General features: G+C 52.5%; 95 protein-coding genes, 1 tRNA gene, 2 pseudogenes and 1 riboswitch (2 of these 99 cut by a window edge). Of the genes and pseudogenes, 80 read left to right on the plus strand and 18 right to left on the minus strand.

All coding sequences use genetic code 11. From position 1 onward, the window contains the following. The 11 genes from MUB23_RS11905 to MUB23_RS11955 form a co-directional block, all read left to right on the plus strand. Positions 1–887 carry the 3' portion of an MmgE/PrpD family protein gene (locus tag MUB23_RS11905; RefSeq protein ID WP_244800778.1) on the plus strand. It extends 493 nt beyond the left edge of the window, so 887 of the gene's 1,380 nt are visible here — the last part of the coding sequence; its start codon lies beyond the left edge, outside the window; the stop codon is at positions 885–887. Between the two features lie 61 nt (positions 888–948). Continuing rightward, a complete protein-coding gene (locus MUB23_RS11910; RefSeq protein ID WP_244800779.1) occupies positions 949–2,100 on the plus strand; it encodes an alpha/beta hydrolase in 1,152 nt (383 codons plus the stop codon). A gap of 7 nt (positions 2,101–2,107) precedes the next feature. Next, positions 2,108–3,052: an ABC transporter permease gene (locus tag MUB23_RS11915; RefSeq protein WP_244800781.1), complete on the plus strand. Its 945-nt coding sequence runs from the start codon at positions 2,108–2,110 to the stop codon at positions 3,050–3,052. A 3-nt stretch (positions 3,053–3,055) separates the two neighbouring features. After that, the gene (locus tag MUB23_RS11920) at positions 3,056–3,925 is read left to right on the plus strand and encodes an ABC transporter permease (RefSeq protein ID WP_244800783.1); all 870 of its coding nucleotides are present in this window, start codon (positions 3,056–3,058) and stop codon (positions 3,923–3,925) included. A gap of 10 nt (positions 3,926–3,935) precedes the next feature. Then, the gene (locus MUB23_RS11925) at positions 3,936–4,913 is read left to right on the plus strand and encodes an ABC transporter ATP-binding protein (RefSeq protein ID WP_244800784.1); all 978 of its coding nucleotides are present in this window, start codon (positions 3,936–3,938) and stop codon (positions 4,911–4,913) included. Next, positions 4,913–5,869 carry an ABC transporter ATP-binding protein gene (locus MUB23_RS11930; protein WP_244800785.1) on the plus strand — a complete coding sequence of 319 codons (957 nt, stop codon included), beginning with the start codon at positions 4,913–4,915 and terminating at the stop codon, positions 5,867–5,869. Before MUB23_RS11925 ends, MUB23_RS11930 begins: the two co-directional genes overlap by 1 nt. Before the next feature lie 310 nt (positions 5,870–6,179). Further along, entirely contained in the window at positions 6,180–7,784 is a 1,605-nt protein-coding gene (locus MUB23_RS11935) for an ABC transporter substrate-binding protein (RefSeq protein WP_244800787.1), read from the plus strand. Between the two features lie 57 nt (positions 7,785–7,841). Beyond that, the gene (locus MUB23_RS11940) at positions 7,842–9,581 is read left to right on the plus strand and encodes a CocE/NonD family hydrolase (RefSeq protein ID WP_244800789.1); all 1,740 of its coding nucleotides are present in this window, start codon (positions 7,842–7,844) and stop codon (positions 9,579–9,581) included. A gap of 199 nt (positions 9,582–9,780) precedes the next feature. Next, positions 9,781–11,235 carry an IMP dehydrogenase gene (gene guaB, locus MUB23_RS11945; RefSeq protein ID WP_244800791.1) on the plus strand — a complete coding sequence of 485 codons (1,455 nt, stop codon included), beginning with the start codon at positions 9,781–9,783 and terminating at the stop codon, positions 11,233–11,235. A gap of 310 nt (positions 11,236–11,545) precedes the next feature. Further along, complete coding sequence (locus MUB23_RS11950; RefSeq protein WP_244800793.1) at positions 11,546–15,091, plus strand: DUF4214 domain-containing protein; 3,546 nt, start codon at positions 11,546–11,548, stop codon at positions 15,089–15,091. A gap of 27 nt (positions 15,092–15,118) precedes the next feature. Next, positions 15,119–15,613: a DNA-deoxyinosine glycosylase gene (locus MUB23_RS11955; RefSeq protein ID WP_244800795.1), complete on the plus strand. Its 495-nt coding sequence runs from the start codon at positions 15,119–15,121 to the stop codon at positions 15,611–15,613. A 98-nt stretch (positions 15,614–15,711) separates the two neighbouring features. On the opposite strand, the gene MUB23_RS11960 is transcribed toward MUB23_RS11955, so the two are convergent. Then, entirely contained in the window at positions 15,712–17,709 is a 1,998-nt protein-coding gene (locus MUB23_RS11960) for a sodium-translocating pyrophosphatase (RefSeq protein ID WP_244800796.1), read from the minus strand. Positions 17,710–18,092: 383 nt separating this feature from the next. Here MUB23_RS11960 and MUB23_RS11965 point away from each other — a divergent pair, with 383 nt between their 5' ends. From MUB23_RS11965 to MUB23_RS11990, 6 genes are all read left to right on the plus strand, one after another. Next, positions 18,093–21,023 carry a DNA translocase FtsK gene (locus MUB23_RS11965; RefSeq protein WP_244800798.1) on the plus strand — a complete coding sequence of 977 codons (2,931 nt, stop codon included), beginning with the start codon at positions 18,093–18,095 and terminating at the stop codon, positions 21,021–21,023. A gap of 35 nt (positions 21,024–21,058) precedes the next feature. Beyond that, positions 21,059–22,522 (plus strand): UDP-N-acetylmuramoyl-L-alanyl-D-glutamate--2,6-diaminopimelate ligase, encoded by a 1,464-nt coding sequence (locus tag MUB23_RS11970; protein ID WP_244801190.1) that lies wholly within the window; start codon positions 21,059–21,061, stop codon positions 22,520–22,522. Between the two features lie 12 nt (positions 22,523–22,534). Further along, the gene (locus tag MUB23_RS11975; protein WP_244800799.1) at positions 22,535–23,890 is read left to right on the plus strand and encodes a UDP-N-acetylmuramoyl-tripeptide--D-alanyl-D-alanine ligase; all 1,356 of its coding nucleotides are present in this window, start codon (positions 22,535–22,537) and stop codon (positions 23,888–23,890) included. Next, on the plus strand, positions 23,887–25,854 hold the full coding sequence (gene priA / locus MUB23_RS11980; protein ID WP_244800801.1) for a replication restart helicase PriA: 1,968 nt from the start codon (positions 23,887–23,889) through the stop codon (positions 25,852–25,854). The genes MUB23_RS11975 and priA overlap by 4 nt, the downstream gene beginning before the upstream one ends. Positions 25,855–26,060: 206 nt before the next feature. Further along, entirely contained in the window at positions 26,061–26,528 is a 468-nt protein-coding gene (gene def / locus MUB23_RS11985) for a peptide deformylase (protein ID WP_244800803.1), read from the plus strand. 55 nt (positions 26,529–26,583) lie between these two features. After that, on the plus strand, positions 26,584–27,897 hold the full coding sequence (locus tag MUB23_RS11990; RefSeq protein ID WP_244800805.1) for a 4Fe-4S dicluster domain-containing protein: 1,314 nt from the start codon (positions 26,584–26,586) through the stop codon (positions 27,895–27,897). Positions 27,898–28,034: 137 nt separating this feature from the next. Here MUB23_RS11990 and MUB23_RS11995 read toward each other — a convergent pair whose 3' ends face one another. Both MUB23_RS11995 and MUB23_RS12000 read right to left on the minus strand, forming a co-directional pair. Then, positions 28,035–28,208: a hypothetical protein gene (locus tag MUB23_RS11995; RefSeq protein WP_244800806.1), complete on the minus strand. Its 174-nt coding sequence runs from the start codon at positions 28,206–28,208 to the stop codon at positions 28,035–28,037. Between the two features lie 50 nt (positions 28,209–28,258). Then, positions 28,259–28,492, minus strand: coding sequence for a hypothetical protein (locus MUB23_RS12000; protein ID WP_244800807.1), 234 nt, complete (start codon positions 28,490–28,492; stop codon positions 28,259–28,261). Between the two features lie 223 nt (positions 28,493–28,715). Here MUB23_RS12000 and MUB23_RS12005 point away from each other — a divergent pair, with 223 nt between their 5' ends. Continuing rightward, positions 28,716–29,621 (plus strand): LysR family transcriptional regulator, encoded by a 906-nt coding sequence (locus MUB23_RS12005; RefSeq protein WP_244800809.1) that lies wholly within the window; start codon positions 28,716–28,718, stop codon positions 29,619–29,621. 225 nt (positions 29,622–29,846) lie between these two features. Here the strand turns inward: MUB23_RS12005 and MUB23_RS12010 are convergent, their stop codons facing one another. Both MUB23_RS12010 and MUB23_RS12015 read right to left on the minus strand, forming a co-directional pair. Beyond that, a complete protein-coding gene (locus MUB23_RS12010; RefSeq protein WP_244800811.1) occupies positions 29,847–31,097 on the minus strand; it encodes an FAD-dependent oxidoreductase in 1,251 nt (416 codons plus the stop codon). A 64-nt stretch (positions 31,098–31,161) separates the two neighbouring features. Continuing rightward, the gene (locus tag MUB23_RS12015; RefSeq protein WP_244800813.1) at positions 31,162–32,604 is read right to left on the minus strand and encodes an SLC13 family permease; all 1,443 of its coding nucleotides are present in this window, start codon (positions 32,602–32,604) and stop codon (positions 31,162–31,164) included. Between the two features lie 340 nt (positions 32,605–32,944). On the opposite strand from MUB23_RS12015, the gene MUB23_RS12020 reads away from it, so the two are divergent. The 13 genes from MUB23_RS12020 to MUB23_RS12080 all read left to right on the plus strand — a co-directional run bounded on the left by MUB23_RS12020 (position 32,945) and on the right by MUB23_RS12080 (position 49,693). Continuing rightward, positions 32,945–35,644, plus strand: a complete 2,700-nt coding sequence (locus tag MUB23_RS12020) for a molybdopterin-dependent oxidoreductase (protein WP_244800814.1) — start codon at positions 32,945–32,947, stop codon at positions 35,642–35,644. A gap of 4 nt (positions 35,645–35,648) precedes the next feature. Continuing rightward, complete coding sequence (locus MUB23_RS12025; protein WP_244800816.1) at positions 35,649–37,361, plus strand: oleate hydratase; 1,713 nt, start codon at positions 35,649–35,651, stop codon at positions 37,359–37,361. A 557-nt stretch (positions 37,362–37,918) separates the two neighbouring features. After that, complete coding sequence (gene gdhA, locus MUB23_RS12030; protein ID WP_244800818.1) at positions 37,919–39,253, plus strand: NADP-specific glutamate dehydrogenase; 1,335 nt, start codon at positions 37,919–37,921, stop codon at positions 39,251–39,253. A gap of 159 nt (positions 39,254–39,412) precedes the next feature. Next, positions 39,413–40,093 (plus strand): 4'-phosphopantetheinyl transferase family protein, encoded by a 681-nt coding sequence (locus tag MUB23_RS12035; protein ID WP_244800819.1) that lies wholly within the window; start codon positions 39,413–39,415, stop codon positions 40,091–40,093. Then, complete coding sequence (locus tag MUB23_RS12040; protein ID WP_244800821.1) at positions 40,075–40,914, plus strand: putative manganese transporter; 840 nt, start codon at positions 40,075–40,077, stop codon at positions 40,912–40,914. Before MUB23_RS12035 ends, MUB23_RS12040 begins: the two co-directional genes overlap by 19 nt. Before the next feature lie 76 nt (positions 40,915–40,990). After that, positions 40,991–42,115: an MGDG synthase family glycosyltransferase gene (locus tag MUB23_RS12045; RefSeq protein ID WP_244800823.1), complete on the plus strand. Its 1,125-nt coding sequence runs from the start codon at positions 40,991–40,993 to the stop codon at positions 42,113–42,115. Further along, a complete protein-coding gene (locus MUB23_RS12050; RefSeq protein WP_244800825.1) occupies positions 42,112–42,741 on the plus strand; it encodes a glycerol-3-phosphate acyltransferase in 630 nt (209 codons plus the stop codon). The genes MUB23_RS12045 and MUB23_RS12050 overlap by 4 nt, the downstream gene beginning before the upstream one ends. Before the next feature lie 41 nt (positions 42,742–42,782). Beyond that, on the plus strand, positions 42,783–43,502 hold the full coding sequence (locus tag MUB23_RS12055; RefSeq protein WP_244800827.1) for a pseudouridine synthase: 720 nt from the start codon (positions 42,783–42,785) through the stop codon (positions 43,500–43,502). Positions 43,503–43,546: 44 nt separating this feature from the next. Further along, positions 43,547–45,523: an NAD-dependent DNA ligase LigA gene (gene ligA, locus MUB23_RS12060; protein ID WP_244800829.1), complete on the plus strand. Its 1,977-nt coding sequence runs from the start codon at positions 43,547–43,549 to the stop codon at positions 45,521–45,523. Between the two features lie 21 nt (positions 45,524–45,544). After that, a complete protein-coding gene (locus tag MUB23_RS12065; protein WP_244800830.1) occupies positions 45,545–46,429 on the plus strand; it encodes an MBL fold metallo-hydrolase in 885 nt (294 codons plus the stop codon). Between the two features lie 36 nt (positions 46,430–46,465). Further along, positions 46,466–47,836: an MATE family efflux transporter gene (locus MUB23_RS12070; RefSeq protein ID WP_244800832.1), complete on the plus strand. Its 1,371-nt coding sequence runs from the start codon at positions 46,466–46,468 to the stop codon at positions 47,834–47,836. A gap of 23 nt (positions 47,837–47,859) precedes the next feature. Next, positions 47,860–48,060, plus strand: coding sequence for a hypothetical protein (locus MUB23_RS12075; RefSeq protein ID WP_244800834.1), 201 nt, complete (start codon positions 47,860–47,862; stop codon positions 48,058–48,060). Positions 48,061–48,098: 38 nt separating this feature from the next. Then, positions 48,099–48,194: riboswitch (purine riboswitch) on the plus strand. Between the two features lie 95 nt (positions 48,195–48,289). Then, positions 48,290–49,693, plus strand: a complete 1,404-nt coding sequence (locus MUB23_RS12080) for an NAD(P)/FAD-dependent oxidoreductase (RefSeq protein WP_244800836.1) — start codon at positions 48,290–48,292, stop codon at positions 49,691–49,693. Positions 49,694–49,756: 63 nt separating this feature from the next. On the opposite strand, the gene MUB23_RS12085 is transcribed toward MUB23_RS12080, so the two are convergent. Then, entirely contained in the window at positions 49,757–50,563 is an 807-nt protein-coding gene (locus MUB23_RS12085; RefSeq protein WP_244800837.1) for a histidinol-phosphatase HisJ family protein, read from the minus strand. A gap of 319 nt (positions 50,564–50,882) precedes the next feature. Here MUB23_RS12085 and MUB23_RS12090 point away from each other — a divergent pair, with 319 nt between their 5' ends. Next, positions 50,883–51,995 carry an aminopeptidase gene (locus MUB23_RS12090; RefSeq protein WP_244800839.1) on the plus strand — a complete coding sequence of 371 codons (1,113 nt, stop codon included), beginning with the start codon at positions 50,883–50,885 and terminating at the stop codon, positions 51,993–51,995. Positions 51,996–52,143: 148 nt separating this feature from the next. Here the strand turns inward: MUB23_RS12090 and MUB23_RS12095 are convergent, their stop codons facing one another. Next, on the minus strand, positions 52,144–53,046 hold the full coding sequence (locus MUB23_RS12095; protein ID WP_244800841.1) for a LysR family transcriptional regulator: 903 nt from the start codon (positions 53,044–53,046) through the stop codon (positions 52,144–52,146). A gap of 192 nt (positions 53,047–53,238) precedes the next feature. Here MUB23_RS12095 and MUB23_RS12100 point away from each other — a divergent pair, with 192 nt between their 5' ends. The 7 genes from MUB23_RS12100 to MUB23_RS12130 all read left to right on the plus strand — a co-directional run bounded on the left by MUB23_RS12100 (position 53,239) and on the right by MUB23_RS12130 (position 60,490). Next, positions 53,239–54,270, plus strand: coding sequence for a Bug family tripartite tricarboxylate transporter substrate binding protein (locus MUB23_RS12100; RefSeq protein WP_244800843.1), 1,032 nt, complete (start codon positions 53,239–53,241; stop codon positions 54,268–54,270). 85 nt (positions 54,271–54,355) lie between these two features. Beyond that, positions 54,356–54,838: a tripartite tricarboxylate transporter TctB family protein gene (locus tag MUB23_RS12105; protein ID WP_244800845.1), complete on the plus strand. Its 483-nt coding sequence runs from the start codon at positions 54,356–54,358 to the stop codon at positions 54,836–54,838. Positions 54,839–54,846: 8 nt separating this feature from the next. Continuing rightward, the gene (locus MUB23_RS12110) at positions 54,847–56,367 is read left to right on the plus strand and encodes a tripartite tricarboxylate transporter permease (protein ID WP_244800847.1); all 1,521 of its coding nucleotides are present in this window, start codon (positions 54,847–54,849) and stop codon (positions 56,365–56,367) included. Continuing rightward, positions 56,288–57,358: a nitronate monooxygenase gene (locus MUB23_RS12115; protein ID WP_280515732.1), complete on the plus strand. Its 1,071-nt coding sequence runs from the start codon at positions 56,288–56,290 to the stop codon at positions 57,356–57,358. The genes MUB23_RS12110 and MUB23_RS12115 overlap by 80 nt, the downstream gene beginning before the upstream one ends. 9 nt (positions 57,359–57,367) lie before the next feature. After that, positions 57,368–58,975, plus strand: coding sequence for an acyl CoA:acetate/3-ketoacid CoA transferase (locus MUB23_RS12120; protein ID WP_244800851.1), 1,608 nt, complete (start codon positions 57,368–57,370; stop codon positions 58,973–58,975). A 9-nt stretch (positions 58,976–58,984) separates the two neighbouring features. Continuing rightward, complete coding sequence (locus MUB23_RS12125; protein ID WP_244800852.1) at positions 58,985–59,452, plus strand: MaoC family dehydratase; 468 nt, start codon at positions 58,985–58,987, stop codon at positions 59,450–59,452. Between the two features lie 96 nt (positions 59,453–59,548). Next, a complete protein-coding gene (locus MUB23_RS12130) occupies positions 59,549–60,490 on the plus strand; it encodes a Na/Pi cotransporter family protein (protein ID WP_244800853.1) in 942 nt (313 codons plus the stop codon). A 7-nt stretch (positions 60,491–60,497) separates the two neighbouring features. Here MUB23_RS12130 and MUB23_RS12135 read toward each other — a convergent pair whose 3' ends face one another. Next, positions 60,498–61,613, minus strand: coding sequence for an ROK family transcriptional regulator (locus MUB23_RS12135; protein ID WP_244800854.1), 1,116 nt, complete (start codon positions 61,611–61,613; stop codon positions 60,498–60,500). Positions 61,614–62,135: 522 nt separating this feature from the next. On the opposite strand from MUB23_RS12135, the gene MUB23_RS12140 reads away from it, so the two are divergent. From MUB23_RS12140 to MUB23_RS20015, 10 genes are all read left to right on the plus strand, one after another. Next, a complete protein-coding gene (locus MUB23_RS12140; protein ID WP_244800855.1) occupies positions 62,136–63,329 on the plus strand; it encodes a phosphoglycerate kinase in 1,194 nt (397 codons plus the stop codon). 102 nt (positions 63,330–63,431) lie between these two features. Continuing rightward, the gene (gene tpiA / locus MUB23_RS12145) at positions 63,432–64,184 is read left to right on the plus strand and encodes a triose-phosphate isomerase (protein ID WP_244800856.1); all 753 of its coding nucleotides are present in this window, start codon (positions 63,432–63,434) and stop codon (positions 64,182–64,184) included. Between the two features lie 9 nt (positions 64,185–64,193). Further along, positions 64,194–64,502: a hypothetical protein gene (locus MUB23_RS12150; protein ID WP_244800857.1), complete on the plus strand. Its 309-nt coding sequence runs from the start codon at positions 64,194–64,196 to the stop codon at positions 64,500–64,502. After that, a complete protein-coding gene (gene gpmI / locus MUB23_RS12155) occupies positions 64,499–66,049 on the plus strand; it encodes a 2,3-bisphosphoglycerate-independent phosphoglycerate mutase (RefSeq protein WP_244800858.1) in 1,551 nt (516 codons plus the stop codon). The genes MUB23_RS12150 and gpmI overlap by 4 nt, the downstream gene beginning before the upstream one ends. Positions 66,050–66,096: 47 nt before the next feature. Continuing rightward, positions 66,097–66,789, plus strand: a complete 693-nt coding sequence (locus tag MUB23_RS12160) for an iron-sulfur cluster assembly scaffold protein (RefSeq protein WP_244800859.1) — start codon at positions 66,097–66,099, stop codon at positions 66,787–66,789. Positions 66,790–66,831: 42 nt separating this feature from the next. Further along, positions 66,832–67,842 carry a GGGtGRT protein gene (locus tag MUB23_RS12165; RefSeq protein ID WP_244800860.1) on the plus strand — a complete coding sequence of 337 codons (1,011 nt, stop codon included), beginning with the start codon at positions 66,832–66,834 and terminating at the stop codon, positions 67,840–67,842. Positions 67,843–68,069: 227 nt separating this feature from the next. Next, complete coding sequence (locus tag MUB23_RS19850) at positions 68,070–68,315, plus strand: DUF4160 domain-containing protein (protein ID WP_330641888.1); 246 nt, start codon at positions 68,070–68,072, stop codon at positions 68,313–68,315. 16 nt (positions 68,316–68,331) lie between these two features. Continuing rightward, entirely contained in the window at positions 68,332–68,628 is a 297-nt protein-coding gene (locus tag MUB23_RS12175; RefSeq protein WP_244800862.1) for a DUF2442 domain-containing protein, read from the plus strand. Between the two features lie 209 nt (positions 68,629–68,837). Then, positions 68,838–69,248, plus strand: a complete 411-nt coding sequence (locus MUB23_RS12180) for a hypothetical protein (protein ID WP_244800863.1) — start codon at positions 68,838–68,840, stop codon at positions 69,246–69,248. Positions 69,249–69,317: 69 nt separating this feature from the next. Continuing rightward, positions 69,318–69,422 (plus strand): hypothetical protein, encoded by a 105-nt coding sequence (locus MUB23_RS20015; RefSeq protein ID WP_244801191.1) that lies wholly within the window; start codon positions 69,318–69,320, stop codon positions 69,420–69,422. Between the two features lie 239 nt (positions 69,423–69,661). Here MUB23_RS20015 and MUB23_RS12190 read toward each other — a convergent pair whose 3' ends face one another. The 5 genes from MUB23_RS12190 to MUB23_RS12210 form a co-directional block, all read right to left on the minus strand. After that, positions 69,662–70,234, minus strand: coding sequence for an SOS response-associated peptidase (locus tag MUB23_RS12190; protein WP_244800864.1), 573 nt, complete (start codon positions 70,232–70,234; stop codon positions 69,662–69,664). Then, positions 70,183–70,473: a hypothetical protein gene (locus MUB23_RS12195; protein ID WP_244800865.1), complete on the minus strand. Its 291-nt coding sequence runs from the start codon at positions 70,471–70,473 to the stop codon at positions 70,183–70,185. The genes MUB23_RS12190 and MUB23_RS12195 overlap by 52 nt, the downstream gene beginning before the upstream one ends. 49 nt (positions 70,474–70,522) lie before the next feature. Beyond that, complete coding sequence (gene dinB, locus MUB23_RS12200) at positions 70,523–71,782, minus strand: DNA polymerase IV (protein WP_244800866.1); 1,260 nt, start codon at positions 71,780–71,782, stop codon at positions 70,523–70,525. Between the two features lie 188 nt (positions 71,783–71,970). After that, a complete protein-coding gene (gene dapA, locus MUB23_RS12205) occupies positions 71,971–72,939 on the minus strand; it encodes a 4-hydroxy-tetrahydrodipicolinate synthase (RefSeq protein ID WP_330641877.1) in 969 nt (322 codons plus the stop codon). A gap of 140 nt (positions 72,940–73,079) precedes the next feature. Continuing rightward, complete coding sequence (locus MUB23_RS12210) at positions 73,080–73,940, minus strand: LysR family transcriptional regulator (protein ID WP_244800867.1); 861 nt, start codon at positions 73,938–73,940, stop codon at positions 73,080–73,082. Positions 73,941–74,130: 190 nt separating this feature from the next. Here MUB23_RS12210 and MUB23_RS12215 point away from each other — a divergent pair, with 190 nt between their 5' ends. Genes MUB23_RS12215 through atpC form a run of 8 tightly spaced genes read left to right on the plus strand, consistent with a single transcriptional unit; the run spans position 74,131 to position 80,346 of the window. Beyond that, a complete protein-coding gene (locus MUB23_RS12215; RefSeq protein WP_244800868.1) occupies positions 74,131–74,817 on the plus strand; it encodes a F0F1 ATP synthase subunit A in 687 nt (228 codons plus the stop codon). A 40-nt stretch (positions 74,818–74,857) separates the two neighbouring features. After that, positions 74,858–75,076 (plus strand): ATP synthase F0 subunit C, encoded by a 219-nt coding sequence (gene atpE, locus MUB23_RS12220; RefSeq protein ID WP_244800869.1) that lies wholly within the window; start codon positions 74,858–74,860, stop codon positions 75,074–75,076. An 18-nt stretch (positions 75,077–75,094) separates the two neighbouring features. Beyond that, complete coding sequence (atpF, locus tag MUB23_RS12225) at positions 75,095–75,595, plus strand: F0F1 ATP synthase subunit B (protein WP_244800870.1); 501 nt, start codon at positions 75,095–75,097, stop codon at positions 75,593–75,595. Beyond that, positions 75,576–76,079 carry an ATP synthase F1 subunit delta gene (gene atpH, locus MUB23_RS12230; RefSeq protein ID WP_244800871.1) on the plus strand — a complete coding sequence of 168 codons (504 nt, stop codon included), beginning with the start codon at positions 75,576–75,578 and terminating at the stop codon, positions 76,077–76,079. Before atpF ends, atpH begins: the two co-directional genes overlap by 20 nt. Positions 76,080–76,083: 4 nt before the next feature. Next, positions 76,084–77,595, plus strand: a complete 1,512-nt coding sequence (gene atpA / locus MUB23_RS12235; protein WP_244800872.1) for a F0F1 ATP synthase subunit alpha — start codon at positions 76,084–76,086, stop codon at positions 77,593–77,595. A gap of 1 nt (position 77,596) precedes the next feature. Then, positions 77,597–78,499: an ATP synthase F1 subunit gamma gene (gene atpG / locus MUB23_RS12240; protein ID WP_244800873.1), complete on the plus strand. Its 903-nt coding sequence runs from the start codon at positions 77,597–77,599 to the stop codon at positions 78,497–78,499. 24 nt (positions 78,500–78,523) lie between these two features. Further along, positions 78,524–79,918: a F0F1 ATP synthase subunit beta gene (atpD, locus tag MUB23_RS12245; protein ID WP_244800874.1), complete on the plus strand. Its 1,395-nt coding sequence runs from the start codon at positions 78,524–78,526 to the stop codon at positions 79,916–79,918. Between the two features lie 8 nt (positions 79,919–79,926). Further along, positions 79,927–80,346: an ATP synthase F1 subunit epsilon gene (atpC, locus tag MUB23_RS12250; protein WP_244800875.1), complete on the plus strand. Its 420-nt coding sequence runs from the start codon at positions 79,927–79,929 to the stop codon at positions 80,344–80,346. A gap of 75 nt (positions 80,347–80,421) precedes the next feature. On the opposite strand, the gene MUB23_RS12255 is transcribed toward atpC, so the two are convergent. Further along, the gene (locus MUB23_RS12255) at positions 80,422–82,722 is read right to left on the minus strand and encodes a restriction endonuclease (RefSeq protein WP_244800876.1); all 2,301 of its coding nucleotides are present in this window, start codon (positions 82,720–82,722) and stop codon (positions 80,422–80,424) included. Positions 82,723–83,021: 299 nt separating this feature from the next. Between MUB23_RS12255 and MUB23_RS12260 the strand changes: the two genes are divergently transcribed. The 9 genes and pseudogenes from MUB23_RS12260 to MUB23_RS12300 form a co-directional block, all read left to right on the plus strand. Then, positions 83,022–83,513 (plus strand): GNAT family N-acetyltransferase, encoded by a 492-nt coding sequence (locus MUB23_RS12260; RefSeq protein WP_244800877.1) that lies wholly within the window; start codon positions 83,022–83,024, stop codon positions 83,511–83,513. A 115-nt stretch (positions 83,514–83,628) separates the two neighbouring features. Then, positions 83,629–84,051 carry a bacteriohemerythrin gene (locus MUB23_RS12265; protein WP_244800878.1) on the plus strand — a complete coding sequence of 141 codons (423 nt, stop codon included), beginning with the start codon at positions 83,629–83,631 and terminating at the stop codon, positions 84,049–84,051. A gap of 289 nt (positions 84,052–84,340) precedes the next feature. Further along, positions 84,341–85,459 (plus strand): DUF6688 domain-containing protein, encoded by a 1,119-nt coding sequence (locus MUB23_RS12270; RefSeq protein ID WP_330641889.1) that lies wholly within the window; start codon positions 84,341–84,343, stop codon positions 85,457–85,459. Then, positions 85,456–86,466 carry a nucleoid-associated protein gene (locus tag MUB23_RS12275; RefSeq protein WP_244800880.1) on the plus strand — a complete coding sequence of 337 codons (1,011 nt, stop codon included), beginning with the start codon at positions 85,456–85,458 and terminating at the stop codon, positions 86,464–86,466. Before MUB23_RS12270 ends, MUB23_RS12275 begins: the two co-directional genes overlap by 4 nt. Before the next feature lie 42 nt (positions 86,467–86,508). Then, the gene (locus MUB23_RS12280) at positions 86,509–87,108 is read left to right on the plus strand and encodes a prolyl-tRNA synthetase associated domain-containing protein (RefSeq protein ID WP_244801193.1); all 600 of its coding nucleotides are present in this window, start codon (positions 86,509–86,511) and stop codon (positions 87,106–87,108) included. Then, positions 87,105–87,848, plus strand: a complete 744-nt coding sequence (gene yaaA / locus MUB23_RS12285) for a peroxide stress protein YaaA (RefSeq protein WP_244800881.1) — start codon at positions 87,105–87,107, stop codon at positions 87,846–87,848. The genes MUB23_RS12280 and yaaA overlap by 4 nt, the downstream gene beginning before the upstream one ends. 67 nt (positions 87,849–87,915) lie before the next feature. Continuing rightward, complete coding sequence (gene bcp, locus MUB23_RS12290) at positions 87,916–88,371, plus strand: thioredoxin-dependent thiol peroxidase (RefSeq protein WP_244800882.1); 456 nt, start codon at positions 87,916–87,918, stop codon at positions 88,369–88,371. 179 nt (positions 88,372–88,550) lie between these two features. Continuing rightward, the gene (locus MUB23_RS12295; protein WP_244800883.1) at positions 88,551–88,943 is read left to right on the plus strand and encodes a pyridoxamine 5'-phosphate oxidase family protein; all 393 of its coding nucleotides are present in this window, start codon (positions 88,551–88,553) and stop codon (positions 88,941–88,943) included. A gap of 456 nt (positions 88,944–89,399) precedes the next feature. Then, a pseudogene (locus MUB23_RS12300) lies at positions 89,400–89,711 on the plus strand (manganese catalase family protein); the annotation flags it as partial. A 168-nt stretch (positions 89,712–89,879) separates the two neighbouring features. Here MUB23_RS12300 and MUB23_RS12305 read toward each other — a convergent pair. After that, positions 89,880–89,952: transfer RNA gene (locus tag MUB23_RS12305), tRNA-Arg, on the minus strand. Between the two features lie 195 nt (positions 89,953–90,147). Here MUB23_RS12305 and MUB23_RS12310 point away from each other — a divergent pair. From MUB23_RS12310 to MUB23_RS12335, 6 genes are all read left to right on the plus strand, one after another. After that, entirely contained in the window at positions 90,148–91,500 is a 1,353-nt protein-coding gene (locus MUB23_RS12310) for an SH3 domain-containing protein (protein WP_244800884.1), read from the plus strand. 59 nt (positions 91,501–91,559) lie between these two features. After that, the gene (gene queA, locus MUB23_RS12315) at positions 91,560–92,585 is read left to right on the plus strand and encodes a tRNA preQ1(34) S-adenosylmethionine ribosyltransferase-isomerase QueA (protein WP_244800885.1); all 1,026 of its coding nucleotides are present in this window, start codon (positions 91,560–91,562) and stop codon (positions 92,583–92,585) included. A gap of 334 nt (positions 92,586–92,919) precedes the next feature. Further along, on the plus strand, positions 92,920–93,510 hold the full coding sequence (locus MUB23_RS12320; protein WP_244800886.1) for a restriction endonuclease: 591 nt from the start codon (positions 92,920–92,922) through the stop codon (positions 93,508–93,510). A gap of 2 nt (positions 93,511–93,512) precedes the next feature. Then, positions 93,513–93,833, plus strand: coding sequence for an AAA family ATPase (locus tag MUB23_RS12325; RefSeq protein ID WP_330641890.1), 321 nt, complete (start codon positions 93,513–93,515; stop codon positions 93,831–93,833). Beyond that, positions 93,823–94,662 (plus strand): hypothetical protein, encoded by an 840-nt coding sequence (locus MUB23_RS12330; RefSeq protein ID WP_244800888.1) that lies wholly within the window; start codon positions 93,823–93,825, stop codon positions 94,660–94,662. Before MUB23_RS12325 ends, MUB23_RS12330 begins: the two co-directional genes overlap by 11 nt. A gap of 75 nt (positions 94,663–94,737) precedes the next feature. Beyond that, entirely contained in the window at positions 94,738–96,273 is a 1,536-nt protein-coding gene (locus tag MUB23_RS12335) for a hypothetical protein (protein WP_244800889.1), read from the plus strand. A 59-nt stretch (positions 96,274–96,332) separates the two neighbouring features. On the opposite strand, the gene MUB23_RS12340 is transcribed toward MUB23_RS12335, so the two are convergent. Then, entirely contained in the window at positions 96,333–96,494 is a 162-nt protein-coding gene (locus tag MUB23_RS12340) for a hypothetical protein (RefSeq protein ID WP_244800890.1), read from the minus strand. 851 nt (positions 96,495–97,345) lie between these two features. On the opposite strand from MUB23_RS12340, the gene MUB23_RS12345 reads away from it, so the two are divergent. The 6 genes from MUB23_RS12345 to MUB23_RS12370 all read left to right on the plus strand — a co-directional run bounded on the left by MUB23_RS12345 (position 97,346) and on the right by MUB23_RS12370 (position 110,545). Continuing rightward, positions 97,346–99,148, plus strand: a complete 1,803-nt coding sequence (locus tag MUB23_RS12345) for a sensor histidine kinase (protein WP_244800891.1) — start codon at positions 97,346–97,348, stop codon at positions 99,146–99,148. Next, positions 99,129–99,935: a LytR/AlgR family response regulator transcription factor gene (locus tag MUB23_RS12350; RefSeq protein ID WP_244800892.1), complete on the plus strand. Its 807-nt coding sequence runs from the start codon at positions 99,129–99,131 to the stop codon at positions 99,933–99,935. Before MUB23_RS12345 ends, MUB23_RS12350 begins: the two co-directional genes overlap by 20 nt. Before the next feature lie 316 nt (positions 99,936–100,251). Further along, positions 100,252–104,967 (plus strand): putative Ig domain-containing protein, encoded by a 4,716-nt coding sequence (locus tag MUB23_RS12355; RefSeq protein WP_244800893.1) that lies wholly within the window; start codon positions 100,252–100,254, stop codon positions 104,965–104,967. Between the two features lie 485 nt (positions 104,968–105,452). Beyond that, a complete protein-coding gene (locus MUB23_RS12360) occupies positions 105,453–105,893 on the plus strand; it encodes a V4R domain-containing protein (protein WP_244800894.1) in 441 nt (146 codons plus the stop codon). 21 nt (positions 105,894–105,914) lie between these two features. After that, positions 105,915–107,174 (plus strand): GGDEF domain-containing protein, encoded by a 1,260-nt coding sequence (locus tag MUB23_RS12365; RefSeq protein ID WP_244800895.1) that lies wholly within the window; start codon positions 105,915–105,917, stop codon positions 107,172–107,174. A 41-nt stretch (positions 107,175–107,215) separates the two neighbouring features. Beyond that, positions 107,216–110,545: an ATP-binding protein gene (locus MUB23_RS12370; RefSeq protein ID WP_244800896.1), complete on the plus strand. Its 3,330-nt coding sequence runs from the start codon at positions 107,216–107,218 to the stop codon at positions 110,543–110,545. A 19-nt stretch (positions 110,546–110,564) separates the two neighbouring features. Here the strand turns inward: MUB23_RS12370 and MUB23_RS12375 are convergent, their stop codons facing one another. Together MUB23_RS12375 and MUB23_RS20140 are read right to left on the minus strand one after the other, a co-directional pair. Next, positions 110,565–111,761 (minus strand): GntR family transcriptional regulator, encoded by a 1,197-nt coding sequence (locus MUB23_RS12375; RefSeq protein ID WP_244800897.1) that lies wholly within the window; start codon positions 111,759–111,761, stop codon positions 110,565–110,567. Between the two features lie 78 nt (positions 111,762–111,839). Next, positions 111,840–112,094 (minus strand): annotated as a pseudogene (locus MUB23_RS20140) (GntR family transcriptional regulator); the annotation flags it as partial. A 104-nt stretch (positions 112,095–112,198) separates the two neighbouring features. Between MUB23_RS20140 and MUB23_RS12380 the strand changes: the two are divergent. Then, entirely contained in the window at positions 112,199–114,508 is a 2,310-nt protein-coding gene (locus MUB23_RS12380; RefSeq protein WP_244800898.1) for a bifunctional diguanylate cyclase/phosphodiesterase, read from the plus strand. Beyond that, positions 114,505–115,343: the 5' portion of a nucleotidyltransferase domain-containing protein gene (locus MUB23_RS12385; RefSeq protein WP_244800899.1), read on the plus strand. Its footprint extends 136 nt past the window's final position; only the first 839 of its 975 coding nucleotides appear in the window; the start codon lies at positions 114,505–114,507; the stop codon falls past the right edge of the window. The genes MUB23_RS12380 and MUB23_RS12385 overlap by 4 nt, the downstream gene beginning before the upstream one ends.

Below are 115,343 nucleotides of genomic sequence, written 5' to 3' on the forward strand. Positions count from 1 at the left end.
TCGCTATCAGCCGTCTGCTTCATTTTGATTCGGACCAGACGCTGGACGCTCTGGCGATTCTGATGAACAGCTATACTTGCAGCGGGGAGTCGGTCAACAGCAAGAGAAGCGTAGTTCGTCTGGTGCGGGACGGGTTTGCCGCCTACGCGGCGGTCAGCGCATGTCTGATGGCGCGGGAAGGGATCGAAGCCCGGTTTGAGACTCCTTTGGAAGGCGATAAGGGATATTACGCCGCCTACGCGAGAGGAGAGTACAGCGAGAATAAAGTGGTTGACGGTCTGGGGAGGATCTGGGAGAGCGGAAAGATCAGCTTTAAGCCCTGGCCCTGCTGCCGTGCCACCCATGTGACCATCGGACTTCTCCGGGAAGTGCTGAAAAAACCGGAAATCCGGCCGGAGGAGATTGTGGAGATCCATCTGAAGGTCAGCGAGATTCTTCGGATGGTGCTGGAAAAGAGGGAGATCAAATATCATCCGCAGTCAGTCATGAACGCAAAAATGAGCCTGCCCTTTGCCGTCGGTCTGGTATTGACCGACGGGGATGTGACCCTTGCCAGTTTCCGGCCGGAGCGGCTTAACGACAAGCGGGTGATCCACGGCGGGGAGCTGGTGACTTATGAAATTGACGAAAATCTGACCCGTGATCACGCCCAGAAGGTGGAGATGACCATAAGACTTCGGGACGGGAGCCGGCATATTGCTTCCGCGGAACACGCTCTCGGAAGCAGGGAAACTCCGATGACCCGGACGGACAGCTATGCCAAATATGAGGACTGTATGGGATATTCCCAAAAGGAAAAAGTATCCCGGAACGTGGACGTGATTTTTCGGAAACTGACGGAATTGGAGGCGTGCGGCGACGTGCGGGAGCTGATGGAGATGCTGTAATTGGGGATAAGACGCTTTCATCCTGAAATTAATAACGGGGAAGGAAAAGGAGGAGACCACAGTGATCAGTCAGGCAATGTGGCAGGAGGTAGACGCAGTGATGCGCCGTTACTGGCACTATAACGATGAAGGGAAAGCTTACACGCCGGATACCTATACGCCGTTCATGGCGCAGTACGTCCGGATTGACCGGACGTATCGAAAAAAGCGGAACTACGAAACTCTGGTAAAGGAGTTTCGGGAGACGGAAAAGACGGCGGGAAAAGGAAACAGCGATCCGTTCCCAATGACAGCTGAGGCGGAGGACGATGCCGCAAGGGCGGAGCTTAGAACATTGTTTCGGCTGGAACAAGAGCTGGAGCAGCTCTGCGACCCGGCGGGGATCAAGATTCCCTTGTGGGAGCCCGGCAATATTCCGGATATGCGCAAAAATCCGGATCTATGGGTGGTCTGCTCCGACGCCACGGCCAGCGAATCCCTGGATCCGGAAGATTATATTCCGAATTTCGTCCCCTACCTGCTGGAGGGGGAGGGAAAACGCCCGGTGATTTTGGTTTTGGCCGGCGGGCACCGGGGCAATTACACCTCAGGGGATCCGGTCTGCCGCTATTTCAACCGCATCGGCTGTCACGCCGTCTTGATGGGGCACCGGGTGGGAATTCAAAAGCTGAATTTCTGTCTGGACCTTCAGCGGGCGATCCGAATGCTGCGGTTTCACACGGAAGAATGGAACATTGATCCGGAGAAGATCGGAGCCATCGGCCTGTCCTTCGGCGGCGTAGTGATTACCGACTATATCGAGCAGATGTGTTTTTCAGATGTCCCTTCACAATATGATCCGGCGTACCGGGAAGACGCGGTGGACCAAATGTCCGGGACACTGAATGCTTTTCTGGGGATTTACACCTCCTCCGACCCGTTTCTGCCGCGGAGCAAGGATCTTGACTATTCCCAATATCCGCCGGTGTTCCTGGTGCTGCCCGGAGCGGATCCCATGGTGGATTTCCAGGTGGGCTTCCTGAATGATCTGATCCGCCATCAAGTGAGGGCCGAGGCGCATTTATTTGACGGTGGGATCCACGGGTTTGGCCTGGGGGACGGAGCGATCGTGGCCAATGGGAAAGACGGCCATATCCCGGCCATCGCGCTGTGGCCGGAGCTTGCGAGACTTTGGCTCATTCGGATTTTCGGCGAATGGCAAGGAAAGGAGTGACAGAAAGATGTTCCAATACATAATCAAGCGTTTGCTTTGGCTGATCCCAATCATGCTGGGCGTATCGATCCTCATCTTTTCCATCATGTACTTTACGACAGGAGATCCGGCCCGGATCATGCTGGGGAGCATGGCGACGGAAGAGCAGCTGGAGCAGGCCAGGGAGGAAATGGGGCTGAACAAGTCTTATATCGCCCAGTATGCGGATTTTCTGACAGACCTTCTTCGTCTGGATCTGGGGACCTCCTATGTCAGCAAACAGGATGTGTTTCACGAAGTAGTTACGCGGGCCCCCTACACCCTGCGGGTGGCGGTGCTGGCTCTTGCGATCTCTATTTTGATCGGCATTCCTTTGGGAATCGTCGCAGCCACCCATCAGTACACCTGGAGGGACAATGCGTCCATGCTCCTTTCCATGCTCTTTGTGTCCATGCCCAATTTCTGGGTGGCCATGCTGCTGGTGCTGCTGTTCAGCCTGAGCCTGGGGTGGCTTCCGGCCGTCGGCGTCTCCAGCTGGAAATGCTACATCATGCCCTGCATTGCGGTCAGCCTGTCCGGCGCGGCGGCGTTTGCCCGCCAGACCCGGTCCAGTATGCTGGAGGTGATCCGCCAGGATTACATTACCACGGCGAGGGCCAAGGGAGTCAAAGAAAATCTGGTGATCTGGAAGCACGGCATGAAGAATGCTTTGATTCCGATCATCACTGTCATCGGCACCCGCGTCGGCAACATGCTGGGCGGCGCGCTGATCGCCGAGACTGTGTTTTCCATCCCCGGCATGGGCGTCTATATGCTGACCGCCATCAACAACCGGGATTACCCGGTGATCCGCGGCACGGCCATGATCATCTGCATCTGGTTCAGCATCTGCATGCTCCTGGTGGATATCATCTACGCCGGGGTGGATCCGAGGATCCGCTCGCAGTTCGCTAAAAAGAAGAAAAGAGGATAGGCTATGGAAAATCAAATTTCTTCGATTAAAAAAACGAGCCAGTTCAAGGAGGTCACCCGCCGCCTGTTTAAAAATAAGCTGGCCATTGCAGGACTCGTCTTCATCGTGCTGTTGATTTTTATCATGATCTTCGCCGACTTCCTGGCGCCCTACGGCTATGCGGAGCAGGATTTCACGGCAACGTACCAGGGGCCCAGCGCAGAGCATCTGCTGGGGACCGACCATCTGGGGCGGGATATTTTAAGCCGTCTGATCTATGGATCCCGGATTTCCATGGAAATCGCCGTGCTATCCGTGGCTCTCTCGGCTACCATCGGCATTACGATCGGAGCCATCGCCGGATTCTACGGAGGCAAAATAGATAATTTACTAATGCGCTTTCTTGACATTTACCAGTCGATCCCGGTGCTGATCCTCTCGATTGCCATCGCCACCTCCCTGGGGCCCGGCGTGACCAACACGATTCTGGCCCTCGCCATCTCGGTCTGCCCCAGCTATGCGCGGCTGATGCGGGCGTCGGTCATGACGGTCCGGGACAAGGAATATATCGAAGCGGCCCGCTCCATCAATGCAAACGATGCGCGTATTATCCTGCGCCACGCCCTGCCCAATGCGTTTTCTCCGATGATTGTGAACATTACCATGACCATTGGTTCTTCGATGCTGACGGCGGCCACCTTGAGTTTTGTCGGACTCGGCGCGCAGCCTCCTTCGCCGGAATGGGGCGCTATGCTGACGGCGGCCAAGAGCTATATCCGGGATTACCCGTACATGATCACTTCCCCCGGCGTGTGCATTATGTTGAGCGTTCTTTCCTTCAACGTGCTGGGCGACGGTCTGCGGGATGCCCTGGACCCTCGTTTGAAAAATTAAGGAGGCGGCCATGAAAGACGAAAAGCAATTATTGAATATAAAGAACCTGGTGGTGGAATACCGGACCGACGGAGGCGTGATCCACGCGGTCAACGGTTTTGACCTGAGCCTGAAAAAGGGGGAAGCCCTGGGTCTGGTCGGGGAGACCGGCGCCGGGAAAACCACGGTGGCAAAGGCGATTCTCCGGATCCTGCCGGACCCTCCGGCAAAAGTGTGCAGCGGAAGCATCGAATTTGAAGGGGAAGATCTCCTTCGCCTCAGCGAGGCCAACATGCACCGGATCCGCGGAAATAAGATCTCTATGATTTTCCAGGACCCAATGACCGCTCTGAATCCGGTGGAGACCATCGGAGAGCAGATCGCGGAGCCGGTCCGCATCCACAACCGCGTCTCCCGCTCCGAGGCTAGGAAGCGCACCATCGAGATGCTGGAGATGGTGGGAATTCCAGGGGAACGTTACTCGGAATATCCCCATCAATTTTCCGGAGGCATGAAACAGAGGGTCATCATTGCCATGGCGCTGGCCTGCAATCCGGAGCTGCTGCTGGCGGATGAGCCCACCACGGCTCTGGACGTGACGATTCAGGCTCAGGTGCTGGAAATGATGGCAAACCTGAAAAAAGATCTTGACACCTCGTTAATTTTGATCACCCATGATCTGGGGATTGTTGCCGAGATGTGTGAAAAGGTGGCGGTGGTTTACGCAGGGGAGATCGTAGAGAGCGGGACAGCGGACGATATTTTTAACCATACGGCCCATCCCTACACCGAAGGGCTGTTCGATTCCCTGCCCCGGATCAACTCCACCGCGCGGCGGCTAAGGCCCATCAAAGGACTGATGCCGGATCCGTCCAATCTGCCGGAGGGCTGCAAGTTCTGTCCCCGCTGCCCCTATGCGGAGGAGATCTGTCAAAAGAAAAATCCGGATTTCACCGAGACAACGCCAGGTCATTTTGTCAAGTGTCATAAACGGAAGGGGGATGCGTGATGTCTGCCATACTGGAAGTACAGGACTTGAAAAAATACTTTAAGACACCCAAGGGCGCCCTTCACGCTGTGGATGGGATCAGCTTTCAACTGGAAGAGGGGAAAACCCTGGGAGTCGTGGGAGAGTCCGGCTGCGGAAAATCTACCCTCGGCCGCACCATCCTACACCTTTTGGACAGTACGGGAGGAAAAATCTTCTTTGAAGGTCAGGACGTGACAAAACTGGATAAGCCTGCTTTGAAAAAATACAGGGAGAAGATGCAGATTATTTTCCAGGACCCCTTTGCTTCCCTGAATCCCCGGATGACGACCGCCGAGACCATCATGGAACCCTTGATGCTAAGGGGCGGTATGAGCCGGGACGCCATGTTACAGGAGACGGCGGGGCTCATGGAGACCGTGGGCCTTGCCAATCGTTTTGCCAACGCCTATCCCCACGAGATGGACGGCGGAAGAAGGCAGAGAATCGGAATCGCCAGGGCTCTGGCCCTAAGTCCCAAATTCATCGTCTGCGACGAGCCAGTCTCTGCCCTCGACGTCTCGATCCAGGCCCAGGTGCTGAATCTGATGTTGGACTTGCAGGAGGAGCGGAACCTGACTTATATTTTCGTCACCCATGATTTGTCCGTCGTCAAATACATCTCCGACGAGATCATGGTCATGTATCTGGGGCAGATGGTGGAGAAGACATCCTCCGAGGATCTCTTCGCCAACCCGCTCCACCCCTACACCAAGGCGTTGCTCTCCGCCATCCCGGTGCCGGAGGTTCCCTGCAAAAAGCAGCGGATCCTTCTAAAGGGTGAGATCACTTCCCCGATCGATCCCAAACCCGGCTGCCGTTTTGCCGCCCGCTGCCCCTACGCCGGCGAAGAATGCCACCGCCCCCAAACCCCAGAAGAAATCCAACCCGGCCACTTCGTCTCCTGCTGCCAAGCAAGAAAAATCAACGCCATGTAAAAAAACCTCCCACCCAGAATCGAGCCAGAGGGAATGGGCGCAGAATACGCCAACCATGCCCCACCCAGAAGCGTGCCCAAGAGGGGGGGAGTGCAGAGGGGGCCGTTCGGATTTACCAGGATTGCAAAGCAATCGTGGGGCCGCCCGGCAGTGGCATCAAAGATTTGCTGAAGGCAAATCTACATATGCGGTCATTGCAACTCTGAGATCGGCCCCCCTTTGCGTCCCTATTCCGGAGGCCTCCAGAACCGTCAATGGTTTACCCACAAAATAGAACAAATAAACATAAAAAAATAAAAGGAGAAAGAGAATGAAAAAGACCATGAAAAAAGCACTAGCAGCCCTCTTAGCTGCAGCCCTAACCCTGTCTCTCACCGCCTGCGGTTCCGGCAGTGACGCGACAACAGCCGCCCCGGCAGGCGCCGGAGTAGCAAGCAGCGCCTCCGGAGGAACATTCGGAGGCAGCAAGGGAGAGGGAGCCGCCGTCTCCGCCAAAGATACCTTAAACATCGGCATCAATAAAGACAACGGTACCCTAGCCCCGGTTTACAACTCTCAAAACCCCGGTTATGCGATCTACGAGACCTTGTACATGGTGGACTACAACACCGAGGAATACCAGATGATGCTGGCAGAATCCGCGGAGACCACCGACAGCACCCACATGACGGTCAAACTGAAGGACGGCATCACCGACAGCGCAGGCAATCCCCTGAAAGCCAGTGATGTGGTATACTCCCTGCAGTACGCCACCACCGATACGATCTCCGCGATGTACGTGGCATACATCGACATGGAGGCCACCCACGCAGTGGACGATCTGACCGTAGAAATTGTTTTGAAGGAGACCAATGTCCAGCAGTGGTACCAGCTCGGCGACGTCCGCATTTTTACCCAGGCCGCCATGGAAGCCAGTTCGGACGGGATGGTAAATACTCCGGTGGGGACCGGCCCCTATAAGGTCACCGAATATATTTCTGGTTCCTCCATTAAGATGGAAGCCAGAGACGACTATTGGGGAGAGGCTCCTGCGATCAAATATGTAAACTGGATCGTCATCTCGGAAAACTCCCAGAGGGCTATTGCCCTGGAATCCGGCGAGATCGATCTCTGCCTGGACACGGCGGCCAGCGATTATATGAGATTTGAAGGCCAGGAAGGCTACGGCACCTATGTCCGCCATCTGTTCCGCAACGCGATCCTGGAGTTTAACTGCTCCGAGTACTCCATCATGAAGGACGTCAAGGTGAGACAGGCCGTCGCCTACGCCGTCGACAGCAACGCGGTTTTAAGCACCGTATTCAACGGGCTGGGCGAAGTCTCCAATGGGGCCACTTCCAACGCCTGCGCCGCCTTTGATCCGACCTGGAACAACGAATATTATCCCTACAATGTGGAGAAAGCCAAAGCCCTGCTGACGGAGGCTGGAATCGCGGAAGGAACCCATGTCACCATCGGCAACAACGGAACCACGGTCAACTCGATGATCGCAGAAGTCGTTCAGTCCTTCCTGCTGGCGGTTGGTTTGGATGCGGAAATCATGACCTACGACAACGCCACCTGGAGCAGCGTCCGCCAGGATGCCAACTGCGGCCTGGATATCTGCGTACAGGTCTACTCCAGCCCTGACGGCTACTATGCCGGTGAGATCTGGTCCGGCGTTTTCTCCTCCGGCACCAACCATTATGAGAATGAAGAACTCTATCAACTGATTTCCGAAGCCATGGCCACCGTGGACACAAAAAAGCAGCTGGAGCTCAACAAACAGATCAACGACATCATGGTCAGCGAAGTCCCCGGTTACGGCCTTGTGGACATGAGCAACCTCTACGTCTGGAACGCTTCTCTGGCCGGTGTGGAGGAGATGGCCCTGGCCAACACCAGGGTGATTCCGAATGTGTTGTACTTTAAGTAAGCGGCGATTCTGAGAGACACGAAAACGAAGCCATAGAAGCTGTTTGAGGATATGGAAATGAAAAAACAATATAACGCAGCCATACCCATGCGGGACGGCCTGATTCTCCGTGCAGATCTCTATTTTCCAGAGGAAGGCGCCTGCTTTCCCACGATCCTTGTGCGCACCCCGTATGACAAAACAGAGTATACCCAGACACCCCGTTACACTTCCCCGGATCTCTACACCGCCTCTGGCTATGCGGTCGTGGTCCAGGACTGCCGCGGCACCGGCGAGTCCGAAGGTCATTATCAGCCCTGGCTGATGGACGCGGAGGACGGCTACGACACGGTGGAATGGGTTGCGGCCCAGGAATGGAGCAACGGAAAGGTCGGCATGATGGGGTCTTCCAACCTTGGAGCCACCCAGCTATTGGCGGCGTCCATGCGGCCTCCTCATCTGACCTGCATCTGTCCGGCCGGAACCTCCGCAGGCTTTCCTTTCTTTAAAAACGGAGTCATGGACCTGGCCGGAACCGCCATCTGGTACATGCAGCAGGCGGTCCGGACATCCCGCCGCGCCGGGATGGAGCCGGAAGCTTTGGCCCGGCTTGCACAAAAGATGAAGGAACTTTCCGACCGGGTGGAAGAGCAGCTGCCCTGCCTTCCGCTGAGAGATATCCCCTTCGCTCATGTGGAGGACGTGCAGATGGATCGGTTTTTCCTGGAATACCTGGATCATATCGAGGAGGTGGCTTACTGGACCAAACTCCATATGCCGGCGGACTTACGGGCCATCGAGGTCCCGACGCTCTGGATTATGAACTGGTATGACCACCTGGCGAAAACCGTACTGGAAGGGTATCATACCATGAAGTCCGCCTGCGTCCCTTCGGCCCAGGACAATCTGTACCTGTATTTCGGACCCTGGCGGATTTACGGCGGTGTCGAGGGCAGCGATGCCGGCGCCTGCCTGCCCGGCGATCCGACGGGGCAGCCGGTCTGGGGGATCGGGAAACGGCTGTCCGAGATTTTGCTCAGCTGGTTTGATTTTTGGCTGAAAGGGGAGGACAGCAGCTTTAACCGGGAGCAGCATGTGCTGGTTCATACGTTAGGGGAGGAGGCCCGCTGGCGCTACGAGGCGGCGTGGCCTCTGCCGGAAACCGTGTTTACCCGATTTTATCTTTCTTCCTGCAAGGGCGCCAACACCTTCCACGGCGACGGCCGCCTGACAAAAGAACAGCCCAAAACGGAACTGCCGGACAGTTATGAGTATGACCCGAAGCACCCGGTGCCGAGCAAGTCCGGTCTGGTGATCAACCCCAAGGATTCTTTGATCCAGGATCAGACGGAGGTGGAGGCCAGACGGGATGTGCTGGTGTACACGACGGAGGTTCTGGAGGAGCGGATGGAAATCACCGGACCCGTCACCGCCAAACTCTGGGCCTCCACAGACGGTCCCGATACGGACTTTGCCGTGAAGCTGGTGGATGTCCATCCGGACGGCACCCCCTATAACCTGACCGAGGGGATTGTCCGCGCCCGCTTCCGGAATGGCTGGGACAGACCGGAGCTTCTAATCCCCGGCGCTGTCTATGAATATGAAATTGATCTGGGCGGGATTGGGATTGTTTTGGGGAAGGGCCATGCAATCCGCATCGAGATCGCCAGCAGCAATTTCCCTAAATGGGACCGAAATCTGAACACCGGCCACGCCGTGGGACAGGACGCAGAGACTCGGATTGCCAAGCAGAAAATTTATCACGACGCGGAACACCCGTCTCATGTGGTGCTGCCGGTGATCCCTGCGAAGCAGTAAGAATCGGTTCATTATCGGCAAAACTCTGCTGCACTTCCCGGCAGGAACCGGCAGAAACCGGCAGAAAAAAAGAGATTATTCTATTCCAATAAAATTTATCAGGTTTTTCCTTTGCTTTCTTGACATCGGCGGTTAGTTTTGCTACACTCGTAACAATACAAAAATAATCTCAACAAACGATAGAAGGAGAAGCGCGACAATGGGGAAGATTATTGGCGAAGGAATTACTTTTGATGATGTGCTGCTGGTTCCGGCCTATTCAGAAGTCACTCCCAATATGGTAGATATTTCTACCCACCTGACCAAAAAAATCAAGCTGAACATACCGATGATGAGCGCCGGTATGGATACCGTAACCGAGCACCGTATGGCCATCGCGATGGCAAGACAAGGCGGAATCGGAATCATCCATAAGAACATGTCGATCGAACAGCAGGCGGAGGAAGTGGACAAGGTAAAGCGTTCGGAGAACGGCGTCATTACCGACCCTTTTTACCTGTCTCCGGATCACACCCTGGCGGACGCCAATGAGCTGATGTCCAAGTTCCGGATTTCCGGCGTCCCGATTACCCAGGGAAAGAAGCTGGTGGGCATCATCACCAACCGCGACCTGAAATTTGAGGAGGATTTCAGCCGGAAGATTTCCGAGTGCATGACTTCCGAAGGCCTGGTGACAGCGGAGGAAGGCATTACCCTGGCGGAGGCCAAAAAGATTCTTGCCAAGGCCAGAAAAGAAAAGCTCCCGATTGTGGACAAGGACTTTAACCTGAAAGGCCTGATTACGATCAAGGACATTGAAAAGCAGATCAAATACCCTCTGTCCGCAAAGGATGAGCAGGGCCGCCTGCTCTGCGGCGCGGCGGTCGGCATCACGGCCAATATGATGGAACGGGTGGGCGCCCTGGTGGATGCCAAGGTGGACGCGATCGTCATTGATTCGGCCCACGGCCATTCCAAGAACATCCTGACCGCGGTCCGCGAGATCAAGGCCAAGTATCCGGATCTCCAGGTCATCGCAGGAAATGTGGCGACCGCGGAGGCTACCAAAGCGCTGATCGAAGCAGGCGTGGATGCCGTGAAAGTGGGCATCGGTCCAGGTTCCATCTGTACCACCCGTGTGGTGGCCGGTATCGGCGTGCCCCAGATTACGGCGGTCATGGACTGCTATGAGGCGGCAAAGTCCAGCGGGGTCCCGATTATCGCCGACGGCGGAATCAAGTATTCCGGCGATATGACGAAAGCCATCGCGGCGGGCGCCAATGTCTGCATGATGGGTTCCATGTTTGCCGGCTGTGACGAGAGTCCGGGAACCTTCGAGCTGTATCAGGGCAGAAAATACAAGGTATACCGCGGCATGGGTTCCATTGCTGCCATGGAAAACGGCAGCAAAGACCGCTATTTCCAGAACGACGCAAAGAAGCTGGTTCCGGAGGGCGTGGAGGGCCGTGTGGCCTACAAGGGAACCGTCGAAGACACGGTGTTCCAGCTGATCGGCGGCCTGCGGGCAGGCATGGGCTACTGCGGAGCTTCGACCATTGAGAGCCTGAAGGAGAACGGCCGGTTCGTGAAGATTTCCGCCGCTTCCCTGAAAGAAAGCCATCCCCACGATGTGCATATCACAAAGGAAGCACCGAACTACAGCATTGATGAATAAGAATCTCGATTCTGAGAGATAGAAAGCCCCGGCTGTTCTGAGAAAGGACAGCCGGTTTTTTTGCGGAAAAATACTTCCTGCCTTTTGGACCGGCCTGGATTCCGGAAGTTTGGGCAGGGCATAAAAGATAAAATGTGAGAAGCTGCCAATGGTTGGCGTTGATTCCAAAGATAAAATGTAGTAAACTGAGCATGAAGATTCCGGAAATAACAGGCTCTTACAGGCGGAACGGCGGCTCTTTTCAGTACATCGGAACTGCCCTTCGAGGAGAAAAGAGAGACGGTGGAAGGAAGAGATGAGGAGGGGAAACATGAGGAGAAGATGGGCGCGGCGTCTGAGTTTGCTGCTGGCGGTTTTGATGCTTACTGGCAGCGTTGCTTACGGAATGGAACTGCCGGGAGAAGTCCCGGAGACAGGAGGCCTGAAACTAGAGGAAGAGACCCTGCCGGAGACGGAGCCGTTTCCGGTAACGGATGCGGAGGAGAGCAGCGCGGATGAGACGGGCCGGGAGACGTTGCCGGCCGATCCTTCGGAAGCGGATTTATCCAGCGGACCGGAGGAACCGGAAGAAACTTCCTGGGCGGAAGGTTCTGCGGAGGAGATTCTCCAACTGGAGCTGGATCATTATGAATCGGTTCAAAACCGTCCGTTGGCATCAAACGCAGCGTCCCGTTCGGTTCAGAACGTGATTGTATTTCTGCGTTTTCAGGACGCGGGCGAATACATTACCGGGCAAAAGGTGGCGAACGCAGAAAAAACTTTCAATGAAGATGAGAATTCGCTGAAAAAATATATGGACCGGATTTCCTACGGCCGGTATCAGGTGAGCACGGCGTTTTTTCCGCAGAACGGGGACGGCAGTTATTACTCGGTGGAGATTTCCCATCCGAGCGATTATTTTAAGCGCCAATATACCAAGGAGGACGGAACCGCCAGCGAGGGCTACACCAGTGGGACGCAGCGGTCTGATCGGGAGTTAGAGCTGGTCACGGAAGCGATGCAGGCGGTTTGCGCCCAGTTGGAGGCCTCCGGCCTGAGCCTGGATACAGATGGGGACGGCATCATCGACTCCATCTCCTTTGTAATTCCGGTTTATGGGATGGGAGGAATCGAGAACATTGAGCACGGTGATCTGCTCTGGCCCCATAAAATTGATTCCTGGATTGAGGTGCCGGTGAACGGGCTGCATGTCAGAACCTACACCATGCTGAACCGAGGCAGTGAAAATATCGGGATTTTTGGAGCCGTGAAGCGTTCCTCTCAGACGATGATCCATGAATACCTGCACTCCTTGGGGCTGCCGGACCTATACCGCGTCGGCGATCTGAATGCGAAGCCGGTCGGGCCATGGGACATTATGGAAGGAGGCGGATCAGAGCCCCCCAATCTGTCGTCCTATTATCAACGGGAAGTGCTGGGGTACGGCACCTCTCTGTCCGTCCTGACGGAGACAAAGAAAAATATTACGTTACCAGCCGCCCAATATGCGGATCCCAGCGAATCCTATGCTGTGATCGTCCGTTCTCCCCGGAGAAACGACGCGTCGTTTGTCATTGAGAACAGGCCTGTGGATTCGGGAAATGAGGATCAGAAGAACTCCGGGCTTCTGATTTACCGGATCAATGAAAGCGGGAACGGTCCCAGCGCCTGGGATGGAAATGCGGCGGGGCCGCCGGATTTTATCTATGTGTTCCGGCCAGGGGAGAGTGATTTTAATGCAGCCGACGGGGAGATTGGCTATGCCACTTTGTCGGAGGACAATGCGAAGGGCTTTACCTCCCTGGGAAAGGCGCTGGGGACAGAAAATCAGGGGTATGACAATGGGATCCTCTATTTCGCAGACGGCGCCAACAGCGGGATCATCGTCGATCAGATCCGGAAAAATGGGGACGGCTCCATCACCTTTGATTTGACTGTTCCGGAAGCGTTGTCCGGAAAGGGAACGGAGTCGGAGCCCTACGCGATCCGGACCGCTGGGGACCTCGCGGCGATCGGGGCGTCGCGATCCGGAGAGTGGTATCGGCTGATGAACGATCTGGACCTGAGCGGACAGGATTTTCCGGTGATTTCCAGATTCCAGGGGATTTTGGACGGAAATGGAAAGACGATCCGGAACCTGACTGTGAACGGAAAGTTTGGGGCCGGTCTGGTGGATCAATTAGCAGCCGGCGGCGTTCTGCGGGATTTGGTTTTCGTGAACCCGGAAATTCATGCCGGGAACGGATACGCCGGGATCGTGGCGGAATCTTATGGGGAACTGTCCGGGATTGTGGTGGAAGGAGGCACAATTTCCTCCGGCAGCCGGGCGGGAGGCCTGGTTGGTTATCTGCTGAATCAGGGATCGATCCAGGGCTGCCGGACTTCGGCGGATGTGACGGCGGCCGAGGCGGGAGGACTCTGTTCCTATGTGCAGGAGGCGGAAATCCGGGACAGTTTTGCTTCCGGCAAGGTCAGCGGTTTGTCGGAGACATCGGTTCTCGGCGGCGTATTTTCCAATTTGGTGGATGTCTCGGATCATAAAATGGTGTTTTCTCAGGTGTATTGGGATTTAAACGCCACCGGCCAGGCGCTGTCGGGATGCGAGTGGACAGCATCTTCCGGGAAAATCTTTCCGGGGACCACAGGAATAAGGATAAAGGCCACGGCGCTGAAACAGACAGGCGATTCCGGTTTCGCATCGGTGGAGAAGACGGGCGATCTCCCGATTCCGGCCGGCGTCTGGGAAAGCACAGATTCCGGGGTGCTCTCCGCGGACCCTTCTTCCGGTGCGATCAAAGCCCAGGGAGCCGGAACAGCGGCCCTTTGCTATACATTTTCCCTCGGCACAGTAAAATGCAGTGTAAAACAGGATTTTTCCATTACTCACAGCCACATCCCATTGACGGGTATCACATTGAACAAAAGCAGCCTGAGCCTGACCGAGGGGGATCAGGCAACTTTGACTGTGAGTTACCAGCCGGTAAACACGACCGACAGCAGGACCGTGAGCTGGAGCAGCAGTAATCCGTCGGTTGCCACAGTATCGAATGGAACCGTGACGGCGCGGAAGGCCGGGACAGCCGTCATCACAGCAAAAACCCAATCGAAATCAGCTGCCTGCCGGGTGGAGGTTAAGGCTCCGGACCCGGTGGGAGATTTTGTGACCCGATTGTACGAATTAGTTTTGGGCAGGACTCCGGATAAAAACGGATGGTTGTTTTGGAAAAATCTTTTGCTGACCCGTCAGCAGTCCGGCACCGGCGTTGCCTTTTGCTTTATCTTCAGCCAGGAATATCAACGGAAAAATACTGCGGATGCCGGCTATGTTGAGATGTTGTACCAGACGATACTGGGGCGCAGTTTTGATGCCTCCGGAAAGGCATTCTGGCTGGAGCGGATTTCCCAGGGCATGAGCCGCTATGGAATATTTGCCGGATTCTCCAACTCACGGGAATTTCGGGAGATTTGCGGCCGGTACGGGATCGACGCCGGAACATACACCTCCCCGGAGGCGGTGGACCAGCGTCCCGAAGTGACTGCCTTTGTCTCTAGGATGTATACGGTCTGCCTGGGCCGCCGGTTTGACAAAACAGGTCTGTATGACTGGACCAGCCGCCTGATCGCTCAGGAAATGGGCGGCGGAGAGTTGGCCAAAGGATTCTTTTTCAGCAGAGAATTCGTAGAAAAGGGGCACTCGGACCAGACTTATGTGACGCTGCTTTACCGCACCATGCTGAACCGGGAGCCGGACTCGGCCGGACTTCAGGATTGGTGTTCCCGGCTGGCTTCCGGATTCAGCAGGGAATCCGTTTTTGACGGTTTTCTCTACAGCCGGGAATTCACAAAGCTGTGCCAGGACTATGGTATTGAGCGGTAAAAAGGAAGAGAGAGGAATGAGGAGACAGTGAATCATGTCATTCATGAAATTGCACCGGTTTTCGACACATCGTCCCGCATATTGATTCTCGGCAGTTTTCCGTCCGTAAAATCGCGGGAGGGGCAGTTCTTCTACCACCATCCGCAAAACCGGTTCTGGGCGGTTTTAAGCGCAGTTGCAGGGGAAGAAAAGCCGGAGACCGTGGAGGAAAAACGCTCGTTCTTGCTGAGAAACCATATCGCGGTTTGGGATGTGATCGCATCTTGCGAGATCGAGGGGTCCAGCGACAGCAGCATCCGGAACGTCGTGGCGAATGATCTAAGGACAATTTTGGATGCGGCCCGGATCCGGCGGATCTTTACGAACGGAAAGACGGCGGCGCGCCTGTATCATCAATATTGTGAACCGTTGTCCGGCCGTCCGGCCGTCACCCTCCCTTCCACCAGCCCGGCCAATGCAGCCTGGAGCCTGGAACGGCTGATCACGGCCTGGGGGGAGGAAGTAATCTATTTTTTATCTTAAGACGCTTTGCGGAAAAAAAGAGACTTCGGAAATCCTGTTTTACAGGTTCCAAAGTCTCTTTTTGGATTCTTCCTCATCGGAGAGAATCATGGAAACGATTATTTTACAAGCAGACCGCCATAGGTCAAGAACAGCGGTGCGAATACCAGGGAAACGATGGTCATCAGCTTGATCAGGATGTTGATGGACGGGCCCGAAGTATCCTTGAACGGGTCGCCGACCGTATCGCCGACAACGGCAGCCTTATGGGCTTCGCTTCCTTTTCCGCCGTGATTGCCTTCCTCGATGTACTTCTTTGCATTATCCCAGGCGCCGCCGGAATTGCTCATGAAGATGGCCATCAGAACACCGGTAACCAGAGAGCCGGCCAGCAATCCGCCCAGTGCGGAGGTGCCGAGCAGCAATCCCACAACCAGAGGAGAGAGCACCGCCATGATGCCGGGGATCAGCATTTCTTTCAGAGCGGAAGTCGTGGAAATCGCTACGCAGGACTTGTAGTCCGGCTTGCCGGTTCCTTCCATGATTCCGGGGATCGTCTTGAACTGGCGGCGAACCTCCTCGATCATGCTGTATGCGGCCTTGGAAACGGATTCCATGGTCATAGCGGAGAACAGGAACGGCAGCATACCGCCGATCAGCAGACCGATTGTAACGGTGGAATCCAGAATGTTGATGGCGCTCAGATTGACGGCCTGCGCATAGGATACGAACAGAGCCAGAGCAGTCAGAGCAGCGGAACCGATGGCGAAACCTTTGCCCATGGCGGCGGTGGTGTTGCCTACGGCGTCCAGCTTATCCGTGATCTCACGGACCGAGTGATCCAGACCGGACATCTCGGCGATACCGCCGGCGTTGTCCGCGATCGGGCCGTAAGCGTCTACGGCTACGGTGATGCCGGTGGTGGACAGCATGCCCACAGCTGCCAGCGCAATGCCGTACAGTCCGGCAACCTTAAAGGAAACAAAGATGCCGACACAGATCAGAAGAATCGGAATGCAGGTGGACATCATGCCGACGGCCAGACCGGAAATGATGGTCGTAGCGGCGCCGGTCTCGGACTGATCCGCAATTTTCTTGACGGACTTGTAATCGCCGGAGGTGTAAACCTCGGTAACGATACCGATGATCAGGCCGACAACCAGGCCGGAGATGATGGCGATTGCCTGACTAAAGCCGTTGAAGAACATTTTGCTGAGAATCAGGGAGCCGATCACCACCAGGATAGCGGAGATATAAGAACCCATCTTCAAAGCTTTGTGAGGGTTGGCGTTGTCATTGCCGCGGACAAAGAAGGTGGCGATGATGGATGCCAGAATACCGACAGCGGCCAAAACCAGAGGGAAGATTGCGCCTGCGCCGGTGAATGCGGCGGCCTCCAGGCCAACGCCCAGGGTCAGGGCGGATACAAGAGCGCCCACATAAGACTCGAACAAGTCCGCGCCCATGCCGGCCACGTCGCCTACGTTGTCGCCTACGTTGTCGGCGATAACGGCAGGGTTTCTGGGATCATCTTCCGGGATTCCCGCTTCTACTTTACCAACCAGATCTGCACCCACATCGGCAGCTTTGGTATAGATACCGCCGCCTACACGGGCAAACAGAGCGATGGAAGAAGCGCCCAGGCTGAATCCAGACAGGATTTCCACCTGGCCGGTGACAGCATAGATCACGCTGCAGCCGAGAAGGCCGAGGCCGACCACGCACATGCCCATGACGGAGCCGCCGCCGAAGGCGACGCCCAGGGCCTTATTCATGCCGCTGGTCCTGGCCGCGTTGGCGGTGCGGACGTTTGCCTTCGTGGCAACCGTCATGCCGGCAAAGCCTGCGGCAACCGAGAAGACGGCGCCTACCAGGAAGCAGACGGCGGTCAGCCAGCTGATGCCAAGGCCGATTGCTACAAAGAGAATAGCGACGAAGATGACCAGAATCCGGTATTCCGCAAAGAGGAACGCCTTGGCACCTTCACTGATGGCGGCCGCAATTTCCTTCATGCGGTCCGTGCCTTCTTCCTGCTTGGAGACGTTCGCCGCCTTGTAGAGCGCGAACAGCAGGGCGAGCACACCGAGAACGGGTGCTGCATACAGTAAGTTTTCCATAGTGTTTCAGTCCTTCCTATACGTTTTTTGTACTCTATGACGTAAATACGATGATACAACAAAATTAAATTTTTGACAAGCCTTATTGCAGAAGATTTGAAGAAAAAGTCGAGAACGGATGTTTGCTTTCGCTTGAAAATATGTTATACTGAGAATGCCGCCTTAGAGGAAGCAGGGTTGGTTTTGCTTGACACGTCCGCAGGACAAGTTATAATAAGTATGTTATTGCTGTCCAGAGTATTTGCAGCATGCGCCAATGAACGGACAACCGGCGGTTGCGCCAGGTGGGTAAAATACGGCCCGATTTTTTGATTTGCAAATGAAAAGAAGTAATATCTTCCTATTATAAAGGAAGAGTGGGAGTTTTAGGAGGGATTGGAGCATTGGCACAGGCAAAAAGAAAAACGGCCTCCGGGGGAAGCAAAAAAACGGCCTCATCCAGAAAACCGGCGGCCAAGAAGCGTTCCGGAAAGCGGTCTGCCGCGAAAAAGCAGAGCAGCGGAATTGGAAAAGAGATTGGGATTTTGGTCGCTTTCGCTGTGGCCGTCATTTTGTTTCTCGGAAATCTGGGGGTGGCCGGGAAGATTGGGGACAGCTTGAAAGCAGTCCAGTTCGGCGTCTTGGGGTCGGTGGCCTGGGTATTTCCGATTTATTTTTTCTGGGCGGTCTGTTTTGCGGTCTCAAACGGGAGCGATTACCCGGTGGCGGCCTTTTTGAAAATTTTGGTGATGGCCCTGACATTGACGGCTTTCTGCGGAATTTTGGAATTATTGGGCGCCCGCGGTTTGGGGGATGCCTACGGGTTAAAGGAATATTATGAGATGGGCGCCGATGGGATGAACGGAGGCGTTTGCGGAGGAATCTGGTACAAGTTTCTGTATCCCAGTCTCGGCGTGCTGGGCGCTTATGTGGTCCTGGTCGTGCTGGGGATTGCCGGCGTGGTCTTTGTGACCGGGAAATCTTTTATCCGCCCGCTCCAGGAAAAAGGTTCCCGCGTGGTGCACTCTGCAAAGGAAGATATGGCGCGGATGAGGGAAGAGCAGGCGCTCCGCGCAGCCAAGCGGCAGGAGGAAAAACGCCTGCGCACCGAACAGCTCCGGGAGGAGCGTCTTCGCGTGGAACAGAAAGTACAAGGCGTGGACCTGGAACATATTACTTTGGCGGAGGAGGAGAAAACAGAAGCCCTGCCTGCCAAAAAGCGCAGAGGGAGGAAAGAGGAGACTCCGGTGCCGGATCCCGCTGCGGCTGAACTTCCCGCCGAGACAGCGCCGGATTTGGAGACGTTTCACGTCCGGATTCACCAGCCCGAGCCCCTCGCGGCAGAGGAAGAACCGGATTTTGAGATGCCGGTCGGGATGGAAAGCATCCACAGCCGGAAAGATAAGCGGACGCTGTCTGAGTTGGAGGAGTTGGACGCGGAGCTGCGCGCCGCGATGGAGGAAGGTCCGAATACTTGGGAGCCGGAGCCGATTCCCGATATAACCTTAAAGACATCTTCCGAGGAAGCGGAGCCTGTGGTTTCTCCGTGGCATACCTCCGGCGAGGAGACGGACGGCGGGGAAGCCGCTGTCTGGAACATGCCGGCGGAGGAAGAAGAGCTTCCTCCCATTGAATTCGGACCAAACGGAGGGGAGACGGATTTTGACGAGGCGGATGCCATGGCTGCTTACGATGAATTCACTGCGCCGGAACCGTCGTCGGTGGAAGAGACCGTGGTGCCGCTTCCGAAAAAACCGTCCGCCCGCGCCGAGAGTATTTGGCGGGACGGCAGCGCGAAGGACGGAAATTCCGGTATCACCTTCCGGGACGGCGAGGCGAAGGCAGGAGCGGTTCCTGCCGTGGCGCCGGAGCCTCCGAAAGTCAAGAGGGAATACATCATTCCTCCGATGCGCCTGTTAAAGTTGGGTCCCAAGAAGAGCGGGATGTCGGAACAAGAACTGCGGGAGACCGCGATCACACTTCAGCAGACCTTGCAGAGCTATGGCGTGGGCGTGACGGTGACCGATATCAGCTGCGGGCCGACGGTGACCCGCTATGAGCTAAAGCCGGAGCAGGGCGTCAAGGTCAGCAAAATCCTGAGCCTGACCAATGATATCAAGCTGAACCTGGCCGCCGCTGACATCCGGATCGAAGCCCCGATACCGGGGAAAGCCGCCGTCGGTATTGAGGTGCCGAACACGGAAAATCAGACCGTATATTTAAAAGAACTTTTAGATTCCGAGGAGTTCAAGAAATTCCCGTCCCGGATCGGATTCGGCGTGGGCCGGGATATCGGCGGGAAAGTGATCGTGGCGGATCTGGCGCGGATGCCGCATCTTTTGATCGCAGGCGCGACAGGTTCCGGTAAATCTGTCTGCATCAATACGATCATTATGAGTATTTTATATAAAGCGACTCCCGACGAAGTCAAGATGATCATGATTGACCCGAAGGTGGTGGAGCTCAGCATCTATAACGGAATTCCCCACCTGCTGATCCCTGTGGTGACCGATCCGAAGAAGGCGGCGGGAGCCCTGAACTGGGCTGTTGCCGAGATGACGGACCGCTATAAGAAGTTTGCGGAACAAAATGTCCGGGACATCAAAGGCTACAACAAGAAGGTGGAAGAATCCGAGGAAGAAGGCATGGAGAAGATGCCTCAGCTCGTCGTGATCGTCGATGAGCTGGCGGATTTGATGATGGTGGCGCCCGGCGAGGTGGAGGAAGCCATCTGCCGTCTGGCCCAGCTTGCCCGTGCGGCCGGGATTCATCTGGTGCTGGCGACCCAGCGGCCTTCCGTCAACGTGATCACCGGCCTGATCAAGGCCAATGTGCCTTCCCGGATTGCATTTGCGGTTTCCTCCGGGGTGGATTCCCGGACGATCATCGATATGGTCGGAGCAGAGAAGCTTTTAGGAAAAGGCGATATGCTGTTTCATCCTTCCGGCTATCCGAAGCCGGTCCGGATCCAGGGCGCCTTTGTCTCCGACTCAGAAGTCGGGGATGTGGTGGATTTCCTAAAAGCACAGGCGGACGGCGCTCCGGCGGTTCCCCAAGATCTGGAAAGGCATCTGGAAGGCGCAGGTGACGCCGGGTCGGTTGGAGCAGGGGACCGGGATGAGTATTTTGAGCGCTGCGGCCGTTTTATCATCGAGAAGGAAAAAGCTTCCATCGGAAATCTGCAGCGTGCCTTCAAAATTGGTTTTAACCGGGCGGCCAGGATCATGGACCAGCTGGCGGAAGCCGGCGTGGTGGGGCCGGAGGAAGGGACCAAGGCGAGACAGATCCTGATGACCATGGAAGAATTCGACGCGTTGATGGAGACGTTGACATAAGCTTCGCCGCCCAGGAAGGCGGGAAAGGATTGAGTATGAAATTACGCGCGTTACTGGAAGAGCTGGAATATGAAGTCAGGCAGGGAAGCCTTGACGTGGAGATCGAGGCTCTGGTGTACGATTCCCGGAAAGACTGCAAAAATGCGGCTTTTGTCTGTATCAGCGGCACCAAAGTGGACGCCCATACCTTTATTCCCCAGGTGGCGGAAAAAGGGGCGGCGGCCGTTGTCGTGGAAAAGGAAGCGGAGGCCCCCGAAGGGGTTACCGTCATCCAGGTGAATAATGCCAGAAAAGCGCTGGCCCTTCTCTCCGCCGCCTATTTTGACCATCCGACCCGGAAGATGAAGGCGGTCGGGTTCACCGGCACCAAAGGGAAAACCACCAGCACCTACATGCTGAAAGAAATCCTAGAGGCCGCTGGAGGCAAGGTCGGGCTGGTCGGCACCAACGGCGCCGTCATCGGCGGCGAACACTTTACGACCAATAATACGACCCCGGAATCCTATGAACTGCAGGAATACTTTCACCGGATGGTGGAAGCCGGCTGTGAGTATATGATTATGGAGGTTTCCTCCCAGGGGCTTATGATGCACCGGGTGGATGGGATCGATTTTGACATCGGCGTCTTCACCAATCTTTCGCCGGATCACATTGGCCCCAATGAGCACAAAAGTTTTGAGGAATACCGTTCCTATAAAGGAAAGCTGTTCCAAATGTGCCGGATTGGCCTCGTCAACCGGGATGATGAAAACTGGGAGCCCCTGGTGGAGGGGCATACCTGCGAGCTTTTTACTTTCGGCCAGAGTCCGGAGGCGGATTTTGCCGCGGCCAACATCGGCCATAAGAGGCAAGGCAGTTTTATGGGCATCGGTTTTGACTTGAAGGGAAAGGCGGATTTCCCGGTGGAAGTGGGAATTCCAGGACTTTTTAATGTTTACAATGCCTTGGGGGCGGCCTCGGCCGCTCTGACTCTTGGCATAGAAAAAGAGGCGGTGCAGAAAGCTCTGAGAGATGTACGGGTGGACGGTCGGATGGAGCTGGTCTATGCCTCGGACCACTTTTCCGTCATTGTCGATTACGCCCACAATGGGCTCAGCACCAAGAGTCTTCTGGAAACGCTGCGGGGCTATCATCCGAAACGTCTGGTAGTGGTTTTTGGCTGCGGCGGAAACCGGGATCCCCACCGGCGGTATGAGATGGGGGAAGCCGCCGGCCGGATGGCAGATCTTTCCATCGTGACGGCGGACAATTCCCGCTGGGAAAAGGTGGAGGATATCATGAAGGATATCCATATCGGCCTTGACCCGACCGGAGGCGCGTCCCTTGATATCCCGGATCGTAGGGATGCGATCCGCTACAGCATCGCCCACGCGGAGGACGGCGACGTGATCGCAGTGATCGGCAAGGGGCATGAGGATTATCAGGAGGTCGAGGGGGTAAAAACCCATTTTCTGGACCGGGAAGTGATCGAAGAAACCATAAAGGAGCTGGGGCTGTAGGCCCTGTTGGAGATGGAAAAGATTACAGTTTTAGATATTGCGGAAGCTGCCGGCGGACGGCTTTTATGCGGGAGGCCGGATACGCCGGTCAGAAATATCAGTATTGATTCCCGGAAGATGAAGGGGGAGGATCTCTTTGTGCCGATTATTGGAGCAAAGGTGGATGCCCACCGGTTCATCGAGGGCGCTTTTTCGGCTGGAGCGGCGGCCACTTTTACCTCAGAGCATGAGACCAAGGAGGACTCCCGCCCTTATATCTATGTAGAAGACACGGTAAAAGCGCTCCAGGCGCTGGGGGCTGCGTACCGGAAGCGCCTGAGGATGCCGGTGATCGGCATTACCGGGAGCGTGGGAAAAACCACGACCAGAGAGATGGTGACCGCAGCGCTTTCCGCCGGGCGGAAGGTTACCGGAACCAGCGGCAACAGCAATGGCCAGTTGGGCGTGCCGATTTCCATCTGCGAGGCGGATTTGGCCGCGGAGGCGGCTGTTTTTGAGATGGGGATGAGCGAGCCGGGAGAGATGCCGAAGATCGCGGCGGTGGCCCGGCCGGATCTTGCCGTGGTGACCAATATTGGGGTTTCCCACATTGAAAACTTGGGGTCACGGGAAGGAATCTGCCGGGAGAAGATGCACATTACCGACGGATTCGGCCCGGAGAATACCGCTATTTTAAATGGGGAGGAACCGCTGCTTACGGCTTTCCGCGGGAAAACGGTCTTTCGGACCGTCTACTATGGGACCGGGCCGGACAATGATTATCGGGCGGAGAATGTCCGGGTGGAGAACGGCCGGACCTGCTTTATGGTGAAAACGCCGAAAGAAACGATTTCTTTGTCCCTCGGAGTGCCAGGGCTTCACAATGTCATGAATGCTTTGGCTGCCTTGGCGGCGGCGGATGTGCTGGGCGTTCCTTTGACCCTTGCGGCCGGAAAACTTTCGGAGTTTTCCGGTTTTGCGAGAAGGCTGCAAATCGTGGATCGGAATGGCCTGACCTTGATCGACGACAGTTACAACGCCAGTCCGGAGTCCATGCGGGCTGCACTGCAGGTTCTCTCCACCACAGAGACCGCCGGGCGGCGGGGGGCTGTGCTGGCGGATATGCTGGAGCTGGGGCCGGATTCGCCTAAGTTTCACGGCCAGGTGGGAGAGTTTGCCGCCGGGTGTCCGGTGGACCAATATTTCTTGATCGGAGCGCAGATCCGTTTTCTCGGGGAGGCGCTGGAGAAAGCGGGAAAGCCGGTGCTCTATTTTACGGATAATGTAACTGCGGCTGCGGCCGTGAAAGACTGGGCAAAGCCCGGCGATACGGTCTTGTTTAAGGGCTCCAACGGTATGAAGCTGGGAGAAGTCCTGAAAGAGCTGTGACAGAATTGAAATTTGCGAATATAATTGTAGACATTTCCCTGGAAAAACTGGATAAAACCTTTCAGTATAAAGTACCGGAAGCGCTCCGGGAAAGGCTGACGCCGGGCATGCAGGTGGTGGTTCCTTTTGGAAACCGTACGCTGACCGGCTATGTGCTGGAATTGACCGATGAGTCAGAATTCGATGAGACGAAGACAAAAGAGATTCTTGGAATTTCCGAAAAATCGGTGCCCATCGAGTCCCAGCTGATTTCCCTGGCGGCCTGGATGAAAGATACCTACGGCTGCACGATGAATCAAGCGTTAAAGACGGTGCTTCCGACCAAGACGCGGGTAAAAGCGCGGAGTCCGCGGGTTGCGCAGACAGAACTTCCTGCAAAAACGACGGAGCCGGTCCGGCTGAACGAGGCGCAGGCGCAGGCAGTGGAAGGCATCTGTGCTTCCTACCCAAAGCCAGCCCTTCTTTTTGGCGTGACCGGAAGCGGAAAAACAGAAGTTTATATGGAGTTGATTGCCCGGATGCAGCGGGCGGGGAAGCAGACGATTCTTTTGATTCCAGAAATTTCTCTGACTTACCAGAACCTCCGCCGGTTTTACCAGCGGTTCGGGGACCGGGTCAGTGTGGTGAATTCCAGACTGTCGGCAGGTGAAAAATATCAGCATTTCGAGCAGGCGAGGCGCGGCGAAATCGATGTCATGATTGGGCCCCGCTCCGCGCTGTTTACTCCTTTTCCCAACCTGGGATTAATCATCATGGACGAGGAGCACGAGGGGGCGTACCGCAGCGAGACCGCTCCCCGGTACTTGGCCTCGGAGGTGGCCCTGGAGAGGGCGAGGCTGGCCGGGGCCGGGGTGGTGTTCGGCTCGGCGACCCCTTCCCTGGAGACCTACACGAAGGCGATTGGCGGAATCTATGGATTATTCACGCTGCCCGCGAGGGCCAAGGCAGGAAGTCTGCTGCCCGTGGTTTCAATTGTGGATTTGCGGGAAGAATTGAGAGAGGGAAACAAAAGTATTTTCAGCCGCAAGCTGTCTGCCTTAATGGAAGACCGGCTGAAAAAAAAGGAGCAGGTGATGCTGTTTTTGAACCGGCGGGGGTACGCGGGATTTTTGTCCTGCCGCTCCTGCGGCATAGCCATCAAATGCCCCCATTGTGATGTGGCACTGACTTCCCATAAAAACGGCGCCCTGGTCTGCCATTACTGCGGGCACACGGAGCCCATGCCGGACCGCTGCCCTTCCTGCGGCTCCCCGTATATTGCCGGTTTCGGCATCGGGACCCAGAAGGTGGAAACCATGGTGAAGAAACGTTTTCCGGAGGCGCGGACTTTGCGCATGGACCTGGACACCACCGGGAGAAAAGACAGTCATTCCAAACTTCTTTCGGCATTTGCGGACGGGGAGGCGGACATTTTAATCGGAACCCAGATGATCGTCAAAGGGCACGATTTTCCAAAAGTAACATTGATGGGAGTATTGGCTGCGGACCTTTCTCTCTACAGCAATGATTTCCGGGCGGTGGAGCGGACCTTTCAGCTTCTGACTCAGGCGGCCGGGAGAGCCGGACGGGGGGCCGATGCCGGGGAGGTCGTGATCCAGACCTACAGCCCGGACAACTATGGGATCAAAGCTGCCGCCAGACAGGATTATCCCGGCTTTTACGCGCAGGAAATGCTTTATCGGAAACTCTTATCCTACCCGCCCGCGGGAGCGATGCTTTCGGTGCTGGTGACTTCATCGAAGGAGGAGGCGGCACAGGCGGAAGCGGAAGAGATCGCCAGGGATATCAAAGAACATTTTCCCGACGTAGCGGTCATCGGGCCGTCGGATGCGGGGATTTCGAGAATTCAGGATATATACCGGAAAATGATTTATCTGAAGCATCCCCGGCGGGAACGCCTTTTAGAAGTCCGGCGGCGGGAGGAGGCTTCCCACGGAATACAGGTACAAATGGATTTACTATGAAACTCAGCGAAGCAGAGCCGGCAGGCGATAGCTGAGTGCTATGTTTCATGTATGCAGCGCGCTTAGCGAGGACGAGCCCGCAGGGCGACAGACGAGCTTAGCAGAGTCGTTTACTATGAAACTCAGCGAAGCAGAGCCGAAAGGCGATAGCTGAGCGCTGCGTTTCACGAAAGAGAATATTTGAGGAATAGATGAGGAGGAAGAAAATGGCGATTCGGAATATTCGGGAAATGGGAGACGAGGTGCTCCGCAAGCACTGCAAACCGGTGAAGGAAATGACGCCGCGGCTGCGCGGAATTATCGAAGATATGTTTGAAACCATGTACGAGGCCTACGGTGTGGGGCTGGCGGGACCTCAGGTGGGAGTTTTAAAACAGATCGTGGTTATCGACGTGGACGGGGAGCATCCTCTGGTGCTGATCAATCCGGAGATCCTTGAAACCGACGGCTCCCAGACCGGAAGCGAGGGCTGCCTCAGTGTTCCCGGAAAGCACGCCACGGTGACGAGGCCTAACTATGTGAAGGTGAAAGCTCAGGATATCAATATGAATTGGTTTGAGCTGGAAGGCACGGAGCTTTTGGCCCGCGCGATCTGTCATGAGTGCGACCATCTGGAAGGGATTCTTTACGTGGATAAGAAGGAAGGCCCGCTGATGGATAACGAGGAAGATTGATCGAACGCTTTAAAGCAGATCGTTTTCCCAAACAGAGCCGAGGAAAGGATGCGTTATGGGACATTTGACGGCAAAGGACGCTTATAAAAGCCTGGAAGAGCGAATCAACTGGTTCACGCAGGGAGCGCCGCCGACGGAAACACTCTATCAGATTCTGCGGGTCCTGTACTCGGAAGAAGAAGCCAAGTGGATGGCCCTTCTCCCGATCCGGCCTTTTACAGTGAAGAAGGCCGCGCGGGTCTGGGATACCAGCGAGGCTAAGGCAGAGCGGTTTTTGAATCATCTCTGTGAAAAGGCTCTCCTGGTGGACTCAGAGTATGAGGGCATCCGGAAGTTTGTGATGCCGCCGCCGATGGCCGGATTCTTCGAATTTGCCCTGATGCGGACCAGAGGGGATATCGATCAGAAATATCTCAGCGAACTCTACTATCAGTACATGAATGTGGAGGAAGATTTCATCAAAGACCTTTTCTGGGCCACGGAAACCAAACTGGGCCGGGTTTATGTCCAGGAACCGGTGCTGACGAACCGGCAGACCAACCACATTCTGGATTATGAGAGAGCCAGCCATATCATAGACGAAGCTTCCCATATCGGCCTTGGCACCTGCTACTGCCGCCATAAGGCGTTTCATGCCGGACATCCCTGTGAGATCGACGCTCCCTGGGATGTTTGTCTGACCTTCGGCAATGTGGCGCGTTCCCTGGCGGAGCACGGCGGCCATGCGCGTCTTATCTCGAAGGAGGAGGCCATGGACGCCTTGGAACGCTCTTATGAAGCGAATCTGGTGCAGATCGGGGAAAACGTCAGGGAGGATCCTGCCTTTATCTGCAACTGCTGCGGGTGCTGCTGTGAGGCTCTGCAGGCGGCAAGGCGTTTTAGGCCGATGCAGCCGGTTGCTACGACCAATTATCTGCCGCAGATCTCCTGGGACAAGTGCGTGGCCTGCGGGAAATGCGCCAAGGTTTGTCCGATTCTGGCCATTGAAATCAAGGAGAGCAAAAAGAAGGGGAAGAAACGGGCGGTGGTGGATACGGATATCTGCCTGGGCTGCGGCGTCTGTGCCAGGAACTGTTCCTTTGGCGCCATTGAGATGAAGCGGCGGCCGATCCAGGTGGTGACGCCGGTCACCAGCACCCACCGGTTTGTGCTCCAGGCGATTGAAAAGGGGACGCTGCCGAATCTGATTTTTGACAATCAGGCGTTTGCCAGCCACCGGGCCATGGCGGCCGTGTTCGGTGTGATTTTAAAGCTGCCGCCGTTAAAACAGGCGTTAGCCAGCAAGCAGCTCAAGTCCGTGTATCTGGACCGCCTTCTTTCTAGTCTGTTGAATACGGAGAGGAAAAAAGAAGAGAAACCAGCGGAGTAGCAGGCAGACTCTAAAGCACGGGGGAAAATCCCCATGATAACGGAAAGCTGTATGGAACCGGAAATTTACCGGAGTCCATACAGCTTTTTGTATCATAGGAAATTCCTAGAAATTTCCAACACCGCTGTTAGCTTTCATCACGTGGTTACGTCCCGTTTCCAGCCGGGGCCGGGATCTTCCAGGGGCTGACTTTCCTCCCCGGGTGTTTGGGGCGGGACTTCAGTCCAGACATTATCACTTTTCGGCAGGTCGATTTCAGGAATATCCTGATCACCGTAGTCAAATTCGTGGGGCCGGTTATTTTCTTGCATGTTTCCCTCCATTTCATTTTATTACACCGCACAGGCGGCAGGGGACTTTCTCATTGTTTTTTCTGATAAGCAACCAGAATAAGCTCTTTTCCGGCCATCCGGGACAGCTCGGCTTCCTGTTTTTGCAGTTCTTTACAGCAGTCTTCGCTGATCTTAGCGGGCGGACAGGCTTTGAGGTACTCCCGGTCTTCCTGTTCCAGCACGCTTTGCATGGCCTTTTCCCGGAGCGCTTCCTCGCAGGCCGCCGGCAGATCAACGGCGGAATCGTTCATTTTCAAATCCAATGGACACACCTCCTTTTTCCTATTTTGCCGGAAGACGGCGGATTTTATTCCTGCCAAGCGATGGGCAAGCGGACCGGCCGGCAAATCTGTTTAGCAAATGCAATTTTTTTCTTGATGCAGGAAAGTTTCCAGGAAAGAAATCCCTTTGACAACTTCTTTTTCCTATGATACGCTTTTCGCTAGTAGGAAAGATAGGTGAAATCCATAGGAGGTGGGACTTGCCATGGATATGGAACAGGTCAAATGCGTCTTGGCGGTGGAGAGTTACAAAACATTTCTGGATGCTTCTTTTCATTTAAACCGTTCCCAGTCGTCGGTATCGAAAAGTATTCAGCGTCTGGAAGAAGAGTTGGGAATCCGCCTGTTCGACCGCACGACGCGCCGGGTGGAGCTGACGCCGGCGGGCCGGGATTTTGTAGAGTTGGGAAGGCAGATCCTGATTTGTTATGAAGGGATCCTCCGGTCGGCCCAGGCGCACCAGAAGGAGGAATTCGGCCATCTGCGCATCGGCAGTATCTATTTTGGACGGAACAGCCGTCTGGACCCCTTGATTGCGGAATTTGTCCGGCAGTATCCGTCTGTCGAGATCGACATGAGGGAGGGGATGACCACGCCGCTGATGCAGGCGCTTCGGGCCAAAGAACTGGATGTGGTGTTTGTGTCCAGTATGTACCTGAATAACGGCAGCCCGCAGAATTTTTCCAGCGATCCGGAATACCACGCCTATTCCTGTTTCCGGGATCTCTACTATGTGGTGATGAGCAAAGACCATCCCCTGGCGGAGCGGGAGATGTTAGACTATCAAGATTTGGAAGGGGAAGCGTTGATCGCTACGGACCGGGCCATGGACGTGTATCACCGGGCGGTCTCAAAGGCTTTTGAGTCCCACGGGGTTCCGTTTACGATTTCCATGTACTGCAATTCTGTCCGGTCGGTTTTATATATGGTGTCCCAGAATCTGGGGATCGCCATCTTGTCCAAACTGGTTATCGAGGAATCGGATGATCTGAGAATCGTTCCGATGCGGGATCCCCTGGTCAGGGACACCCAGATGGTAATTTTGAATCAGAAAAACACCCCGCCCCATATCCGGGCTTTTTTCCAGTTTGTCCAGGGCCAGGAACTGTGAATCAGGCAATCAGCCGAAAGCCCCAGGCTCGATGTTTCTGCTATTGTCCAGCGGCAGGAACGCATCGTCCCGGATCGGATCCGCCTGAGACGCATGGAGCAGAGAAAAGGACCGCTGCGAAACGAAGATTCCGATCAGATTTTCTCTTGGCTTACCAGCTGGAAAATCTTGTGGAAGTGTTTCGTTTGGCAGCAGTCCTTTTTTGATTCAAGGAGGATATCTGGTTTACAGCAGTTTTTCTTTTAGAATTTTTCCATCCAACTCATTGGCTGCGCAGCCCTGGTTCAGCGACTCCGCAGCGGCCAGACCGGCGGCTTCTCCCAGGCGCATGCAGGTGATCATCACCCGGATGCAGGCATGGGCCTCATATTCGGCGGAGATACAGCGTCCGGCCAGAATCAAATTGGAAATCTCGTCGGTGACCTGAGAACGATAGGGGATGTAGAATACCCCGGTGTTGGGCTTGACGACCCGGCTGGAAACCCCGTCGGTATCGTGGATATCGATGGGGTAGGAGCTCTTTGCCACCGCATCTTCGAAGAGGCGGCCTTCCAAGACATCTTCATTGGTCAGCACATATTTGCCCATGATCCGGCGGGAATCCCGCAGACCAGTAAAATCGCCGGAGGCAACGAGGAAGGAGTGCTCAAAGCCAGGCACGTTCTCAATGAAGAAGCGGCTGATTTTACGGATTTGGCGTCTGGCTTCCATCTCCGCTTTGCTCCAGGCAAAGGTATCCAGAGGATTGATTTCCAGCCGGCTCATATTGGAGTACAGAACGCCGCTCGGAAGAGGACGGGCCAGCAGGTTGTTGACATAAAGGCAGCCTTCGGCGATTCCTTTTGCCGCCAATTCTTCCTTTTCTTTCTGACTGACCTTGGCATACCGCTCCTGGTCGACGTTCATCATCTTATATATCAGGCTGCCGGGCTGAAGGACTCCGTTTTCATCGCCCATTTTCCAGGGACAGCCGCAGGATACTGCGACGGATCCGTGGAAGGTGGCGTCGATGACAATGTCTCCGGTCACAGTCTGGATTCCTTCCTCATTGTGGATGCGCAGTCCGGTGATTTTGCCGTCCGACGTCTCGGCGCCGATGACCCGCGTGTGGAAAAGTACGTCTACCCCTGCTTCACAGACCAAATTGTCAATGACATCCTTTAGGACATCCGATTCATAGGGGATCACCAATACGCCCAAATCTTTATTCCCGGACAGGTAAATCTGTTCGATTCCTTTGCTCCCGCCGGCTGCGGTCAGTCCGTCGAGCACGGCGCGGATGATGCCTTTTTGCGGAATCTGGTCCTCCCCATTGGCAAAGCCCAGAAATTGGCAAATTTGAGCGCCGGTGGCGGTGCCGCCGAGATAGGCCTTTTCCTCGATCAGTAAAGTCTTTTTTCCGGCTTTTGCCGCGGTGACGGCAGCCGCAAATCCTGCGGTGCCGCCACCGGCGACGATAACTTCATAATGCAGCATAGAAAACCTCTCTTCGTTTCATGGTTGCAGCGGCAAATGGATTGCCGCTCACGGATTCTGTTTGTTACATGATAGCGGCAGCCAGCGGATATCCGACGAAGGCCAGCACGATAGCGCAGGCTAAGGACAGCAGAAGGCCGTATTTCAGCATAATATCCGTCTTCAGCCAGCCGGTTCCGGCTGCAATCGCCGCATGAGCGGTGGAAGGCGGCGTGGCCAGAGCGACGCAGGCGCCGGCTCCGATGATACAGGTCAGAGCGGCCGGATTGACCCCGGCAATCGCGTTCCCGTAGACCAGGGGCAGCGAAATGCTGTAAATCAAAGTGACGGTCACGGTGTTGGAGGCAAAGTTTGTCAGCATAACCGTGAAGAAGGAGATAAAGAATACGAATACCATGGGCGGCATGTTGCCGATCAGCGGGGAGATTGCGCTGACGACCACGTCGGTGATTCCCACATCGGCATTGGTCAATGCGCCGCCGAGGATCCCGGTAGCGGCTACCATCAAGACAGCGCCCCACGGAACTCCTTTGGAAATGGCCTCACTGAAGTTCATCAGAGGTTTTCCCTTAAAGTGGATCAGGCAGAGGACAACCGTGCCGATCATCGGGGGGACTGGGGTTCCCAGACTGGAGATTGCAGCGGCAACGCCGGGCAGAATCGGTTTGATGATGCCAGGAAGCATCCACATGGCAACCACGATGCCGAAGACAACAAGGGTACATTTTTCTTCTACGCTCATCTTCGGTACGTCATGCTTCAAAATATCCGGATTCAGGTTGCGGAGACGGTCCGTATCCGGGCGGAACACATATTTCAGAAGAAGCATGGCGACAAAGAAGATGACGATGGCGGATACCACGCCGAAAATGGTGTACTGGACAAAGTCGATGGGCATTCCCATGTCCTTCTCATAGAGGGACATGCCAAGAATCGGCACGGTATGCGCGATCGGCGTTGTGATCGTGGACAGGGAGGCAAAGAACAGGATGGCCAGGATTACCATCTGCGGGAACCGGTCGCCTTTTTCATATCCGAGCTCTTTGAAAATCTGTTCTGCAATGGGAACGAATACGATGAAGGCCGGAATCGGAGACATGAAGGATCCGATGACCAGCGGGGCCAAAAACAGCAGGCCCAGGAACAGCCAAGGGTTTTTCTTCGTGAACGGGCGGGTGACGAACCAGACCGCGCAGCGTTTCAGAAAACCGGTCTGTCCCAGCACATAGGTGACCATGGAGCTGAACAGAACGAAAGAAACGATCCAGCCGCCCATGGAAGCGCTCAGGCCTTCCGAGTAGGAGTAAAGAGGCGACATAATCAGCGCAACGATACAAAGTACGCTGGGCCAGGTAACCGATACGAACAGCCAGAGGACGATCGTTCCGATGAAGATACCGGCGACCTGCATCCCTAACTGGGACAAGCCAAACATCGGAGGCAGGAACTGGCATCCAAACAGGAACAGGATACCGATCACAGTACAAATCCATTTCTTGGTATTCATAGCTTATCAAACCTTTCCAATTAATTTGTTGCCGGACTCATAGGAATCCGGGGCCTCTTTCGCGAAAGCAAATGAAATATTTCATAAATGATTATAGAAATAGGGAGAACAAAAAGCAATTCATTTTTCGGACAATCTATTCCTGATGGGAATAAATAAAAATAGCTGCAAAGCGGAGTTCGGGCTTCCCGTTCCTTTTTTATGGAGCGACGGAGGAGCGTAATAAAAAATAGCTGCGAAGCAGATAAAACAGTAGGTTCCGGATCAATTTGACATCCTGCGAATCCTATGTTACGCTTTTTAAATAAGAAGCGGAAAGGATGGTTCACAAGGCGGGATCATGGAAATAAAATTTCAGCTCAATGGTACGGCAGTCTGTTATACAGGGGACAAAGATCGGACGCTGCTTTCCTATTTGCGGGGAACTGCCTGCCTGAAAGGAACGAAGGAAGGCTGCGGCACAGGGCACTGCGGGGCCTGTACTGTGCTGAAGGACGGCGTGCCGGTCCGTTCCTGCGTCACGAAGATGGAACGCTTGGAAGGGGCCGATATCCTGACCATCGAAGGCTTAACGCCCAAAGAAGGGCTTCATCCCATCCAGAAAGCATTTCTGGACGTGGGAGCCGTCCAGTGCGGCTATTGTACGCCGGGAATGGTTCTGGCAACGAAAGCTCTGTTAGATCGGAATCCGGATCCGGGATGCGAAGAGATTGAGGAGGCCCTGCGCCGGAATTATTGCCGCTGCACCGGATATGTGAAAATCATAGAGGCTGTTTTGCTGGCGGCTGCGCGGCTGCGGGGAGAAGAGCCTCCGCTTTCATCGGTCCGCGCCATGGAGCACAGCCGGATTTTTCTGGGAAGCGAAGAGACAAAAGCGCTTCCGGCAGGCCGGATTCTGGGACATCCTCTGTGGGATACGGACGGACCGGACAAAGTTTCCGGGAGGCTGGCCTACTGCGGAGACCTGGACTTCCCGGACATGCTCTACGGCGCTTTTGTCTGGGCCCCGGTACCCAGGGCGGAACGGATCGAGCTGGACTTTGAGGCGGCGGGGCGGATGCCCGGAGTCCGGAAAATTCTAATTTGGCGCGATGTACCGGGGGACAATCATCTGGGAACCTTTGAGCGGGAACAGGAAATCTTTTGCCGGAGCGAAGTCTTTTTCCTGGGTGACATGCTGGCTTTGGTGGTGGCAGAATCGGAGGAACAGGCGCGGAATGCAGCGAAAACCGTAACGGTTTCCTACCGGGAAGCCGAGGGAATCTACTCCATTGGGGATGGATTGGCAAAAGGGGCCGTATTGGCAAAAGCAAGCCGGGACCGCGGCGATCTTGCCGCAGCAAAGCGGGAGGATCTGATTGTTGTCCGCGGGGATTACCGGCTGGAGCGGGTGGAACACGGCTGCCTGGAGACGGAGGCTGCCGTCGGAATCGGTGAGGAAGACGGGGTAACCGTCTATGCGACGACGCAGTCGCCCTTTGAGATCCGGGATATGCTGTCGCCGGTTCTTAACCTGCCGGTCAGCCGGATCCGCGTCATCGGAACGCCTTTGGGCGGAGCGTTCGGCAGTAAGTGCGACGCCCATATCGAGGCCGCCGCAGCGGTGGCGGGAAAGGCACTTGGCTGTCCGGTCAAGATCGTGCTGAACCGGGAGGAGTCCCTCCGCCTGTCGACCAAGCGCCATGCGTATCTGACCCACTATGAAATCGGGGTTCGGAAGGACGGGACATTCTGCTATCTGGATGCAGAAATGAGTTCCGACGCAGGCCCATATGCCAACCTCAGCGGAGGTGTTTTGATGCAGGGCTGTATTTTTGCCGGAGGACCGTATCAAATTCCCCATCTGCGGGTAAGGGGGCAGGCAGTACGGACCAACAATCCGTTAGGAGGCGCTTTCCGCGGTTTTGGGATCAATCAAGCCGCGGTTTGCGTGGAGACGCTGTTGGATGAGGCGGCGGAAAAACTGGGGATGGATCCCTTTGCCATCCGAATTAAAAACGCATTGACCGTAGGCAGCGAGACGGTGGGAGGGGAAACACTTGCGGCAAGTGTCGGGATTGCGGATACCATTGAGCTTTGCCGGCGGGAGACGGAAAAAGCCAGGCGAGAATATGAAAAAAGGTATCCCATGGGAAACAAAGTGCTCGGTGTCGGCGTGGCAAGCGGGTATAAAAATGTCGGCGTCGGCCGCGGGGCAGTGGACGACGGAGGCTGTATCCTTACGATGAAGCCGGACGGACGGTTGGAAATGAAAGTTTCCGGCGTTGATATGGGACAGGGATTCCGGACCGCGATGCGGCAGATCTGTGCGGAAGCTACGGGCTGCGGGATGGAAATCATTGATCTGGTGAACGGCGATACGGAGGAGACACTCCGGCATGGGCAGGCGGTTAGCGAAAGGCAGACGCTGAATTCCGGACGCGCCGTGGTGGAAGCGGCCCGGCTGCTAAAGGAGGAGCTGGAAACGCATCCTATAAAACCGGGTGAAAGCAGGAGCGTCCGCTACCGTTTTGTCGCGCCGAAGACTTACCCTCTGGAGGAGGCTGCAAGACACGAGGCAGGGGAGAACTACCGCAACTATCCTTCCTATGCCTATACGACTCAGTCCGTGCTTTTGGAGGCGGACCGCGAGACCGGCGAGGTGAAGGTGCTGAAAGTCATTGCGGCCCATGATGTGGGACGGGCTATCAATCCCCATATGATCGAGGGGCAGATCGAAGGGAGCTGTTCCATGGGGATCGGCTATGCTCTGAGCGAATCCTATCCGTCGGAAGATGGGATTCCCACATGCCGGAATTACGGGGAGCTGGGAATTCCCCGTTCGGTCCATACGCCGGAATACGAGATTTTGCTGGTGGAGGATCCGGAACCGCTGGGACCATTCGGGGCGAAAGGAATTTCAGAGGTGGCGACGGTGCCGATGACACCGGCTGTTTTAAATGCTATTGCGGACGCTCTGGGAGTGCGGATCCGGCAGCTTCCCGCAACACCGGAAAGAATTCGGTCTGCGATGAAAGAAAAAAGAAGCGCGGGGGAATGATGGAATGAAAAAGAGATATTGGAAAAAAGTTTTAGTGGCGGGCGGGGCTGTAGCGGCGGCAGCCGTTGCGAAGAAAACTTATGAGAAAAAGGCGCGCAGGCAGCATCAAAAAGAAGTGGAAGAGAGTCTGAGAAAGAGGAATTACGGGGAGCGCCAGGCGTACATATTGGGGAACGAATTGACTGCTCTCTCAGCGGCCGTCTATTTGATTCGGGATGCCAGATTTCCTGCGGATCACATTCACATTTTTTCTAAGGAGCCCTATGTGAAAAATGATTTTGTTCCGGAAACCGGTTTTGTCTGCCAGAAGATTTGCTTTTGCGAAGAACAGACCTTTGAAAATTGCTGGGAATTATTGAATTCCCTTCCTTCGGGAAAGAAACGGCCGAAGACCAGTGTAGGAGAGGAAATCCGTAAGTTTTCTGAGTCACACCCCATTCACGCAAAGGCAAGGCTGGTAGATGAGACAGGAAAGATCGTCGATGCGGAGAGCTTGGGCCTGAATCAGGAAGAACGGGTGCGGATTGCCAAACTGCTGATGTCCGGAGAAGAAGAACTGGAGGGGCAGACCATTGAGCAATGGTTTGCGTCGTCTCATTTCTTTACGACAAATTTTTGGCACCTTTGGAGCAGTACCTTTGGAATTCGGGAGAAAAGCGGCATTATGGACTTCCGGCGCCTGCTTCAAAGGAAGGTGCTGAATTTCGGTGACTTGGATACGATGGATTGGATGCGGCAGCCGCCCTATGCTCCTCAGGAGGATTTTTATCTGAATTTGTGGTCCTACCTGGTGAAAAAAGGCGTGATTTTTGAGGTGCAGAAGGGCGTTGAATCGATCGATTTAACCGAAGACGGAGTGCGCGCGTGCGGCTTATGGATAAGGGAAAAAGAAAACGTATCGCATCTAAAACTGGCGGAAGATGATCTTCTGATTGTAACGGACGGCGATGGGAGGCACTGGTGTGAAATGGGAGATTGGAACCGTCCCGCCGTCCTGCCGCCGGAAAAAAAGCATCCGGCACAAAAGAGCTTTTGGGCTCTGGCGGCTCAAAAACGGCCGGGGCTTTTAGGGAGCCCGAATGTCTTTTTGGGAAATCCGGATCATACGGAAGAAATTCAATTCACCTTGACCAGCAGGGGAAACACGATCCTTCGGAGAATGGAAAAGTTCACCGGAAATCAGGCTGGAACAGGCGGGTTCGTTACTCTGAAAGATTCCCCCTGGAAGATTACGCTGATCGTGCCGGTCCAACCCTACTTCATGTGCCAGCAGCCGGAGGAAACCGTGATACTGGGATTTGGGCAGGCACCGGAATGTCTGGGGAAAAAGGTGAAAAAGCCGATGCGGGAGTGCGCCGGAAAGGAAATCTTCGAAGAGATTCTGGCCTGTCTTCATTGGGAGGACATCAAAGATCGGGCGGAGAGGGAGATCATCAATCTAACGATGGTCCGGTGGCCTTATGCCCGCGCGCCGTATGAGCCGCATTCGATCGGAGACCGGGTCTCTGTGATGCCGGATCCCGACGGGAATCTTGCCTTTGCCGGATGGTTCTGCGAGATGCCGGAGGAGATTGCCGGCGGCGAGGAATGCAAGGTCCGTTCCGCGCGCATGGCGGTTTATTCCCTGCTGAAGATCGACAAAGAGATTCTACCGGTCACCCCTTATCGGAAGGACGCGAAGATTTTGGCTAAGGCGTTATATGCGGTATACCGATAAGAAGGAGCGTTTTATGGAGCGGCGGAGGAGCCCACGAAAAAATAGCTGATGAATGGAAATCTGACGATCTGCAAAGCGCAAGGCCAAAGGTCTTGCGCTTTGCAATTCCCATCCCCTTATGATGACTCCCTTTTGATCCGTTCTGCAAGCGGAAATATGGAAAAAATATGAGAATATATAAAAATATTTAGCAAAATAATAAAAAAATATGACCTGCTCAAATATAAGAAAGATAAATAGGGAAAGAGTTTGTTTCCATAAATAAAATTAAGAAAGAACTTAATAAAATAAAGTGTTGTGCCGGAATCTTCCAGGAAGGCAAGAGATATTTCCTGCTTTTTTAACAGAAACTTTATTTCTAAATCCGAAAAACGACTGCAACTTAATTTAATTAAATTTTTTAGTTGACAAACTAATTTTCTTATTGTATACTTTTTACCAATATGGGAAATTAAAAAAGACCGTAAAAAGTCTTTCTTTTTTTCCAACCTGTTACATCAATAGATTGCAGTGATATTTCGTTATTGCAAAAAAGTATGAAAGTGAGGAGAATGAAGATGTTGTACACGGAAGAAGTTATGGAATTGTTAAAAAAGATAAACCCTGGCGAAGCAGAGTACCATCAGGCCGCAGGTGAGTTTTTGGATTCGATTCAGCCGGTCATCGAAGCGCACGAAGAAGAATACCGCAGCGTCCGTCTGCTGGAGCGCTTGCTGGAGCCGGAAAGATGTATTTCTTTCCGTGTGCCGTGGGTGGATGACAAAGGGCAGGTTCAGGTACATCGCGGATACCGCGTACAGTTCAACAGCGCTCTGGGGCCGTATAAAGGAGGCCTGCGTTTTCATCCCAGCGTAAACGGCAACACCATGCGTTTCCTGGCTTTTGAACAGACCTTTAAGAACGCGCTGACCGGCCAGGCCATCGGCGGAGGCAAGGGCGGCGCAAACTTTAACCCGAAGGGAAAATCCGAGCGGGAGATCATGGCGTTCTGCCAGAGCTTTATGACAGAACTCTACAAGTATATCGGACCGGATGAAGACGTGCCTGCCGGAGATATCGGCGTCGGCGGCCGGGAGATTGGCTACATGTTCGGCCAGTATAAGCGCCTGACGAATCAGATGCACGGAGCGCTGTCCGGAAAGGGTCTTGCCTCCGGCGGATCTCTGGTCAGAACAGAAGCAACGGGCTACGGCCTCCTTTATATCTGCGAAGAGATGCTGCAGGCTGCGGGGAAGACCGTGGAAGGAAAGACCGTTTTGGTTTCCGGATCCGGCAACGTTGCCACTTATGCGGTGGATAAGGCGACTCAGATGGGGGCAAAAGTTGTGACGGTCAGCGACTCCAACGGATTTATTTACGATCCGGACGGAATCCGTGTAGATGTGGTAAGAGAGATCAAGGAAGTCCGCCGTGGACGGATCAGCGAATATGCCGATCTGGTACCTTCCGCCAGCTACTATGAAGGAAGAAAAGTCTGGGAGGTTCCCTGTGATATCGCGCTTCCCTGCGCCATCCAGAATGAGATCAATATCGAGGATGCGAAGAAGCTGGTGGAGAACGGCTGCTTTGCCATTGCAGAGGGTTCCAACATGCCGATTACCCGCGATGCCACGATCTACCTGCAGGGGCAGGGGCTGCTGTTCATGCCGAGTAAGGCGGCCAATGCCGGCGGCGTGGCGGTATCCGCCCTGGAAATGGCCCAGAACAGCTCCAGAAAGAGAAGAAGTTTTGAGAAGGTCGATGCGGATCTGCACAAAATTATGAAAAATATCTATGCTCAGGTCGCCTTGGCCGCTGAGAAGTACGGCCATACCGGAGACTTTGTCATGGGAGCCAACATTGCCGGTTTCCGTCGGGTGGCAAAGGCTATGAGAGAGCAGGGCTGGGTATAAAATATTCGTGATACGTTTACCATCATCCTTATCATATAGTACAGGAAAAACCGTCGGGATACCGGCGGCTTTTTCTTGTTTTTTTCAAGAAGGCCTGTTTCTTCCAGTCAAAATATGGTACACTAATACAATCCGTTTAAAAGAAGGAGGAAGCCGTGTATGATACAGACAGCCTGTATGGATGTCAGGTGGTTGGAAGAGGAGGCTCTTTTGGCATCCTATTCCCGATACGTATCCGAACGGTGCCGGGAAAAGCTGCAGCGTCTCCGCCCGCTTTCCTCCCGCGCCAAAACCCTGGGCGCCGAGTTATTGCTCTGGGAAGTGCTCCGGCGGCAGGGAAAACAGGCGGACCGTGAAATCATGGAACAGGAAGGCGGGAAGCCGTATTTCCCCCAGACGCCGGAGATCAGTTTTAATTTGTCCCATTCCGGTGATTTTGTGGCCTGCGTGGTATCGGATCACGCGGCCGGTGTGGATATCCAGGAAGTCCGCCCGCAAAAGGCGGATGTGGCAGGGCGGTATTTTACCGAAAGGGAGAGAAACTATATTGCAGAGTCCGGGCAGCCGGAACAGGCATTTATTGAGATCTGGTCTCTGCGGGAAAGCTATATGAAAAAGACAGGGGAAGGGTTTGCTTTGCCGCTTGGCGAGTTTTCCATTGAGACCGGCGATGAGATCCGGGTCATCCGGAACGGGATCCGGCAGCCGGAAGCGTTTCGGCTCTGGCATCCCATTCCGGGCTATGTGTTGACGGTCTGCGGTGCGAAGGACATCTCCCCTCAGGTCTTACATGTGACTGAAATAGAAGTGAGGAACAAGGAATGGAATGGGGAGAATTGATTGATACTTTTTGGGAGGCAACCAGCATGGTGCCGTTTTTATTTGCGGCGTTTTTGCTGGTTGAATGGATTGAAAAAAAGGGGCAGGAGAAATTTGCGCGTGCGCTGAGAAAGACGAGAAATGCCGGCCCGGTGATCGGCTCGGCTCTGGGTTGTATCCCTCAATGCGGTTTTTCCGCGGCGTCCGCCAATCTTTATGCCGTGGGACTGGTGACGCCCGGCACGCTGCTGGCTGTTTTCATCTCCACCTCGGATGAGGCGATTTTGGTTATGATGGCGAATCCCGCTGGAATTCCGGTGATCGGCAAGCTGATTCTCTGCAAGATTGTAATCGGCATTCTTGCCGGTTATCTCGTGGATTTCTGGAACAAAAAGTATCCGCTGGGAAAACCCAAGAGAATCGAACAGCTTTGTGAAAACTGTCATGACGAAGAGGAGAGCATATTCCGGGCGGCTCTGGAGCATACAGTGAAAATTTATGCGTTCCTGCTGATTTTAATGCTGGGTTTGGAAGTTCTGATGGAGCTTGGCGGAGCGGAGCTGGTGAACCGGCTGGCTTCGGGGACCGAACTGTGGCAGCCGTTTGTGACCGCTGCGATTGGGCTGATTCCAAGCTGTCTGCCGTCGGTGGTTCTGGCGGAACTGTTTTTACAGGGAGCGATTTCCTTCGGCGCCGTGACGGCCGGGCTGATTGCGGGCGCAGGCGTGGGAGTAGCCGTGTTGTTTCGATCCAATCCGGATAAGAAAGAGAACATCAAGATCGTCGCGATTCTTTATGGGACCGGCGTGATTTTTGGGATATTGATACAGCTGTTCTTTTGACGGATGGGAAAGAGCGGGGCTGCCGCAGGAAAACCCAGAAAGACTCTGGTGAGAAGAGGAGCAAAGTCAGGAGATTATGAGAATATTGATTTTATCCTGCCATACGGGGGAGGGCCACAATATGGCGGGAAAAGCCATTGCCGAGGCGGCGGAAGCCCGCGGGCATGAGGCGGTGCAGATGGATATCATGATGCTGTCGGGCCGCACGACCTCCAGGATGGTCGGAGGAGCATACGTAAAAATTGTACAGCACATACCGGCTTTTTTTCGTTTCCTGTACTGGATCGGCGGCGTGATCAGTTCGCCGAAGCGGAAATCGCCGGTATACTACGCCAACGCGCTGCTGGCGAAACCACTGGCCCGCTTTTTGGAAGAGAATCCATTTGATGCGATTGTGACCTGCCATCTCTACGCGGCAGAAACCTTAACTTACATGAAGAAAAAGGGGATGCTTTCCCAGAAATTCATTTCGGTACAGACGGATTACACCTGTATTCCATTCTGGGAGGAGACCGAGTGCGACTATTATGTGATACCGCATCCAGATTTGGCCGAAGAATACGCATCCCGCGGAATTCCACGGGAAAAGCTGCTGCCTTATGGAATTCCGGTACGCCGGATGTTCCGGGGAACCCTGGACCGGGAATTAGCCAGACGGCGCTGCAATCTGCCGCCGGAAAAGCCGGTCTTTTTGGTCATGAGCGGCAGTATGGGCTTTGGTAAGATTCAGCTGTTTGTCCCGGAACTTGCGAAAAGCTGCAAGGCCGGGGAACAGATTGTGATCATCTGCGGCAACAACCGGAGGCTGGAACGCCTCTTGCGCCGCCTGTATCATTCCAATCCGAATATTCATGTCCGAGGTTTCGTGCGGCGGGTGGGAGAATATATGGACGCCTGTGACGTGCTGTTTACCAAGCCCGGCGGCCTGACCAGCACGGAAGCGGCGGTGAAGAATATCCCGATCGTACATACGTCCCCGATCCCCGGCTGCGAGGAGAGGAACCAGGAGTTCTTTTCTTCCCGCCGGATGTCGATTGCCGCCAGAGGCTTGCGCGAGCAAATCCAGGCAGGACAGTGGATCTTAACGGAGGACGGCCTGAAAGAGCGAATGCGGCAGGCACAGCGGGAGAATGTCCGGCCGCGGGCGGCGGATGAGATTGTCACGCTTTTGGCGCGTCTTTCGGCGGAGGAGAAGGGATGATGTATTTGTTTTGGGCGGTGGCCGGATATCTTTCCGGCTGTGTGCTCTACGGATATCTGCTGCCGAAGTGGTTTTGCCGCGTAGATGTGACAAAGCAAAGCCCGGACGGGAATCCGGGCGCCGCCAATGCTCTCCTGTATGGAGGAAAAGCAGTGGGAGCATTGGTGATCCTTTTGGAGCTGCTGAAAGCCTTTTTACCGGTGTATCTGGCGGCCAGGGTTCTGGACGTGACGGATTTCCGGTTTGGACTGGTCATCGCGGCGCCGGTGGCTGGGCATGCCTTTCCGTTTTGGCGGAAGGGAAAAGGAGGAAAATCCATCGCGGCTTCCTTCGGCGCGCTTCTGGGGCTTTTTCCGAATCTTGGCCCCGTATTGGTGTTGGCTTTCTTTTACTTGCTGTTTTCCCTGGTTTTGGTAATCCGGCCCCATTTTTTCCGTTCGGTTTTGGTTTATGCCCTGCTGAACATCAGCAGTTTTATCCTGGAAAAGAATCCGGCGTTTCTATTGGGAATGGTGCTGATCTCTCTGATCGTGATCGGCAAGCATTTTGTACGTTACCACGGGGAAAAATTTGCCTTGCTCTTATTTGGAAAACGGCTTTTGCTCGGAACCAAGGAACAGGCATAAGAGAAGAAAATTGTCTTATACTAGAGAAAGAGGGAAATCGGATGGAACCGATGCGGCTAAATAAGTTTTTAAGCTCCGCGGGCGTTTGTTCCCGCAGGGAGGCGGACCGGTGGATCGAGGAAGGCCGGGTGCTGGTGGACGGCAAAACGGCGGAACCGGGACAAAAAGTGGATGAAAACAGCGAAGTGACGGTGGACGGCCGAAAGGTAGGGCAGAGGCGGGAGGAGGTTCTTCTTGCCGTCTATAAGCCTCAGGGGATCGTCTGCACCACAGCGGAGCACCGGGGGGAGAAAAATATTGTGGATCTGGTCCATTACCCGGAGCGGATCTATCCGGTGGGGCGGCTGGATAAAGCCTCGGAGGGCTTGATATTGATGACGAATATTGGGGAAATCACAGATCAGATCCTGCGGGGGAGCAATTACCACGAGAAAGAGTATCTGGTAAAGATCGACCGGCCGGTTACCCTGGATTTCCTGAATCAGATGCGGAGCGGCGTGCCGGTTTTGGACACGGTCACCCGGCCGTGCCAGGTAAAGAAGGTGGGGCCGGACAGCTTTCGGATCATCCTGACCCAGGGGCTGAACCGCCAGATCCGGCGGATGTGCGAGGCGCTGGGATGCCGGGTGGTCTTTTTAAAACGGCTGCGGGTAATGAATATCACATTGGGCAGCTTAAAGCCCGGAGAATACCGGAAGATTGAAGGGGACGAAAAGGAACAGCTTTTCGCGCTTCTTGGCGGCGTCCGGCCGAAAAAATAGAGAAAAACAGGCGCTTATGGATCAGAAATAAGCGGGAGGCAAAGATGGAACAGACAAAGATGGAACGGATGAAGGAGCTGGTGGATCAGCTAAACGCGGCATCTCTTGCTTACTACCAGGAAAGCTCTGAAATCATGTCAAACTATGATTATGATAGACTCTACGACGAACTGCTGAGTTTGGAGAAAGAGACCGGCATTGTGCTGTCGGCAAGTCCGACGATCCACGTCGGCTATGAGCTGTTAAGCCAGCTTCCGAAGGAAGCCCACGAGTCGGCGATGCTGTCTTTGGACAAAACCAAGGATATCGAGGCGCTGCGGGAATGGCTGGGAGAACAGGAGGGACTGCTTTCCTGGAAGATGGACGGCCTGACCATTGTCCTGACCTACCGGGACGGCGCGCTTGAAAAGGCAGTAACCCGCGGAAACGGGGAAATCGGCGAGGTGGTGACCAACAATGCGCGGGTCTTTAAAAACGTACCTTTAAATATTTCCTACACCGGGGAGCTGGTGCTGCGGGGAGAAGCGGTGATCCGGTATTCGGATTTCATGCGGATCAATGCGGAGCTGGAGGATGAAGGAGAGAAATACAAAAACCCCCGGAACTTGTGCAGCGGTTCCGTGCGCCAGCTGAACAATCAAGTAACTGCAAAGAGAAGTGTTTGTTTTTATGCCTTTACTTTGGTCAAGGCGGAAGGCGTGGATTTTAACAATTCCAGGTCCGCTCAGCTGGAATGGCTCCGGAGTATGGGATTCGATGTGGTCTACTATGAGCATGTGACCAGGGAGAACGTGGCTTCCAGCGTCATCTCATTTGCCGGGATGGTGACGGAAAACGACCTGCCGTCGGACGGACTGGTGCTGACCTTTGAGGACATCGCCTATGGGAAATCCCTGGGCCGGACCGCTAAATTCCCCAGGGATTCCATTGCTTTTAAGTGGAACGATGAGCTGGGGGAGACGACGTTAAAGGAGATCGAGTGGAGCCCGTCCCGGACCGGTCTGATCAACCCGGTGGCGATCTTTGAGCCGGTTCAGCTGGAAGGGACCACGGTCAGCCGGGCCAGTGTTCACAATCTGAGCATCCTGGATACGTTAAAACTGGGAATCGGCGATAAGATCACGGTATATAAAGCCAACATGATTATTCCGCAGGTTGCGGAAAACCTGACGAAAAGCGGTCCGGTGGATCCGCCGGAGCAATGTCCGGTCTGCGGCGGCCGGACCGAGGTGCGCCAGACCACAGACGTCAAGTCCCTGTACTGCACCAACCCGGACTGTCAGGCCAAGAAAATCAAAAGCTTCGCCCTGTTTGTCAGCCGGGACGCCATGAATATTGACGGCTTGTCCGAAGCTACTTTGGAAAAATTTATCGGTGCCGGTTTTGTGAAAAGCTTTGCCGACCTATTTTTCTTGCAGGAGCATGAAGAAGAAATCACCTCCATGGAGGGGCTGGGAAAGAAATCCTTTGACAATCTGATGGCTGCGGTGGAAAAAGCGAAGCACACCACGCTTCCCCGTCTGATCTACAGCCTTGGCATCGCCAATATTGGCCCGGCCAATGCCAGGATGCTCTGCCGGGCTTTTGGCTATGATATCGGCCGGATTCGCCAGGCGACCCAGGAAGAGCTGGTGGCGGTGGACGGCATCGGCGAGGTGATCGCCGAAGGAATCCGCGAGTATTTTTCAAAGGAAGAAAATAAAGAACTGGTGGATGCGCTGCTTGCGATTTTAGATTTGGAAAAACCAGAGGAAGAGCCGGCGGAGAAACCCTTGGAGGGGAAAACTCTCGTTATCACCGGGAGTCTGACCCGCTTTGCCAACCGGAAAGCGTGCCAGGAGCTGATTGAAAGCTTGGGCGGCAAGGCGGCGGGAAGCGTCAGCAGCAAGACCGATTATCTGATCAACAACGACACCACCTCCGATTCCTCCAAAAATCGGAAGGCCAAGGAGCTGGGAATCCCGATTTTGTCCGAAGCGGATTTTCTGCGTCTGATCGGCCGGGAAGAAATCGGGGAATAAGCAAAGGAGAAGACCGCGAAGATGTACGAACGAATCAGCGCCGGGGAGCGGACCGATTGGATTTCCTGCCCTTCCCGGATGGGAATTTACCGGATCAGCGACCGGAAGGTCTGTCTGATCGACAGCGGAAACGATAAGGACGCCGGAAAAAAGGTGCAGAAGATTTTGGCGGAGCAGGGCTGGGAGCTGGAAATGATTCTTAACACTCACTCCCATGCGGACCATATCGGAGGAAACCAACTGCTTCAGCAGCGCCTGGGCTGCCGGATCTATGCGCCGGGGGCGGATGCTGTTTTCGTCCGCCATCCGGAGCTGGAGCCCTCTTTTCTCTTCGGCGGATATCCGATGAAGGAGCTTCGGAATAAGTTTTTGATGGCCAAGGAGAGCAAGGTGGAGGAGCTGACGCCGGAGGTTTTGCCGGAAGGGATCGAGATGCTTCTTTTGCCGGGCCATTCCTTTTCCATGGCTGGATTTCATACCAGCGATGATGTCTGGTTCCTGGCCGACAGCCTGACTGGCGAAGAGGTTCTGGAGAAATACCATGTCTCCTTTCTCTACGACGTGAAGGCGTATCTGGAAAGTCTGGAAAAAGTGGAGGAGCTTTCCGGAAAGCTCTTTATACCCGCCCACGCAGAGCCGCGGGAGGATATTCGCCCTTTGGTACAGAAAAACAGGGAAAAAGTCTTGGAAATTGCGGAGGTCGTGCGGGAGAGCTGCCGGACGCCGAAAAGTACGGAAGAGGTGATTCAGGCTGTTTTTGAGCGGTATGATTTAAAGATGGATGCAGTTCAATTTGTGCTCGCTGGCAGCACAATTCGATCGTATCTGTCCTACTTGAGAGAAAAGCAAGAGCTTTTTCTCCGCTTTGAAAGAAACAGGCTTCTTTGGGCATGGGAGGAGGGCTAAACGCCGTCCTCTTTTGCCGGATTTTGGGGGGATTCGATGGATCAGAACAAAGAACATAGCCGACTGTTCGGCAAGCTGTCTCCGGCAAAGCTCTTTTTCCGGTGCGCCGTTCCCAGTATGATCAGTATGGCGGTTACTTCGCTGTACACCATCGCAGACGGCATTTTTGTTGGCCATTTTATCGGAGCGGAAGCTTTGGCTGCCGTGAATCTGGTGATGCCTGTGATCATGATCAGCTTTGCCCTTGCCGACATGGTGGCGGTGGGCTCCTCTGTGCAGATTTCAATCCGGCTGGGGGAGAAACAGACAGAAGAAGCCTGCCGGATTTTTTCTTTTTCCTGCGGGATCATTCTGGTGATCGCGGTTTTCGTCGGTCTGACCGGCTATTTTGGGGCCGGTTTTCTGGTCGCGGCTCTAAAGGCGGAAGCCCTGGTGGCGGAGATGGCGGGAGAGTACCTGAAGGTTTACGCAGTGTTTTCTCCGCTGGTCATGTGCTTTTTTGCGGTGGACAATTACTTAAGGATCTGTGGGCGGATGCGCTACAGCATGTGGATGAATGTCGGAGTGTCGTTAGCGAACATTGGGCTCGACGCGCTGTTTGTGGCTGGATTCGGCTGGGGGATCTGGTCGGCGGCCCTGGCTTCCTGCCTGTGTCTTGCCGCGGGCACCGGGATTTCTTTTTATCCGTTTCTGCGAAAAAAGCTGGTGCTCCGGTTTACCAGGGGAAGCCTCAGACTGCGCACAGTCGGGAATATCCTGGCCAACGGCAGTTCCGAGTTTTTTTCCAACATCACCAGTTCGGTCTGCATGGTCTTGTTCAACGTGGTGCTGATGAATCTGGGAGGCTATCTGGCGGTGGCGGCGTTCAGCGTGGTCATGTATGTGGACAGTATTGTAAAATCCCTGCTCTTTGGAATGAGCGATGCGCTGCAGCCGGCGATCAGTTATAACTATGGGGCAGGAGAGAAGAAGCGTGTCTTTGCCCTGGAAATCCGGGTCCAGGCGGCGGCACTCGTAATTTCCGCAGGCGCCATGGCCGGTATGCTTTTGGGCGCGGACGGCCTGTCGATGCTGTTCGCTGAAAAGAACGACAAGGAATTAATCGCGATGAGCGCCAGAGCCATGCGTCTCTTTTCCCTGTCCTATCTGTTTAGCTGGTGCGGAATTGTGTCCAGTTCATTTTTCACGGCTCTGAACCGGCCGGCCTTTTCTTTGGTGATGGCCACCAGTGAGACGCTGGTTTTGCCTCTGATCGGGCTGATGGTTCTGCCGGGGATCTGGGGGCTGGACGGCGTCTGGCTGACCTCCCTTGCGACCGGCGTGATTGCCGCCGGGCTGGCGGGGATTTTGATGGGACGGACGGTCCGGAAAGTGAAGTCGGAGAGCGCGGGGCCGGATCCCACGTAGATCAGAAAGGAAGACGGGAAATCATGAAGTTTTATGCGGCATTTTTAAGAGTGGGAATGGCAATCAGCGCGTTTTTGCTGGCGCTGGTCATTTATAACTTTTTCACCGGAGCGATCAATGAAAAGCTCCAGCATAACGGCGTCAGCGCAGTTCTGATCGCCGGTTTTGGAATCGCCATCGCTGCTTTTGCGCTGTTGGAGCGGAAGCTAAAAAAAATATCGTGACAAGAGTCCCTACTTGACAGAAGAGCCCTTGTCATATAGAATAGTAACGGAGTGCGACATATATAAATTCATAAGATGGTTGAATGTTTCTACCAGCTGCCGAACAGCTGACTATAAGTCCGCTTCCTGTCCCAGGGGAAGCTATAGTCTTTGCCCGGCAGCTGGTTTGGTTTTTTTATTGCGGTCGAGGTTTCTGGGGATTTTGAATTCGGAATAGGAGGAGACGAACGTGAAATACGACATTGTAATCATCGGGGCCGGTCCCGCCGGCATTTTTACCGCTTTGGAACTGATCCGGGGAGGAAGCCGGAAAAAGATGCTGATCGTAGAAAAAGGAGTTGCCATCGAGCACCGAAGCTGTCCGAAGGAAAAGACGCATAAGTGTGTCAACTGTAAGCCTTACTGCCATATCACGACGGGATTTTCCGGGGCGGGCGCGTTTTCCGACGGCAAGCTGTCCTTAAGCTATGAGGTGGGCGGAGATTTTCCGACGCTGGTCGGGGAGTCATTTGCCCAAGATCTGATTGACTATACGGATAAAATTTATCTGGAATTCGGCGCAGACGAGCACGTGGAGGGGCTGGGCCAGAGCGAGGAAGTCAAAGACATCCGCAAGCGGGCCATCAAAGCCGGGCTGAAGCTTGTGGACTGCCCGATCCGCCATCTGGGGACCGAGAAGGCGCAAATGATTTATTATTCTATTGAACAGTACCTGCTGGATCACGGGGTGGAGATCTGGTTTGGCCAGGAATGTCAGAACCTGATCCTGGAGGATGAGGTCTGCAAAGGCGTGATTTTGTCGGAGAAAGGCGTGGAGCGGGAGGTCTTTGCCGATAAGACCATTATTGCCACGGGCCGCCGGGGCGCCGACTGGCTGGATCACATTTGTGCCGAGCACAATATTGCGCATCAGCCGGGAACGGTCGATATCGGAGTCCGGGTGGAAGTCCGGAACGAAGTCATGGAAAAAGTAAACCGGGTGCTCTACGAATCCAAGCTGATCGGCTATCCGAAGCCCTTTAAAAATAAAGTGCGTACGTTCTGCCAGAACCCCGGCGGTTTTGTCAGCCAGGAAAATTATGACAATGACCTGGCCGTGGTCAATGGCCATTCCTATAAGGAGCTGAAATCGGACAACACGAACCTGGCGATCCTCTGCTCCCATAACTTTAACCAGCCTTTTAACCAGCCGATTGCCTACGCGCAAAAAGTCGGCGAGCTGACCAACATGCTGGGCGCCGGCCATATCCTGGTGCAGCGCTACGGCGATATCCTCGACGGAAAGCGCACCTGGCCCAAGGAGCTGATGTTTTCCAATGTAAAGCCGACGCTTCCCGATGCGGTGGCTGGTGACATTACGGCGGCTATGCCGTATCGGGCGATGCTGAACATCATCAACTTTATCGCAGCTTTGGATGAAGTGGTGCCGGGCTTTGCTTCCGAGGAAACCCTTTTATATTCCCCGGAGCTAAAATTTTACAGCAACCGGATCAAGATGGACGAAACCCTGCACACCAGCATCACCGGCCTTCACTGCCTCGGCGATTCCAGCGGCTGGACCCGCGGGCTGATGATGGCTTCTGCGATGGGCGTCCACATGGGGCGCCAGATCCTGGAGGCAGAGAAGCGCTAAAAGAAAATTCCCATCCGGCGGCGGATCATCCGCGCTGAGATGGGAATTTTGGGTTTGGAGATATTAATCCGAAAGCGGCAAAAATCTGGGTTTCCTGCCCTCAAAAACAGTATAGTACCGAAAGCCGCAGGATGCCAGCAGTCCTTTCAGCATATCGAAATTACCTCCCACATGTTCTTCTGCATGGGCGTCGGAACCCAGGGTTAGAATTTCACCCCCTAGTTCCCGGTAGCGCAGTAGAACATCCGGGTGTGGATTGGGGAAACCAAGTCCGGCGCGAATTCCGGATGTATTGCATTCCAGACCCTTTCCCTTATCGATCAAAGTTCGAAGGATCTCATCCAGCCAATCTCCGTAGGCTTCGTAGGAATAACAGGCGGCCTTGGCAGGCCCATAGCGGATCACATAGTCGATGTGGCCGGCTACGTCATAGCAGTTGTATTGTCTCAGGTTTTCCAGCTCCTCCTCAAAGTAGATCCGGTAGGCGTCCTTTTCGGAAATTCCCTCAAAGAATTCTTTTTCATATGGGTCCAACCGGCGGGAGACATGGGTGGAGCCGATCACAAAGTCAAAGGGGTATTGAGCGATATAGGCCGGGAGCTTCTCTCCCAGATGCGGCTGCAAACCCAGCTCCACTCCGATGCAGAGCTGGATTTTCCCCTGATACTTTTCTCTCAGGGGCAGGACCTTTTGCATATATTGATCGGTGTCAAGTAGAAAGTCATATTCCCCCGGCGGAAAATCAAAGTCTTGATGGTCGGTCAGGCAGAGCGTTTTCATTCCGAGGGAAATTGCCTTTTCGATCTGTTTTTCCGGCGGCGTCTCCGAGTCGCTGGAAAAAGAGGTGTGAACGTGAAAGTCAGAATACATGAAAGATACAATTCCTTTCTGGCCCGGCTGTTTCCGCTGGAAAACAGCGAGATAAAGTGTGTGGGCGCTCCCCAGCGGAGCGCTTTTTGTTTCATAGAATTTTCCGATGAAACAAGAGACACGACATTACCGCCGCCATGGTAAGAATAGTAGATTTATTAAAATTTGTCAACTAGTTGCCGGATTTTGTAGAAGGCGGATCTATCTTTAATCTGGAAAGCCGGGATATTTGTCTCCGCCCCCTTTACAAATTTGGATTCATTGGCGATAATAGATCCAGAGAATGGAAATCAGCTTAGTCAAAAGAAGGAGAACAAACATGGATAAACGGATTCAAACCTTGGCACATAACCTCATCCACTATTCCTGCCGCGTCCAGCCGGGAGAGAAGGTTTATATCGAGTATATCGGCTATGATACGACGGATCTGGCCCGACAGCTCATTAAGGAAGTCTATGCGGCCGGCGGCCTGCCGTTTCCCCACTTTCAGGACCCCCGCATCCGCCGGGAACTGATCATGCACTGTACGGAGGAACAGCTTGCCTTGATGGCTCGCCTTGACAGCGAGGAGATGAAGGAGATGAACGCCTATATCGCGGTGAGGGGCGCGGACAATATTTCCGAACTCTCCGATTTGCCTTCCGACCGGCAGACTCTCTACTCAAAGCTGTACCAACGGCCGGTGACGGATATCCGCGTCAATGATACCAAATGGGTGGTACTGCGATATCCCAATGCTTCCATGGCCCAAGCGGCCGGGACAAGCCAGGAAGCCTTCGAGGATTTTTATTTCGATGTCTGCAACCTGGATTACTCCAAGATGGCGGAAGCCATGAAGCCTCTGGTGGATCTGATGGAGCGGACCGACCGGGTGCGCCTGGTGGGGCCCGGCACCGACCTGCGCTTTTCTATTAAAGGGATTCCCGCCATACCCTGCGCCGGTGAGTGCAACATTCCGGACGGGGAAGTGTACACGGCTCCGGTCAAGGATTCCGTGGAGGGCGTGCTGTCCTATAATACCCCGTCGGTGGAACAAGGATTTACCTTTGAAAATGTGAAACTGACCTTTGAGAAGGGAAAGATTGTAAAGGCGGAGGCCAATGATACGGAGCGGATCAACCGGATTTTTGACACCGACGAAGGCGCCCGCTATGTGGGGGAGTTTGCGATCGGCGTGAACCCTTATGTGCTGGAGCCCATGAAAGATATTCTGTTTGACGAAAAGATCATGGGATCGTTCCATTTCACGCCCGGCTGCTGCTATGAAGATGCCCCGAATGGAAACCATTCTGCGATTCATTGGGATCTGGTGTGTATCCAGCGGCCGGAATACGGCGGCGGGGAAATTTACTTTGACGATGTCCTGATCCGAAAGGACGGCCGGTTTGTGCTGACGGAGCTTTCGGGGCTGAATCCGGAGAATTTGAGATAAAGACAGGGGACCGTAAAGCACGCTGCTCGATAGGACACAATAATAAATGCCGGATGACAAACCAGTTCGTGAAAAAGCGAGCTGGTTTTTTGGTTCCTCAAAAATCCGTTTCAGAAAAGGGAAAGGCAATTTGTTTCTTGGGAGACGGTCACTCGGAACGCTTCCCGGACGGGCGAAGTGCCTGCCGCCGGATGAATTCCAAAAAGCGTGAGACCGCAGGCGTCGGGGAGACATACGAATGATAGGCCATATATAAGGTACGGCAGCAGTTTTCTTCAAGGGAGATCCGTTTGATTCGCATGCCGGACAGGGAAGGCACATTTGCCACCAATGCAATTCCGAACTGCTCGGCCACCAGCGCGGCGATGGCATCTTCATCCGGCGCTTCCAGGATAATCTGAGGGCTTACCTGCGCCTGATCCAAATAATCGAAAATCAGGTTCCGCAGGCCAGATTCCTTGGTGTAGGTAATCAGAGGATAGGTGGCAAGATCCGCCAGCGGCAGGCGGTCCCGGTTCGCCAGCGGGTGTTCCTCCGGAGTGATGAGCACGATTTCTTCTTGCAGGACCGGAAGATAGGAGATAAAGGCGGGTGCCGGCACGCGCATACAAAAACCTACGTCCAGGTAACCTTCGGATATCCCACGGATGATTTCGGCGGAAGTGGTTTGGTGAAGATGAATGGATAAATCTTTATTTCCCGGCTGATCCAAAAAGGCGCGGACCTTTTTCGGAATAAATTCCCTGGAAAGCGGGGCATTGTAGGCGATGTCGATATGGCCTTCCGAGCTGCTGGCAAATCGTTTTACTTTTTCCGTCAACGCGTTCAAATCATAGAGCAGAGGAGTGAGATTTTCATGATAATATTTTCCGTATCTCGTCAGTTCCACATTCTTTCCCTTGCGGTCAAATAGATAGAGCCCCAGTTCCTTCTCTAGTTTTCCAATGGCGGAGCTTAATGTGGGCTGAGAGATGTTCAGCGCCTCCGCGGCCTTGTGAAAGTTCAGCAGACTGGAAACCTTTTGGAAATAAATGAGTTGCAGCAGTGTCACGGCACGTTCTCCCTTCTGTAAAATCATTAAGACCAGTATACCAGAAATAGGAGAAAGGACAATAGATTTTATCTATCAATCAGGGAAAAAAACGGTATTATCCAAGGAAAAAATAGCGTGATATACTGATGCTATCAGAACAAATCCAAAGACTGCAGTCATGGAAAAAGTTTGCTTAATAGGAGAACGCATATGAAAAAATGGATGACCGTAATGGCAGCCGGGCTGATGTCCGCCGCTTTGCTGGCAGGCTGCGGCAGCAATGAAACAAGCACTCAAGCCGCAAAAACTGGAAATCAGGATACGACAGCTGCGGGAAAAGCAGAGAGTGGGTTTCCGAGTCAGAATATCAATGGAATTGTTCAGTGGGGAGAAGGGGGAGGAACCGATTCCCTGATGCGCCCTCTGGCAACCCTTGCCGAGAAATCTCTGGGCGTCAGCATTGTTGTGCAGAACAAGACAGGCGGTTCCGGCTCGATTGCCACCCAATATGTCTATGACAATGAGGCGGACGGTTATCATCTGCTGATGGGAGCCGAGAACCCTCCGTTATATGAAGCCCTTGGAATTTTGGATCTGACCTACGACGATTTTGACTGTGTTATGCTGATCGGGGACGAAACCACGGGCGTTGCCGTATCAAAAAATTCGCCTTATCAATCTCTGACGGATATTGTCAACGACGCACTGGCAGGCAAGAAAATCACCCTGGCTACCACCGGGACCGGAGGCCTTCCCTGGGAGGTCGGTGCTCTGATTAAATCCGTGACAGGAGCGGAGTTCACTCAGGTGCAGTATGAGAATGACGCGGCGGCCAAGGTGGCGGTTCTCGGCGGCGAGTGCGATTTTACCATCTGCAAAATTCAGTCGAGTATCGAGGAATATACCTCCGGCGATTTGAAGATGCTCTGCATGCTGGCCACCGAGCCTGTCGCGCTGATGCCGGATGTCCCGCTGGTCACCGCTGAATACCCGGATTTTGAGCAGTACCTGCCCTGGGGGCCTTTTTACGGGATTTTTGTAAAGAAAGGAACGGATGCGGAGATTCAGAAAACTCTTTCCCAGGCATTCAAGGAAGCGTTCGATACCGAAGAATATCAGGAAATCCTGAGCCAGTTTTATATTAACCCTCTGGGGCTAAGCGGCGAGGAGGCGGCGGCCTATCTGACAGAATGGAAGACCAACACCATCGATGCCCTGACCAAGGCAGGCGCAGTGGAATGAGGTGCCTGGCGCCCCGGATCCCTTCTGCTTCGGGGCGCCAAACATTATTTACGTCTGCTCGTTTGAATCATGGAAGGAGGCCATAATGGAAGAAAAGAAAGAAACATTTAAATCCGGAGAAAAAGGATTTGCCGTTTTTTGGCTGCTGATTGGAGCATTCTTTTTCTACCAGTCCTGGCTGATGTACCGGGAGTCTCCATCGGCGGAGTCCCATGGAGCTGTCCCCTTGTTCGTCAGCGGACTGATTGTAGTGTTTTCGATTATCATCCTGGTGATTGATAGAAATAAGGTATCGGAGAATCACGGGCGGAGCGTGGGCGCTATGTTGAAAGATACGTTGGAAAAGACATTGCCAAAGGATATTGTAATCACGCTCCTGATGATTTTATTTTACTGCATCGGACTTTTGGAAGGACTTGGATTTTATATCGCCACGCCGGTTTTTTTGTGGGCCGCGATGTCTTATTTGATGCGCAAGGATTATCTGAAGAATCTGTTGTGGACCGCATTGTGCGTAGGCTTTATTTTTGCGGTATTCAGCACTCTGTTTAAAGTCGTGCTGCCATAGGAGGAAAAATGGAAAATTTACAGTATTTACTCATTACGTTTACGGACCCGATGCTGCTGCTGTTGGTGGCGGTCGGCTGCTTCGCCGGTGTGTACATCGGAGCGATTCCGGGGCTGTCGGCGGTGATGGCAGTATCTTTGCTGGTGTCCTTTACCTATGGATGGGAAACCTATTCAGCCATCGCGCTGATGATTGGAATTTTTGTGGGAACCGTATATGGAGGATCCCGTTCCGCCATTCTGCTGAATATCCCAGGCGCTCCGGCCGCTGTGGCCACTTCACTGGACGGCTACCCCATGGCTCTTAAAGGAGAGGCAGGGAGAGCCATGGGGATTGCCACGACCCAGTCGGTGATCGGCACGCTGCTGGGCATTGCGGCCTTGGCCTTTTGCGCGCCGCTTGTCGCCAAATTTGCCATGAATTTTTCATCCGTGGACTATTTGCTGCTGGGACTTATGGGCATGATGATGGTGGGAAGCCTGAACTGCAAATCCATTTTCCGGGGACTTCTCACGGCTGCCTTGGGCGTGCTGCTGGGAACGGTCGGAATGGATACGATGACAGCGGTGCCCCGTTTTACCTTTGGAATCAGTTATCTGAACGCAGGAGTAGATTACGTGGTGGCTATGATCGGCTTTTTTGGAGTTTCGGAGGCTTTGATCCAGATCCGCTCAAAGGATGTAAAGGCGGTCAAACAGAAGGTGGATAAGATTATTCCCTCCTGGGATACCATCCTGAAATATGTTCCTTTGACGGTCCGTTCGTCCGTGGTGGGGGCTGTGGTGGGAGCCCTGCCAGGCGCCGGCGGAGATATTGCCGCTCTCCTGACGTATGACCAGGCAAAGCGGACCGTGAAGAATCCGGAGGTACCTTTTGGAGAAGGGGCGGTGGAAGGAATCGTTGCGCCGGAGGTCGCCAATAACGCGGCCATCGGCGGAGCGTTTATCCCGATGCTCACGCTGGGAATTCCGGGCGACGCTGTCACGGCCGTCATGCTGGGCGCTTTGACCATCCATGGCCTAAAGCCCGGCCCCAATCTGATGAATACCACGCCGGACCTGTTTTATCTGATTGTCAGCTGTTTGGTGGTAGCCAGTATCTGCCTTGTGTTTTTTGGATTGACCGGGGTAAAGATTTTTACCAAGATCGTGGAGCTTCCCAAAGGAATCCTGCTTCCTCTGATCATAATTCTGTCTGTGGTAGGGTCCTATGCCATCAATAAAAATTTGTACGATATTTTTTGGATGTTGGGATTCGGCGTGCTGGGATATTTTATGAAACACTTTGAATACCCGGTTGCCCCCTGCGTTCTCGGCATTATCCTGACTTCCCTGCTGGAAGAAAATTACCGCAGAGGAATTGTGCTGAAAGAGGGCGTTTTGGGATTGGCGGGCAGTATTTTTACCAGCCCCCTGTCCTTGATTCTTTTCCTATTGATTGTGTTCATGTTTGCGACACAGACAAAGCCCTATAAGAGGTGGAAAGGCAAAAGGAACGAAGCAAAGCAAAAGAAAAAAGCTGGAGTTTGAAAGAGCTGAATCGGTTAGAAAGGAAAATAAAATGATTCGAACAAAAATGACGGAACTGCTTGGGATTGAATATCCCATTCTTTTGGGGGCGATGGCCTGGATTACAACGGCTGGTTTGGTAGCCGCTGTCTCCAACGCCGGAGGGGCCGGCGTGCTGGGATCCGGCGGCCGTGACGATACCTGGGTCAGAGAGCAAATCCAAAAGACCAAAACTTTGACAAACCGGCCTTTTGGAATCAATGTTTCTTTGGCTACCACGCCGATGCGGGATAAGATCGTAGATGCGATTATCGAGGAAGGGATTGATTTCGTCACCCTCGGAGCAGGGGACCCCCGGCCTTTCATCGGACGTTTTAAAGACGCGGGCATTAAAGTGGTTTGCATCATTCCGAACACCAAACTGGCGAAACGGGTGGAAGCTGCGGGAGCGGACATGATTGTGATTGAAGGAATGGAGTCCGGCGGCAGGATCGGAAATCTGACGACGATGGCGCTGATGACGAATGTGATTCCGGAGGTGCAGCTGCCGGTTGCAGCGGCCGGCGGGATCGTCGACGGACGGGGGCTGGCGGCGGCATTGGTCATGGGGGCGGACGGAATCCAGATGGGGTCGCGTTTTCTGCTGGCCAGCGAGTGTGAGAGCCATAGATCCAATGCGGAGGCGATTATCCAGGCGACGGATACGGACAGCTGCACCATCGGATGGTCAAGAGGGAAGGGGCTGAGAGGCCTGAAAAACCGGTTCGCCGAACGGTATCTGGAGATGGAAACCTCCGGAGTACCCACGGAAGAGTTGGGAAAATATGTGCAGGGGTGCAGCCGGAGAGTGGCGGACTTGGGACAGGGGGAAGAGGAAACAAACGGGATTGTTCAGGTCGGAGAAGGCTTGGTCCCCCTGAAAAAGATCCAGCCCGCGGCGGAGATTATCCGAGAGGTAATGAGGGAAGCAGAAGCGATTTTAAAAAATGCGCCTGCTCTGGTGCAGGAGTAGGAGGGAAAAATGAGTAAATTGCGGGAAAAACGAAGAAAAAGCAGAGTGCCGGTGCTGTCGGCCGCGGAAGCCGTACAGATGATTCCGTCCGGCGCGGTGGTTGCATTTACTGGGGCCGGAGGCGGAATCGTGGAGCCCACGGAGCTGATCCTGGCATTGGCGGAGCGGTACCGGAATACCAAGGCTCCTCAGGACCTGACCTTGATGGCGATGACAGGGCTTGGCGACCGGGGAGACCGGGGGCTTTCCCCCCTGGCCCAGGAGGGGCTGTGCCGCAGGGCGATTATCGGCCATTGGGGACAGTCGCCCAGGATTGCCGAGATGGCGGAGCGAAACGAGATTGAGGCATACAATTATCCCCAGGGCGTGATGTGCCAGATGTACCGGGCCGCCGCCGCCGGGCAGCCAGGCGTGCTGACCCATGTGGGGCTGCACACGTTTCTGGATCCCCGCCAAAAAGGCGCAAAGCTAAACGACAGGACGACAGAAGATATGGTTTCCCTCACAGAGATAGACGGGAAGGAGTATCTTTTCTATCGGGCCGTATGCCCGGATGTCAGTATCATTCGGGCGTCGACGGCGGACACGGAAGGCTATTTGACCATGGAAGATGAAATCACGCCGATGGATGTCTATCCTTTGGCGGAGGCGGCGCATAACAACGGGGGGCTGGTCATTGCCCAGGTGCATCAACTGGTGAAAAAAGGGACGCTCCATCCCAAGCGCGTGGTGGTTCCCGGCTACCTGGTGGATGCCGTGGTGGTGGTGCCGGACCAGCCTCAGCTGTATGGAACGCCGGTCAGCAAATTTATCTCCGGCGATCTGATCGCGGATGACAGCCGGCAGGAGGCTTTGCCCCTGACGGAACGGAAAGTCATCGCAAGGAGAGCCCTGATGGAAGCCTCTCCGGGAGATGTGGGAAACCTTGGCGTTGGGATTGCCGATGGAATTGGAAATGTAGCCAATGAGGAAAAGGTAGGGGAATTCATCACTTTGACAACAGAGCATGGGGCCATCGGAGGGGTGACCTTGCAGGGAATCGCATTTGGGGCCAGCGTCAACATGAAGGCGGTGATCGACTCTGCATCTCAGTTTGATTTTTACGACGGCGGAGGCCTGGATATCTGCTATGTCAGCTTCGCCGAGGTGGATCAAATGGGGAATGTCAATGTACACCGGTTTAACGGCAAGATCATGGGCACGGGCGGATTTGTCAACATTTCTCAAAACAGCAGAAAGATTGTTTTTTGCGGTACGCTGAAATCCGGCGGCCTGCGCACCAAAGTGGGGGAGGGAAAAATTGAAATCCTTCAGGAGGGTCGGTTCGTGAAACTTCTCCCGGAGGTGGAGGAAATCACTTTCCACGCAAAGGAGGCGGTGAAAAGCAGAAAAGAGGTCTGGTATGTCACGGAGCGGGCGGTTTTCCGTATGACGGAGACGGGGATCGAACTGTGTGAGATTGCGCCCGGCCTGGATATGGAAAGGGATGTCATCCAACATATGGGATTCCGTCCGCAGATTGCAAAACAGGTAAAGACGATGGACGCAAGGCTGTTTGAGTCACAGCCCATGAATCTAAAGCAGGATTGGGTAAAAAAATATGGAGAGTTGGATTAAGGAGGCATTATGATTACGGATCGATATTTTGAGGACTATGTTGTCGGCGAAGTCACACGCTCGGAGCGGTTTTCCATCTCGGAGGAGATGGTGGCGACTTATCTGAAACTGGTGGGAGATGATCACGCCGTCCACTCGGACAAGGAATTCTGCCGCAGACGATTTGGCTCGCCGGATTTGGTGGTACCCGGATGCCTGATTTTGGCTTTGGCGGACAGTTACTGGGCGAACCTCGTAACGCCGTCCGATCCCTTTTCCCCCCATTACGGCCAGGATAAGGTCCGCTATCTGGGAAGGCTGACCTGCGGGGAGGAGGTCAGCTGTGAATTTACCTTAAAGGAAAGCATGCGCAAGGATGCGCTGTACGGAATGTTGGTTTATGAAACCTACGTGAAGAAGACAGACGGAACTCCGGTCCTCTATGAAATCGATAAAGTTCTGGTTCCCTTCCGTGAAAAGCAACCGGCGGTTTTGTAGACAAGAAGCGTTTCACATCCTGGATTTTCGGCCGGACGATCATATTCTCCGTAAGAACCAATAGAATAGGATGAGGAGAGAATCGGAGGATATCCTTTGTTCTATTTTTTAGGTGGTTTGGGAATATTCCTATATGGAATTCACGAGATGAGCGAGGCCATGGAGAAACTTTTCTCCGGCCAGTTCCGGAGGAGCCTGCTGCGGCTTACGTCCGGCCGGATTCGGACGATTGCCCTTGGCTGCGGTATCACCGGAGTCGTGCAGAGCAGTACGGCGGTAACCGTGATGATTGTCAGCCTGGTGGAAGCCGGGCTGCTGCCGCTGCGCCAGGCTTTTGACTTGATCATGGGCGCGAATGTGGGGACCACGGTGACGGCCTGGATGATTTCAATGAAACAGCTTCCGTCGGTTCCCTGGCTGATGCCTGCGCTGGCGGCAGGCGGATTTGTTTTAATGGCTTGGAAAAGATTTCCTTGGAGACGGCAGGCGGAAATGGTGATGGGGTTCGGCCTGCTTTTTCTTGGCCTGGACTGGATGGAACAAGGATTTGCTTCCGGCGGCAGTCTGAATGGGGTTATGCAGTGGGTTCTTGCGATGGGGGAGAGCCCGGCCGCCGGTATTCTTGCCGGAGTGGTGCTGGTCTGTATCATCCAGAGTTCGTCGGCTGGAATCGGTATCCTGCAGGTATTGGCCTTTCAAGGGCAGATCGGATGGGGAGCGGCGGTCTATCTGACCCTGGGCCAGAACATCGGAACTTGCCTGACAACGCTTCTTGCCGGCGTCAGCCTGGGGCCGGAGGCCAAGGCCACGGCCCGGTTCCACCTGATTTTCAACCTGGCCGGCGTCGTGGCGCTGGCTCCGTTTTTCGCGGTATTCTTTCAGCTGAATCCACAAACCGCCGCGCTGCCCGTCACCCCAACCGGCCTGGCGCTGTTCCACACGGTGTTCAATGCAGTCAGCGTGGCAGGCCTCTATCCCTTTGTGGGGAGGCTGGCGGAGCGGGAAGCGCGGCGGATGCAGCCGGATCTTCCTTATTAATATATTCTTATATCTTTTTGATAAATTGATCGATGTAATAGAGCGCGGCCCCGATGGCGGCGGTCTCGAACTTGTAGCGGCAGCAGAATACATAAGGCGCCGTTTCCTCGAAAGGGCTTCGCCTGGCAACCATTTCCCGGAATTTTTCCAGGTAATCGTTCAGATAAGGGCCTACGTAGCCGCCGAGGATAATATCGCAGTCATAGTGCATCCGCAGATTATTGACGGCAATGGCCAGGTAGTCCAGATACTGATGAAAGGCAGAAGTATAGGGCTCCTGGCCTTCTTTGACAGAATTGAAAAAACGCTGCATTTTTCCCCCGGCCATATCCGAAAGCAGGTTGGCGGAGCAGTAAGCGTTCAGGCAGCCCTTCTTTCCGCAGTAGCAAGGCTTCCCATCCGGGATCAGGGTCACGTGCCCGAATTCGCAGCTCTTTTGATGTTCGCCGGTATAAAGGCGGTTGTTGTGCACGATGGCGCCCCCGACGCTGTTGCTCAAGGACAAGTATACGATGGAATCCTCCCGGTCGCTGTTCCACCATTCGGCAAATCCGCCGGAATTGGCGTCGTTGAACAACAGAAACGGGAAGGCGATATGGGGTTCTAGTTTTTGGTACAGGTCCTTCGGCGCCCGCACGGCCTTGGCATAGGTGATCGTCTTCTGATCCACGTCAATGATGGCGGGCAGGGAGATTCCAAGTCCTAAAATCTTTTCCTGATCCAAATGATTCCGCTCGATAAAAGAATCAATGAATTTTCCCAGAGTATTATAGTAGAACAGGCTGTCCACGAAACGGTGGCGGATGCGGCTGTACTGGAGCACCTTTGCCTCCATGTCGATGGCCACCAGGCTGATATGGTTGGCGGTGATATCCAGGCCCAGCGCGATTTTTGCGTCCGGAACGCACTGGATAATCTTGGCCTTTCGTCCTCCGGTGGATTCAAAGGTGCCGGTCTCGGTGATCAGTCCCAGCTGACGGAGCGCCGTCAAATTTTGGTTGACCGTCGGCATGCTGAGAGAAAGTCCCTTGGCGATCTCCTGCTGGGAAACCCCTTTTTCGCGGTAGATAAAACGGTAAATTTCATTGCGGTTGATCTGTTTGATCTGTGTTGTATGCGCCATGATACTGTTACCACCTTAAATTCTAGGCAAATTTGGAAAATCAAATACTCGGCGTCTCAGGCCCGGCCTGACATTGCGTAGCAAAACGCCTTACAAGATAACATATCCGGCAGCCGCCAAGCGGTTCGGATTCGTTGGGTTTTATAAGAAAATTATAAGTAGAATTATCGGAAATGTCAATCTTAAAAGCACTTTTGCAAAAAGAATTATAGAAAGTGAAACCGAAAAATCAGGCGAAAATAAAAGAGCAAGTAAAAATTAACTTCCGCAGGACAGGAATTATTTTTGATACGCGGGAAATCGGGAATGTCTGGGAGCGGTTTGAGGGCAGGCGCATCCGAGTCAGGAGCTCAGGCCCCATCTTTGTGCAAAATTCGACAGGAGATGTTGTAAAATTTGCAGACTTGACAGGATTTGTAGAGACAAGTAATACTTGCTTTCCCAGGTAATATTTGTTAAAATATATACACGTAGACCGTGGTTTTTTTGGCCGCGGCGGGAGGAACGAAAGGAGTACAAGCTATGCTGAATAAGAAATCCATCGACGATATTCAGGTAAAAGGAAAACGCGTGTTGGTGCGCTGCGACTTTAATGTGCCCTTACAGGACGGGAAGATCACCGATGAGGTCCGTCTGGTAGCGGCGCTTCCGACTTTAAAGAAGCTGATGGCAGACGGGGGACGCCTGATTCTGTGCTCTCACCTGGGAAAACCGAAGGGCGAGCCAAAGCCGGAGCTTTCTCTGGCGCCGGTGGCAAAGCGTCTCGGCGAACTGCTGGGACAGAATGTAACCTTTGCGGCGGATCCGGAGGTGGTCGGCCCCAATGCAAGAAAAGCGGCCGAGGCGCTTTTGGACGGCGAAGTGATGCTTTTAGAAAATACCCGCTACCGCGCGGAGGAAACAAAGAACAAAGAGGCCTTCAGCAAGGATTTGGCGTCTCTGGCCGAGGTCTTTGTGGATGACGCCTTCGGGACCGCTCACCGGGCTCATTGCTCCAATGTGGGAGTGACCCAGTTCTTAAGCCCCTGTGCGGTCGGATATCTGATGCAGAAAGAAATTGATTTCCTTGGAAATGCGGTGGACCGTCCCAAACGCCCCTTTGTCGCGATTCTCGGCGGATCCAAGGTTTCCAGCAAGATTTCGGTGATCAACAATCTTTTGGACAAGGTGGATACCCTGATCATCGGCGGCGGCATGGCTTACACGTTTTTAAAAGCGCAGGGCCAGGAAGTCGGGACGTCGCTGTTAGAGGCCGACTATCTTGACTATGCCAAGGAAATGATGGAGAAAGCGGCGGCGAAGCATGTCAATTTACTGATTCCCGTCGATACGGTGGTAGCCAAGGAATTTGCCAATGACGCGCCTTCCCGCGTGGCACAGGGGGATATTCAGCCGGATGAGATGGGCCTCGACATCGGACCGAAGACCAGGGAGCTTTTTACCGAGGCATTAAAAGACGCGAAGACCGTGGTCTGGAACGGACCGATGGGCGTGTTTGAGATGCCGAACTTTGCCGCAGGGACCATCGCAGTGGCAAAGGCTCTGGCGGAGATCACCGCGACCACGATCATCGGCGGCGGCGATTCGGCGGCGGCGGTGAATCAGCTGGGCTTTGGCGATAAGATGACGCATATTTCCACTGGGGGCGGCGCTTCTTTGGAGTTCTTAGAAGGAAAAGAGCTGCCCGGCGTGGCGGCGGCTGATGATAGAGAATAAAAGTTTCAGGAATGTTGTGCCATCTCTTCGCCGGTGATGCCAAGCGGCGGAAGATGGGATAGAAGGTTCCGGGTTTTTACCCGGAACAGCAGGAGGATTCTTATGGCGAGGAAAAAAATCATAGCCGGCAATTGGAAGATGAATAAGACGCCCAGCGAGGCGGCGGCCTTTATCCGGGAATTGGCGCCGATGGTCGCCGGGGCCGAAGCAGAGGTGGTTTGCTGTGTGCCGGCTATCGATATCGTGCCGGCCGTGGAGGCCGCCAAAGGCAGCGACATCCGGATTGGCGCGGAAAATATGTATTTTGAAGAAAAAGGAGCCTATACCGGCGAGATTTCCCCGGCCATGTTGGCGGACGCCGGTGTCTCCTACGTGATATTAGGCCATTCCGAGAGACGGGAATACTTTGGTGAGACCAATGAGACGGTGAACCGGAAGGTGAAAAAGGCGTTTGAACACGGACTGGTCCCGATCGTCTGCTGCGGGGAAACCTTGAACCAGCGGGAGCAGGGGATCACGATGGACTGGATCCGCCAGCAGATCAAGATTGCCTTTTTGGGTATTTCCGCGGAGCAGGCGGCGGAAGCAGTGATTGCCTATGAGCCGATCTGGGCCATCGGAACGGGGAAAGTGGCGACCAGTGAGCAGGCGCAGGAGGTCTGCCATGGCATTCGGGAACTGATCCGGGAGCTGTACGGAGATTCCACCGCGGAGGCGGTCCGGATTCAATACGGCGGCAGCGTGGCTCCGGCCAATGCGGCGGAACTGTTTGCCCAGCCGGACATCGACGGCGGCCTGGTGGGGGGCGCAAGCCTGAAGCCGGACTTCGCCAAGGTCGTATATTATCAAGGATAAGAGGCACACATGGAACCAAAGCTTTCAAGAAAAAAACTACAGATCGCTTGTTTGGTTGCCTTCGGCAGCCTGCTTGCCGCACTGATTTTGCTGCTGTTTGGCCTTCAGCTCCCCGGCCTGATCGTGATGGCCGCGGCGATGTTTGGGGTGACCGGAATGATGGTGGCGGGGCAGTGCCCTCACTGCAAGGATGTGCGCAGCGCCAAGTGGATCAACCCCTTTCCGTCGGACAAAGAACTTTTTTGTACCCGGTGCGGAAAGAAAATTGAGTTTGTGGAAGACGGGTGGATTCGCCCGAAAAAGAAGGATAAGAAATGAGAAAACCAACGGTTTTAATGATTTTAGACGGCTTTGGCCTAAATGACCGGACAAAGGGAAATGCTGTCGCTCAGGCGGCTACTCCGAATATCGACCGTCTGATGCAGGAATACCCGTTTGTAAAGGGCAATGCCAGCGGCCTGGCCGTGGGGCTTCCCGACGGCCAGATGGGTAATTCCGAGGTGGGCCACTTGAATATGGGGGCCGGCCGGGTGGTCTATCAGGATCTGACAAAGATTACGAAGGCCATTGAGGAAGGAAGTTTTTTTGAAAATAAGCCGCTTTTAACTGCGTTTCGGAATGCCAGGGAGCGCGGGACTGCGGTTCATCTGTGGGGACTGCTGTCGGACGGAGGCGTTCACAGCCATAACACCCATCTGTACGCTCTTTTGGAGATGGCGAAGCAGCTGGGGCTTACCAACGTATATGTCCACGCGTTTCTGGACGGAAGAGACACGGCGCCAACCTCCGGACTGGGGTATCTGAAGGATCTGAATCAGGAGATGAAGCGAATCGGCGTCGGAACGATTGCCTCGGTTATGGGCCGCTATTATGCGATGGACCGGGACAACCGGTGGGAGCGGGTCGGCCGCGCCTATGACGCCCTGACCAAGGGGGCGGGCAAACAGGTCCGGTGTATCTTCGGCGGTGTCTCGGACTCTTATGCGCAGGGCGTGACCGATGAATTTGTGGAGCCAATGGTGGCGGTGGATGAGGACGGAGTACCGGCGGCGACCGTGAAAAACGGCGATTCCGTTATCTTCTTCAATTTCCGTCCGGACCGGGCAAGAGAGTTAACCAGAGCATTTTTGGACGATTCCTTCACTGGGTTTGAGCGGAAACAGTTAAAAGAACTGACCTATGTCTGCTTTACTGAATATGACGCCACGATCCCTCATACCCTCGTCGCCTTCCCGAAGGAAGAGCTGGTGAATACCCTGGGGGAATATTTGGCGGAACAGGGACTGAAACAGCTGCGGCTGGCGGAGACGGAAAAATACGCCCATGTGACGTTCTTTTTCAACGGAGGCGTGGAGGTGCCGAATCCGGGGGAAGAGAGAATCCTGGTGCCGTCCCCCAAGGTGGCAACCTATGACTTGAAGCCGGAGATGAGCGCTTATGAGGTCTGCGATCATTTAGTGGAGGCGATCGGAAGCGGCAAATATGACATGATTATCATCAATTTTGCCAATCCGGATATGGTGGGGCATACCGGCGTGATGGAAGCCGCCGTTCAGGCGGTGGAGGCGGTGGACACCTGCGTCGGCCGCGCGGTGGACGCTCTGTTCGCCGCGGGAGGCCAGATGTTCCTCTGCGCCGACCACGGCAATGCGGAACAGCTGATCGACCCGGACAGCGGGGAGCCCTTTACGGCCCACACGACGAACCCGGTTCCGTTTTTGCTGATCAACAGCGATCCGGCCTATACGCTGAAGGAAAACGGACGGCTCTGCGATATCGCCCCTACCTTGCTTGCCATGATGGGACTGCCGCAGCCGCCGGAGATGAGCGGAATCTCTCTGCTTCAAAAGAAAGACGAACCGTAAGAGGAGCTTGGTTCTGGCAATAGAAGTATCGGAGGAGGAGAAGCATTATGATTTATACACAGGAAGTAGAAATGATGTGTCCGGTTGCCCAGGGCGCCTGCCATGGAGCGGCGCCGATCCCGGAAGAAGCCAAATGGGTTAAGGCAAAGGACGTGACGGATATCTCAGGGCTTACCCACGGGGTGGGCTGGTGCGCTCCTCAGCAGGGCGCCTGTAAGCTGACTTTAAATGTGAAGGAGGGGATCATCCAGGAGGCGTTGGTGGAGACCCTTGGATGCTCCGGTATGACCCATTCTGCGGCGATGGCGGCGGAAATTCTGCCGGGCCGCACGATTCTGGAGGCGCTCAATACCGATTTGGTCTGCGATGCGATCAACACCGCGATGCGGGAACTGTTTTTGCAGATCGTCTATGGCCGCAGCCAAAGCGCTTTTTCCGAGGACGGACTTCCGGTGGGAGCCGGTTTGGAGGATTTGGGGAAAGGGCTTCGCTCCCAGATCGGCACCATGTACGGAACATTGAAGAAAGGTCCTCGTTACCTGGAGATGGCCGAGGGCTATGTGACCGGAATCGCCCTCGATGAGGAGGACGAGATCATCGGCTACCAGTTTGTAAACCTGGGCAAGATGACTGATTTTATTAAAAAAGGCGACGATCCCAACACGGCCTGGGAGAAGGCAAAAGGCCAGTACGGCCGTGTGGAGGATGCGGTGAAAATCATCGATCCGAGAAAAGAATAAGATTCTGCGTCAAGGCTTGGATAGAGTAGGAGGAAAAGAAAGATGGCTTTATTTGAATCATACGAGAGACGGATCGATAAAATAAACGGCGTTCTCCAAAGCTACGGAATCGCATCCATCGAGGAAGCGGAGAGCATCACAAAGGATGCGGGACTTGACGTGTACGACCAGGTGAGAAAGATCCAGCCGATCTGTTTTGAAAATGCTTGCTGGGCTTACACCGTCGGCGCGGCGATTGCGATCAAGAAGAATTGCAGAAAAGCTTCGGAGGCGGCGGCGGCGCTGGGCGAGGGCCTGCAGGCCTTCTGCATCCCCGGCTCGGTGGCGGATCAGAGAAAGGTGGGCCTGGGGCACGGAAACCTGGGAAAGATGCTGCTGGAGGAAGACACCGACTGCTTCTGCTTTTTGGCGGGCCACGAGTCCTTTGCGGCCGCGGAAGGGGCCATCGGCATTGCCGAGAAGGCCAATAAGGTGCGGCAGAAACCTCTGCGCGTAATCTTGAACGGCCTGGGAAAGGACGCGGCGCAGATCATTGCGAGAATCAACGGTTTTACCCATGTGGAGACCGAGTATGATTACAGCACCGGGGAATTGAAGGAAGTGTTCCGGAAATCCTATTCCAGCGGTCCGAGAAGCAAGGTAAACTGCTACGGCGCCAACGACGTCAGAGAAGGCGTTGCGATCATGTGGAAAGAGAACGTGGACGTCTCCATCACCGGGAATTCCACAAACCCGACCCGTTTCCAGCATCCGGTGGCAGGCACCTACAAGAAGGAGCGGATTGAGGCAGGAAAGAAGTATTTTTCCGTGGCTTCCGGCGGCGGCACCGGCCGCACCCTGCACCCGGACAACATGGCGGCGGGCCCTGCCTCCTACGGCATGACCGACACCATGGGGCGGATGCACTCCGACGCCCAGTTCGCCGGATCCTCGTCGGTTCCCGCCCATGTGGAAATGATGGGACTGATCGGGATGGGGAATAACCCGATGGTCGGCGCTACGGTGGCCGTGGCCGTGGCGATTGAGATGGCAGCAAAAGAAGGCAGATTCTAGTAAATAGCCGTATTTAGCGGTTTTAATAAGTTGTTTATTGTGGTTAGGAGTGGCTTTTACATGAAAATGTAAGTCACTCCTATCTTAATTCTACACGATTCCTATTTGTGTATTCCTACATTGTACCAATAAAAACTCTCCATTTTGTATGACTGGAAAAAAATTGAAACAATGCTATAATAGAAAAAACAAGGAAGGGAAGTGCTGGAGATGCCGGAGTTATGTAGATTTGGCGGTATGGTGATAGTAATGCTTTTTCATTTACAAAGCAACATAACAAGCCGCATGTTCATGTGTACTATGGTGAATATGAGGCTTCCGTTGGATTGGACGGTGAATTATTGGCGGGTTCTTTACCTAGTAAACAATATAAAATATTGGTTGGATGGTTGCGTTATAATGAAGAAGCAGTTTACAAAGCTTGGAATTTAGCGGTTCAAGGTGAGCATTTTGACAAAATAAAACCTATGTAGCCGAGAAAGGAGTTTTATGTATTTGCATAATGGCATTGTTTATGCCGGAGAACTAGTAGATGAAATTAGAGTGAAGGAAGCAAAAGCTTTGCCATTTGGAATGCTTCTGCTGACATTTTCTACAGGTGAAAAAAGATTGTTTGATACTACAAGTTTGACAGGTTCTGCATTTAAGCCTTTAGCGGATGAACAAATATTTAGCAATGTTCAAGTAGTACATGGCTTTGTATCATGGCTGGATGGTAAGATTGATTGTGCACCAGAGTATATGTATGAAAATAGTTATGCTTATGAAGAAGAATTTGTGATATGATGACAATTTATATCAATTATGCTTTGTACAATGATTTCTAAAATATAAAATGTAGTTAGAATCAGTTTATTTCTGTGTTATTCCTATATTTTAAATGAAAGCTGCTGTGTTTACAACGTTTACCGTTTTGATTGAGGAAGCAGCGAAGGCTGGGAAGTTCTAGGAAGTATAGGATATACAATCATTTTTAGAAGCCGCGCCAACGATTCATGGTTGGCGCGGCTTTTGAAACTGTAACTTTGGATGGAAGTTTTGTTCGGTCACAAGCCTTTATTTTTATTAGAAGCCCTCTTTCCTTTAAATATGAAATTGTGTATAATAAAAGCAGAATGATTTTGGAGGTGAATGATATGATGTATCCATACATGATTTTAGCTGATGAAACTGAGGTCGTGCATTCGCAAATAATTGAAGAAGACAATAAACAGAAAATTATAGTTAATTTTGAAAGGCCAACAGAAGATGGATTTGACTCTGCCAGATGTGAGTTGCCAGATTATCATTGGATAGAGAAAAATGGATATTCAGATGACGAGATTAAGTTTTTTGAACAACTTTTGCAAAGTAATGCACATCTGCTTTATAAATATGCCGCGAATGGGGGGATTCAGATTGCCTAGTATTTTTACGGTTAGCGGTTATAAAGTATTTTCTGGTCAAATGAAAATGGAGAACCGATTCATGTCCATATAGCGAAGGGAAAACCTTCACCAAATGCGACAAAAGTTTGGTTGACCAAATCAGGTGATTGTATTCTTGCAAGTAATGGAAGCAATATACCGAGAAAAGAATGAAATGAATTGTTAGAATTTATTTCTGCTCAGTTTTTCTTGATATGTTCTGAATGGAAAAAATTCTTTCTGGATAGTGAGATATGTTTTTACTGTTAGTATAGTGAAAGATGTGTGAATAAGTAGTATTCAGTAGTGCCCAGTAGCACACTCATAGCGCATAAACGCCTCTCAAACCACAGAAGGATTTTTGGCGATCGGTAAGAGAAAGAAGGAATTCCTGGCGAAATGGAGGGCAGTTTTTATTCCGCCTTCCGGTCCTCAAGAGCCGGCATTTTCTCTTTTAAATACCCTAACGCCCGATCTGTGTCAAAGATCCAATCCCGGATCCGCTTTCTGGGGAGGATGACCGGCATGCGGTCATGGATGTTTGCGATGGAGTCATTGGCCGCGGTGGTCAGGATGACGTAGCGCCGCTCCCCTTTGACGAGTTTGTAGAAACCAGCCAGGTAGAGCGTGGATTCTCCGGGCAGGAGGAAGCGGTGCTTCTTTTTCTCGCGGTCCCACTCGTAAAAACCGGTGGTGGGGACGGCGAGGCGGCGGAAGAGAAGGCTGTCCCGGAACATCCGCTTTTCTTCCGCGGTCTCGGCGCGGGCGTTGATGATGACCCCGCTGCCCCGGAAATGGGGGAAGCCCCAGGAGGAAAGCTCCGGGATTATCTGCTCTTCTTCGGCAAGCAGGACCGGGGCAAGATTCGTCGGATAGATTTCCCCGGTGCGCATGGAATTGCCGGGGTATTTCCGGTCAAGCTCCTGAACGATTTTTAAGATTTCCTGATTGTCCTGCTCGGTGAATAAGGAATAGCGTCCGCACATGTTTCTTTGCCCTCCACAAACCATTTCGGTGTTTCGTAAAAAAGATGACTCTGTTTTCCGGAGATCAGGACCGTGTAGCGGATTCCCATGCCTCCGGCCTTGAGGGAGGCTGCCCGGCGGACGTCCAGGATCCGGTCGATTTCGTAGACCCGTCCGTCTTCCCAGGTCAGAGAGACCGGCGTCAGCCTGCCTTCCGTGTCAAATTTCGCTGTAACCTCGACAAATACTTTTCTCGTCATGTCTATTTACCTCGATAAAAATAGGTTGTCTGGATTTCTGAGTTCTTATTCAAGAAAGGGTTTCGCCTTTTCCAAAAAAACTTTCCGGGTGGATGATGTGGTCTTCTTTGGGATTCAGCGCGGCAAGGGTCTCGTCCGTGAGATAGATTCCGCGCCGGAGGGAGAAGTGTCCGAAACGGCTGCGGACTGTGTCCATCGCCTGTTCCAGTTCTTCCTGGCGCTGGATGGCGGCGATCTCCGGGAGGAAGGAAAGCTGTTCGTATTCCCGGACCGCGAGATTGCAGGCCCGGACATGGAGGGAGCGCACTGGCTTGCCGGAAAGATGGTTGCGCTTGTAGAGCTCAAACGCTTTTTCGAACAGGGCTTTTGCGGTGCGGTTGGGGTAGGAGAGCTTTCCCTGGCGTTCATAGGAAAACAGTTCCTTGTCCCGGACGCCGAGCTGGACCGTACGGCAGACGAAATCATACTCCCTCATCCGGGCTGAGACGCTTTCGCAGAGCACATAGAGCGTGATCTTGATATCGTCGTCGGTGATCAGGTCCCTGGGGGCCGTGGTACCGTTCCCAATGCTTTTGATCAGGGATTTGGCTCCGATGTTGGTGACCGGTGAGCTGTCTTTTCCGTTGGCGAACAGCCAGAGCGTCCAGCCGTTTTTTCCAAGGATCTGTTCCAGGAACCGGGGCTCGGCGGCGGCCAGGTCTCCGATGGTCCGGATTCCGTAGCGCTTCAGTTTGTTGTGGGTGGAGCGGCCTACGTAGAGCAGCTCGCTGACCGGGAGAGGCCAGATCATTTCCTGGAACCGGCTGCTGCTGATCACCGTGGTGGCGTCGGGTTTTCGCAGATCGGAGCCCAGCTTGGCAAAAATTTTGTTGTAGCTGACGCCCACCGAAGCGGTGACGCCCAGCTCACTTTTGATGCGCTGCCGGATCGTATCGGCAATGGTCTTTCCGCCGCCGAACAGGCGGGTGCTGCCGGAGACGTCCAGCCAGCATTCATCCAGCCCGTAGGGCTCCACCCGGTCGGTGTAATCGCTGTAAATTTCCCTGGCAATCCGGGAGTATTCCAGGTAGCGGTCATAATGGGGAGGAACAAAAATGATCTCAGGACATTTTTGCCGCGCCATCCACAACGGATTGCCGGTGGCGACGCCGCAGGCTTTGGCCTCATAATTTTTTGCCAGTACGATCCCGTGCCGCGCCTCCGGGTCTCCAGCTACCGCCACCGGCTTTCCCCGCAGGGAAGGATTGTAGAGACATTCCACCGAGGCATAAAAGTTGTTTAAATCGGAATGCAGAATTACTCGTTCCATTTCTCACACCATCCAAACAAATGTTCTGATTATAGTATAAGAAGAGAACGTGAGTTCGTCCACTGGGAAGTGCTGGAAAAGAAAAAATACTCTTCAACCGGGTGACAGAGGTGAAAAAAGCTTAAAATGCGGAAGCGAGCTTGTTCCAGCCCGCTTCCGCAGCAGAATTCTCGTAAAATATGGAGTTCCTACAGATTCCTTACGGAGATGGAGCCGGCATTTTTTGCCTGCTGAACCGTGACGGAGCCGGGCCTTTTTCCATCGCCTTCCAAAAGGCCGTACCGGTGGAGGGTCGCGTACATTTTTTCCGCCACCGTGACGTCCATATCGCAGAGCGGCAGGCGGCAATGGCCGACGTCATAGCCCATGGCGCGCATGGCCTGTTTGACCGGAATCGGATTGACGTCCAAAAACAAAGCCTCGATCAGTTCCAGATATTTTAGCTGGAGGTCGTCGCTTTCTTCCCGCCTTCCCTCGAAATAAGAGGAACAAATCCGGTGGGTATCCGCAGGGATGATATTGGACAGGACGGAGATGACGCCTTTGGCGCCGAGAGCCAGGGCGGATGTGATCTGATCGTCGTTTCCTGAATAGATGGCCAGGTCATCCCCGCAGAGGGCGGCAATCTTCGCCATCTGGGAAAAGTTTCCGCTGGCTTCCTTGACCGCTACAATATTGTCAAATTGACAGAGGCGCTTGTACGTGGCCGGAAAGATATTGACGCCGGTCCGGGAAGGGACGTTGTAGAGAATGATAGGCAGTTTAGTGGCCTTGGCACATTCGGAGAAATGGAGAAAAAGCCCCTGCTGGGAGGCTTTATTGTAATAAGGGGTCACATGGAGCAGCCCATCGGCCCCGGCCCGTTCGCACTCCCTGGACAGGAAGGCGGCGTGGGCGGTGTTGTTGCTGCCGGCGCCTGCGATGACGGGAAGCCGCCCGTTTACGCGACGGACCGCATACTGCACCAGCTCGAAATGCTCTTCGTCGGTGAGGGTGGAAGCTTCCCCTGTGGTCCCCGCCACAATGACCGCGTCGGCGTTTTCTTGAACTTGCCGGTCCAAAAGTTCACCGAACAGGGAATAGTGGATGGAGCCGTCCTCCTTCATCGGGGTTATAATCGCGGTGCCTGCGCCCTGGAATAAAATTTTCTTCATCATGCCCTTCCTCCTTGTGGAAACTATTTTGCACTATCCCTATTATATTGGCGGCAGGCTTAAAATAGTGTAAAAGAAGGCAGGGCAGCGTTAAGATTATGCAGAGGCCAAATCTGCAAGATGTCAGGATGACAGGGAGACGGCTACATTTGCTTGGCATAGGAGAGGAGATACCGATAGAAATTCCGCACCACCGGATTCTGCCAGCCTTCCTTGCCCTTTGTTACGATGATATCCCGCCGGCATTCCGGACTTTCGATCGGGAGAAGCACCACCTGGGAGCTGCGCAAAGGGCCCCAGGAATATTTGGGCCAAAAACCGATTCCTATCCCTGCGCTGATCAGGTTCCGAACGTTTTCCGGGTTGTCGCTCTCAAAAACGATGTGAGGCGTAAATCCCGCCGTCTCGCAGAACTGATCACAGATCGCGCGGATCGGGCGGGTTTTATCGAGACTGATATAGCCTTCCTTTGCTGTCTCGCCGAGGCGGATGGAGGAACGTCCCGCATAGGGGGAGGCCGCCGGCACGGCGAGGAAAAATTCTTCCTCCAGAATCGTCTGGGTCCGCTCGTCCTGGACGCTGCCCGGAGCCACCATGGAGACGCACAGATCATAATTATCGCTGTTCCGGTTCTGATAAAGCTGGAAATTGTCGTTGGGATACTGGGCTTTATAGGCAATGATGCACTTGGTCACCATGGTGGAAGCAGCCAGCATATTCAGGTGAATCGTGTGGCTGGAAAAATCGTTGGCCTCCCGCAGTTCCTCCGGCAGACTGTCCAGCGCCGCGAGAATCGGGTACAGCTTTTTTTGAAGCAGGCGTCCGGAATCGTTCAGGGAAATCCCCCGGCTTTTCCGGTCGAAGAGCGGCATCCCCAGTTCTGCCTCCAGGCGCTGGATGGACTGGGTCAGCGCAGGCTGGGCGATGTGAAGCTGCTCGGCGGCATGGGTCATATGTTCATAGCGGGCGGCCACTAGAAAATAGCGGAGTTGAAGCAGTTCCATAAAGAATTCTCCTTCAATAGGATTCAAATTATAAAAACATCATAATTATATCGTAACACTTATAAAAAGGCAAGGTTTCCTGGAAAAAGCGATAACATGAAAGTTATCATTGCATCAAGATTTCCTATTGGAAAAAAAGAGGACCCGTCACTATAATAAAGCATTGATAAAAAAGGAAGGGGGGACCTGTATGGGAGGCCTGGCAGAGCGCTTAACCGACGAAATGACGTGCGAAACCGTGTTTACGATACCGCTTTTCGGCGGCATCGAAATCGATGAAGCCGTCGTCGTAACATGGATCATCATCGCGGTTTTGACGCTCTTATCCATTTTCTTAACGCGGAATTTGCGCGTGGAAAATCCCAGCAAAAGGCAGCTGGCATTGGAAACCGTGATCGGCGGGCTCCGGAACTTTTTCCAGGATATTCTGGGCGAGGAGGGCCGGCAGTATGTCCCGTATCTGATCAGCGTGGCGCTTTATATCGGTGTGGCCAACCTGATCGGACTCGTCGGTTTTAAGCCGCCGACCAAGGATATGAATGTGACGGCTGCGCTGGCCATCATGAGCATTGTGCTGGTGGAGGCCGCCGGAATCCGGAAGAAAGGCGGCGTCGGGTGGCTGAAAAGCTTCGCGGAGCCGGTGGCGGTGGTGCTGCCGATCAACATTCTGGAATTGTTCATCCGGCCAATTTCCCTGTGCATGCGGCTGTTCGGCAATGTGCTGGGAGCATTCATCGTAATGGAACTGATCAAAGTTGTGATCCCGGTGGCCGTGCCGGTTCCGTTCAGTTTCTATTTCGATATTTTTGACGGCCTGATTCAGGCCTATGTGTTTGTGTTTTTGACTTCCCTGTTTATCAAGGAAGCCGTCGAGTAGGGCAAAGCCCGGAAAATTGAGAAAAAAGGAGAATAAAAAAATGTTGGTAGCAATCGGAGCAGCAGTAGCGGTATTGACGGGAATCGGAGCAGGAATCGGAATTGGTCTTGCCACGGGAAAAGCGGTGGATGCCATTGCGAGACAGCCGGAGGCGGAAAGCAAGATCAGCAAGTCCCTGATTTTGGGATGCGCCCTGGCGGAGGCGACGGCTGTGTATGGCTTTGTCATCGGCCTTTTGATCATTTTCTTCCTGGGATAAGAAAGAAGGTGCCTTGAAGTGTTGCGATTGGATTGGAACCTGCTTTGGACCATCCTGAACCTGCTGATTTTTTATGTCCTGATCCGAAAATTCTTGATCCATCCGGTTCTCTCCATCATGGAGAAGAGGGAGAACCTGATCGAAGGACAGCTAAAGAACGCAAAGGCCCAGGAAGCGCAGGCGGCGGCCAGCAAGGCGGAGTATGAGGCCGCCCTGGCGTCCGCAAAAGAAGAGGCGGCTGCTATTGTCGAGCAGGCAAAAAGCGAGGCCAAAGAAAAGGGCGAAGCGATCGTCCGAGAAGCAGAGGCGGAAGCTGGAAAGCAGCTGATTCGGGCCAAGCAGGAGGCGGAAGCCGAGAAAGAACGCGCCCGGATGGATGTGCAGACCGAGGTGGCCGGACTGGCAATGGCGGCGGTGGCAAAGATTCTGGAAAGCGGAAGCGACGCGGACAGCGATGCGGCGCTCTATCGTCAATTTTTGAAAAAAGCGGGTGGTGCGAATGACACGGACGGCCGTTAACTATGGAACGGTTCTGTATCAGCTGAACCCTCCGGAGGAGGCGGTTCGGGAAATGACGGAAATCTTTCGTCTGTGTCCGGAGGCCGCGGAAATCCTGGACAATCCGGTGATTTCCCGGAAGGAGAAGCATGCGGTGGTGGACCGGTTGTTTCCGGAACCGCTCCGGAATTTTGGAAAGCTGGTCAGCGACCGGGGCCATGCCCGAAAGATTGGGGAGATGGCTAAGGTCTATCAGAACTGCAAAAACCAAGAGCGCCATATTCTTGCGGCGGAGCTTTTCTGTGTGACGGAACCGGGGGATGAGGAGCTGGAGGGTTTTCGAAAATTTCTGCTGGAGACCTACCAGGCGGAAGACGTGCAGATTACGGTGAGAAAAAAGCCGGATCTGATCGGCGGATTCCTGCTCCGGGTGGGCTGCCGGGAATATGATTGGAGCCTGCGTGGACGGCTGCAGCAGCTGAGACAGAGTTTGATCCGGAGGTAAAAGGATGAGTGCGATTCACTCGGAAGATATTATTTCCATTTTAAAAGAGGAAATTGAAAATTATGAGGCGATGTGCGCCGACCGGGAGACCGGAAGCGTGATTTGGGTCGGGGACGGCATCGCCACCGTATACGGCATTGACCATGCGGTGTACGGAGAGATTGTCACCTTTGAGACCGGGGTAAAGGGCATGGTGCAGGATATCCGCCAGGATTCCATTGGCTGCATCCTGTTCGGCAAGGACACCGGGATCAAGGAAGGCACCAAAGTGGTGCGAAGCGGAAAGCGAGCAGGCGTGCCGGTGGGGCCTGCGTATATCGGCCGCATCGTCGACGCGCTGGGAGCGCCGATTGACGGAAAAGGGGAAATCCCCGCAGAGGACTATTTCCCGGTGGAGCGGGAAGCGCCTGGAATCGTGGACCGTCAGTCGGTTACGGTGCCTCTGGAGACGGGAATCCTCTCCATCGACGCCATGTTCCCCATCGGCCGCGGACAGCGGGAGCTGATCATTGGCGACCGCCAGACAGGAAAAACATCCTTGGCCGTGGATACGATCCTGAACCAGAAAGGGAAAGACGTGGTCTGCATCTATGTAGCTATCGGCCAGAAGGCATCGACCGTGGCAAAGCTGGTGGGGACGCTGACCAAGTACGACGCCATGGAGTATACGATCGTGGTTTCGGCCACGGCAAGCGAATGTGCGCCTTTGCAGTACGTAGCCCCGTATTCCGGCACGGCGATGGCGGAATATTTTATGCTGCAGGGGAAAGATGTGCTGATTGTCTACGATGACCTTTCCAAGCATGCGGTGGCTTACCGGGCCCTGTCTTTGCTTTTGGAGCGGCCGCCGGGACGGGAGGCTTATCCGGGAGACGTATTCTACCTGCATTCGCGTCTGCTGGAGCGGTCCAGCCGTCTCAGTGAGAAAGCGGGGGGCGGTTCGATCACGGCGCTGCCGATTATTGAGACCCAGGCAGGAGATGTCTCTGCCTATATTCCGACCAATGTGATCTCCATCACCGACGGCCAGATTTTCTTGGAAAGCGATCTGTTCTTTGCCGGTATGCGTCCGGCTGTCAACGTCGGCCTTTCGGTTTCGCGGGTGGGCGGAGCGGCCCAGACCAAGGCCATGAAGAAGGCGTCCGGCAGCATCCGGATCGACCTGGCTCAGTACCGGGAGATGGAAGTGTTTACTCAGTTTAGCTCCGACCTGGACGCGGCCACCAAAGCGCAGCTCCAGTACGGAACCTGTCTGATGGAGCTTTTAAAGCAGCCTTTGTGCCAGCCGATTTCCATGGCGCACCAGGTGATTACCCTCTGCGCCGCGACCCACAAAGTGATGGTGGATCTGGAGAAGAAGAAAATCAAGCCATTCCAGAAAGATATGTTGGAATGGTTTGACCGGGAGCATCCGGAGATCATCGGAGAACTAAACGAGACCAGAGCGCTTAGCGACGAGCTGGCACAAAAAATCGTCGCGGCGGCGGAAGAATTCAAAGCAAAGAGCGGGGGTTGATATGGCAAATATCAGGGAAATTCAGGGGCGGATGAAAAGTATCCAGGACACCATGAAAATCACCAACGCAATGTATATGATTTCTTCATCGAAGATGAAGCGGGCAAAGAAGGTTCTCTCAGATACGGAGCCCTATTTTTACGGCATGCAGAGTGCGATCAGCCGGATCCTGCGCCATGTGCCGGACATCGAACACCCTTATTTCGAATCCGAGCATCCAGGCCCGTCCCATGAAAAACGGATCGGCACCATCGTGGTTACGGCCGACAAAGGCTTAGCCGGGGCGTACAATCACAATATTTTAAAGCTGGCGGAGGAGCAGGCAAAGCTTCCGGGAAGCCATACGTTCTATGTCCTGGGCGAACTGGGCCGCCAGAATTTCCGGAAAAAGAAGCCGGAAAATGTGGAAGTGGATCTGACGTTCCGCTACACGGTACAGAGGCCGACCATGCACCGGGCCAGGCTGATTTCCGAGCGGCTGCTTCATCTGTTCCAGGAGGGAAACTTGGACGAAGTCCATATTATCTATACGGTGATGGTCAATGCCATGACAGCGGAGCCCCAGGTTTTGCAGCTGCTTCCCTTGAAAAAGGCTTCTTTTGGACCGGCCATCGCCATTCCTTACGGCGTGCACCAGGAGGAAATTATGCTGAACCCTTCTGCGGATGCGGTGCTTTCCGCTATCATCCCCAACTATGTAACGGGAGTGATCTACGGCTGCCTGGTGGAGTCCTATGCCAGCGAGCAGAACGCGCGGATGACCGCGATGGAGTCCTCGACGAGAAGCGCAAAGGAGATGCTCCGGGATCTTTCCGTGGAGTTCAACCGGGCGCGCCAGGCTGCGATCACCCAGGAAATCACCGAGGTGATCAGCGGGGCAAAAGCCCAAAAAAGCAAGAGTTAGAACGGGAAGAAAGGAGCCGATAACATGGAGCAAGGCAGAATCGTACAGGTCATGGGACCTGTGGTCGATGTAGAATTTGAGAGCGAAAATCTTCCTTTCCTTAAAGATGCCCTGACGGTAGAAAACGACGGCAAAACCTGCGTCATGGAGGTGGCCCAGCACATCGGGAACCACACCGTGCGCTGCATCATGCTGGCGGCCAGCGAGGGGCTTCATCGGGATATGAAAGTGACGGCCACCGGGGCCGGGATTCAGGTGCCGGTAGGAGAACGGACATTGGGAAGGCTGTTTAACGTGCTTGGCGAGGCCATTGACGACGGCGAGCCTTTGGACGGCGAGGCGCGCTGGGTCATCCACCGGGATCCGCCCTCCTTTGAGGAGCAGAGCCCGGTGGTGGAGGTGCTGGAAACCGGGATTAAGGTGATCGACCTTTTGGCGCCTTATGCAAAGGGCGGAAAGATCGGTCTGTTCGGCGGAGCCGGCGTGGGAAAAACCGTGCTGATTCAGGAGCTGATCCGGAATATCGCCACCGAACACGGCGGATATTCGATCTTTACCGGCGTCGGGGAGCGTTCCCGCGAGGGGAACGATCTATGGACTGAGATGAAAGAGTCCGGTGTTTTGGAGAAGACCGCGCTGGTCTTCGGTCAGATGAACGAGCCTCCGGGAGCCAGAATGCGGGTGGCTGAGACCGGCCTGACCATGGCGGAGTATTTCCGCGACCAGGAGCACCAGAACGTGCTGCTGTTTATTGACAATATTTTCCGGTTCGTCCAGGCGGGATCGGAGGTTTCGGCGCTGCTGGGCCGGATGCCTTCGGCGGTGGGCTATCAGCCGACGCTGGCCACGGAGATGGGCGAACTGCAGGAGCGGATCACTTCCACGAAGAGCGGATCCGTGACGTCCGTGCAGGCGGTTTACGTGCCGGCTGACGATTTGACCGACCCGGCCCCGGCGACGACTTTCGCCCATTTGGACGCGACCACAGTGCTGTCAAGAAAGATCGTGGAGCAGGGCATTTATCCGGCGGTGGATCCGCTGGAATCTACGTCCCGGATTTTGGAAGCAGATGTGGTCGGGGAGGAACACTACGAGACCGCAAGACAGGTACAGGAGATTTTGCAGAAATACAAAGAATTGCAGGATATCATTGCCATTTTGGGTATGGAAGAGCTTTCGGAAGAAGATAAGCTGACGGTGTTCCGGGCCAGAAAGATCCAAAAATTCCTGTCCCAGCCGTTCCACGTGGCGGAGACTTTCACCGGCGTGCCGGGGACCTACGTGCCTTTAAAGGAGACGATCCGCGGTTTCCAGGCGATCGTGAACGGAGAGATGGATTCGTATCCGGAATCCGCGTTTTTCAATGTGGGAACCATCGACGATGTCATCGCTAAGGCAAAAGCCGAAGCGGAAAGCTGAGGTGAAAAATGAGCAGTTTTGGTCTGAGGGTCCTTTCCAGCGACCGGGTGTTTTTTGAAGGACGCGTGAACATGCTGGTGCTTCCGGCCCCGGACGGAGAGGCCGGAATTCTGGCACACCACGCAGACATGGTGATCGCAGTTCAAAACGGCGAGATGCGTTTTCAAACCGAGGACGGTGAGTGGCATTACGCCGTGGTCGGTACCGGCCTGGCGGAGGTGATCAACAACCGCGCCCTGGTGCTGGTGGACACGGCGGAGCGTCCGGAGGAGATCGACGAGAAACGGGCCCAGGAAGCCTTGGAGCGGGCCCAGGAAGAGCTGCGTCAGAAGCAGAGTATTGAGGAGTATTATGTGACCCAGGCCACCTTGGCGCGGGCGTTAAGCCGGCTGAAGGAGAAAAACCGGCATGGGAATATCAATAATTAGGTTATCGTGGGAGATCATTTTTGAGAGGGAGGAATCCGGAACCGGCGGGATATGCGGCGGCCCTGGGTTCCTCTTTTATTCTGAATCGCTCTCCGTTTCGGGGTCATGAGTCAAAAGACTTTCAAACATATCCAAGATGGTTTCGTCGTCCAGGAACTTTGGGAAAACCAGGTCAGTGAACGGATTAGAATCGTCCTCCGATTCATTCTCCAATTCTGTCAGCTCAAAAATCCGGTCTTCTACCATTTCTTTGACAGAGGAGAGATCCACGCGGAAACAGTTTTCCAGGGATTCCAAGCCGGCTCGGTAATCATCGCAGAAAGATTCATAATCAATCTCTTGGATGTCCCCAAGGGCTAGTTCCTTTGTGTAATCTTCCAACGCCTCATAGACCCTGGAAAATCGATCCTTTTCCAAGGCGCAGGAATGGTGAGGAAGGAGATCACAGAAAAGGAGAAAATCTTCAATGGAATACACAAACGAATACTCGAACCAAGCGAGAGCATATTCCAAGGCTGCCCGGATGATTTCTTTATCCCAAATTTCCTCGTATCCATTGGCGCTTAAATTTTTCAATAGATCCCGCAACGTATTCGGTTCCTCTTTTTGATGCCAGTTGTCTTCGGTCAAAGATTCCCGTCCTGCCTCCAGCCAGGAAGGTAGCTGATGAATAAAATTTAGAATCATATCCTGAATTTCCGGGAAGGAAAGCTCTTTGTTGGCTTCCGACAGATTGATCATTTGTTTTCCGGGAATATAGATGGTTTTGATTTTGTCGAAGGGGGCGGGATCCATCGTTCGCCGGATTGCATTGAGGACGGCATCTTTGTGGGCGTGACTTAGTTTCCGGTCGATACCAGCCAGGTGGATGCAGGAGTCAAAACTCGATGCAAAATCGCAGAGCGTCCGGAATTCACCGTCGTTTTCCCGGAGATATCCCTGGATGAAATCACGCACCGAGGGGTTGTGATAGGCCACCGACGCGCGGTCTATTTTAATAAAGGTTCCTTCCGCTTCTTTGAGGGCATCCCGAAAATCGGTATCGGACAAAGAACGATTCTCCGACACCGCCTTGTGCCGGTGATAGGGCTCGTAATCCTTTTTTAAGTCTGAAAAGAAAACAGAACGGGGGGAGGCGCTGAGCAGAAGCAATAAATCCTTCGCCGCCGGGCTGATCTGTCTGCGGAAAGCGTTCTCCCATAATTTGTTCGGATGGCTTAGGGTGTCCATAAAAAAATCATAAAAGCGGCTGCTGTCGGGAAGATGGAATAAATTTGTGACGGCCTCGATCAGCCGGGGACTGTAATTGGGGTGATCAATGATTTCCATGATTCTTCCATCTGCCAGCAGGTCTTGAATGCAGTCTTTGGGCACATGATAAAAATAGAGATGATTGTACAGGATCCGCGCTCGATCCGCTTTGGTGTAATCCTCCAGGGAAATCATACATTTGTTATAGTCAAAGTCTTGGCGGGCAAATTCCTCGTAGCTGAGGCGGGCCTGATTGAGGATATACTCCCTGGTAGTGAGTATAAATTTTTTCCCTTTCTGCCGGGAAATATGCCTCAGGAACGACAGCAGTTCTTTGCCCTCGTTTTTGTTCGTTTTCATTTCCAGCGCGGTGCTGCCCAGAAAGTCGTCGTAAAGGAAAAACTGCTTTCCCTCCGGCCGGTAGGTTTTGATCGCTTCTCTGATATCGGAACGAATCGGAATGATTTGATATCCCTGGTCTAAATAGTAGATGGATAATATTTCTGCGAGAGTGGTTTTTCCGATTCCGGGAATGCCGGAAATAATGCAGCAGTTAAATTCGTCCAGGACTTTTTTTGCTTTGCCAAAGGCAGTTTTGCTTTGAACGTAAAGTTTCAGCTTTTCCTCCAGTTCGGCCTGAAGAAATTCACTCTGGCGATAGACCTCACTGTGGAGGACTTTTTGAAGAACCGCCGTGCTGGTAAGCCAAAGTTTATAATGAGCCTCCTCGATATCTGGATGCTGACGGAGGAGCGAATTGATTTCATTTCCGCCTAAAATATCGTTTGTTGATTTACAAAAAGGCTGCAGCAGGGAAAACAGCTTGTCCTTTTCTCCGGTCGTAAAAAAATGGGAGGTTGCCAGGATGTAGCGGGCGGGCCGAAGTTTCCCTACTTTCGGGAGCTCGTTTTTCATTTCTTTGTAAAGTATGGAAAAAGAAGATTTGGTAAAATGCTTGCATTGAACCACAGTATCTTCATTCTGAATTCCGGCGTACCGCAGATCAATGCCTTTATCCCGTCCCTGACGGAAATTTTCCATCTGTTTGCCCCATGCGGAACTGAAGAGATCACAGCACAACAGTTCAAAATCATAGTAAGACAGAGATTTGAAGTCATATTCCATCCGTGTTTCCCACCTCGGTTTATTTTTGTCGGAGTATTATTATTGTAAAGGATACGACAGGAAAAGTAAAGAAATGTTTTGGAATTGTCGAAATAGGTAGAACGTTGTTATGACAAGATCAAATTCTGGATGGCGTGTTTCGAAAAAGATACGGACGAAAAGGCGGAAAAAGAAATTAGAATATGAGTTGCACAGAGAAAGGGAGTGTTTTATAATACAAACAGGATGATTGGATCCGCCATAAGAGATACCGCTATAAAATGTTGAGTGGGATCGGGGGAACAAGAGGAGAGAAAGTGATGGAAATATGCCCTTCGCGTCCGGAAGATCAAGAGGAGATGCTCCGGATTTATGAAATTGCCCGCCGGTTTATGGCGGAGCAGGGGAACCCCCATCAGTGGGGAGACGAGGGATACCCGAAAGCAGAGCTGCTTTCAGAGGATATCCGGCAGAATCGAAGCTATGTCTGTGCAGAGAACGGAGATATCGTGGGGACATTTTGCTATTTCATCGGAACGGAGCCTTCCTACCGGGAAATCCGGGAGGGCGGCTGGCTGAACGATAAACCTTACGGCGTCCTCCACCGCCTTGCTTCCGACGGCCGGGTCAGAGGAGTAGCCTCTGCCACAGTGGATTGGTGCCTGACCCAATGCCGGAATTTGCGGGTGGATACCCACGAAGAAAATCTCGTGATGCAGAATTTCTTTCAAAAGAAAGGCTTCCTTTATTGTGGAAGAATTACACTGGAAGACGGGACAGACCGGCTGGCTTATCAGAAAATTGCGGAATGACGAAAGAAAAAGAGGAAAATCGGGCTGTTTCTTTCCAGGAAAAACTTGACTTTTATGACAAAATAAAGTATCCTAATAACAGGAATAGTTCTCGAAATTAAAAGGAGGATAAGTGATGTACGCAGAATTTGATGACTCCCTGGTAACAGGAAATGAGATGATTGATTCTCAGCATAAAGTGCTGATTGAAAAAATCAACGATTTGGTAGCAAGCTGCGAAGAGAAAAAGGATAAGTTAAATGCGGTCCGTCTGCTGAATTATCTGGCGGATTACACAGAATTCCATTTTTCTGCAGAAGAAAAGCTCCAGGAAGAGATCGGTTATCCGGGAATTGAAGAACATAAGAAAAAACATGATGAGCTGCGTCAGACGGTGGATGATCTGCATCAGATGCTGGAAGACGAGGAAGGCCCTTCGGATGCCTTTGTGGATCAGCTGAATAAGAAAGTAATTGAATGGCTGTATTATCACATCAAAGGCTTTGACCGTTCCGTTGCGGAGTACCGGTATATGCGGGATAACGCAGAGAGGCTGTAAAGCAGGATCATTTATGAGATACTTCGTCGGGCGTGCCACACAGAGGCGCGCATGGGCGGGCTTCATCCGGATTCGGATCCCCGTACTTCCATTGCTGCGCGTGGGCGTATGCCGCCCGTTTCGGTATTCCCATCCGGGCAGTCCGTTATTCGGTATCTGCGCATGGGTGGGTTTCGCCCGATATGGTATAAGAAACGCCGCCGGCCGGCTGACCGGCGGTGCTTTTTTTCTAAAGGCAAGCTTTGGCACATCGGCAGTTTTTTCAGCCGGGAGGTGAAATTATTTATTGATGTTTTTTATTTTGGCATTCTGCGGCCTTCTTCCGTGGGTATTAACCATCTGGAATCTTTACAACCTGATCCGAAAGAGACGAAAAGGCGTCTTTGAAGGGCTGTCGTTGTTGATGGGGGTCATTTTATCTGCTACCCTTTATAACATGTGGGGGATTGTCCCGTGGGACCGGCCGGTGAATTCCATGGCCAGCAGCCTGGACAGTGCTTATCTCCACGAGCCGTTATCCGGGGAACATGCCGTTTTCTTTTTGATTTTGTGCCTGCTCGGTATGGCTGCTTATTTGTACCTGAAGTTTCGGGAATCACCGATGCCGCCGCTGGCCACGGTGATTTTGTCTTTATTGGTTTTGAGCGGCTGCGTCTGTCAGATCCTTTTTCTGGTACAGCTTGGGACCAGTGATGACTGGATCGTTTTTTATCTGCGGATTCTGCCGGTGAATTTTTTGCTGATGTCCTTGTTTTTGTTCCGGGATGTGCTGGAAAAGCAGGCGGAGATCCAGAAAGATCAAGTCTATGAGAATCGATTTCTGCGCGCCGCTAATACCTGCCTGGTCCGGACATCCCGCTGGAGCCGGGTTTTTGTGTTCTTCCTGCTTCCGCTGCTTTTCATCTGTGTGGTCCTTCTGCTTTTGTTCGGACAGCAGCCGGATGGGATCCTGCGTGTCTTCACGGAGACCAGCGATTGGACGCTATCTACCAAGATTTCGCCGCCTCCCGTGACTTATGACACCCATTATCTCTGTACGGTTTCCCTGCGCGGCCACAGGAAGCTGGTCCGGCCCATCCGTTACGGCATCCGGCGCGGGGAAAAGATCGTGGTCAACCGCCAACTTTGCGTGGCCAACGCTTTTGAAGAATTGATTCAGGAGCGGACCCCGCGGTTTCACCGGGCTGTCCGCCATTTTTACGATACCTACGGGTATCCCATATCCCGGTGGATCCGTACGGCGGCGGCCGCAGATGTGGTTTATATTTTGATGAAGCCATTGGAATGGCTGTTTGTTGCTGTTTTGTATTTGTTTGACGCAAAACCAGAGAACCGGATTGCCCGCCAATACCTGCCGGCGGAGGAATTGGCAAGGTCCAAAGAAATAGAAAAGGAAACGATACGATGAAGCAAGAGGAAATGATGATAAAATCCGGGATTGTTCACATCCTGGATTCCGCTGTTGGAATGCCGGTGCTGTCCGACTGTGAGATGGATTTTGGCCCGGATCTCAGCGACTTTTTGAAGGGACATGTGGAGCGTTTTTCGGAGAGCGACGATAAAAAAATCTGCCAGTTCACTTCGGATTCCGAGGTAAAGGAGATTTTACAAAACTGCGGAGAGGAAAATTTCGTGGAGACCAGCCAGTTTTTGGCGCGGAATCTGTACCGGATCCTGAACGAAAATCCGGCGATTCCTTCGGCGGACGCAGTGGTTTTGTGGCTGACCAGGGGGGAGGAAGACTATCTGGCCTTTTTAAAGATGGATTTTAAGACCTCTTACACCCATATCACCAATCCGGCGGAAGGCGGAAACAGCAATGAAATTATTTTGCAGAAGGCGCTTCTGCCGTCTCAGGGCCAGCGGCTGTCCGAGGCTTTTCTGGTGCGCTTATCGGATATGGATCTGCAACTGGTGGAGAAACGGTACGAGGTCAATGGGGAAAAATGCTGGTATTTTTCCGAAAAATTTCTCCAGTGCCAGGCGCCCATGTCCCAGAAGGCAAAACTGGACGTGGTGACCAAAGCGGTGGAGCAGGTGAACCGAAAATACTACGGGGACGAGGATACGGAACGCCGGATGGAGATCAAAAATGTGATCTACAAGGAGCTGGAAGAGGAGGGCGGCCTCCGGGTCGAGACGGTCAAGGAGAAAGTATTTGCCGACAGTCCTCAGATGCAGGCGGATCTCGATGAGAAGCTGGAGAAATATAACATGACCGGGGAAGTGGTGGCGCCGAAGAGCGAGCAGACCCTGCGGAAGTTCCAAAAACAGCATCTTCTGACAGACACGGGAATTGAGATCACGATCCCGATGGAAGAGTATGAGAATCCGGACCGGGTGGAATTTTTGACGAACCCGGATGGGACGATCTCTGTGTTGATCAAAAATGTCGGCAAGCTCAGCGCGAAGTAGGAGGAATATTAGAAAATGGGGACGATGGAGGACGGCGGCACAATGGCAGATCGAGAGGATGCCGCAAAACAGAATCCTTTTTGGATCGAGGAAGAATTCCACCGGGAAAAGCCTTCGGCTGACGGGCGGCTTCCGCGGGAAACAGCGGTTTACGAGCTGCTGGATCGCCTCGGCATTTCTTATCAGCGGATCGACCACGATCCGGTGGATACCATCGCAGACTGTGAGGCCGTGGACAGGAAACTAAATACCACGATCTGTAAGAATCTGTTTCTCTGCAACCGTCAGAAGACAAAATTTTATCTGCTGATGATTCCAGGGGAGAAGAAGTTTTTGACCAAGGAGCTTTCGAAACAGATCGGCTCCGCCCGCCTTTCCTTTGCCGGAGCGGAAGAAATGGAGCGGTACCTGGATATTCGGCCCGGCGCGGTCAGCGTGATGGGGCTGATGAACGATCAGGAAAATCAGGTGCAGCTTTTGGTGGACCGGGAAGTATTTGAGGCGCAGACCGTGGGCTGTCATCCCTGTGTGAATACGGCAAGCCTGAAACTGAAGGCGTCGGATCTCTGGGAGAAATTTCTGCCGGCGGTGGGGCATGTGCCCCAGGTGGTGGAATTGACCGGGGAGGCGGGGGAGGAATGAAGATTCTGATTTCCCCGGCGAAGAAGATGCGGGTGGAGGAAGAACTTTTTCCCTGGCGGGAACTTCCGGCTTTTTTGCCGAAGGCAGAGCGGCTGATGGAGTTTGTGCAGGGGCTTTCCTACGGGGAGGCAAAAAAGCTTTGGGCCTGCAACGATGCCATCGCGGAGCTGAACTTTGGCAGGTTCCGGCGGATGGAACTGAAACAGCGGCTGACACCGGCGCTGTTTTCCTATGAAGGCATCCAATATCAGTATCTGGCGCCGCGGGTGTTGGAAGATCAGGCATTGGAGTATTTGCAGGAGCACCTGCGGATCCTGTCCGGTTTTTACGGTGTTCTCCGCCCTTTTGACGGGGTGACGCCTTACCGGTTGGAAATGCAGGCGAAGGCCCAGGTGGACGGATGCCGGGACTTGTATGAATTCTGGGGAGGGGATCTGGCGAAGGCCGTGACGGCGGACAGCCAGGAACTTCTCAATCTGGCTTCCAAGGAATACGCGAAGGCAGTGGAAGCCTGGCTGGAACCGGGGATCCGTGAGGTGACCTGCATTTTTGGCGAATGGGTGAAGGGCCAGGTGATTCAGAAGGGGACCAAGGCAAAAATGGCGAGGGGAGAGATGGTTCGCTTTCTGGCGGAGAGAAACGCGGCGGCCATGGAGGAAGCGAAAGACTTCGACCGGTTGGGGTATCGATACCGGAGGGAACTTTCTTCGGAGACAGAGTGGTTGTTTTTACTGGAGTAATCATGCAGAATTCGGACTTCCCGCCGTTCTTGTGGAGCGGCGGAGCGCAAAAAAGGAGGAATCAAATATGTTGGAAGTAGGACAGAAAGCCCCGGAATTCACATTGCCGGATCAGAACGGGAATCTAGTTTCTCTGTCGGATTTTCGGGGGAAGAAAGTAATTGTCTATTTTTACAGCAAGGATAACACCGCAGGATGCACAAAGCAGACCTGCACTTTTGCAGAGCAGTACCCGGCATTTGAGGAAAAGGGCGCGGTGATTTTAGGGATCAGCAAGGACCCGGTTTCCTCTCATCAGAAATTTGCGGCGAAATATCAACTGCCGTTTTCGATTCTGTCGGACCCGGAGTTCCATGTGTTGGAGGCCTATGATGTGCGGAAAGAGAAAAACATGTATGGAAAAAAGGTTATGGGGATCGTCCGTTCTTCTTATCTGATTGATGAGAACGGTATCATTGAGAAAGTCCATGCGAAAGTGAAGCCGGAGGAAAATGCCGGACTGGCGCTTTTGGATTTGCAGTAAGCCGGACGGATGGCTTTGATTCGGCCGATTTTTCTATGTTTTGGGATGGAATACACTTGCGGATTCCCTGGAAAGAATTATAATAATAAATGAAACCGTGATGATACAAGGCTGCGGATCGTGAGAATCGGCGCGGCTGGCACAGCGGATAGAGATTCGCAAAAAGAGGAGGTAGATCCATGCAGGAAGTTTATGAGTTTTTGAAAAAATGCAAAACTTATTATCTGGCTACCGTGGAGGGCACGCAGCCTAGAGTCCGGCCTTTTGGCACAGTGGATTTGTTTGAGGGAAAGATTTACATCCAGACCGGAAAAGTCAAATCCGTTTCCCGCCAGCTCCTAGAAAATCCCCAGGTGGAAATCTGTGCTTTTGACGGAACCCATTGGCTTCGCGTGGCGGCCACGGCAGTGGAGGACGACCGGGTGGAGGCGAGACGGCATATGCTGGACGCGTTTCCCCAACTTCAGTCCATGTATCAGCCCGACGATGGAAATACGCAGGTGTTTTATTTAAAGGATGCCACGGCGACGTTTTCTTCTTTTACGGAGGCGCCAAGAGAGATTCGGTTTTAGATTATTGGAAATATGAGGGATTGTAATAGATTCCCCTTTGCTCCCGGAAGATGGGATGCGAGGGGGATTTTTTATGGAAATCTTCCGTTTCTTGTTGACCAGGCGGCGGGGGTTCGCCCAAATTTGGAGCCACGGAGGTGTACAAAAAAATAATGGTAAATATTTTTTGAATGGTCCAAAGCATTATAAATTTTTGATATAATAAGAAAAAATTACTATTATAAATAGGTAAAAAAAGAAACAAACATAGACAATTCGTTTTTTGCGATTCAACATCCAATATTATGTTGTTCCATGATACCTTTCCTTTTTCTCAAAATAATGGCATGGTGAGTGAATTTCTTCTGCATATACTAATTGCGCAGGACAAAAAACTGAAGGAGGAAATGCAATGCAAAAAGAACATTTGGCGATTGCCAGCGTTCCCTGCCAGTCTTGGGGTGAATGTTTGCAGCGGCTCTTTGGCCTCAGGCGGCGGCTGGCGTTCCGTTTACTGCCCTGGAATTTCAGTCAAAAGGAGATGCAATCGCCGACCTGACGGAGGACCTGGCTGCGGAGCAAAAAGCACGTACTGTATACGACAATTTGCTTCGTGTGATTGAGGATCCGGAAGTCCGGGAACCGTTAAAGTTCCTGCGTTCCCGTGAAATCGTGCATTTCCAGCGTTTCGGGGAGGCACTGGAACGCACGAAAGAAAAACTGGACGCAAAAGACTTCTATTATTTTAACCCGGAATTTGATAAAGAAATGTTCCGAGCAGAAAAATAGATAGGAATCATCGAAAAGAACAATCGGCCAAAAAAAATTCGGCCGATTGTTCTTTTTTCCTTGTGATGGCGGGGAAATAGGAGTAGAGTAAACCTAGTAAAAAGAAAAGGAAACGAATTTTCCTTCCACTAAAAGAAAATTCGTTTCCTACAGACAGGCAATAAAAAATGCGTCAGACAGGATTCGAACCTGCTACCCCCAGAGTCGGAGTCTGGAACTCTATCCAATGAGTTACTGACGCATGTTTCTAGTATAATCAGAAACGAGAATAAAGTCAACCAGAATTTTCACAGATTTAGAAAAAATTTATATAACCCGATGATTTTAAAAAAAACGTAAGACCTGGCAGTTGACAAGTGACAGGCCCTTTGCTAAAATGATAAGAGCCTTATTACGAAGATATTACATAAATATTACGGCTGGAAAGGATGATCGTATGTCAAAACCATTTGACGAGGAAGACGACGATTTTGAACCATTGAAGATAGATGAAGAATTTGAGGATGTCTGGGGTGGGGAAGAAGACGACTTCGTAGACATCAGCTTGGACGGAGGTTCAGAAAAAGAGGACAAGTCTCATGACCGTGTGGCAGCTTCCTCCCGTCCGGTGCGAAAAATTGAAAAGGTGATTCCGGATCCTTTTGCAGAAGAGGAGAAAGACGATTCCGACCGGTACCCGTCCGGCTGGGACAGCAGCGGGAATTATTCCGGCGGTTCCAGAGGCCAGGGCGGCGGTCACTTTTCCGGCCACAAAAGCTACATCATTCTCGCTTTGATCTGCCTGGTAGTCGTGGCGGCGGTCGTGGTGATCTTGAAGTTTTCATCCGGTAAGGCGGGCGCGGGAGAGACAACAGCAGCCTCCACGGGATCGGATACCTCCACAGAAGCGTCCGTTTCCGCCTGGAAGGAAAATGGAAATGAGGCCGTGACCCAGCTGGTAAATCAGTATTATACGGCGCTGAAAGCGGCGGATATGACGACTCTCCAGAATATCATGGATGCGGGTTCCATGCCGACGGAAGATACCGTCTCCAAAATGAACGGCTACATCGAGGATTATCAGAACATTAGCTGTTATACCATGGATGGCGAAAAAGAGGGGGAATATGCTCTTTATATTGCCTATGACGCGAAATTTAAGGATGTCAATACATTGGCGCCGGGACTGACCCCTGCCTATGTCGTGACGGATTCCGCCGGTGCGCTGCGTTTGATGACGGTAGAACAGATTCAGGCGGACGAGAGAATCGTATCCTATATGAACCAGGTATCCAACGATGAAAAGATTGAGCAGTTGGGCAAGGATATCCTGAATCGGTTCAATGAGGCATTGGCCGCTGACCCTGCGCTGAATGCACTGGTTGGCAACGGCAGCGAAGGCACTACTGCCGCCGGCGACAGCCAGCCTGCAGAGAGCACCAGCCAGCCGGAGAGCACAACTCCGGCAGAGTCGTCGACCCAGGAGACCACGACAGCTCCGGCGGAGACCAGTCCCGCTGAGACCACGACTACCGCGGCTCAGGGCGGCGAGAATACGTTTACAGAGCAGACGACCGGTATGGTATTCCAGAATACGGATACGATGATGTATACCAATAATCAGGTAAAAGCAAGAAAAGCTCCGACCACAGACGGAGAGGATTTCGATATTGTCTCTGCTGGAACGAAAGTCCATGTAATCGGAAAGAGTGACAGCTGGTATCGGGTTTACCTTCCGGAAGGCGACGGTTCGCCCCGGTATATCCGCTCTGATCTCCTTGTACTGGACAATCCGGCGGGCGGAAATTGATGAGATGAAAAAACGGGGCTTGCCAAAAGCCCCGTTCTTTTGATGAAAGGGAGAAAACAATGGATATCAATGATTTTGACTACGATTTGCCGGAGGAACTGATTGCACAGGATCCCATTGAGGACCGTTCCTCCTCACGGCTGCTGGTTTTGGATAAGGAAACAGGCGCGATCCGCCATGAAATTTTTCGGGATATTTTAGATGAACTAAATCCAGGCGATTGCCTGGTGATCAACAATACCAAAGTGATTCCGGCCCGGTTGATGGGCGTTAAGGAGGAGACCGGCGCCGCCATCGAAGTCTTGCTTTTAAAGCGCCTGGAGAACGACACCTGGGAGACATTGGTGAAGCCGGGAAAAAAAGCGCGGCCCGGTACGGTGATTTCCTTTGGCGACGGCCTGTTAAAGGGAACCGTGGTCGATGTGCTGGAAGAGGGCAATCGAAAAATTCAATTCTCTTATCAAGGGATTTTTGAAGAAATCTTGGATCAGCTGGGGCAGATGCCCCTTCCCCCGTACATTACTCACACGCTGAAGGATAAAAACCGCTATCAGACGGTCTACGCCAAGTATGACGGCTCGGCGGCGGCCCCGACGGCCGGCCTCCATTTTACCCAGGATCTGCTGCAAAAGATTCGGGAGAAGGGGGTGGAGATTGCGGAAGTTACCCTCCATGTCGGGCTGGGGACATTCCGGCCGGTCAAGGTGGAAAAAGTTGAAGAGCATCATATGCACTCGGAGCTTTATATTGTGGATGAAGAAACAGCAGAGAAAGTAAACAAGGCCCGGCGAAACGGCGGACGTATCGTGGCAGTGGGGACCACGAGCTGCCGGACGTTGGAGTCCGCGTCCACCGAAGACGGGGTGCTTCATCCGGGCAGCGGCTGGACGGATATCTTTATTTACCCTGGATATCAGTTTAAGATGATTGATGCGCTGATAACCAATTTCCACCTGCCGAAGTCTACCTTGGTGATGCTGGTGTCTGCATTGGCGGGGCGGGAGCACATTTTGGCGGCTTATGAGGAAGCGGTGAAGGAACGGTATCGGTTTTTTAGTTTTGGGGATGCAATGTATATTGGGTGAGCGAATTTTTGGGATAGAGAAAACCCGCAAAAGCACAGGAAACTAGGGCTTTTACGGGTCTTTTTGCATTTAGTTGGGGAAACAGTTTTTTTGCTCTTTTGGACCCAAACAGACGAGAACGGAACTTTTACTCCAACTTTTGAAAGCACAGAAAAATGCAGAACAAAGGTTTGGATTAGTTCTGTACTTTTTTGATATACTTTGATATAATCAGAGCAAAACTAATTGAACGTAATAAATAGGATAGATTCTGACACTTTGTAAAGTGGAGGGAAATATAGACAACAGCTGATATCGGTTTGATTTGTAAAAAAGAAGCGGACGGGGATTACGGATGAGAAATTATGATTTTAATGAAAAGTTGGATTGGAAGTCATTCCAGATTTTGGCGTGTGAAATCGTGCAGTACAGAGAGAAGATTCATTTTCAGACTTTTCGGGATGGAAAGGATAAAGGGATTGATGGATTATGGTTTTGGGAGGAGAAAAATATAGTCCTTCAGGCAAAGCGCTATAAAAAATTTGCAGATTTGTACCGGGTACTTAAAGATGACGAGCTACCCAAGATTAAAAATCTGGATCCAAAACGGTATATCCTGGTAGTTTCGTTGAGCTTAAGTGAACAAGAGGCGGAAAAAATTTACGAATTATTTTCAGGATATATCACCCGTAGCAATGATTTGCTGGACCGAGATGCTCTGAACCGCTTTCTGTCAGAGCCGTCATACCATTGGATCGAAAAGAATTTTACAAATTTGTGGATACCGGACGGTATCATCTTGGAAGAAGTTATGCAAAAAATCATGAAAAAAGGGGCTAAAAATAGGAATGCCAGGGAGCAGAGGAAAGCAATCGAAGGGTGCAGGACTTTTGTGCAGACAGGCGTATATAATAAAGCCAGAGAGAGGATGGAAAAAACCATGTAGTGGTGATTTCCGGGCAGCCGGGTATGGGAAAGACCACGATTGCTCGTATGTTGGCTTTGGATTTTCTGTCTTTTGACTGCCATGAAGGATTCCATTGGGTGAGCAGCCTGGATGAGATTGAGTATGAATGGGAAGAATCGGAGCAGAAGCAGGTATTTATTCTAGACGATTACTGGGGGTCCGTATTTCATAGAGAACGCAGCCGGAAGGACAACTATATTTTAGAGGAATTAATTGATAAGTTTAGAATAACCGACGGTAAATGTCTGATTATCACTACGCGTGAATATATTGTCCAGCAGGAGCTTTTTTTTGAATCCTGAATTACAAGATATAATACAGACGCTAAAAATAGAATGCGTTATGAAAGAATATTCAGATGCAGAGAAAGTTAAGATTTTGTTTGCTCATTTGCAGGCGTCCGATTTGGATATAGAATATGTTGAAAGTATTTATCATAACTGTGATCGGCTTGTATATAACCACGGTTATAGCCCAAAAGTGATTGATAAATTCTTAAAGCAACCCGGATACGAAGAATATTCGCCATGGGAATATGCACAGAATTTGCTGGATTGGATCGAATATCCGGAATTAATGTGGAAGGGTGTTTTTGCAGAATTGTCGGAAGAAGCGATTATGATTTCATCTATCGTTGCAATCTCCTACACACCCATCAGCATTGAGGATGTACGCAATACATACAGCAATTATGTGCAGATTTATAAAGGGGATTCCGTACCAAAATCTTTTGAAAGCTGTATTTCTGAATTAGAAGAAACAATCCTTCTTACCTATTATGATGAAGAGGAAGAGGAAACAAAGATGGAATTTGAAAATCCTTCCATTGTAGATTTCTTGCTGGAATATCTTGATAAAAATCAAGAGTATTATATTCCGCGTCTAACCAAATGCAGTATTTTTTATAATCAGCTGCTTATGTTGCTGGAAAAATTTCATTGTCATGATAAGAAAATCAATCAGATGGTTGAAAAACGGTGTGTGGAGGAATTCTATAAGCTTCCTATGAAACTAGAGGATTATGGCGTCCGCGAATTTGGGGAAAGCTTCAGGGACAGCGGCAGTGAATGGTGCAGACGAGCCTTTCATTTAATGCGCCTGACACAATACGGTTCGGGAGATCAGGCGTAGGATTTTATCCGGGAATTTGTAAAGCAATTTTTCACTTGTATTGAGAAACATTCGTTGTTTAACGGAGTTCAGGAGATGATGAATTTTGCCGGGCTGATTGAAGTATGCGAAAAGAAAGGGATGCACTTTGACGGAAAAGAAGTGATAGAACAATATTGGGAGCATTGCAGGCTATATCAGGATTATCAAGGGATGGAGAAGCTTCTGAATGTTTACCCTAAGCTATCGGCAGAATGGGGAGAGAAATATGCCGCTTTTATGAAAACACATGTTAAAAAGTTAATTCTAGAAACTTTATTATATTATGATGAGTACGGATACGACATTGAGGAAGATATATTGGTGGAATTGATCCCCTCTATTTTAAAGGACTTTGGTTTAAACTATACGAAAAAATATAAAAATGAAATTAAGGATATTGTCGGATATTATTATGAAGATCCAAGACCTTTGAAAATGAATGCAGGCCGTTCTCAGAGCAGTCCTTCCATTGAGGAGATGGATTATGACCAGGCAAAGAGAGAGGGATATGAACAATTATTGGGAGAATCTGATTTCTATCTTGAAGAAAATATGATAGAAATTATAAAGATCCATTGTTTCGCAGAGGAAAATGAGAATTTTCTGCTCCGAACAATTAAAACGGGAGAACCATGGTATTTGCACGAATTTATGGTTGATGAGAGCAGCATTGATCTTTTGAAACAGTTGGAAGATAAATTGCTGTTGAAAATGGCAGTGGAGGATTTGTATCTGTTCACATTCTGGATTTTCTATGCGATTACAGCTGAGCTAGGAGAACTATGTGGCAACCTAATCCGTTTTTGTGTCGATTATGCCTTAGAAATGTTAAACAAAACGGTTCCCATCATATCAGAAAGTAAATTTAAAAAATTGCCTTGTTATAAGGAATTCGTGGAGCATAACCCGGAAGTGGAAACGCTGTTATTTACTTATCTATTGGGCCGGCGGAGCAAATGGGTTGTAATCAAGCAGGATGTGTTAATACTTTGTCTGCTATTCCGTGGGATGAAAGATGATGCTGAGGTTGATTGGGATACTGTTTTCGATAAAGGACGGGGAACATGCTTAGTAGGAGGGCAAAAAGGTAAGAAAATTTTTTGTTTTCCGGATTTTGTAAATCATTCCAACATGAAATGGATACAAAAGATACAGATGATTATGGATGAGATAGACAAAAAGGGATTCCGTCAACGACACGTGATACCAAAACTGGAAGAGTTTTTGAATCGCTATCATCAAAAACCGGAAAGAGCAGTAGCTTTTATGGAGGATATCCAGTGGAGATTGGATATTGATATCAATGGGAAACTTTGCGGCAGCTTTGCGGTAGAGGATGATGTGATGATATTGGCGGAGAACATAGGGATAGCGGATTTGTGTGATGCAGAAGAGCGTCTATCAGGGAGTTCCCTAAAGTCACTGATCAAACGGAAGGAAATCTGTTCGGAGAAGGAGGGACACATAACAGTTTTCGTATATAAGGAAAAGGATAAGAAATATTTGAAGAGGATTGGGGTTTATGACGCATTGGAATCTTATCTGAAAAAACTGGAGAATTTCGTTCAGTTAAATCAGAAAAAACAGTGAGGAATATTGAAAATGGATGAGGGAAAAGTATAGAACAACAGTTGATTTTGATCAGTGATTTACCCCTCCAGCCATCGGATGACACCCTCGCCGGTGCGCTCCCTATCCAAGGGCAGTAAATGTGCCAGTTCCTCGTTGGTATAGATGATTTCAGCCACCAGGCCGGACAATAAAAGTGCATAAGCTCCGTGGAAGATACGGAGACTATAAATGTTGCTCATTGGCTCCTCCTTGTCGTCCAGAAGAAGGGAAAACTTTTTCCCCAGTGCGGACGCAACTTTCAGAATCATATCCAGCGCGGGGTTCTGCACGCCGCTCCCCAGGCGGCAGAGGTTGAATTGCTGGGTTCACACACTCTTTGCAAGCTCCGCCTGGGAAACGCCCTGTTCCAGCCGGGGCTTTACAAGCTGGGCAATAATTTTTTGTCGCCGACGCAGTTCGTCCATGTTCTCACCTATTTTCACTTTGAATAAATAGCACATTTTATAACAACGGTCTATTCTGTTAAGGTACTAGAATGGAAGATTAAAATAAGGAATGTACGGCAACTCTGTCTTTTCCTGCATTTGCTTTTGGAAAATGCAGGCGGCGAACAAACGAATCCGGACCGACTTTTCTGTTTTTGGAAACCGCCAATGACTTCGGATATAGGATATAATAAGTCAACCAAATCTGTAAATTCTTCTCAAAGAATCATGAGGAGTCCCTCAAAGAATACCGCAAAGCACATCGAACCATATGACGCTCCGCTCTAAAAAAAACGTTGTCTTATGGAGTGCTTTTTACCCATTTGGAGTATTTCCTGTCTGAATGTTGCAGGAATTGCTTTTGGGGAGTAAGCAAACACAAGTTGCGTTACACTTGAATACTCTTGCATATTCACATGGGATCTGTTATGCTTTGAAGAATTGCACATAGATTAAAATCGATTGCAGGCAAACGGCCAAACCGGCCGGATGCCGGGGGACCGGTACCAGAGATGAATTAGCCGGGCAGAGCCCAACGAAATAAACCACAGGAAGTTTGGGCGTGACCGGCATAGAGCAACGTGAGAAGGAATTCGAGGAAACCAATGAAGACAACGGAAAAGAAAATCAGCTGGTTGCTGACGGCCGTTTTGTGTGGAATTGCCGCGCTGCTGTTGTCGTTACTGGACAGCGCGGCGCCGCCGGCGACGCCGGAAGACACTGTTACTGAGATGAAGGATGGATGGGTTTTTCTGGATTCGGACGGAATCAGCCGGCCGGTTATGGACATGAACGGAAATATTGACATCCCGGCAGGGCAGGTCACCCATATGGAAAATACGCTGCCCCAGGACTGGGAGGACGGGATGTATCTGTGCTTTCGTAGCGCCCAGCAGTCGGTGCGGGTTTTTGTGGACGGAGAACAGATTTATGAGTACGATACTTCGGGTTCCCGGCGGTTTGGCAAATCCACGCCCAGCGCGTGGAACTTTGTCCTGGTGCCTTCCGGGGCGGCGGGTAAACGTGTCTCCATCGAAACCACATCCCCTTATCAACAAAGTTCCGGAAAGCTGAATATGGTGTTCTACGGGGAGTTTTCCGCTGTTGAACTGTATGTGATCAACCAACGGCTTCCTCAGTTTATCATCAGTATCGCCCTTGTGGTACTGTCGCTGATTTTGTTTTTGGCCTCTTTTTGTCTGTTGAAATCCAGAGAAATGCGGCATATTCTGCATAGCCTGTCTTTTTTTATCCTGCTGGTTGGGGTATGGGTGTATGGAGAATCCAAGATGCCCCATACATTTATGTCCGTTCGTCTCATGGAATCGATCGCTGTATATTTTGCCTTGTGTATTCTTCCCATCCCGTATCTGGAATATATGCGATGCCGCATGAGTCCACGCCACCAGAAAGGGAATAAGGTATTGCTTTTTGCGGCGCTGGCAAATGTGCTGGCCAGCACATTGCTTCAACTTTTCCAGATAAAGGATCTCATCGAACTGCTTCCTTCCACCCATGCGATTATCGTGCTGACGGCAGCCTATGCCATTTTCGCCATATGGAGCGACCGGCGTAAAGGGGTGAAGATTGGCGACCGGCTGGAAGTGGGGGGCTTGATCTTTTTGGTGATCTGTATTTTCGTGGAATTAAGTTTGTTTTATCAAAGCCAGTATAACAGAACAGGAGAGCTGGTTCCTCTCGGTCTTTTGGTTTACCTGACCATGCTCAGCATCAGCACGGTCAGAGCCCTGGTGCGCCGGTCGGCGGAAGCGGCGGAACTGGACCGGAAATTGCAGGAGAATCGGGTTCAGCTATTAATCAGTCAGATCCAGCCTCATTTTATTTACAATACATTGGGGGCAATTCAGACTTATATCAAAAAATCTCCCGATATCGCCTATAAAATGGTACAGGATTTCAGCGATTACCTTCGAATGAATCTCCAGTCCCTCACCAATCCCGGCACAGTTTCGTTTGCAGATGAGCTTAGGCATGTCCGGGCTTATACAGATATCGAGCTGATCCGCTTTCAAAACCGGGTCCAGGTGGTCTATGAAATTGAGACGGAGGATTTTCAAATTCTCCCGCTCACCGTTCAGCCTTTAGTGGAAAATGCCATCAAGCACGGGGTATGCAAAAAGGTAGAAGGCGGAACCGTGTGGATTCGTACCCAGGAGCTGGAGCAGGAGTTTAGGATCACCGTGGTAGATAACGGAGTTGGATTTGACTGCAAGGAAGGAAAGAACCGGCAGGATTCCATTGGCCTGTCCAATATTCAGCACCGGCTGAAACTTCAGATGAACGCCGTCGTAGAGATCTCAAGTGTCCCCGGTGAAGGCACAAAAGTGACGGTGATCATCCCGAAAGAAAAGAAAGAGGATAAATTCCATGAAAACGATTCTTGTTGACGATGAGCTCTGGGCAATGGATAAATTTGAGATTGAGGCAGAGTTCATCCCGGATATCGAAATCGTTGGGAAATTCGATCGGGCGGACGAGGCACTTCGATTCGCCGAAACCAACCGGGTAGACTTTGCTCTTCTGGATATCGAAATGCCGGGAATGAACGGACTGGAGCTCGGCAAAGCGCTGCGGGAACGGTATCCGGAAATTGTGATTATCTTTGTCTCCGGGTATGACCGGTATGTGTTGGATGCCCTGCACTGCGGCGCGGATTATTACATTACCAAGCCCTATTCCAGCGATCAGGTGACGAGTGCTCTGAAACGGGCGAAACTGCTGTCGAGACGGCAGGAAAAACCTTTGTATATTCGCACATTCGGCGCTTTTGAGGTGTTTTTGAACGGGAAGGCGGTTAAATTTCCCGGAGCGAAGGTGAAGGAAATTTTTGCGCTTTTGGTGGATAAGAATGGCGGCGGATTAAAGTCCGAGGAGGCCTTTTCTATGATTTGGGAGAACAAAGAATACACCGACACAAATCTCAGTTTATATCGGAATGCTGTGCACCGGCTGGCTGAATTTTTGGACTCCATCGGTCTTGGCGGCCTCTTGATTGCGGATAAGAACATGAGATGGCTGAATACGGAACTGTATGATTGTGATTACAATCGTTTTTTGGATGGGGATATCAAAGCAACAGAAGAATTTCAGGGAGAATACATGACAGATTATAGCTGGGCGGAAAATACATTGGGAATGCTCTGCGAAATCAGTAAAAATAGAAGAAAAATATAGATAAATTTTAAAAAATATTCTTTTTTGCCGTCACGATTACACGATGATTACACGACACTTTTTGTATAATTAACTGGTAATTCATCGTAGTGACGCAAAGATAGCAAAAGCGAAGAAAATTCGCTGGGAAGAATAGGCCACGCGTCAGGAATTGGATTGCATGGCCTGTTTTTTATTACGCGCCTCCGGCGCTCCATAAAAAAGGACGGGAAGCCCGAACTCCGCGTTGCTCCGTTTGGGCAAAAATATCTGCTTCGCAGCTATTTTTTATTATTCGGCAGCCGGAGAAGGGCTGTTATTTTGAGGAGGAAGAAGTATGAAGAGGGTGAAGAAACTTACGGCTATGCTCGTGACGGCTATTTTGTTAATGGGCATGGCAGCGCAGCCGGTATTGGCAGCGGGCGGTGCGGTGGTTTCGGATTCAGCCACGTTTGATGTGTTTATGAATGTGGATCCTGCCTACGGCGTGAATGCCAATGTTCTGGCCGGCAAAGTCGGCGGCTATCTGGATCAGCTGATCGGCAGTGAAGAGAAGAATTACCGGATTCTGACGTCGGCGGCTACCATTGATCCTACGGATCTCACAAAATGGGACGTTTACGACCACTACGATAACGCGTGGTATGACAGTGAAAGCGCCTGGAAAGCAAATTATAACGGGAGGAATGTGGTTTCCGGTGAGGCTTTGCCAGAGAACTGGTTCTATTATGGGGTCGCTGACAGCCGTTACAATGCCTCAGCAAACGGCAAGACAACGATCGAGGAGATGCTGAATGCCGGTTCCGGCAAGACCTGGGGAAAAGTGGCCCAGCTCAGGGAACATATCTATACGATGGTGGAGAATGGAAAACCGGCGATGCAGTTTTACGGATACGGAGATCAGCCGTTTGCCGATTTTTTGTATTATCCGGCCAGCACGACCAGCGAGAAGACGGTGAAATTCGATGTTGACGCCACGAATGTCCGCCCCCATTCCATGAGCTATGCGGGATTTTTGATTAATGCAGGCACAACAGGTTCCGGCAGTTCCGCAGTGATGAGTGGATATTTATTAGTGTTTGCCTATACGCCGGAGGGATCGAATGATCCCGCTACTGGGTTGAGCAATATTTATCTGGTTAATCTGAATGATTATATCGTAAATAAATTGCACAGTTCCGGAATCACTCCCTCTTTTGCAACAACTGGGCAGACGGCAATGGCCCATCCGTTTTATGCGAACAGCCATGTGGAACTGACTATTACCGCCACGACCCTGACCGCTACCATTCAGGAAGTGGACGGCAGCGGGAATCTGACAGGGAATGCTACAAAATTGTTTGATAATGTTACTTTGACCGATACGAATTTCGGTGGGTTCGGACCTTACGTACAGTACAGCAGCCATGATTGCGAGAATACGTCCAGCTTCCGTTTTTCTAACCTGGAAATGTCCTTTGCGGAAAAAATCACAGGCAGTTCTCCGCTGGAAACCTATCAGTATACCAATTATCTGGACCAGGGAGAAAATCGGTTCTATATTAACCTGACTAACAAAGACGAGACGAATTACGCGGACAGCGCCACGGATTTGGATAAGGCCTACTTAAACGGGATTCAGACCGATCATGCGGTACTGATCACAGATGAAGGCGGCAGTGCCACAGCGATCTTTCCGGAAACCTACCTGGGAGCAAATACAAAAAATGCCATGAACCCGGCGGATGTTTCCAATCAGGACCTGGCTGATGCCGGACTGGCTCCCGGTGCGGATGACACGGAACAGCTGGCGGCCAAGCTGGCTTGGCTGATTTATCACACCACCTGGCAGGAGAGTGAAAGCACGCCGGTTGTGCCGGATAATGTCACGGTAGCCAAACTCCTACTGATGATCTCTCCAGTCGGAACGGCCGGCAACAAAGAGGTCAACAGTATTTACAGAGAACTGATGGAGGGACAGAGTCTCAAAGTGTATCCGGATCCTTCTCAAAGCGTCAAGGCGGAAGGGAAAACAGCCGTCTATACGCTGACAAAGCCGGACGGTACGGCGGTTCCGCTTACGCTGCAGGCAGACCCTTCCGGAGATGCGTATTTTGAGGTAGATCAAACGGCGGCATGGCCTGCCGGGGAGTATGCGGTAACGCTCCAGCACACGCCTTTGGCCGGTGAAACCTGTATCCCGAATACGACAAAATTCACGATTCGAACCGACCAGACAAAGCCGGCGCCGTCTGCGTCCATCCAAGGATTAACGGCAGATTTTTCCTTTGCCAACACACCGAGCGCAGGCAATTACAGCTATACATCCGATTTGGTTTCTTATGCCTGGCTGGTCAATGGTTCGCCAGCGGAACCTTCCACGCCCCCTTCTGTGTTTACTGATTTAGGCGCAGGAACCGTCGAAGTGTCCAATGTGAATCTGGGAGATGCGCTTCCGGCAGGCGCAAACTATCTGCATCTCTATGTGAAGGACGCGGCGGGCAATATCGGCTATACATCGAAAGCATTTACGGTGAATCCTCCTATCGTTTCGTTTACCGACGATATGAGCAGCGTTACGGACCAGCAGCCCTATGAGGGTACGGAGATTAGCTTGAATTCAGTGGCCGGGACTTATGCGCTGGCCTCCCTGAAGATTTCTAACGACAACGGAGTGAACTGGACAGAGATTACAACCCCGGCAAGCCCTTATCTCTATCCCCTTCCCACCGGAGCCTACCAGTTGCAGGTAAAAGCGGTGGACGCCGCGGGAAATGAATCGTCGGTTCTGACCCTGCCGGTTAATGCAAAAAAATATCAGGTTTTGTCCGGAACGACAAGCTATACCTTGGAACTCGGCGTGGACATCGAGCAGCAGATGGATTTTACCGTCAGCAGCCAGCCGGATCTGGCGCCGGGAGAGAGCCTCGGAGCGATTACCTATCAAGAAGCGAGCGATCCCAATGATGTTGTTTCTGTGACGTCTGACGGAGTGGTTTCGGTAAACAGGCTCGGCGCGGCAATCCTAACCGTCGGGGCGATGGAGACCGACACCCATCGGGCGGCTCAGGGCTCTATCACGGTCAATGTCATCAATCCGCTGCAGGTATCACTGGGAGAAGCAGCGGTGGAAGGCGGCATTTCTTTAACGCCTGCTTACGCAGAAGGTGCATATGGAATTCAGGGGGGAACCCTCCAGTACCGCAAGACCGGGACAGACGCCTGGATTTCTATCGACGGTTGGAACTGGAACAGCGAAAGCGTGCTGCTCTATGAGAATCTGGAGTTTGCGACAGAATATGAGATTCAGCTGACGGCAGACGACAACCGGCCGGGAACGCCTCGGACGGCGATGGCTACGGCCACCTTCCGCACGCCAGAGGAGGCGCCTTCGATTGTAACCTCTACCCTGCCAAACGGCGGAAAAGGCATCAATTACAGCCAGTCCATTACGGCGAACGGTACGGCGCCCTTTGCCTGGAGTGTGGTAGGAGGCGATTTGCCGGACGGCTTAAACTTAGACCCGGATACCGGCTATGTGTATGGAACTCCTTCGGTGTCGGGGAGCTTTGCCTTCACGGTACAGGCGTCCAATGATTCCGGTGATGATCAGAAGGAAATCACCCTCTATATCGCAGAGCCTCCGTTGATTGTGACGGATGCTGTAGCAGACGGTACGAAAGGGAAAAATTACAACCAATTGATCGCTGCCAGCGGCGACGCGCCTATCACCTGGAGTATTTCCGGAGGAAATGGGGATACAGGAATTTCCGGTGTGCCGGACGGACTGAAAATTGACCCATCCACCGGTGTGATTTCGGGGATTCCCAACGCCGGCGGAGTCTATGATATCTCAGTGACAGCCTCCAACGCAGTGGGATCTGACAGCCGTCAGTATACCATTTTTATCGCCTCCCCGCCCAGGATTGAGACGGACCAGCTGCCGGACGGCGTGAGAGGCTCAGTCTATGAGCAAACGTTGACGGCAAGCGGAGACACCGGAATCACCTGGGCGATCGAGGAAGGAACTTTGCCCGAAGGCTTAGCGCTTAATCCGGATACCGGTAAAATCAGTGGGAAGCCGTCAGCGCCAGGGATTTATACATTTACGGTGAGAGCCTCCAATGATTCCGGAAGCGAGAGCAAAATTTTGTCCATCGTAATTGCGGACCCGCCCCTCATCACTGCGGATCAAGTTTCAAGTGGGATTAAGGGGATGGCCTACAGCCAGATCCTGGCCGCTTCCGGGGATTCTCCGATGACCTGGACTCTGGAAGACGGAGCATTGCCGGAGGGACTGACTTTGAACCCGAATACAGGGACCATTGCCGGAACCCCTTTGAAGCCGGGAAATTTCCGCTTTACGGTAAAGGCGGCCAATGCGGTAGGTGAGGACAGGAAGGAATATACCATGACGGTTGCGGATCCGCCTGCGATCACGACGGAAACGTTGGGGAACGGAATCAGCGGGACGGAATATGAGCAGACCTTGACAGCTACGGGCGACTCACCGATGAAGTGGGCCATTCGGTCCGGAAGTCTGCCGGACGGCCTTTCTCTGGATGCGAATTCGGGTAAAATATCCGGAACACCCACGAAGTCCGGCAGCTATACCTTCACTGTGGCCGCGGAGAACAGCGTCGGAAGCGCGGAGCGGGAGATTATCTTGGTGATTGCCCAGCCGCCAGTCGTGGTTAAAAATCCTGAGAATCAGACGGTAAAGAGCGGGAAGACGATTACCCTGAAAGCGGATGTCCAAGGGGATGGTCCGATGACGTATCAATGGCAGGTGAACAAAGGGAATGGCTGGGAAGACATTTCCGGAGCCACCGGACAGGATCTGACGTTGACAGCGAGCAAGGACAACAACGGATGGCAGTATCGCTGTGTCGCCGTCAATGCGGCCGGGACAGTTGTCACGGAACCTGCCACAATACAAGTGAAAGGTACCGCGTCAGGGAGTTCGTCCCCAAAAACCGGGGACACCACAAATCTGATGATGTGGTCCGGCCTGATTATTTTGTCGGCCGCCGCGCTGACAGGAGTCTTCCTTGTCCGAAAGAGAGAAAAATAAGGCTGTTTGTCACAGAAATATTTTGTGACGCGGGGGAAGCGTCTGCAGAAAATGAAATAGCTCCAAATGAAAAGGGATTCTGCCGGTTGGCAGGAATCCCTTTTTAAACGATGATACTCTATGGAACAGTTCTTCTGGCATTGGCCGGCCGTACCGGCTCACCGGCTCCGACAAAGTTTCCGGGAGATCTTCGTGATAGAGATCCGTCCGGGAAACGTTTAACGAAACGGAAAATAAATCCATGGAGTAAATAAAACCATTCTTTTCAAAAACGGGAATGTTGGAACCATTAGTTAAAAAATTCTCCGAATTTTATAGCGGAGCCCCCCTCGGATATGATATAATACAATTTAAATTTCATCAATATGGAAAGAGAGCAGGAGGCATAGGGCATGGGCAATGTGTTTTTTAGCGAGCCGCATCATATATTTTCTTGGGAAAAGCTTGGAAATATAAAAGAGGGGCGAGAAGATTTAGGAGAAGACATGCCGGTTGTCGTATACCGGCTTTTGGAATACACTATGAACCATATCCTAACGGAAGAGTTCGGAACAGAGCGGGCAAACGAATTATTTCGCAAGTCCGGTTTTCTGGCGGGGCAGGAATTTGCCAAAAATCTGCTGGACCTGACACTTCCCTTGGAACAATTTGTCGCGCAGTTACAAAAGATTTTACGAGATCTGAAAATCGGAATTCTGCGCATCGAGGAAATTCAGGACAACGCAGATCAGATCATTCTCACTGTTGCCCAGGATCTGGACTGCAGCGGACTCCCTCCGACCAATGAGGTGGTCTGTAATTATGACGAAGGATTTCTGGCGGGAATTTTGGAAACTTACATGAAAAAACGTTATCTGGTTAGGGAAATTGACTGCTGGGCCAGCGGGGCGCGGGTATGTCGTTTTCGCTGCAAGGCGCAGGAGTGAGAAACCGGAAGGGTGGGCAGAATGCAAAAGACAGAAGATGTTTTGTTTCAATATTTAAAGGATATTCTGTATCATCCGGACCAAGCCAGCCTGGACATAAAGGCTTTGCCGCCGGAGTTCCTGAAATTGGGAGAAGGGATGTGTTTTCTGGCGGACTGCGTGCGCGAGGCGCGCACTTTTGCCACCGCAATGGCCAAGGGGGATTTGTCTCAGCAGCCTCCCGGCGCGGAAAATGTTCTGGCCGCGCCGATTAAGGATTTGCAGAATTCCCTGCGTCATCTGGCCTGGCAGACCCAGGAGGTGGCGAAAGGGGACTATAGCCAGACCGTGGATTTTATGGGAGAGTTTTCTCAGGCGTTTAACACCATGACCCGGCAGCTCAAGGAGCGGAGTGAAAGCCTGATTGCGGAAAAGCAGATTATAGAGGCAAAAAATCAGGAACTGGAACGGAATCTGGAATTGGTGATGACCCTGACCAAGTTCACGCATAATATGATTTTTATCTATTCTATAGAAGGACATGACTTGCTGTTTTCCAATGAATCCGCCGAGTGGTTTTGTAAAATGAGGCCAAAGACATCCCGAAAAGTATTGGATATTATCCTTGGAAAATCCGATGAGGAATTGGAAGAGTTTCCTTTCTGGGAGATGGCGGTGACCGAGGAAGAGGAAGACAAGGGGACAAAATATTTTGGCGTGGAGTCCTGCTCATTTTCCTGGAGAGATCAAATGGCGACCGTTCATATTCTGATGGATGACACAGAGCGGAAAAAGAAAGAGAACCTGATGTACAAGCTGGCTTACGTGGACCCTCTTACCGGATTGAATAACCGAAGATATGCCATGGATCAGATGAAACGGCTGATGGAAGAAGGGACTTCTTTTGTTATGTCATTTATCGATATCGATTATCTGAAATACTGCAATGATACCTTTGGACATAAGTCAGGGGACGAGTATCTGATGGAGATTGCCAATGCGCTGAAATCCTTGGGCGAAGAGGTTTGCCGGATCGGAGGAGATGAGTTTATTTTGATTCAGACCGGTATCTCGGCGCATAATCAGGATGAGCATCTGGAGGCTTTGCGGGCCATGCTCCAGGAAGGCAGTACGGATAAGCCCTATCCCAAAAGTTTCAGCTTCGCATCCTTGGAAATCCCGTCTCAGCCGGAGATGAGTCTGGAAGAGTATATTAAGCGGACGGATACCAAGATGTATCAGTATAAGGTACAGCATAAAAAGCCCTTAAAGGATATGGTCTACCAGGATCATAGAGTTTAACGGGCAGAGTTTTGCGAGGATGGAGAAAGGCGGATTGCAAGTTGAAGAGACCCACCGACCGTGTTCAGACCCCCTGCAGGCATGATGAGGCGAAAAAACTGGCTAGCCGCATCATGTATTTGCACTACTGCGCCGGAAATCCGGAGGAGGTGGCAAATTATTTTGCACCTGAGTTCACTTGGATTGGCGCGGGAGAGGAGCAGTATATTGCGGGAAGAGAGGCTGCCGTAGAATTGTTTCGCCAGTTTCAGGGAGCGATTCCAACCTGCCGGATCTGGGATGAGAGATATGATGTGATTGAGCCGTCGCCGGGGATTTATGTGGTGTCCGGACGGATGTGGATTGCGACGGATCCCGGCGTGGAGATGTATTTAAAAGTACATCAGAGAGTAACGTTTGTGTTTCAGGATACCGAAGAGGGGCTTTTCTGTGCCCACATCCACTGTTCCAACCCTTATCAGGAGATGCTGAGCGGGGAATTGTTTCCGGAGAAGATCGGGCGGCAGTCCTACGACTATGTGCAGGAGCGCTTAGCTTTGCTGGAAGAGCAGACAATCCAGCAAAACCGTCAGCTGGACGTGATTATGTCCTCCATAGCCGGAGGGCTGAAGATCAGCAATGACGATGATACGTATTCCTTTGCCTTTGTCAGCAAAGAGGCTGCGGCGCTTTTTGGATATACGGTGGAGGAGTTTATGGCTGCCACAGGAGGCACTGCGGTGGGAACGGTCTACCCGCCGGATCTCAACCAGGCTCTTTCCGACTGTGCCGAGGCGTTTCGGGACGGCGGACTGGTTTACTCTACCCGTTATCGGGTGCGCTGTAAGGATGGGAGTCTGAAATGGGTCATCGACAGCGGGAAAAAAGCCCAGGACGCGGAGGGGCATTGGATGGTCAACAGCCTTTATTTGGATGTGACCAGAGCGGAGGAAGATGCCCAGCGTTTGCGGGAACAGACGCAGCTTCTTACCAGTATCTATGATACGGTGCCTTGCGGAATTATTCGGTTTATCCGCCGGAGGACAGGGGAGTATGAGCTGATTTCCATGAATCGGGCTGCCTTGTCTCTTTTGGGATACCAAAGCCAGGAAGAAGGAGTGCTTGACTGGCATGAAGGAGTTTTAGGGTCGGTCGTGGAAGAAGACCGCGCCATGCTGAGGCAGACCTATCAGCGCCTCCATGAGATCGGAGACCGGCAGGACCGGGAATACCGCGCGATTTGGAGTGACGGGTCCCTACACTGGCTAGACGGTACCAACATGATTGTGGATCAGACCGCAGAGGGGGACGCGGTGATCCAGAGAACTTTGGTGGACATCACCCCGCGGAAAATGCTGCAGCAGCAGATGGACCGGGAGCAGGAAATGTACCGCGTGGCCATGGAGGCCAGCTCCGATACGATGTTTGAATACCAGATGGATACCGATGTCTATACGAGCTACGAGCCGCAGGCAGGGCATGGCGTCATCTGCAGGGAGCTGAGGAATTATTCCCAGCTGGTGAAGGATGAGAAGTTCGTCCACCCGGAAGATGTGCCGGCAGTTATGGATAATATTTGTCATGGCAGGGCGGAAGTATTTGAGGTACGTGTGGTTACTCCAAGGAGCGCACCGGGAGATTACCAATGGCACCGGGTCAGCAGCAGGCTGATTACTCAGAGCGGCCGCGCCTCCCGTGTGGTCGGCACGGTGCGGAATATCCATAGTATGAAGGAAACTCTGTCTGAAAACAGCGAGCGCCTGCATATGAGCCAGTCGGCGCTGCAGGCCATCAGCGGGATGTATGCCAGTATTTTTTATGTAAATCTGACCGACGATGAATACTATGCGGTGCGTCTGCCCCAAACGCAGGATGCCATGGCATATGCCAGGAACGGGAACTTTTCTTCCGGGCTGTGCCCGCTGCTGCTTCCTTATGTGGCGGAAAGCGACCGTTTGATGGTGGCCCGTGAGTTCGACCGGGACCGGATACTGGAAAAGCTCTCTCAGTCTGAGAAACAGACGGAAGTGGAATTTTGCCGACAATCCGCGGATGGGAGGAATTCATCCTGGCTTCGCATGGAGATTCATCCGATTTCGGTGGAGAATGCAGATAAAAAAACCGTGATTATAACGCTGCGCAATATCAGCGGAGAAAAGCGCCAGGCGCTGGAGCGGCAGGCGGAGGAAAGAGCGGCGAAGCAAGCGCTGGAGGAAGCATACGAGGGCGCTCGCCGGGCGAATCTTGCCAAGTCGGAGTTCCTTTCCCGGATGAGTCATGACATCCGTACCCCGATGAACGCGATCCTGGGAATGGCGGCCATAGCAGAGAAAAATTTGAACAAGATGGAAAAGGTTTCCGACTGCCTGTCAAAGATCCGGATTTCCGGAGACCACCTCCTAGGGCTGATCAATGAAGTTTTGGATATGTCTAAAATTGAGTCCGGAAATGTCAGTCTCAGTGAAAGCACCTTTTTGATCAGCGACACGCTGGATACGGTCGCTCAGATTATCCGGACCGATACCGAGAGTAAAGGGCAGCAGTTTGTGCTTCACACGTCGATCCAGAAGGATGCAGTTCAGGGCGATTCTATGCGGGTTCAGCAGATTTTGCTGAATCTTTTGTCCAACGCTGTGAAATATACCCCGAATGAAGGGCGGATTTTGCTGAAGGCGGAGGAAAAACCTTCCGGCCACAGCGGCGTCAGTTGTTTTGAGTTTACGGTGGAAGATAACGGAATCGGGATGTCTCCGGAGTTTCAGCAGAAACTTTTTACCCCTTTTGAGAGGGCGGAGGATTGCCGGGTGAGCCAGGTACAGGGAACAGGATTGGGATTGGCGATTACCCAGAACCTGGTACAGATGATGAACGGTACCATTCAGGTGGAAAGCTGTCTCGATCAAGGGACCCGATTCCGCGTCACTATCTTTTTAAAACAAGCGGAACAAGAGAATACAGATTTCCGAAGCGAGAAGGAAAAGACCGGAGAACCTTTTGACCCGGATACCAGAATCCTTTTGGTGGAAGACAATGAGATCAACCGTGAGATTGCACAGGAACTGTTGCAGACAGCGGGTCTTACCGTGACTTCCGCTGTGAATGGAAAAGAGGCGGTGGACCTTTTTTCCTCTCAGCCGCCGGGAACCTACTCTTTGATTTTAATGGATATTCAGATGCCGGTGATGGACGGATACGAGGCAGCAAAAGCGATCCGACGCCTGGGGGAGGCCGGGCAGCGTCCGGATGCGGCAAAAATCCCGATCATCGCGCTGACGGCCAATGCTTTCGCGGACGACGTCTACCGGGCCCGGCAGGCAGGGATGAATGAACATGTATCAAAACCACTCGATGTGGACCGGCTGCTGATAACTTTGCATCATTATCTGGATTAAACGGAGGAGTACCGGAATCTTAGAAACAAAGGCTTTCGCCAGGGGTCAGGATTCCGGCTGCTTCCGGCAGTCCATTTTCTATCATAAAGGGGCGGATGAACTCCAGCACATAGCAGTAGCAGGCGGAGAGCCGGCCGGTGAAGCCTTCCGCATCCCCTGCCAGGAAACTGACCAAGGCCCCATGGCTCTTCTGGGACAGCGGGTTGTCATTTGAGACGCCGTTTGGAAAAAACGAATAATAGTATCCCCAGTACAGCAGTTTCCCCACCTCAGTCAGGACCGTGCCAAGAGGAGGGAGAGGCAGAGAGGCGATGATCAAGTGGATCATTTCGTCCAGCGGAAAAAGAGTCGGGTCCTGGAGCCGGTTTTGCAGAGCCTTTCTTGCTTCCGAAGTGATGTGCGGATAAGCCAAAAGCGCGGCTGGACGGACTGCAATTGCCATCAGCTGCAGGCCGCTCAGATAGAGCAAAGTATCTCTCTTATAGGTTTTGCTTTTCATGCAGCGAAGGGTGGCCTCCTCCCCCGGCAGAATGATTCTGGTCCCCTGAGCGTTCCTCGTTTCGCCAAAGCCAAGCTCATTCAGCATGGCGATGGCCTTGCGAACGGTGGACACACAGACCCCGTACTCTCTTGAGAGCGTTGCCTCCGAGGGAAGAAAGTTCCCTGCCTGATAGTAACCGTTTCCGATTTTATCGATCAAATCCCGCGTGATTTGTGTATAGTAGTGATCTCTTCCTCGTTCCGGAGCCCAGAGGAAAGAAATATCTACTTGGTCAGGAATCTCCGGGAATTCTTGGGAGAGCTCGTCCAGATATTCTTCCACCGCAGCGGTTGTCCTTTGGAACATATCTGTGAATCGGGCGGTAATTTCGGAGGGATCTTGAGTCAAAAGGGATTCCATGACCCAGACGGTGCCCCGGAATTTTCCGCGCTTGGCAAACAGCTCCAGGTAGCGTTTCTGGCTTTGGAAAAAGGACAGCCTGCCATAGAGCTCAAAGCTGATAAACATGTCCCGGAACAACAGGTTTTTTGAGTGTTCCAACAGGGAATACAGGAGCTTCGAGCATGCCCGCCAGCGAATTTCTGGAGAGTTGAAGCGGGAACGTGTCAGCGCCTGAAGCCATTGCATTAATTCTTCCTGGTTGAGGCACTGGGAGGAAAAGGCGATGATCGGAGGCATCAGGATCGTGATTGTCCGATGGACGTTTACGATCAATTTTTTCCTTCCTAAAACAGACCTTATAGCGGAGTCGGACTCTTGGCAATCGGGCTGCCGGTAGAGTACGGTTGCCGCCTTTCTCTCTTCCGTGCAAATGTATCCTTCTTCCTTTAACGTGCGGAGAACGTCTCGGACGGTACGGAGACCGACATGATAGAAGTCACAGAGGCCGCTCATGGAGGGCAGCTTTTCTCCGTAACGGACTCTCCCAGTACGAATTTGTTCTTTTAAGTCTTGATATACATGCTGGTAAAGTGTTTGTTTGTCTCGGATCTCTAATCCCTCCCATTGCTTGATATCACTGCTGTTTCCATTATACCCAGAAACCATTTTTTTTCAACAAGCTATATGCTTATGTACACAGATTGCCTGTTGTTCCCTTTTGAAAAACATGATAGGATTTGTTTGTTTCAAGATTCATTTGGGAGGACAGGATGGATAAAACCAAATATACATTCACAAAAAAGAAGACGATGCTTTTGCCGGGAATTCGGATGGCGATCGTCTCTGTGGCCCTTCTGGCAGCTGCAGCGGTGATGATTTGGAATACATCGGGGTTAAAATGCGCGTTAGAAAAGAGCACGGAGCAGTACGCGGAGGATGTGGCACATCAGTTGACCAGTGATATTTCGGCGCGAATGGCGGCACATCAGACCAACTTGCGTCTCCTGGCTAATTCTTTGACGGAGCTTCCGAAAGAATTGGCAGAAGGGTATTTAGAAAGGCAGGCGCAGAATTTAGATTTTGACTCCCTGAACCTTCTAAGCCGGGATGGAACCATGGTTCCGGCAAACCTGAATGCTGCCGGCTGGGGATCCCTGCCCGGTATTCAAGCATCCTTTGAAGGAGAATCCTCAGTCGGATACGTAGAGGGGCAAAACCTCCTTTTTTCCGTGCCGGTGGAATCAGATGGAGAGATCAGCCAGGTGCTGGTGGGGGTTCGCGGAAAGGAGAATATGCAGGCGTTGATTCAACCGGAAAGCTTTTCCGGCAAGGGATTGACCTGTATTGTTGACAGCAGTGGGCAGGTTATTATTTCCCCAACGGATTTAAAGCCTTTTCTCCAACTGGATAACCTTTTTCAGTCGGAGGCCGACATGGATGTGAAGAATGCGCTTATCCGGATGCAAAGCGACATGGAACATCAGCGGTCCGGCGTTTTTCCGTTCACAGCGGTGGATGAGACGCGGTTGGTGATGTCTTACTCCCCCCTGGGCGTGAATGGCTGGGTCTTGCTGACCCTTGTGCCGGCGGACCTGATCTCAGGCGGGGCGGACGCTTTTCTTCTACGTTCTTTTCTCATTGTCGGCGGGATTGTCCTAGTCTTTACTTTGTTTTTGACGGCGGCGCTGTCGTTTTATCGGGCAAACCAAAAGCGGTTGGAGGAGGTTGCGTTCACGGATCCCTTAACCGGCGGAATGAACCATGCGGCATTCCAGATGGAATATCTAGGACGTTCTGGGGAGATGGAGCCGGATACCTATACGATGGTTTTTCTCAATGTAAAAGGCTTTAAGCTGATCAATGAAAGTTTTGGGACTCAGATGGGAAACAAGACGATCCAAATGATCTATCAAGTGCTGAAAAGCGGACTTCGGGAAGGGGAGATGATGGCGCGGGCGGACGCAGATCATTTCTTTTTGTGTCTGAACGAAGTTTCGCAGGAAGAGATTCGCCGGTATCTGGCCGAAAAAATGGAAGAGATCAATTCACTGTCCAAAAATATCGGCTTGCCGTACGGGCTGACGATTCTTCAGGGGGCTTGCCGGATCGACCGGCCGGACCAGGATCTGACTCTTCTGGAAGACCGCGCCAGGGCAGCCTGCAAACTTCAGGGGGAAAAGTCGGTCTGCTGCTTCTACAGCGAAGAGATGACAAGGAGGATGCAGTGGGAGCAGGAACTCAACGGTCTGTTCGATGATTCCCTCCGGAATCATGATTTTCAGGTTTATCTGCAGCCAAAGGTCCGGCTGTCCGACGGAAATCCGGGAGGTGCAGAGGCGCTGGTTCGCTGGATTCATCCGCAGCGCGGCATGATCTATCCTTCCGATTTTATCCCGCTGTTTGAAAAGAATGAAAATATTTGCAGGCTGGATCTTTATGTATGGGAGGAGATTTGTATTCTGTTGAAGCGGTGGAGGGAAGAAGGCAGAGAACTGATCCCGATTTCAGTGAATTTGTCGAGGGTACACTTTCGGGATCCGAACTATCTGCGCCCCTATATTCAGCTGAAAGAGAAGTATCAGATTCCGGATGGGATCTTGGAATTTGAACTGACGGAGTCGGTATTTTTTGATGAGCAGCAAAGAGAACTGGTGAAACAGGCAACCAGGGAAATGCACCGGCATGGTTTTCTTTGTTCTCTCGATGATTTTGGCGTCGGTTTTTCTTCCCTGGCGCTGCTAAAAGAGTTTGAGGTGGATGCAATTAAGCTGGACCGGCAATTTTTTGAGGAGATCGAGAATGAAAAGGCGCAGAGCGTGATTGCAAGTTTTATTGAGCTGGCGGAACGGATTGGCATACAGACTGTGGCTGAGGGGATTGAGACCCCGGCGCAGCTTGATTTTCTGCGCCGGGCCCATTGCGATCTGGTTCAGGGGTATATTTATTCCAAACCTCTCCCGATGCCTGATTTTGAAAGCTGGATGGCCGGGATGACAGGACATCCTCCGGCCGGAGGAAAGAATGGCGGTGTGGATTTTCCACCCCGCTGCGATAGGAGGGAATATGATGAAAGGTTTTGAGAGAAACGATCTGCTGTTTGGTGGAATACTGCTTTCAATGCAAGGATTTTCCCTGCGGTCACTATCAGAGAGAGGAGGAATACGATTCCTTTATCACCCACCGAAACCGGATGCGGGATTTGGAAAAGATGCGGGAAGCCGGCGCCGAGGCTTACGGCGCGGAACAAAAGGAACGAGTGCGGATTCTCCATGATTTCCTGGATCACTATAATGACGGCCGGCGGAAGAATCTTTATTGCCTGGCGGCAAATTTATTGGAGCTGGAAGAAAAAAGATCAGGAGAAACGAAAATGTTTGATATAGATAGTTGGATTCGCGAATATTTGATCCGGTTGAAGGCCTTGTTTGGGGCGCGTATCTGGTTTGCAGGCCTGCAGGGAAGTTTCGGCCGGGGGGAAGCCACAGAAAACAGCGACATTGATATGGTGGTGATTTTGGACACCGCTGCGCCGGAAGATATTCAGCGCTACAGTAAAATGCTGGACGGTTTGCCGGAGCGGGAGAGGGCGTGCGGTTTCCTTTCCGGCAAGTCTGAGTTGTTGGCCTGGGAGCCTTCGGATTTGTTTCAGTTCTATTTTGACACCAAGCCCCTGCTCGGTACCTTAACGGAGCTTCGGGAGAAAATATCCGATGAAGACATCCAAAGAGCGATCCGAATCGGTGCTTGCAATGTGTATCACATGTGTGTCCACAACATGGTCCATGAGAAAAATGCGGAGATTTTAAAGGGATTGTACAAATCGGCAGCCTTTACCCTCTATGCCATTGGCTACAGCCGGAGCGGAGGGTATGAACCGGACAAGGAACGATTGCTGCTTCAGCTTCCGCCCCGTGA

Source organism: Cuneatibacter sp. NSJ-177 (assembly GCF_022867805.1).
Classification (GTDB): Bacteria; Bacillota; Clostridia; order Lachnospirales; family Lachnospiraceae; genus Pseudolachnospira.

Coding starts and splice junctions, on each gene's coding strand:
- MUB23_RS11915 (WP_244800781.1), top strand. CDS start 2,108: ATGTTCCAATACATAATCAAGCGTTTGCTTTGGCTGATCCCAATCATG.
- MUB23_RS11920 (WP_244800783.1), top strand. CDS start 3,056: ATGGAAAATCAAATTTCTTCGATTAAAAAAACGAGCCAGTTCAAGGAG.
- MUB23_RS11925 (WP_244800784.1), top strand. CDS start 3,936: ATGAAAGACGAAAAGCAATTATTGAATATAAAGAACCTGGTGGTGGAA.
- MUB23_RS11930 (WP_244800785.1), top strand. CDS start 4,913: ATGTCTGCCATACTGGAAGTACAGGACTTGAAAAAATACTTTAAGACA.
- MUB23_RS11935 (WP_244800787.1), top strand. CDS start 6,180: ATGAAAAAGACCATGAAAAAAGCACTAGCAGCCCTCTTAGCTGCAGCC.
- MUB23_RS11940 (WP_244800789.1), top strand. CDS start 7,842: ATGAAAAAACAATATAACGCAGCCATACCCATGCGGGACGGCCTGATT.
- guaB (WP_244800791.1), top strand. CDS start 9,781: ATGGGGAAGATTATTGGCGAAGGAATTACTTTTGATGATGTGCTGCTG.
- MUB23_RS11950 (WP_244800793.1), top strand. CDS start 11,546: ATGAGGAGAAGATGGGCGCGGCGTCTGAGTTTGCTGCTGGCGGTTTTG.
- MUB23_RS11960 (WP_244800796.1), bottom strand. CDS start 17,709: ATGGAAAACTTACTGTATGCAGCACCCGTTCTCGGTGTGCTCGCCCTG.
- MUB23_RS11970 (WP_244801190.1), top strand. CDS start 21,059: ATGAAATTACGCGCGTTACTGGAAGAGCTGGAATATGAAGTCAGGCAG.
- MUB23_RS11975 (WP_244800799.1), top strand. CDS start 22,535: ATGGAAAAGATTACAGTTTTAGATATTGCGGAAGCTGCCGGCGGACGG.
- def (WP_244800803.1), top strand. CDS start 26,061: ATGGCGATTCGGAATATTCGGGAAATGGGAGACGAGGTGCTCCGCAAG.
- MUB23_RS11990 (WP_244800805.1), top strand. CDS start 26,584: ATGGGACATTTGACGGCAAAGGACGCTTATAAAAGCCTGGAAGAGCGA.
- MUB23_RS11995 (WP_244800806.1), bottom strand. CDS start 28,208: ATGCAAGAAAATAACCGGCCCCACGAATTTGACTACGGTGATCAGGAT.
- MUB23_RS12005 (WP_244800809.1), top strand. CDS start 28,716: ATGGATATGGAACAGGTCAAATGCGTCTTGGCGGTGGAGAGTTACAAA.
- MUB23_RS12010 (WP_244800811.1), bottom strand. CDS start 31,097: ATGCTGCATTATGAAGTTATCGTCGCCGGTGGCGGCACCGCAGGATTT.
- MUB23_RS12015 (WP_244800813.1), bottom strand. CDS start 32,604: ATGAATACCAAGAAATGGATTTGTACTGTGATCGGTATCCTGTTCCTG.
- MUB23_RS12020 (WP_244800814.1), top strand. CDS start 32,945: ATGGAAATAAAATTTCAGCTCAATGGTACGGCAGTCTGTTATACAGGG.
- MUB23_RS12025 (WP_244800816.1), top strand. CDS start 35,649: ATGAAAAAGAGATATTGGAAAAAAGTTTTAGTGGCGGGCGGGGCTGTA.
- gdhA (WP_244800818.1), top strand. CDS start 37,919: ATGTTGTACACGGAAGAAGTTATGGAATTGTTAAAAAAGATAAACCCT.
- MUB23_RS12035 (WP_244800819.1), top strand. CDS start 39,413: ATGATACAGACAGCCTGTATGGATGTCAGGTGGTTGGAAGAGGAGGCT.
- MUB23_RS12040 (WP_244800821.1), top strand. CDS start 40,075: ATGGAATGGGGAGAATTGATTGATACTTTTTGGGAGGCAACCAGCATG.
- MUB23_RS12045 (WP_244800823.1), top strand. CDS start 40,991: ATGAGAATATTGATTTTATCCTGCCATACGGGGGAGGGCCACAATATG.
- MUB23_RS12050 (WP_244800825.1), top strand. CDS start 42,112: ATGATGTATTTGTTTTGGGCGGTGGCCGGATATCTTTCCGGCTGTGTG.
- MUB23_RS12055 (WP_244800827.1), top strand. CDS start 42,783: ATGGAACCGATGCGGCTAAATAAGTTTTTAAGCTCCGCGGGCGTTTGT.
- ligA (WP_244800829.1), top strand. CDS start 43,547: ATGGAACAGACAAAGATGGAACGGATGAAGGAGCTGGTGGATCAGCTA.
- MUB23_RS12065 (WP_244800830.1), top strand. CDS start 45,545: ATGTACGAACGAATCAGCGCCGGGGAGCGGACCGATTGGATTTCCTGC.
- MUB23_RS12070 (WP_244800832.1), top strand. CDS start 46,466: ATGGATCAGAACAAAGAACATAGCCGACTGTTCGGCAAGCTGTCTCCG.
- MUB23_RS12075 (WP_244800834.1), top strand. CDS start 47,860: ATGAAGTTTTATGCGGCATTTTTAAGAGTGGGAATGGCAATCAGCGCG.
- MUB23_RS12085 (WP_244800837.1), bottom strand. CDS start 50,563: ATGTATTCTGACTTTCACGTTCACACCTCTTTTTCCAGCGACTCGGAG.
- MUB23_RS12090 (WP_244800839.1), top strand. CDS start 50,883: ATGGATAAACGGATTCAAACCTTGGCACATAACCTCATCCACTATTCC.
- MUB23_RS12100 (WP_244800843.1), top strand. CDS start 53,239: ATGAAAAAATGGATGACCGTAATGGCAGCCGGGCTGATGTCCGCCGCT.
- MUB23_RS12105 (WP_244800845.1), top strand. CDS start 54,356: ATGGAAGAAAAGAAAGAAACATTTAAATCCGGAGAAAAAGGATTTGCC.
- MUB23_RS12110 (WP_244800847.1), top strand. CDS start 54,847: ATGGAAAATTTACAGTATTTACTCATTACGTTTACGGACCCGATGCTG.
- MUB23_RS12120 (WP_244800851.1), top strand. CDS start 57,368: ATGAGTAAATTGCGGGAAAAACGAAGAAAAAGCAGAGTGCCGGTGCTG.
- MUB23_RS12125 (WP_244800852.1), top strand. CDS start 58,985: ATGATTACGGATCGATATTTTGAGGACTATGTTGTCGGCGAAGTCACA.
- MUB23_RS12135 (WP_244800854.1), bottom strand. CDS start 61,613: ATGGCGCATACAACACAGATCAAACAGATCAACCGCAATGAAATTTAC.
- MUB23_RS12140 (WP_244800855.1), top strand. CDS start 62,136: ATGCTGAATAAGAAATCCATCGACGATATTCAGGTAAAAGGAAAACGC.
- tpiA (WP_244800856.1), top strand. CDS start 63,432: ATGGCGAGGAAAAAAATCATAGCCGGCAATTGGAAGATGAATAAGACG.
- MUB23_RS12150 (WP_244800857.1), top strand. CDS start 64,194: ATGGAACCAAAGCTTTCAAGAAAAAAACTACAGATCGCTTGTTTGGTT.
- gpmI (WP_244800858.1), top strand. CDS start 64,499: ATGAGAAAACCAACGGTTTTAATGATTTTAGACGGCTTTGGCCTAAAT.
- MUB23_RS12160 (WP_244800859.1), top strand. CDS start 66,097: ATGATTTATACACAGGAAGTAGAAATGATGTGTCCGGTTGCCCAGGGC.
- MUB23_RS12165 (WP_244800860.1), top strand. CDS start 66,832: ATGGCTTTATTTGAATCATACGAGAGACGGATCGATAAAATAAACGGC.
- MUB23_RS12175 (WP_244800862.1), top strand. CDS start 68,332: ATGTATTTGCATAATGGCATTGTTTATGCCGGAGAACTAGTAGATGAA.
- MUB23_RS12180 (WP_244800863.1), top strand. CDS start 68,838: ATGGTTGGCGCGGCTTTTGAAACTGTAACTTTGGATGGAAGTTTTGTT.
- MUB23_RS12190 (WP_244800864.1), bottom strand. CDS start 70,234: ATGTGCGGACGCTATTCCTTATTCACCGAGCAGGACAATCAGGAAATC.
- MUB23_RS12195 (WP_244800865.1), bottom strand. CDS start 70,473: ATGACGAGAAAAGTATTTGTCGAGGTTACAGCGAAATTTGACACGGAA.
- dinB (WP_244800866.1), bottom strand. CDS start 71,782: ATGGAACGAGTAATTCTGCATTCCGATTTAAACAACTTTTATGCCTCG.
- dapA (WP_330641877.1), bottom strand. CDS start 72,939: ATGATGAAGAAAATTTTATTCCAGGGCGCAGGCACCGCGATTATAACC.
- MUB23_RS12210 (WP_244800867.1), bottom strand. CDS start 73,940: ATGGAACTGCTTCAACTCCGCTATTTTCTAGTGGCCGCCCGCTATGAA.
- MUB23_RS12215 (WP_244800868.1), top strand. CDS start 74,131: ATGGGAGGCCTGGCAGAGCGCTTAACCGACGAAATGACGTGCGAAACC.
- atpE (WP_244800869.1), top strand. CDS start 74,858: ATGTTGGTAGCAATCGGAGCAGCAGTAGCGGTATTGACGGGAATCGGA.
- atpH (WP_244800871.1), top strand. CDS start 75,576: ATGACACGGACGGCCGTTAACTATGGAACGGTTCTGTATCAGCTGAAC.
- atpA (WP_244800872.1), top strand. CDS start 76,084: ATGAGTGCGATTCACTCGGAAGATATTATTTCCATTTTAAAAGAGGAA.
- atpG (WP_244800873.1), top strand. CDS start 77,597: ATGGCAAATATCAGGGAAATTCAGGGGCGGATGAAAAGTATCCAGGAC.
- atpD (WP_244800874.1), top strand. CDS start 78,524: ATGGAGCAAGGCAGAATCGTACAGGTCATGGGACCTGTGGTCGATGTA.
- atpC (WP_244800875.1), top strand. CDS start 79,927: ATGAGCAGTTTTGGTCTGAGGGTCCTTTCCAGCGACCGGGTGTTTTTT.
- MUB23_RS12255 (WP_244800876.1), bottom strand. CDS start 82,722: ATGGAATATGACTTCAAATCTCTGTCTTACTATGATTTTGAACTGTTG.
- MUB23_RS12260 (WP_244800877.1), top strand. CDS start 83,022: ATGGAAATATGCCCTTCGCGTCCGGAAGATCAAGAGGAGATGCTCCGG.
- MUB23_RS12265 (WP_244800878.1), top strand. CDS start 83,629: ATGTACGCAGAATTTGATGACTCCCTGGTAACAGGAAATGAGATGATT.
- MUB23_RS12270 (WP_330641889.1), top strand. CDS start 84,341: ATGTTTTTTATTTTGGCATTCTGCGGCCTTCTTCCGTGGGTATTAACC.
- MUB23_RS12275 (WP_244800880.1), top strand. CDS start 85,456: ATGAAGCAAGAGGAAATGATGATAAAATCCGGGATTGTTCACATCCTG.
- MUB23_RS12280 (WP_244801193.1), top strand. CDS start 86,509: ATGGCAGATCGAGAGGATGCCGCAAAACAGAATCCTTTTTGGATCGAG.
- yaaA (WP_244800881.1), top strand. CDS start 87,105: ATGAAGATTCTGATTTCCCCGGCGAAGAAGATGCGGGTGGAGGAAGAA.
- bcp (WP_244800882.1), top strand. CDS start 87,916: ATGTTGGAAGTAGGACAGAAAGCCCCGGAATTCACATTGCCGGATCAG.
- MUB23_RS12295 (WP_244800883.1), top strand. CDS start 88,551: ATGCAGGAAGTTTATGAGTTTTTGAAAAAATGCAAAACTTATTATCTG.
- MUB23_RS12310 (WP_244800884.1), top strand. CDS start 90,148: ATGTCAAAACCATTTGACGAGGAAGACGACGATTTTGAACCATTGAAG.
- queA (WP_244800885.1), top strand. CDS start 91,560: ATGGATATCAATGATTTTGACTACGATTTGCCGGAGGAACTGATTGCA.
- MUB23_RS12320 (WP_244800886.1), top strand. CDS start 92,920: ATGAGAAATTATGATTTTAATGAAAAGTTGGATTGGAAGTCATTCCAG.
- MUB23_RS12335 (WP_244800889.1), top strand. CDS start 94,738: ATGATGAATTTTGCCGGGCTGATTGAAGTATGCGAAAAGAAAGGGATG.
- MUB23_RS12340 (WP_244800890.1), bottom strand. CDS start 96,494: ATGAGCAACATTTATAGTCTCCGTATCTTCCACGGAGCTTATGCACTT.
- MUB23_RS12345 (WP_244800891.1), top strand. CDS start 97,346: ATGAAGACAACGGAAAAGAAAATCAGCTGGTTGCTGACGGCCGTTTTG.
- MUB23_RS12350 (WP_244800892.1), top strand. CDS start 99,129: ATGAAAACGATTCTTGTTGACGATGAGCTCTGGGCAATGGATAAATTT.
- MUB23_RS12355 (WP_244800893.1), top strand. CDS start 100,252: ATGAAGAGGGTGAAGAAACTTACGGCTATGCTCGTGACGGCTATTTTG.
- MUB23_RS12360 (WP_244800894.1), top strand. CDS start 105,453: ATGCCGGTTGTCGTATACCGGCTTTTGGAATACACTATGAACCATATC.
- MUB23_RS12365 (WP_244800895.1), top strand. CDS start 105,915: ATGCAAAAGACAGAAGATGTTTTGTTTCAATATTTAAAGGATATTCTG.
- MUB23_RS12380 (WP_244800898.1), top strand. CDS start 112,199: ATGGATAAAACCAAATATACATTCACAAAAAAGAAGACGATGCTTTTG.